Raw genomic sequence first — 112270 nt, forward strand, 5'->3', positions numbered from 1 at the left:
CGCGCGCACGGGCCTGGCGGCCGGGGCGAAGCCGAAGCGCCGCGCGGCGAAGAAGGCCGGCTCCGCGGCGTCCGGCGACACCCTCGCCTCCCCCATGCAGGGCACCATCGTCAAGGTGGCCGTGGAAGAGGGCCAGGAGGTCAAGGAGGGCGACCTCGTCGTCGTCCTGGAGGCCATGAAGATGGAGCAGCCGCTCAACGCGCACCGCTCCGGCACGATCACCGGCCTCAGCGCCGAGGTGGGCGGCTCGCTCTCCTCCGGCGCCGCGATCTGCGAGATCAAGGGCTGACGCGGGTCACCCTCACCCGGAACACTCCGGCCCCGCCCGGTCCGTACGCCCTCCGCGTACGGACCGGGCGGGGCCTTCGCGCGTACCGGTGCCGGGCACCGATCCCCGGAGCGGAAGGGGGTGCGGGGCGGTCCGCGGGCGGGTGGAGCGGGCACGGTGGCATCCTGGAGCCGTGGAGACCCGGCAGGACGACCCCACCATGGCCCGCGTGACGCCGCCGCGCACGGCACCGAGCACCGCCCCGGCTCCGGACGGCGCCGGGGCTGCTTCCGGGCTGCCCGCGCCCGTCCCGGCACCCGGGCGGCCGATGCGGGCCGACGCCCGCCGCAACCACGACCGGCTGGTCGGCGAGGCCCGCACCCTCTTCGCCGAACAGGGCACCGACGCCTCGCTGGAGGACCTCGCCCGGCGCGCGGGGGTCGGGATCGGCACGCTGTACCGGCACTTCCCCACCCGGCACGCGCTGATGAACGCCGTCTTCCAGGACGCCCTGGCGGACCTGCTCGACCGCTCGTACGCCCTGGCGAGGGCGGAGCATCCGTGCCGGGCCCTGGTGGAGTGGCTCGGCGCGATCGTCCGGCACGCGGGCGAGTACCGGGGGCTGGCCCAGGGACTGCTGACGGCCTCGACGGACGCGACCTCTGCCCTGGCGCCCTGTCACGTCCCCCTGCGCGAGGCGGGGGCCCGGCTGCTGGCACGGGCGCAGGAGAGCGGGGCCGTACGGGCCGACGTGTCGATCGGCGATCTCCTGCAGCTGACCAACGCCATCGCGCTCGCCGCGGAGAAGAACCCCGGGGACCCGGGGCTGGCCGACCGGCTGCTCCTGCTGACGCTGCGAGGGCTCGAGGGCCGGGAGGACACGGCGCCGGTGCGCTGAGGCGCTGGTGCGCTGAGGTCCTCCGCCTCCCCGGCCCCGGGGTGCGGCGCTCACGGCGCGAACCCTCCGCGGGACCGGTCGACGGGACCTTCAGCGGCGGCGCAGGTCCGCCACGCGGGCGCGCTCCGGGCCGGGGTCGGCCAGTACCGCCGCACCGCGCAACTGCTGTCCGAGGCCGCCGTTCTGGGTGCGGCGCTGGCCCGGCAGGGGCATCTCGCGCCGGGCTCTGCCGCTCGGCGGGGCGTGCTCCGGGCCCGGGGCGCCGGAGGAGGTGGTGTCGGTGTCGCCACCCGCGAGGGTGATCTCGACGCCCTGGTCGGCCAGGGCCTGGATCTCGGCGGCGGCCCGCTCGTCCTGGGGCGGGGGCTCGTCCGTGACCAGCCGGGTGACCAGCTCCGTCGGCACCGTCTGGAACATGGTGTCGGCGCCGAGTTTGGTGTGGTCGGCGAGCACGACCACCTCGGCGGCGGCCTGCACCAGGGCGCGGTCGACGCTGGCCGAGAGCATGTTGGAGGTGGAGAGGCCGCGCTCGGCCGTCAGCCCGCTCCCGGACAGGAAGGCCCGGGAGACCCGCAGCCCCTGGAGGGACTGCTCGGCGCCGCTCCCCACCAGGGCGTAGTTGCTCCCGCGCAGGGTGCCGCCGGTCATCACGACCTCCACGCGGTTGGCGTGGGCGAGGGCCTGCGCGACCAGCAGGGAGTTGGTCACCACGGTCAGACCGGGCACCCGGGCGAGCCGGCGGGCCAGCTCCTGCGTGGTCGTACCGGCGCCGACGACGATGGCCTCGCCCTCACCGACCAGGCCGGCCGCCGCGTCGGCGATGGCCGTCTTCTCCGCGGACGAGAGATGGGATTTCTGCGGAAAGCCGGACTCCCGCGTAAAACCGCCCGGCAAGACCGCACCGCCGTGCCGGCGGTCGAGGAGTCCTTCTGCCTCCAGCGCCCGCACGTCCCGCCGTACGGTCACTTCGGAGGTCTGGACGACGCGGGCGAGCTCACGGAGCGATACCGCCCCGTTCGCGCGCACCATTTCGAGGATCAGTTGACGACGTTCTGCAGCGAACACAGAACTGACAGTAACCTGACCCACGCGCGTTTTCAGCGCATTGGGCCGGATTGCAGAAGTTGGCCACGAAGTGGGTCGCCAAGTGATATACGCGAAACCGATGTTGTCAGAGCTGTCCGCGGAGTCGCCGTCAGTTGCCGCCGGATCGACCGCCAGATGCGCACACCTGGTCGAGGAGCGGTCAGATGCGATCCGTTCGCTCCCCAACAGGCCCCTGCGCAACGGCGGTTGCCGAGGCGCGGGGGACGGTCGCGCGGGGTGACTAGATCTCGCCGTCGAGCTTCCGGGTGTGCAACTGGCGGGCCACCTCGGCGATCGAACCCGACAGGGACGGGTAGACCGTGAACGCGTTCGCGATCTGTTCCACCGTCAAGTTGTTGTCGACCGCGACCGAAATCGGATGAATGAGTTCGCTGGCGCGCGGCGCGACGACACAGCCGCCGACCACGATGCCGGTGCCGGGGCGGCAGAAGATCTTGACGAAGCCGTCCCGGATGCCGAGCATCTTGGCGCGCGGGTTGCGCAGCAGGGGGAGCTTGACGACCCGCGCCTCGATCTTCCCGGCGTCCACGTCGGCCTGGGTGCAGCCGACGGTGGCGATCTCCGGGTCGGTGAAGACGTTGGAGGAGACGGACTTCAGGTTCAGCGGGGCCACCGCGTCGCCGAGGAAGTGGTACATCGCGATCCGGCCCTGCATCGCGGCGACCGAGGCCAGCGCGAAGACCCCCGTGACGTCACCGGCGGCGTAGACACCGGGGGCGCTCGTGCGGGAGACCTTGTCGGTCTTGATGTGGCCGGACTCCTTGAGGTGGACGCCGGCCTCCTCCAGGCCCATGCCCTCGGTGTTCGGGATCGCGCCGACCGCCATCAGGCAGTGCGAGCCGGAGATGGTCCGGCCGTCCGCGAGGGTGACCTCCACCCGGTCGCCGACGCGCTTGGCGGCCTGGGCGCGGGAGCGGGCCATGACGTTCATGCCCCGGCGGCGGAACACGTCCTCCAGCACGGCGGCGGCGTCGGGGTCCTCGCCCGGCAGAACCCGGTCGCGGGAGGAGACGAGGGTGACCCGGGAACCGAGCGCCTGGTAGGCGCCGGCGAACTCGGCGCCGGTGACGCCGGAACCGACCACGATGAGCTCCTCGGGGAGTTCGTCGAGGTCGTAGACCTGGGTCCAGTTGAGGATGCGCTCGCCGTCGGGCTGCGCGTCCGGGATCTCGCGGGGGTGGCCGCCGGTGGCGATCAGGACCGCGTCGGCGGTGAGCCGCTCCTCGGTGCCGTCCACCGCGGTCACCACGACCTGGCGGGAGCCGTCGGCGGCCTGGAGGCCCTCCAGCCGGCCGCGGCCGCGCACCACCCGGGCACCGGACCGGGTGACGGAGGCGGTGATGTCGTGGGACTGCGCGAGCGCGAGGCGCTTCACCCGCCGGTTGACCTTGCCGAGGTCGACACCGACCACCCGGGCGGCCTGCTCCAGGTGCGGGGTGTCGTCCGCGACGATGATGCCCAGTTCCTCGTAGGAGGAGTCGAAGGTCGTCATCACCTCGGCGGTGGCGATCAGGGTCTTCGAGGGGACGCAGTCGGTGAGGACGGACGCGCCGCCGAGGCCGTCGCAGTCGACGACGGTGACGTCCGCCCCGAGCTGGGTGCCCACCAGTGCCGCCTCGTAGCCGCCGGGGCCGCCGCCGATGATCACGATCCTGGTCACGAAAAGTCCGCCTCGGGTGGTGTCGTCCCGCGGCCGTCTGCCGTCCCGGCCGGGGTCCGGGGGATCGCCCCGGGGGCATGCAGTACGTACTCCATTGTCCCGCACCCGCCGAGCCGCTTCGCTCCGGGGCCCTCCATCCGGGCCCCGCGGCCTTCCCCGCAGCTCGGGCGGGGTGGCCGGGCCGCCGCGCCGACGACCTCCCGGCGGCCCCGGGGGGCCTTCTCTTCCGGGCTGTTCCTGGCGGGAGTCCGGCACGTCGCGGCGCATCTCCCGTACCCTCGGACTCATGTCGCTCTACGCCGCGTACGCCGGCAACCTCGACGCGCGGCTGATGACGCGCCGCGCACCGCATTCCCCGCTGCGCGGTACGGGCTGGCTCAACGGCTGGCGGCTGACGTTCGGCGGGGAGCAGATGGGGTGGGAAGGTGCGCTGGCGACGGTCGTCGAAGCGCCGCGCTCCCAGGTCTTCGTCGCCCTCTACGACGTGGCTCCGATGGACGAGGACTCCCTGGACCGCTGGGAGGGTGTCGGCCTCGACATCTACCGGCGGATGCGGGTGCGCGTGCACACCCTGGACGGCGAGGAGCCGGCCTGGATGTACGTGCTCAACGGGTACGAGGGCGGGTTGCCCTCCGCCCGCTACCTCGGCGAGGTGGCCGACGCGGCGGAGTCCGCCGGGGCCCCGCACGACTACGTGATGGAGTTGCGCAAGCGTCCCTGCTGACCCGGACGGGTCCGTGTTCCACGTACCCCGCGGGTCCGGTGCGCCGCTTCGGGAGTCCTGCTCCCGCCCTCCTCGGCGTACGGGGACACGGAGGGACCGGAGGAGGTCCGCGCCGGTCCATCTACGCGCGTAGGGATTCAGCGGTTACCCTCGTGCGGTGAACGCATCTGTTATTCCGGACAACATCCAGGACGACCCGCACGCGGTGGCCGCCGATGCCGCCGCCAGGCTGCGCGAGCTGACCGGCGCCGAGACCCACGACGTGGTCCTCGTGATGGGGTCCGGGTGGGGGCCCGCGGGCGATGCGCTCGGGGTCCCGGACGCCGAGTTCCCGGTCACGCACCTGCCCGGATTCCCGCCCCCCGCGGTCGAGGGCCACGGCGGCACGGTCCGCTCGTACCTCATCGGCGGCAAGCGCGTGCTGGTCTTCCTCGGCCGCACCCACTTCTACGAGGGCCGGGGCGTCGCCGCCGTCGCCCACGGCGTCCGTACGGCCGTCGCAGCGGGATGCCGGACCGTCGTGCTGACCAACGGCTGCGGCGGACTGCGCGAGGGCATGCGCCCGGGACAGCCGGTACTGATCTCCGACCACATCAACCTCACCGCCACCTCCCCGATCATCGGCGCCAACTTCGTCGACCTGACCGACCTCTACTCCCCCCGGCTGCGGACGCTCTGCCAGGAGATCGACCCCTCGCTGGAAGAGGGCGTGTACGTGCAGTTCCCCGGCCCGCACTACGAGACCCCGGCCGAGATCGGCATGGTCCGCGCGATGGGCGGCGACCTGGTGGGCATGTCCACCGTGCTGGAGGCCATCGCGGCGCGCGAGGCGGGCGCGGAGGTGCTCGGCATCTCGCTGGTGACCAACCTCGCCGCCGGTCTCTCCGGCGAACCGCTCAATCACGAAGAGGTCCTGCAGGCGGGCCGGGACTCGGCCGCGCGCATGGGCGACCTGCTGGCCCGGGTACTGAGACAGATCTGACCGGCCGGGCGCCGGCGCGCACCCCGCGTGGCCGGCGCCGGCCCCCGTACCGGACGCATCCCCGTCATCCCCGAAGGGTGGACCCCCGTGCAGCACGACGACCTCCTCGACCGGGCCAGGGCCTGGCAGGCCGAGGACCCGGACCCCGAGACGCGGGACGAACTGGGCCGGCTGATCGCCGCCGACGGCCCCGCAGCCCGCGCCGAGCTCGCCGCGCGCTTCGCGGGCACCCTCCAGTTCGGCACCGCCGGGCTGCGCGGGGAGCTGGGCGCCGGGCCGATGCGGATGAACCGGTCCGTCGTGATCCGGGCCGCCGCCGGACTCGCCGCGTACCTCAGGGCCCGGGCGGGCCGGGGAGACGCTCCCGGCCTCGTCGTCATCGGCTACGACGCCCGCTACCGCTCGGCCGACTTCGCCCGGGACACCGCCGCGGTGATGACCGGGGCCGGGCTGCGCGCCGCCGTGCTGCCGCGCCCGCTGCCGACCCCCGTCCTCGCGTACGCCGTACGGCACCTGGGGGCCGTCGCCGGCGTGGAGGTCACCGCGAGCCACAACCCGCCGCGCGACAACGGCTACAAGGTCTACCTGGGCGACGGCTCGCAGATCGTGCCCCCGGCGGACGCGGAGATCGCCGCGGCCATCGCGGCGGTCGGCCCGCTCGCCGGGGTGGACCGCCCCGAGGGCGGCTGGCAGGTCCTCGGCGACGAGGTCCTCGACGCCTACCTGGCCCGGACCGACGCCGTCCTCTCCGCCGGCTCCCCGCGCACCGCCCGGACCGTCTACACGGCGATGCACGGTGTCGGCACCTCCGTGCTGACCGCCGCCTTCGAGCGGGCCGGGTTCCCGGCGCCGGTGCTCGTCGCCGAACAGGCCGAGCCCGACCCGGCCTTCCCCACCGTCGCGTTCCCCAACCCGGAGGAACCGGGCGCGATGGACCTCTCCTTCGCGACCGCGCGACGGGTGGAGCCCGACCTGGTCATCGCCAACGACCCGGACGCGGACCGCTGCGCCGTCGCCGTCCCGGACCCGGCGGCCGACGGCGGCTGGCGGATGCTGCGCGGCGACGAGGTCGGCGCCCTGCTCGCGGCGCACCTGGTGGACCGCGGCGCCGAGGGCGTCCTCGCCGCCTCGATCGTCTCCTCCTCGCTGCTCGGCCGGATCGCCGAACGGGCCGGTCTCGGGTACGAGGAGACGCTGACCGGCTTCAAGTGGATCGCCCGCGTGGACGGCCTGCGCTACGGCTACGAGGAGGCGCTCGGCTACTGCGTCGACCCCGACGGCGTACGGGACAAGGACGGCATCACCGCCGCGCTGGTCGTCGCCGAGCTCGCCTCGGTGCTCAAGGAGCGCGGCCGCACCCTGCTCGACCTGCTGGACGATCTGGCGCTCGCGCACGGCCTGCACGCGACCGACCAGCTCTCGGTCCGGGTGGAGGACCTCTCGGTCATCGCCGACGCCATGGAGCGGCTGCGGGAGCGGCCGCCCGTCGCGCTGGCCGGACTGGCGGTGACCTCGGCGGAGGACCTCTCGAAGGGTTCCGCGCCGCTGCCGCCCACGGACGGGCTGCGCTACCGGCTGGACGGGGCCCGGGTGATCGTCCGCCCGAGCGGGACCGAGCCGAAGCTGAAGTGCTACCTGGAGGTCGTCGTGCCGGTCGCCTCGGCGGACGGGCTGCCCGCCGCGCGGGCCCGGGCGGCGGAGCTGCTGGCCGGGATCAGGCGGGACCTCTCCGCCGCGGCCGGCATCTGACCCCCGGGCGTCCGGCCGGCGGCAGCAGACGCACCGCACACGGCAGCCGGCGCACGGCACACGGAAGCGGGCCGGTCCTCCCGAGGGAGGGCCGGCCCGCCCGTTCGTGCGGGACGCCCGTGCCGGGGGCCGTCGTCAGCCGGTGGCGAAGAGGACCGCCAGCGCGATCGCGCCCGCGACCGCGGGCGCGATGATCTCCCAGGCCCAGCGGACCGAGGCGGACACCTCGGGCCCCCCGGGCGCGGCGATGCCCTGCGAGGCGGCGGCGGCCCGCAGCTCGGCGTCGTCGTGGGCGAGCTGGCGAAGTTCCGACACCGCCTGGTCGGCCGCGGCGGGACGCACCTGGCCCTCGGCGAGCCCTCCCCCGCGCTGGGCGGCCGTCGACTGGCGCAGCGCCCGCTTCCGGTCGCGCAGCGAGACGGGCAGCGCCCACACCTGGTACTTCGTGCCACCGGTGGTGTACAGCTCGGTCGAGTACGCGGCGCGGATGCCCTCCACCGCCGACCACGGCAGCGTGATCGTGCGGAACGGGTTGCGGACCAGGATGCGCCGGGTTCCGGCCAGCACGGCGGGCCGCAGCGTGAGGGCGATCACCAGGGGCGCCACCAGCGCCGTCGCCGACAGCGCCTGCCACGGCGCACGGCCCTCCCCGGTGAAGAGCGCGTCGCCGAGCAGCCAGGCGATCAGCAGGAGCAGCAGTACGCCGGCCACCATCGCGGCACCCGACCGGTAGGTGCGGTCGGCGTAGGTGGGCTCGTCGGGGGGCGTGGAGCTCGTCATGGCCCGATTGTGCCTGACGCCGGGCCGGGCACGGGGCGGCCGGGTCCCGCCCGGGGGTCCGGCGCGCGCGGGGGCCCGCGCGGAGCACTTCGCGGGCCGCACCCCCCTGTACAGGTCGCTACGCGCGTAGATATGCTCCCCTGGTGACCATGCCCACCTCTGCACCCGCATTCTCCGGCGCGACCGCGTCCGACGGTGCGTTGCGCCGCTTCCTGCACGGGCTGCCCGGCGTCGACGCCGTCGGCCTCGAAGCGCGCGCCGCCTCGCTCGGCACCCGGTCGATCAAGACGACGGCCAAGGCGTACGCGATCGATCTCGCCATCTCGATGATCGACCTGACGACGCTGGAAGGCGCGGACACCCCGGGCAAGGTCCGGGCGCTCTGCGCGAAGGCCCTGCACCCCGATCCGACCGACCGGACCACCCCGCGCACCGCCGCGGTCTGCGTCTACCCCGACATGGCGGCGACCGCGGTCGCCGCGCTGGCCGGCTCGGAGGTGAAGGTGGCGTCCGTGGCGACGGCCTTCCCGGCCGGCCGCGCGGCGCTCCCCGTCAAGCTCGCGGACGTCCGCGACGCGGTGGCGGCCGGGGCCGACGAGATCGACATGGTGATCGACCGGGGCGCGTTCCTGGCCGGCCACTACCTCAAGGTGTACGAGGAGATCACGGCTGTGAAGGCCGAGTGCGGCAGCGCCCGCCTCAAGGTCATCTTCGAGACCGGCGAGCTCTCCACGTACGACAACATCCGCCGCGCCTCCTGGCTCGGGATGCTGGCCGGCGCCGACTTCATCAAGACGTCGACGGGCAAGGTCGCGACCAGCGCCACGCCCGCCAACACCCTGCTGATGCTGGAGGCCGTCCGCGACTTCCGCCGTGAGACCGGCGTCCAGATCGGCGTGAAGCCCGCGGGCGGCATCCGCACGACCAAGGACGCGGTCAAGTTCCTGGTCCTGGTCAACGAGACCGCGGGCGAGGACTGGCTGGACAACCACTGGTTCCGGTTCGGCGCCTCCGGCCTGCTGAACGATCTGCTGATGCAGCGCCAGAAGCTCAGCACCGGCCGTTACTCCGGCCCCGATTACGTGACGGTGGACTGATCCCCATGGCATCTGCATTCGAGTACGCCCCCGCCCCCGAGTCGCGGTCGGTCGTCGACATCGCGCCCTCGTACGGCCTGTTCATCGACGGTGAGTTCACCGAGGCCGCCGACGGCAAGGTTTTCAAGACCGTCTCGCCGAGCAGCGAGGAGGTCCTCTCCGAGGTCGCCCGCGCGGGCGAGGCGGACGTGGACCGCGCGGTCCGTGCGGCCCGCAAGGCGTTCGAGAAGTGGTCGGCGCTGCCCGGCTCCGAACGCGCCAAGTACCTCTTCCGGATCGCCCGGATCGTCCAGGAGCGCAGCCGTGAGCTGGCCGTGCTGGAGACCCTGGACAACGGCAAGCCGATCCGGGAGACCCGCGACACCGACCTCCCGCTGGTCGCGGCGCACTTCTTCTACTACGCGGGCTGGGCGGACAAGCTCGGCCACGCCGGTTTCGGCGCGGACCCGCGCCCGCTGGGCGTGGCCGGCCAGGTCATCCCGTGGAACTTCCCGCTGCTGATGCTGGCGTGGAAGATCGCCCCGGCGCTCGCCGCCGGTAACACGGTGGTCCTCAAGCCGGCCGAGACGACCCCTCTCTCGGCCCTGTTCTTCGCGGACATCTGCCGCCAGGCGGGTCTGCCGAAGGGCGTCGTCAACATCCTCACCGGGTACGGCGACGCGGGCGCGGCCCTCGTGGTGCACCCGGACGTGAACAAGGTCGCCTTCACCGGCTCCACCGCCGTGGGCAAGGCCATCGCCCGGCAGGTCGCGGGGACCGACAAGAAGGTCACCCTGGAGCTGGGCGGCAAGGGCGCCAACATCGTCTTCGACGACGCCCCCGTCGACCAGGCGGTGGAGGGGATCGTCACCGGCATCTTCTTCAACCAGGGCCAGGTCTGCTGCGCGGGCTCCCGCCTCCTGGTGCAGGAGTCGGTCCACGACGAGGTGCTGGACGCGCTGAAGCGGCGGCTGACCACGCTGCGCCTCGGCGACCCGCTGGACAAGAACACCGACATCGGCGCGATCAACTCCGCGGAGCAGCTCTCCCGGATCACCGCGCTGGTGGAGACGGGCGAGGCGGAGGGCGCGGAGCGCTGGAGCGCGCCGTGCGCACTGCCGTCCTCGGGTTACTGGTTCGCGCCGACGCTCTTCACCGGCGTCACCCAGGCCCACACGGTCGCCCGGGACGAGATCTTCGGCCCGGTGCTCTCGGTGCTGACCTTCCGCACCCCCGACGAGGCCGTCGCCAAGGCCAACAACACGCAGTACGGCCTGTCGGCGGGCATCTGGACGGAGAAGGGCTCCCGCATCCTCGCGGTGGCGAACAGGCTCCGGGCGGGCGTCGTCTGGGCCAACACGTTCAACAAGTTCGACCCCACCTCGCCGTTCGGCGGGTACAAGGAGTCGGGCTACGGCCGCGAGGGCGGCCGTCACGGCCTGGAGGCGTACCTCGATGTCTGAGCAGGAATCGACCAACGGCTCGGCCGTGCGGCGCCTCGGCGTCTTCAAGACCTACAAGCTGTACGTCGGGGGCAAGTTCCCCCGCTCCGAGAGCGGCCGGGTGTACGAGGTGACCGACTCCAAGGGCAAGTGGCTCGCGAACGCCCCCCAGTCGTCCCGCAAGGACGCGCGGGACGCGGTCGTCGCGGCCCGCAAGGCTTTCGGCGGCTGGTCCGGCGCGACCGCCTACAACCGCGGCCAGATCCTCTACCGCGTCGCCGAGATGCTGGAGGGGCGCCGGGACCAGTTCGTCCGCGAAGTGGCCGAGGCCGAAGGGCTGTCGAAGTCCAGGGCGGCGGCCGTGGTGGACGCGGCGGTGGACCGCTGGGTCTGGTACGCGGGGTGGACCGACAAGATCGGCCAGGTCGTGGGCGGGGCCAACCCGGTCGCGGGGCCGTACTTCAACCTGTCGACGCCCGAGCCGACCGGTGTGGTCGCCGTCCTGGCGCCGCAGCGCTCGTCGTTCCTCGGGCTGGTCTCGGTGATCGCCCCGGTGATCGCGACCGGGAACACGGCCGTGGTGGTCGCCTCCGCCGGAGCCCCGCTGCCGGCGCTCTCGCTGGGCGAGGTACTGGCCACCTCCGACCTGCCCGGCGGGGTGGTGAACCTGCTCTCCGGTGCCACCGCCGAGCTGGCGGCCCCGCTCGCGGCCCACCAGGACGTCAACGCCGTTGACCTCACCGGCGCGGACACGGCGCTGGCGAAGGAGCTGGAGATCGCGGCGGCCGACAACCTGAAGCGCGTACTCCGTCCACAGGCTGTGGACGGGGCGGCGGACCCGGCGGCCGAACCGGACTGGACCGCCGACCCGGGTACGCACCGGCTGACCGCGTTCCTGGAGACGAAGACGGTCTGGCACCCCACGGGGGCGCTGGGCGTCTCCGGCTCGTCGTACTGACGCGGCGGCGGGTCCGTCCGGGACGGGGTGACGGGGGCCGGCCCCACGAGGAGGCAGGCCCCCGTCCGCGTGTCCCGGGCGACTCCGCGGTCAGCGCGCCCCGGTGATCAGGCCGGTGGCCGGCCCCACCAGGGGCAGGTCGCGGAGCGCGCCGCCGTCGGTCAGGTGATCGGTGACCAGGGCGGTGGAGACCGGCTTGAAGTCCGCGACCTGCGTGCCCACCGCGTTGTCCAGCGGGTCCGATCCGGTCTTCGCCAGCGGGTCCAGCTGGAGGGCGGTGATCGGGGCGATGCTGTTCGACAACGCGCCGGTCAGCGCGGGAGCCGCCGCGTCGGTCACCGCCGACAGGGCCGCCTCCGCGCTGTCGCCCGCCTCGGTCAGGGCCGGGGGCGTGGCAGCCTGCGCGGACGCGGCGCCCGCGCCGAGCGCGGCGCCCATCGCGGTGACGGTCAGCCCGGCGCGCAGCAGGACGCGCCGCGAGGGCCTGGTTCGTGCGTGACGTGCCATTTTTCCCACCTGATCGACTTCGTTTCGGTAGCCGTACGTGCGCGCAGAGTAGTGGAGATGTGATGCTCGATACCAACAGGACTCCCGAGGGGTCGCCTGCTCGGGTCATGCCTCACACTTTTGTTCTGTGAGTTCCCAACCGATCCCGACGCGCGTGGTCCTCCTCGCAGGACCCTCCGGCTCCGGGAAGTCCTTCCTCGCCGCCCGTACCGGTCTTCCGGTGCTGCGGCTGGACGACTTCTACAAGGAGGCCAACGATCCGACCCTGCCCCAGGTCACCGGCAGCACGGACATCGACTGGGACTCCGCGGAGTCCTGGGACATGGAGTCGGCCGTCGCCGCCGTCGCGGAACTCTGCCGGACCGGCAGCACCCGGGTGCCGGTCTACGACATCTCCCTGAGCGCGCGCACGGGCACCGAAGTGCTGCACATCGACCGTTCACCGCTCTTCGTGGCCGAAGGCATCTTCGCGGCGGACATCGTCGGGCGCTGTCAGGAGTTGGGCCTGCTCGCCGACGCGATCTGCCTGCGCGGGCGCCCTTCGACCACGTTCCGCCGGAGACTGGTGCGGGACCTGCGCGAGGGCCGCAAGTCGGTGGCGTTCCTGCTGCGGCGCGGCTGGCGGCTGATGCGCGCCGAGCGCCGGATCGTGGCCCGCCAGGCGGCGTTGGGCGCCCACCCGTGCGGCAAGGAAGAGGCGCTCGGCCGGCTGGCCGCGGCCGCGGCGGGCCGCTGCCGCCGCACCCCGGCGGGGAGCGGTACGGCGTAACGGGCGGCCCGCCGGCCGGGCGGGACGTGACCGGCGGGAACGGCGGACGGGGCCGTACGGGCCCCCCAGCCCGTACGGCCCCGCCGCTTTTCCGTGCCCCCGTGTCCCCCGAGGTCCCCCCGTCGCCCGCCGTTTCCCCCCGGAGCGGCGGGCTCCGTCGTTCCCCCGTCGCCCTTCAGGCCACCAGCTCGCCGAAGGACTCCTTCTCGTCACGTCCGAAGCTGAGGACCTCGTCCTCGCGCAGCCGGCGGAGCGACCGCCAGATGCTGGACTTCACCGTGCCGACACTGATGTCGAGGATGGCCGCGATCTCCGGGTCGGTGCGCCCCTCGTAGTAGCGCAGGACCAGCATGGTGCGCTGGAGTTCGGGCAGCCGGGCGAGTGCCTGCCAGAGCACCGCGCGCAGTTCCGTGCCGCGCATCGCGTCCGTGTCGCCGACCGTCTCCGGCAGCTCCTCGGTCGGGTACTCGTTGAGCTTGCGGCGGCGCCAGGCACTGATGTGCAGGTTGGTCATCGTGCGGCGCAGGTAGCCGCCGACGGCCGCCTTGTCACTGATCCTGTCCCACGCCCGGTAGGTCGAGAAGAGGGCGCTCTGCAGCAGGTCCTCGGCCTCGAACCGGTCGCCGGTCAGGTGGTAGGCGGTCGCGTACAGGGAGGCGCGGCGCTCCTGGACGTAGGCCGTGAACGCCGCTTCGGCGTCCTCGGCCCCCGCCAGGGGCGTCCGCTCCCCCGTGGTGCCCTCCCCGTACGCGCTTCCCCCGTGTCCCCGGTACGTTCCCCCGTACGTGCTGCCGCCGACGTCCCCCGCGTCGGCGACCGGTGTCAGCGAAGGGTGCTGACGCCCGGTGCCGCGAACGCACCCCCGCCCGTTCACCGCACCCGACTTCTCCGGGATCCTGCCGACATCGTGGAGACGCGTGACCACTGCGCTGGAGCCGGTGCGCTGCAGCTGCCGTGCGTTCATCGTGCGCCCCCTGTCGGTGGAGTCCGTTCGAACCGTGTGCCAACGAGTCTGACCGGGCAGTTTCATGGCACTGTCCGCCGACTGTCACAGAGCTGTCACAGGCCCCGTGAGGTCGTAACCGCCCCAACCGGGTTCGCGCGGCGGGGCCGTGCCGCGACCCCGGCCACGCTCCGCGGGGCGGCGCGTGAGGGCGCGGGCGGACAGGAAGTGGTGCCCCACGGTCGAACTGCGGCGCCACCATGGGCCAGAATGGCGTCCGTGCCTTTCCTGTTGCTGATCGAGGACGACGACGCCATCCGCACGGCCCTCGAACTCTCGCTGTCACGCCAGGGCCACCGAGTGGTCACCGCGGCGACGGGAGAGGACGGCCTCAACCTCCTCCGGGAGCAGCGACCCGACCTGGTGGTGCTGGACGTGATGCTGCCCGGCATCGACGGTTTCGAGGTCTGCCGGCGCATCCGCCGCACCGACCAGCTGCCCATCATCCTGCTGACGGCGCGCAGCGACGACATCGACGTGGTGGTGGGCCTGGAGTCGGGCGCCGACGACTACGTGGTGAAGCCGGTGCAGGGCCGGGTGCTGGACGCGCGCATCCGGGCCGTACTGCGGCGCGGGGAGCGGGAGTCGACGGACTCGGCGACCTTCGGGAGCGTGGTCATCGACCGCTCCGCGATGACGGTGACCAAGGACGGGGCGGATCTCCAGCTGACCCCGACGGAGCTGCGGCTCCTGCTGGAGCTGAGCCGCCGGCCCGGACAGGCCCTGTCCCGGCAGCAGTTGCTGCGGCTGGTGTGGGAACACGACTACCTCGGCGATTCGCGGCTCGTGGACGCCTGCGTGCAGCGGCTGCGGGCGAAGGTGGAGGACGTGCCGTCCTCGCCGACGCTGATCCGTACGGTGCGGGGCGTGGGGTACCGGCTGGACTCGCCTCAGTGAGTGGACGTGCCGGGCGCACGGTCCGTGCGGGCCTGCGCTGGAGCAGTCTGCGGCTGCGGCTGGTGGTGGTGTTCGGGCTGGTGGCCCTGACGGCGGCGGTGTCGGCGTCGGCGATCGCGTACTGGCTCAACCGCGAGGCGGTGCTGACCCGTACGCAGGACGCGGCGCTCGGGGACTTCCGGCGGCAGATGCAGAACCGGGCGGCGTCGCTGCCGTTGCGGCCCACCAAGGACGATCTCCAGTCCGCAGCCGCGCAGATGGCGGACAGCGGACCGGGGTACGCGGTGCTGCTGGAGGACGAGCGGGACGGCGGGAAGCCGATCGTCGGCTACTCCGACCTGGACACCTTCACCAAGGTGGACGTGCCCGGCTCGCTGGAGCGGCAGGTCGCCGCGAAGCAGAAGCGGACCTCGGGCAACGCGGACGAGTACCACCTCTTCTGGCAGCGCACGAGCATCGGCGGCACTCCGTACCTGGTGGCGGGGACCCGGATCATCGGCGGCGGGCCGACCGGCTACATGCTGAAGTCGCTCGACCAGGAGCGCGAGGACCTCAACTCCCTGGCCTGGTCGCTGGGGATCGCGACCACACTGGCGCTGGTCGGCTCGGCGCTGCTCGCGCAGGCCGCGGCGACGACCGTGCTCCGGCCGGTGCAGCGACTCGGTGACGCGGCGCGCAAGCTGGGCGAGGGGAAGCTGGACACCCGGCTGGTGGTCTCCGGAACGGACGAACTCGCCGAACTCTCCCGTACGTTCAACCGGGCCGCCGGTTCGCTGGAGAAGAAGGTCGCGGACATGAGTGCGCGGGAGGAGTCCAGCCGCCGGTTCGTCGCGGACATGTCCCACGAACTGCGTACGCCGCTCACCGCGATCACCGCGGTGGCGGAGGTGCTGGAGGACGAGGCGGACAGTCTCGACCCGATGATCGCGCCCGCCGTGCACCTGGTGGTGAGCGAGACCCGGCGGCTCAACGACCTGGTGGAGAACCTCATGGAGGTCACCCGCTTCGACGCGGGGACGGCCCGGCTGGTCCTGGACACGGTGGACGTCGCCGACCAGGTCACCGCCTGCATCGACGCCCGGGCCTGGCTGGACGCGGTCGAACTGGACGCGGAGCGCGGCATGATGGTGCGGCTCGACCCGCGCCGGCTCGACGTGATCCTGGCGAATCTGATCGGCAACGCGCTCAAGCACGGCGGTTCACCCGTGCGGGTGCGCGTACGCACCGAGGGTGAGGAACTGGTCATCGAGGTACGCGACCACGGGCCGGGGATCCCCGGGGACGTGCTGCCGCACGTCTTCGACCGGTTCTACAAGGCGAGCGCGTCCCGTCCGCGCTCCGAGGGCAGCGGCCTCGGGCTGTCGATCGCCATGGAGAACGCGCTCATCCACGGCGGCACCATCTCCGCCGCCAACTCCCCGGACGGCGACGGCGCGGTGTTCGTCCTGCGGCTGCCGCGCGACGCCGAGGACGGCGGCGCCGCGGACACCGACGCCGGCGACGCCGGCGCGGACGGCGGGGCGTCGTGAGACCGGCGGGAGTGCGCCGTCCGCTCACCGGGCTGGCCCTGGCCGCGGCCGCCGCCGCCCTGGTGACGGGGTGCGGCATCCGGTCCACCACGGTGCCGGTCGACGCGGGGGCGGCGCCCTCCCGGGTGCCCTGCCGCACGGCGGGTCAGGGTTCCGGCTCGCAGTCGGCCGAGGAGCTGGTGCGGGTCTATCTGGTCTGCGCGTCGGAGCTGGTGGCGGTCGACCGTACGCTCCCGGACGCCGAGCGGAACCTCGGGCGGCTGGGGCTGGCGCGGGCGCTGCTGGCGCAGATCCGGCAGTCGCCGCTCGCCGTCGAGCGGCGCGCCGGCTTCACCACGGGCGTTCCCTCGGACCTGACCGTCGGGGAGGCGGCCTCGGACGATCCGGCGGGCGTCCTGCGGCTGAGCGCCCAGCCGGAGGACCTGTCCGCCGAGGCTCTGGCCCAGGTGGTGTGCACCTTCGCCGAGGAGAGCGCCCTCGTCACCGACGGCTCGGTCTGGCTCGGCGGTCCGAGCGACTACGCCCCGCGCGGGTACCTCTGCACGACGGAGACGAAGGCGCGGCCGCAGAACGTCCCGACGCGGAGCACGCCGCCGGCCGGCTGAGCAGGCGGTGGGCGGCTGAGCAGGCGGTGGACGGCGGCGCCCGGTGCGGTGGGGGCGCCGGTGCGGTGGGGGCCGGTCTGCGGTGCGTGTCGCTGCGGCTCCCGGCACGATCGCTCCGACGGGGCGGACGAGAGTGCAGGGGGCGGCGTGGCGGGTGGGGCGCCGCGGGGGCGCGCGTGCCGTGCTCTGCGCCACTTCGCGCCGTCCGCCCGGAACCGTTCGCTCGGGGACCGGCGTCTAGGGGGGCGTGCGACAAGGTCCCGGCGGTCAGGCCGTCACCCGGTTCCGCGTGGTGGGGTTCACTCTTCTCCTCGCGCATCTCGTGGTCGTCGGGTGGCTGACCCTGCGCCCCCTGGACGTCCCCTGGATGACCGCCGCGAATTTCACGCCCCTCGACGGCATCCGGGCGGACCTCGCGCTCGGCCCCGGGGCGGCGGTGCGCCGGATAGGCGCGGGGCTGCTGCTGCTGGCGCCGCTCGGGTTCCTGCTGCCGATGGCGGACGCCCGGCTCACCGTCTCCCCCTGGGCGTCCCTGGTCCGTACGACCGCCGCCGGGGCGCTGATCTCCCTCGCCATCGAGCTGGGGCAGACCGGGGTGCCCGGGCAGGTGGTGGACATCGACTCGCTGCTGCTGAACACGGTGGGGGTACTCCTGGCCCATCTGCTGGTGGTGCCGTGCGTACGGGCCCGGCTGCGGCGCCGGCGCCGGCTCACCGCCCCCGCGCCGTCGGGCGCGGAGCCGGACGGCACCCCTCAGGGCTCCACCCCGACGATTACCAGGGTTGGGGTCGCACCGTAGAGGGAGGCACCGGCCACCCCGGCGGAGCGACCATGGATACATCGGGAGCGCCGCAGCGGCTGCTCCCCCGGTCCCCTCAAGGAGCCCACCATGGCCGCACCGGTTCGCCCTCGTGACGGACGCATGATCGCCGGAGTGTGCGCGGCGCTGGCACAGCGCTTCGGTACCTCCGCGACGACCATGCGCGTCATCTTCCTGGTCTCGTGCTTGCTTCCCGGTCCGCAGTTCCTCGTCTACCTGGCGCTGTGGGTCCTGCTGCCCGGGGAGAAGTCCTCGTCGGGCACCACCTCCGCGACGGCCTGGTGATCCGGGCACGACGGGGGCACGGCAGCAGCGCGGAGACGTACGTCAGTGGGGCACCCGGCCGGTCAGGCCGGGTGCCCCACTGACGTACGGGACCGGGTGGAGGTTTCCGGGTCAGCCGCCGAGCGGGATGCCGTTCAGGTCGAGGCCCTTGGTCGGCAGTCCGCCGAGGAGCTGGGTGACGGGCGCGGCGGCGTCGGTGGCCTTGCCGCCGAGGAGGCTGCCGGTGGTCTCCTTGACCGGGAGGGTCTGGGCGGCGTGGCCCAGGTTCGACAGACCGTCGGTGGAGACGGGCAGGGCGCTGCCCGCGTCGAGCGGGAGCGCGGAGGCGGCCGAGGCGCTGCCGGCGGCGGCAGCGGCGAAGGCGGCACCGAGAGCGGCGACACCGAGGATGCGGGCGGAGGAGAGCTTCATGGCTTTTTCCTTGGAGAAAGGGAATGCGGGCGGCTCTGCAAAGTAGCCACCGGGTTCCCCGCTCCGCAAATGGCACGACACGCGGAAAAGGGCCGGGGAATGTGTTCCCCGGCCCTCGCCGATCCTTCCCGTTCAGTCCTGTTCGAGCGCGGAGACGCTGGTCGCGGCGGTCTGACTGAACAGCCACGCGGACTTCAGTTCGGCGTATCCCGGCTTCACCACGTCGTTGATCATCGCGAGACGTTCATCGAAAGGAATGAATGCTGATTTCATCGCATTGACGGTGAACCACTGCATGTCGTCGAGCGTGTATCCGAAAGTCTCGGTCAGCCGCTCGAATTCCTGGCTCATGCTCGTCCCGCTCATCAGGCGGTTGTCGGTGTTGACCGTGGCGCGGAAGTGCAAGGTGCGCAGCAGCCCGATCGGGTGCTGCGCGTAGGAGGCGGCAGCGCCGGTCTGGAGGTTCGAGGTGGGGCAGAGCTCCAGCGGGATGCGCTTGTCGCGCACGTAGGAGGCGAGGCGGCCGAGCTTGACCGTGCCGTCCTCGGCGATCTCGATGTCGTCGATGATCCGGACCCCGTGGCCGAGCCGGTCGGCGCCGCACCACTGGAGGGCCTGCCAGATCGAGGGCAGCCCGAACGCCTCGCCGGCGTGGATGGTGAAGTGGTTGTTCTCCCGCTTGAGGTACTCGAAGGCGTCCAGGTGGCGGGTGGGGGGGAATCCGGCCTCGGCGCCCGCGATGTCGAAGCCCACGACCCCGGTGTCCCGGTAGCGGTTGGCGAGTTCGGCGATCTCCAGCGAGCGTGCGGCGTGCCGCATGGCGGTGAGCAGCGCGCCGACCCGGATGCGACGCCCGGCCTCGCGGGCCAGCCGCTCCCCCGCGCGAAAGCCCTCGTTGACCGCCTCCACGACCTCTTCGAGGGTGAGCCCGCCGGTCAGGTGCTGCTCGGGGGCGTACCGCACCTCGGCGTAGACGACGCCGTCCTCGGCGAGGTCCTGGGCGCACTCGGAGGCGACGCGGACGAGCGCCTCGCGGGTCTGCATGACGGCGCAGGTGTGGGCGAACGTCTCCAGGTAGCGCTCGAGCGAACCGGAGTCGGCCGCCTCGCGGAACCAGGTCCCCAGCTTGTCGGGGTCGCTCTCCGGCAGGTCCTCGTACCCCTGGTCACGGGCGAGTTCGACGATGGTGCCCGGGCGCAGCCCGCCGTCGAGGTGGTCGTGGAGGAGCACCTTCGGGGCGCGGCGGATCTGGTCGGCGTCGGGGGCGTGGCGCAACTGGCTCGTCATCCGGGCACTCTAACGCCTACGCGCGTAGATCGCCGAGGGACGATACGTAACAGTGACAGTGCGGACAGGTGGAGTACACCCGTGCTTCTGACACTGTTCTGTTGTGACCACGCGCGCGCTTCCCCTGCCCACTGCCCGGCTCGGGCGGCCCGTACGGGCCGCAGGACCGTCCCCGGAGGTCGGTGGCGTCGTCCTGCTGCTCCCGGACGGAGCCGTCGAATCCCGCCGCCGGCCCTCCGCCTTCTCGTACGCCGGCCAGCTGCCGTTCGCCCGCGCGCTGGCGCGGGCCGGGCGGGACGACGGGCTGACCGTGCACGTCCTGCACTACCGCCACCGGGGCTGGAACGCCGGGGACGCCGACCCGGCGGCGGACGCCGGGTGGGCGGCGGACGAGGTGGTGCGCCGCTACGGCGACGTGCCGGTCTGTCTCGTCGGCCACGGCATGGGCGGCCGGGCGGCGCTGCGCGCCGGGGGGCATCCGGCGGTCGCCGCCGTACTGGCGATGGCGCCCTGGCTCCCGGGGCAGGCCGGACCTCCCGCCCGGACCGGCCCGGAGGCGTCGGCCGAGCCGGTGAAGCAGCTGGCCGGGCGCCGGGTGCTCATCGTGCACGGCACCAACGACTCCCACACCGACCCCGAGCTCTCCTTCCGGCTGGCCGCCCGGGCCAAGAAGGCCAACCGGGACACCTGCCGCTTCGAGGTCCACTCGGACGGTCACGCCCTGCGCGAGCACCGGGCCGAGGTGGTGGCGCTCGCCGCCGACTTCGTCCGGGGCTCGCTCTTCGGCCGCTCCTACGCCCGGCCGGTCGCCGACGCCCTCGCCGCGCCGCCGCCGCTGGGTCTGCGGATGCCGCTGGCCGCCGGGTTCGGCCGGACGCTGCGGCGCTGAAGCGCGTCGCGGAAGACGGCGGCGCCCGCGGCTGCCGCCGGCGCCGCAACGGGCCGGCCGGCCCCTTGCGGAATGCCGGCGCTCAGAGCTTCCCGTGCGCCGCGAGGCGGGTGAGGCTGCGGTCGTGCGCGCGGCTGAGGAGCAGCAGGGAGAAGACGGCGCCGATCAGCGCGCAGAACATGTCCCACTGGGTGTCCCACACGTCGCCCTGGGTGGCGAGGAACGAGTCGGCGGCCTGTCCGCCGGTGACGGCCGCCAGCCACTCGAGCATCTCGAAGACGGCGCTGAAGGCGAGGCAGGCGCACACGACCAGCGGGGGGAGCCAGCGGCTGCCGCGCAGGGGCGAGGTGCGGACGAGGAGTTCCCGGACCAGGATCGCGGGCACGAATCCCTGCATGAGGTGGCCGAGGCGGTCGTACGGGTTGCGTTCCAGGCCGAGCCGGTCGCGCACCCAGTCACCGGCCGGGACCTCGGCGTACGTGTAGTGCCCGCCCACCATGAGGACGAGGGCGTGGACGGCCAGCAGTCCGCAGAGCATCCCGCTCAGCGGGAACCGCCGGCGCAGCAGGAACAGGACCGGCAGCCCCAGCATGACCCACACCGTCTCCAGTACCCAGGTGCCGGGCTCCTTGGCGCCCAGGGCGGACAGCACGAGCGCCGCGGCGACGGCGGGCGCGAGAACGGCGGGCAGCAGGCGGCCGGTGCGGCCGGTGGCCGACGGGACACCCGGCGAGAGGCCGTCGGACGGGTGGGTGGCGGACATCAGGAGCTCCTCGTGTCGGGGGTGTACCGCCATCCTCCGGCGCGCCGCGGGGCCCCGCCTGAGTGCGGCTACTCAACGCCCCCGGGTTTCCTACCTGGTGGCGGATGCGTGGAGCAGCGCCGTGCGACGGTCGGGCAACACCGCGGCCGTGGAGCCCGGTTCGGCTCAGTCCGGCAGCAGGTGCCCGCGCCGGGAGATCAGGAACTCCTTGAAAGCGGCCACCGGCGGGGTGTCCGGGTGGCCGTCCAGCCAGGCCACACCGATCTCGCGGGCCGCGCGCGGTGCGGTGACCGTCAGCTCGACGACCCCGGGGCGGGCGACGGCGGGGGGCGGCAGCAGGGCGACGCCGAGTCCGGCGGCGACCAGACCGCGCAGGGTCTCCGCCTCCTCGCCCTCGAACGCGACCCTGGGCACGAACCCGGCCTCCGCGCAGAGGTCGTCGGTGATCCGCCGCAGTCCGTACCCCGGCTCCAGGGTCACGAAGGTCTCCTCGGCGGCCTCCGCGAGACGGACCCGGCGGCGGACGGCCAGCCGGTGGTCCTCGGGGACGACCAGCCGCAGCCGCTGCTCGTCCAGCCGGCGGGCCACCAGATCGGGCGCGTCCGGGACCGGCGAGGTGAGGCAGAGGTCCAGTTTCCCCGCACGCAGCCGCTCGAGCATCGCCTCGCCGTAGTTCTGCACCAGCTGGAAGCGGACGCCCGGGTGGTCGGCCCGGAAGGCCCGGATGAGGGCGGGTACGGTCTCCGAGCCCATGGTGTGCAGGAAGCCGAAGGCGACCCTGCCCGAGGCCGGGTCGGCGTCGGCCCGGACGGAGTCGGCGGCCTTCTCCACCTCGGCGAGGGCGCGTTCGGCGGAGCCGAGGAAGGTGCGTCCGGCGGGGGTGAGCGCCACCGTCCGGCCCCGGCGCGCGAACAGCGCGACGCCCAGGTCCTGTTCGAGGCGGACCATGGCCCGCGACAGGGTGGACTGGGGCACCCCGAGCTCCTGCGCGGCGCGGGTGACGTGTTCGTGACGGGCCACCGCCTCGAAGTACGCGAGCCTCGGCGCGAGGACCGCGCGAATGTCTTCTTCGTAACTGCTCGGTGACAGTCGGGGCTGTGAACTGCGGTCATGCGCCATGGGAACGATTATCACCGTTTCATGCATTGGACGCATCAGACCCGTCGGCCTACCGTCGCGGTATGCCTCCTGCCAGTACCGGGGCATCCACCGTCGCGGTGGATGCCTTCGCACAGCCCCTCCCGCACACCCTCGCCACCCCGGCCGCCGTCCCGGCCGACGCACGCCTCGAACCCGGCCGGCCCGGCTACCGCCGCATGAGCTTCGGGCTCTTCGCCGCCGGGGTCGCGACGTTCGCCCTCCTCTACTCCACCCAGGCCCTGCTGCCCTCGGTCTCCGCGTCCTTCGGCGCCACGGCCGGGCAGGCGAGCTGGACGGTCTCCGCCGCGACGGGAGCGCTGGCCCTCGCCGTGCTGCCGCTGAGCGCGCTCTCCGAACGCTTCGGCCGACGGCAGATGATGACCGCCTCGCTGGCCCTCGCCGTGACCCTCGGCATGCTGGTGCCGTTCGCCCCCTCGCTCGGCACGCTGATCGCCCTGCGTGCCCTGCAGGGCGCGGCCCTGGCCGGGCTGCCGGCCTCCGCGATGGCCTTCCTGGCCGAGGAGGTCCGGCCCAGGGCGCTGGTCGCGGCGATCGGCCTCTTCGTGGCGGGCAACAGCATCGGCGGCATGAGCGGCCGCATCCTGACCGGCTGGATCGCCCAGCTCTGGGGCTGGCGGGTCGCGCTCGGCGCGGTCGGCCTCCTCGCGGTGGGATGCGCGGTCGCCTTCCAGTTGCTGATGCCCAGGGCCCGGCACTTCGTCCCGGGGTCGCTCAACCCGAAGGCACTGGCGCGGGCCGTCGGCGGGCACCTGGCCGATCCGCTGCTGCGCCGGCTCTTCCTCGTCGGCGGCCTCTTCATGACGGTGTTCGGCGCCGTCTACACCGCCATCGGCTACCGGCTGGTGCAGGCCCCGTTCAGCCTCCCGCAGGGCGTGGTCGGCTCGATCTTCCTCGTCTACCTCGTGGGCACGGTCTCCTCCGCCGCCGCGGGCCGCCTGGTCGGCCGACTGGGGCGCCGGGGCGCGCTCTACCTCGCCGTCGCCACCACCGCCGCCGGACTGCTGCTCTCGCTCGCCGACCACCTGGCCGCGGTGCTGCCGGGCCTGGTCCTGATCACCGCCGGCTTCTTCGCCGGCCACGCCGTCGCCTCCTCCTCGGTGAGCCGTACGGCGACCACCGGCCGCGCCCAGGCGTCGGCGCTCTACCAGTCGGCGTACTACCTCGGCTCCAGCGCGGGCGGCACGCTCGGCGCGGTCGCCTTCCACGCGGGCGGCTGGACCTGCACGGCCGGGCTCGGACTGCTCGCGGTGGCCGGCGTCGCCATGGTGACGCTGTACGGTTCGCGGTGCGCACGGGCCGAGCGGGACTCCCGTACGGTACGCGCCTCCGTCGTCGTCGCGCGCTGAACCGGGCGCCCGGAGAACGCCGTTGCCACGAAGAACGGTCCGCGCGGGCAACCCCGGGTCCCCTTCGCTCGTCTTGCAGGTGACCAACCCGCAGCAGACGAAGGGGAGTCGGCGTACATGGACAGCACAGACGCGTCAGGAACCACAGCGACCAGGAGTACCCCGGGCAGCACGGCCGCACCGGCCGCCCGGCGACGGAGCCGGCTGCGGCGGGCGGGGGTGCTGACGGCCGCGGGGCTGGTGGCCGCCCCCGCGCTGGTGCTCGCGACGGGAACGGCCGCCGAGGCCGCCTCGTGCACCACGTCCCGGGGGCCGTACCAGAAGCAGGTCGAGAAGTTCCTCGGGCGGCCGATCGACGGCAAGCAGTCCACCGCCGACTGCGCGGCGACCCAGAAGTTCCAGCGGACGCACGGGATCACGCCCACCATCGGTTACGCCGGGCCGCTCACCTGGCGCACGATGAACACCATGCTGGCGCAGAAGGCGGCCGGGAAGAACCCGAACAAGGCGAAGAAGTGCCCCACGAACAAGGGGCGCATCGCCTGCGTCGACCTCACCCGGCAGCTGAGCTGGATCCAGGACGGGGCGAAGCTGGTGTACGGGCCGGTACCGGTGCGCACCGGCCGCGACGGCGCGGAGACGCGCACCGGCGCGAAGAAGATCTACTGGCGCCACCTGGAGCACTGGTCGACGCTCTACCACGTCTCGATGCCGTACTCGCAGTTCTTCGACGGTGGCCAGGCCTTCCACTCGGTCACCAAGTCCATGTGGAACCCGCCGGGATCGGCCGGCTGCGTCAACATGCGCCCCACGGACGCGAAGGCGTACTGGAAGCTGCTGAGGAACGGCGACGACGTGCACGTGTACGGGCGCAAGCCCGGCACCTGAGCGGTTGCGCGCTTCCCGCCCGCTTGTCGGTGCGCTGCGGTAGCTTCCTGACGGCGGACACGGTGCCACGGCGCGACAGGGGTGGAACGATGAGTGATCTCACGACGGCGAAGGACGCGCCCGGGGCGGCGGAGGCCGGGAGCGTCGAGAGCCGGCTGGAGGGACACCGGGTCGAGCTCACCGGGTACTGCTACCGGATGCTCGGCTCGGCCTTCGAGGCCGAGGACGCGGTCCAGGACACCATGGTCCGCGCCTGGCGCAACTTCGAGAAGTTCGAGGGGCGTTCGTCGCTGCGCTCGTGGCTGTACCGGATCGCGACCAACGTCTGTCTGGACATGCTGACGGCGGGCAACAAGCGCGCCCGGCCGGTCGACCTGTCCGGGCCGACCCCGCTCGCGCGGGCGGCGCTCAACCCGCTGCCGGAGAACACCTGGCTGGAACCGATGCCGGACGGGCGCATCCTCCCGTCACCCACCGACCCGGCCGAGGCGGCCGTGGCGCGCGAGTCGGTGCGCCTCGCCTTCGTGGCGGCTCTCCAGCACCTGCCGCCCAAGCAGCGGGTGGTGCTGATCCTGCGCGAGGTCCTCGCGTGGAAGGCCGCCGAGGTCGCCGAACTGCTCGACACCTCCGTCGCCTCGGTCAACAGCGCGCTGCAACGGGCCCGCGCCACCCTGACCGAGGCCGGGGAGCGCGGCCCCGGCCCCGACACCACCGACCCGCTCGACGAGGAACAGCGCAAGCTCCTGGAGCGGTACGTCGCCGCCTTCGAGGGGTACGACATGAAGGCGCTCACCGCGCTCCTCCACGAGGACGCCGTGATGACCATGCCGCCGTTCGACCTCTGGCTCCGGGGACACGACGACATCACCGGCTTCATGCTCTCCGTCGGCGCCGCGTGCGCCGGCTCCCGGCTGGTGGCCACCGCCGCCAACGGCACCCCGGCCTTCGCCCACTACAAGCCGGACCCGGACGGCCCGGGGTTCGTGCCGTGGGCGGTGCAGGTCATCGACATCGAGGACGGCGCCATCAGCGGGATGCACTGCTTCCTGGACACCCCGCGCTGGTTCCCGCTCTTCGGGCTGCCGGACCGCCTGGACGCCGACGGGAAGTGACCGGTCGCCGGAGGGCTCTCAGGGCCCGTCGGCGAACCCCGGCAGATCCATCACGTCCGCCAGCCCCACCAGCTCCAGCAGGGTGCGCAGTTCGGGCGGTACGGCGCACAGCCGCAGGGGCCCGCCGCCCGCCCGGCGGGCGGTGAGGGAGAGCCGGGCGACCGCCTCCACGGCGGAGAGGTCGGGGCGGACCACTCCGGCCAGGTCGCACGCGGCCGGGGCGGCGGACCGGCCGGACAGGGCGAGCAGCCGCTCCAGCTCGGCGCAGAGCTCCGGCACCCGGGCGCGGGTGATCCGGCCGGTGACGACGAGGGTCACCGGCGGACCGGTGGCCGGCGGTGCGCTGCCCGGCGGCTCGGGCGGCGGGCCGCCCGGCGACCGGGGGCTGGGCGGCTGGGTGCTCGGGGGCGTGGCTTCCACACCGGATGAGACCGTGCCCCGTCCCGTAACTCATCGGTGGCGGCGCTTCCCGTACGCGCCCGGCACGGGCCGGCCGGCCCGGATCGCTCCGTGCCGCCCGGCCCGTGCCGTACGGCGTTACGCGATGCGTCCGCGCACCACCGGGGGCGCGGTGAAGCCGGTGCCGGCCGGGGCGATGTCCCAGGCGGCGGGCAGGGCGTCGAGGGCGTAGGAGAACTTCTCCGAGGTGTCCGTGTGGAGGGTGAGCAGCGGCTGGCCCTCGGTGACGGTGTCGCCGGGCTTGGCGTGCAGTTCGACGCCGGCCCCCGCCTGCACCGCGTCCTCCTTGCGGGCCCGGCCCGCGCCGAGGCGCCAGGCGGCGACGCCGATGTCGTAGGCGTCCAGCCGGGTCAGCACGCCGGAGGAGGGTGCGGTGAGGACGTGCCGCTCGCGGGCGACCGGGAGTTCCGCGTCCGGGTCGCCGCCCTGGGCGGAGATCATGCGGCGCCAGACGTCCATCGCGGAGCCGTCGGCGAGCGCCTTGCGGGGATCGGCGTCCTTGAGGCCCGCCGCGTCCAGCATCTCGCGGGCGAGCGCCAGGGTGAGGTCGACGACGTCCTTCGGGCCGCCGCCGGCGAGCACCTCGACGGACTCCCGCACCTCCAGGGCGTTGCCCGCGGTGAGGCCGAGCGGGGTGGACATGTCGGTGAGCAGGGCGACCGTGCGCACTCCGCTGTCGGTGCCGAGGGCGACCATGGTGGAGGCGAGTTCGCGGGCGTCCTCGATCGTCTTCATGAACGCGCCGCTGCCGACCTTGACGTCGAGGACGAGCGCGCCGGTGCCCTCGGCGATCTTCTTGGACATGATCGAGCTGGCGATCAGCGGGATCGCCTCGACGGTGCCGGTGACGTCGCGGAGCGCGTAGAGCTTCTTGTCGGCGGGGGCGAGACCGTCCCCGGCGGCGCAGATGACGGCGCCGGTGGTGTCGAGGACGCTCAGCATCTCCTCGGTGGAGAGGTGGGCCCGCCAGCCGGGGATGGACTCCAGCTTGTCGAGGGTGCCGCCGGTGTGGCCGAGGCCCCGGCCGCTGAGCTGCGGGACGGCCGCGCCGCAGGCGGCGACGAGCGGGGCGAGCGGCAGGGTGATCTTGTCGCCGACCCCGCCGGTGGAGTGCTTGTCGGTGGTGGGGCGGGAGAGCGCGGCGAAGTCCATCCGCTCACCGGAGGCGATCATCGCGGCGGTCCAGCGGGCGATCTCCGCGCGGTTCATGCCGTTCAGCAGGATCGCCATGGCCAGGGCGGACATCTGCTCGTCCGCGACCTCGCCGCGGGTGTACGCGTCGATGACCCAGTCGATCTGTGCGGGGGTCAGTTCGCCGCGGTCCCGCTTGGTGCGGATGACGGAGATGACGTCCATGGGATTCCTTCCGGCAGGTGAGCTCGGTCGTGAGGTTCGGGTCGCGCCGGCCGTGGGGCGGACGCGCCCGACTCTACGCGCATAGAGGTGGCATGAGGAGATGGCCCTCCCGACGTGCGGGAGGGCCATCTCGGAGGCGGTCAGGCCAGGTGCTGCGGCCCGAAGGCCTGCGGCAGCATCTCGGCGAGGGTGCGCAGCCCGTCCGGGGTCTCCAGGACGAGGTCCGGGCCCCCGAACTCGTACAGCAGCTGGCGGCAGCGGCCGCACGGCACCAGGATCTCGCCGGCCCCGTCCACGCAGGTGAAGTGGGTGAGCCGGCCGCCGCCGGTGGCCGCGAGTGCGGAGACCAGCCCGCACTCGGCGCAGAGGCCGATGCCGTACGAGGCGTTCTCGACGTTGCAGCCGGCGACGGTGCGGCCGTCGTCGACCAGGGCGGCGGCGCCGACCGGGTAGGCGGAGTACGGGGCGTACGCCCGGGACATCGCCTCCCGGGCCGCCTTCCGCAGCCCTTCCCAGTCGGGCACCACCGGGGTAGTCACGACCCCTGGCCCTTGAAGTACGGCACGCCGTCGGCCTTCGGCATCCGCAGCCGCTGCGCGGAGAGCGCGAGGACCAGCAGGGTCGCCACGTACGGGGCGGCGTCCACGAACTGGCTGGGCACCTCGTCGGTCAGCGCGTACCAGACGAAGAGCGCGGCGGAGAAGACGGCGGAGACGGCCGCGCCGACCCAACGGCGCCGGACGAGCTGCCAGACCACCGCGGCGACCAGCAGGATCGCCAGGAAGAGCAGCACCGCGTGGACGTTCTCGGCGCCACCGCGCAGCTTCAGGCTGTCGGTGAAGCCGAAGAGGCCGGCGCCGAGCGCCATGCCGCCGGGCATCCAGTTGCCGAAGATCATCGCGGCGAGACCGATGTAACCGCGGCCGCCGGTCTGGCCCTCCTGGTAGATGCCGGTGGAGACGATCGCGAGGAAGGCGCCCGCGAGGCCGGCGAGAGCGCCCGAGACGGCGACGGCGATGTACTTGTACGTGTAGACGTTGACGCCGAGCGACTCGGCGGCCACCGGGTTCTCACCGCAGGAGCGGAGCCGCAGCCCGAAGGCGGTGCGCCAGAGCACCCACCAGGTGGCGGGGATCAGCGCGATCGCCACCACGGTCAGCAGCGAGAGGTGGGTGACCACACCGCCGATGATGCCCGCGAGGTCGGAGACGAAGAACCAGTGGTGGGCCTGGAGGTCGGCCATCCAGTCCGAGAGCCCGGGGACCGTGATGTCGGTGATCTCGCCGATGCGGGGGGACTGCTTGGAGGAGCCGCCCTCCGCCTCGGCGAAGGTGTAGTTCGACAGGTAGCGGGTGACGCCCACGGCGAGGATGTTGATCGCCACACCGGAGACGATGTGGTTGACCTTGAACGTCACGGTCATCACGGCGTGCAGCAGGCCCCCGAGGGCGCCGCCCACGATGCCCATCAGGACGCCGGTCCACGGGCCCCACTGGTAGCCGGCCCAGGCGCCGAACCAGGTGCCGAGGATCATCATGCCTTCGAGGCCGATGTTGACGACACCGGCGCGTTCGGCCCACAGGCCGCCGAGTCCGGCGAGGCCGATCGGGACGGCGAGCTGGAGCGCGCCGGACACCTGGCCGATGGAGGTCAGGTCGTTCGCCCCGCTGATCACGCGGGTCAGCGAGAACAGCGCCAGACCGGCCGCGGCGATCAAGAGGACGACCGGCAGGCTCAGCCTGCGCCGGCCGCCGCCCTTCCCGGGCGCGGTGGTGGCGGTGGACGTCGTCGGGACGGTGCTCATGCCGCTGCTCCCTCACGGTTCTCGCGGGCCTGGGCGGCGAGTTCCTCGCCGACCTTCTGCTGCTGTCGGCGGAGCCCGTACTGGCGGACAAGTTCGTAGGAGACGACGACGGAGATCACGATCAGTCCCTGCATGATCATGGCGATTTCCTGCGGGTACCCGTACTGGTCCAGGGAGGCCGAGGTCTTCTCCAGGAACGACATCAGCAGGGCCGCGAAGAACATGCCGACCGGGTTGTTGCGGCCCAGCAGGGCGACGGTGATGCCCATGAAGCCGACCCCGGCGGGGAAGCTGAGGTTGTAGGTGTGGCTCTGGCCGAGCAGGATCGGCATGCCGACCAGACCGGCGACCGCGCCGGAGATCAGCATGGCCGTCAGCACCATCTTCTTGGCGTCCACACCGCTGGCCCGGGCGGCGCTCTCGCTGGCACCGGTGGCGCGCAGGTCGAAGCCGAAGCGGGTGCGGCCCAGCGTGAACCAGTAGACGACGCCGAGGGCGAAGGCGACGAAGGTGAAGCCGTAGATCGTGCCGCCGTCACCGGCGTCCAGGCCGGGGAACCAGCCGGAGGAGGCGATCTCGCCGGTGTTGAGGTCGTTGGAGCCGGTCGGCTGGACGCCGAAGTTGTCCGTCAGGATCAGCCAGGCGATCAGGCTGGTCGCGATGGCGTTCAGCATGATCGTGGAGACGACCTCGCTGACGCCCCGCATCATCTTGAGCACACCGGCGATGCCGGACCAGAAGGCGCCGACCGCCATGGCGGTGATCAGGATCAGCAGGATGTGCAGCGGTCCGGGCAGGGTCACCGAGGCGCCGACGACGGCGGCCACCATCGCGGCGAGCCGGTACTGCCCGTCGACACCGATGTTGAACAGGTTCATCCGGAACCCGATCGCGACGGCGAGCGCGGCGAGGTAGTAGGTGCCGGTCTGGTTGACGATCAGCACCTGTACGTCGACGTACTCGGCGTTCTCGAACATCAGCCGGAACGGCTCGAAGGGGCTGTTGCCGGAGAGCAGCAGCACCACCGCGGTGAGCAGGAACGCCACCACCAGGGCGAGCGCCGGACCGGCGACGCCCAGGAGCAGCCGGTCCCTGTCGAACTTCTTCATCGGCTCTCACCGTTCTCGTCGTGCGCGATGGTGTCGTCGTGCGCGATGTGGCCGGAGGCCGCGCCGGTCATGGCGGTGCCCAGCTCCTCCGGCGTGATGCTCGCGGGGTCGGCGTCCGCGACCAGGCGGCCGCGGTACATGACGCGCAGCGTGTCGGACAGGCCGATCAGTTCGTCCAGGTCGGCCGAGATGAGGAGCACCGCGAGGCCCTCGCGGCGCGCCTCGCGGATCTGGTCCCAGATCTGCGCCTGCGCGCCCACGTCCACGCCCCGGGTGGGGTGCGCGGCGATGAGCAGCTTCGGCTTGTGGCTCATCTCGCGGCCGACGATCAGCTTCTGCTGGTTGCCGCCGGAGAGCGAGGCCGCGGTGACGTCGATACCGGGGGTACGGACGTCGTACTCGCGCACGATCCGCTCGGTGTCGGTGCGGGCCGCCTTCAGGTCGAGGAAGACGCCCCGGCTGTTGGGCTTCTCGGTGACGTGGCCGAGGATGCGGTTCTCCCAGAGCGGGGATTCCAGCAGCAGGCCGTGGCGGTGCCGGTCCTCGGGGATGACGCCGAGGCCGCCTTCGCGGCGCTTGCGGGTCGAGGCGTGCGAGATGTCCGCGCCGTCCAGGGTGATGGTGCCGCCGTCGGGGTCGCGCAGACCGGTGAGCGCCTCGATCAGTTCGCTCTGGCCGTTGCCCTCGACGCCGGCGATGCCGAGGACCTCACCCTTGTGGATGGTGAAGCCGATGTCGTCGAGGACCTCGCGGACCAGGCCGTCGGAGTCGGTCGCGGTGAGCCGCAGTGCGTCGACGGTGAGCATGGGCACGTCGGTGACGGTCGACTCGCGGGTCTCCGGCGAGGGCAGCTCGCTGCCGACCATCAGCTCGGCGAGCTGCTTGGTGGTGGCGGTGCGCGGGTCGGCGGTGCCGACGGTGGTGCCCCGGCGGATGACGGTGATCTCGTCGGCCACGGAGAGCACCTCGCCGAGCTTGTGCGAGATGAAGATGACGGTCAGGCCCTCGGCCTTGAGCTCCCGGAGGTTGTCGAAGAGCGCGTCGACCTCCTGGGGGACGAGGACCGCGGTGGGCTCGTCGAGGATGAGGGTGCGGGCGCCGCGGTAGAGGACCTTGAGGATCTCCACGCGCTGCCGGTCGGCGACGCCGAGCTCCTCGACGAGGACGTCGGGGCGGACGCCGAGCCCGTACGCGTCGGAGATCTCCAGGATCTTGCTCCGGGCCGCGCCGCCGATGCCGTGCAGCTTCTCCGCGCCGAGGACGACGTTCTCCAGTACGGAGAGGTTGTCGGCGAGCATGAAGTGCTGGTGGACCATGCCCACCCCGCGCGCGATGGCGTCGGCGGGGCCGGCGAAGGTGACGGTCTCCCCGTCCACCGCGATGGTGCCCTCGTCCGGCTTCTGCATGCCGTACAGGATCTTCATCAGGGTCGACTTGCCGGCGCCGTTCTCGCCGATGAGCGCGTGGACGGTGCCCTTGGCGACGGTGATGTCGATGTCGTGGTTGGCGACGACGCCGGGGAAGCGCTTGGTGATGCCGCGGATTTCTACGGCAGGAGGGCTGGACGCGGTGATGACGCACTCTCCTTGGCGGGAAAGGAGCGGAGCACGGCCGACCGGGTTGACGGGGCCGTACCAGCAGGGGCCGGGGCGAAGCTACCGCGCCCGAGGGTGCTCTACACGCGTAGCGTTGCCGAATAGAAAGATCCGGACGGCGGAACGCGATCCGGGCCGGGGAGGCGGCGGTGTGCCGTTCCCCCCGGTCCCGGAATCATAGGGTTCCGCGTCCGGGTACGTACGACCGCGTCCGCGGGGGCGGCGCCGGGCGCCGGCCCCCGGGGACGGGGTGGTTACGGGGCGGTCTTGACGGTGATCGTGCCGGCGATGATGTCGGCCTTCGCCTTCTCGATCGCGGCGGTGACGTCCTTCATGCCGGTGAAGGCGGGGTTGGAGGTCGCCAGGCCGACGCCGTCCGTGGCCAGGCCGGCGCGGATCTCGCCGGACTGGGGCTTGCCGTCCTTGACCGACTTGATCAGGTTGAAGACCGAGTCGGCGACGTCCTTGGTGACCGACGTCAGGATGTGGTCCTTGTAGTCGGCGAGGCCGGCCTGGTTGTACTGGTCGGAGTCGACGCCGATGGCCCACTTGTTCGCCTTGGCGGTGACCTCGATGGCACCGGAGCCCGCGAGACCGGCGGCCGAGTAGATCACGTCGGCGCCCGCGTCGAGCTGGCCCTGCGCGGCGGCCTTGCCGAGGTCGGGCTTGGAGAAGCCCGTGAAGTCCGGCGGCTGCGTCAGGTACTGGACCTTGACGTTGACGCCGGCCTTGGTGTCCTTGACGCCCTGGACGTAACCGGCCTCGAACTTCTTGATCAGCGGGGTCTCGACACCACCGATGAAGCCGACCGTGTTGGTCTTGGTGACCTTGGCGGCGGCGACGCCGGCCAGGTAGGAGCCCTGCTCCTCGTTGAACACCAGGTTGGCGGTGTTCTTCGTGGGCTTCGAGCTGTCGTCGATGATGCCGAACGTGGTGTCCGGGAACTTCGCGGCGACCTCGGCGATGGCGCTGGCGTAGACGAAGCCGACGCCGATGACCGGGTTGTTGCCGCCGCGCGCGAGCTCCGTCAGGCGCTGGATCTTGTCCGCGTCGCTCTCGCCCTCGGAGGGCTCCGCCTCGACCCCCTTGAAGCCGAGCTCCTTCGAGGCCTTCTCCAGGCCCGCGTAGGCGGCGTCGTTGAACGACTGGTCGCCGCGGCCACCGATGTCGTAGGCGAGGGCGGCCTTGCCGCTGGAGGACGAGCTGCTGCTGCTGCTGTCGCTGCTGCCCTCGGAGGAGGTCTTACCGCCACAAGCCGTGACGGAGAGCGCGAAAGCCGCGGACGCGATGCCCACGGTGGCGATCCTGGTGATCCGGCGCACTGGGAGGCTCCTTAAAAACCTGACCGAAAGCGCCACTCCGGCGCTGGGTTCGCGGCGATCGTAACGCGCGTAGATGTCAGTTAAAGACCTGTTCACCAGTCGTTATCGGATCGACGTGAAGTGGTTCCGTCACACCGCACCAGCTGACACTCCGCCATATTTCGGGCGCGGGTCCCCCTGACCGGCCCGGGGGCCCACCGGGGACTTCCGGAGGACATCAGGGGGTGACGAGCCGGAAATCCGGAAGGGGGACACGACGCGGACCGCGCGTCCCCCCGGCCGGCGCGGACGGCTACCGCGCGCCGTTGAGCAGCGCCGCGGCGGTGAACAGCTCCACCCCGACGGTGATGGCCTCCTCGTCGACGTCGAAATCGCCCCGGTGCAGGTCCAGGCCGCGGGTGTCCCCGGGCGCCCGCACGCCGAGCCGGGCCATGGCCCCCGGCACCTTCTCCAGGTACCAGGAGAAGTCCTCGCCGCCCAGGCTCTGCGTGGTGTCCTCGATGGAGTACGGTCCGCGCCGCTCGGTCATCGCGGCGTCGAGCAGCCCGACGGAGGCCGCCTCGTTGACGACGGGCGGCACGCCCCGGACGTAGGTGATGGCGGTCTTGGCCCCGTGCGTCCCGGCGACCTCGTCCACGGCCGCGTGCACCAGGTCGGGGGCGTCCCGCCAGGCGTCGAGGTCGAGGCAGCGGACCGTCCCGGACATTTCCGCGTGCTGCGGGATGACGTTGCAGGCGTGCCCGGTCTGCAGCCGGCCCCAGGTGACGGCGAGACCGGCGCGCGCGTCCACCCGGCGGGCGAGCAGCGCGGGCACGTCCACGGCCACCCGGGCGGCGGCGGTGACCAGGTCCGTGGTGAGGTGCGGGCGCGCGGTGTGGCCGCCGGGCCCGTCCAGCGTGATCTCCAGCCGGTCGCAGGCGGAGGTGATGGCCCCGACCCGCAGCCCGATCTTGCCGACGTCGACCTTGGGGTCGCAGTGCACGCCGATGATCCGGCCGACACCCTCCAGGACGCCGGACTCGATGGCGTCGGTGGCGCCGCCGGGCAGCACCTCCTCGGCGGGCTGGAAGATCAGACGGACCGCGTGCGGGAGTTCGCCCCGGCGGTCGAGTTCGGCGAGGACCAGTCCGGCGCCGAGGACCGTGGTGGTGTGTACGTCGTGGCCGCAGGCGTGCGCCCGGTCGGGGACGGTGGAGCGGTAGGGCACGCCCGTCTTCACGTCCGGGATGGGCAGCGCGTCGATGTCCGCGCGCAGGGCCAGCATCGGCGTCTCGCCGTCCCACTGCCCCACGTCGCACATCAGACCGGTGCCGACGGAGAGCACGCGGGGGGCGAGCCCGGCCCGTTCCAGCCGGGCCTTGAGGGCGGCGGTGGTGCGGAACTCCTGGTTGCCGAGTTCCGGGTGCATGTGGAGGTCGCGGCGGAAGGCGATCAGCTCGGCCCGGAGCTCTTCGGAGAGCCTGCCGGGCAGGGCGGCCGCACCGGCCGGTGCACCGTCGGCGTGGACGAGGGACGCGCGGGACTTCAACTGGTTCACCCCTCGAAGAGTATGCCTACACGCCCTCCCACCGGACATGGATCAACAAAATTTCAGCACCTCGGACGTAGAGGAAACAGGGCTGAAACGTGTGGGCCGCACGCACGGTGGGTAGACTCCGCCGCTTCGTCCGCTTGCGCCGTACGGGTGGTCTGCCTCCGCCCGCACGGCGTGTGCGCGGTCCGGATCCGGACCTACGGCATACGCCACGGCGTACCCGGCGTCGGCCGCGTAAGCCGCCGGGGTCGGTCGGTCGCCGGCTCCCGATCAGGGAGCCGCGGGCGGGGCCAGTGGGGCGAAGGCCAGCCGGTGTGCGTCCCGGGCGGTCTCCGTGACGCCCGAGAGGAACCCCTGGGCCCGCGGGGACGCCGTGTCCCGCAGCCACCGGGGGTCGATGTCGCAGACCGCGACCGTCACCCCGGTCCCCGCCAGCGCGAGGGGCAGCGTGTGCACCACGGTGGAGGGGAAGCTCAGCACGGTGCGGCCGATGGGGCCGCGCCGGGCGATGAGCTCCAGCGGCAGGTCGGGGCGGACGATCTCCAGACCGGTGGCGGCTTCCAGGGCGTGGAGCTTGGCGGTCGCCTCGCGGCGGTGGGCGAAGTAGCGGGTGGCGCCGTGGGTACGGGCGAGGGCCGCCACCGCCTCCTGGTACGGCTCCGCCTCCACCACGCCCGTCTCCACCAGCGAGGTGCCGACGATGTCGGCCCCCTTGGTGAGACGGGGCGGACCGAAGCGGGCGCGCGTCCAGGAGAAGGTGTTGGCGGTGATCTCGACCCCGTCCGGGGCCTGGACCGGCATCGCGGTGAAGACTTCGACGCGGTGCCCCGCCGACGGGGTGAACCGGCGCCGCGCGGAGGCGGTGACCGGCGCGAGCAGCAGCTCGCGCGGCCCCTTGCTCCCCTTGCGGTGCCAGCGCACCAGCCGCTCGCCGCGGGCGAGCTGGGCCACGAACTCCATCGTGGCGGTGCCGTCGTCGACCACGGTGAGGCGGGCGGCCCGCACGACGCTCAGCAGGAGCTGTACGTACCGCGAGAACGGGTCCCCGATCACGACGTGGTCGGCCTTGCGCACCAGGGCGACCAGGGCGCGCAGCGTCCGTAGCGGGGTGCCCTGCTCGCCGCGCGCCTCCTGCCAGCGCACGGTGATGCCCTCGTCGCGGGCCAGGTCCGCCATTCTGCGCAGCTGGCCGCGCGACATCGGGTCGACCGGAGGGAGGACGACGACCGTGGTGACGGCCGGCGCCTCCTCCCCCATGGCGTGGGTCCACTCCAGGACGTTCAGGAGCTGGACCGGGCTCTCGACGAAGGCGAGGTTCACCGGAGGTCGTCTCAGACCGCGGCCGGCTCGGCGGCCGTCGCGCTCTCGGTCTCGGCGACGACGCCCGCGACGCGGCGGAGCTTCTTCATCGGGCCCAGCTCCGAGGCGTAGACCTTCTTGACGCCGTCACCGAGGGAGGCCTCGATGGTGCGGATGTCGCGGACGAGGCGGGTCAGGCCCTGCGGCTCGACGGAGGCGGCCTGGTCGGAGCCCCACATGGCGCGGTCCAGGGTGATGTGGCGCTCGACGAACGTGGCGCCCAGCGCGACGGCGGCCAGCGTGGTCTGGAGACCGGTCTCGTGGCCGCTGTAGCCGATCGGGACGTTGGGGTACTCGGCCTGCAGGGTGTTGATGACGCGCAGGTTGAGCTCCTCGGCCTGCGCCGGGTAGGTCGACGTGGCGTGGCACATGAGGATGTTGTCGCTGCCGAGCACCTCGACCGCGTGGCGGATCTGCTTCGGGGTCGACATGCCGGTGGAGAGGATGACGGTGCGGCCGGTGGCGCGCAGGGCGCGGAGCAGCTCGTCGTCGGTGAGGGAGGCCGAGGCGACCTTGTGGGCGGGGACGTCGAACTTCTCCAGGAAGGCGACGGCCTCGGTGTCCCACGGGGAGGCGAACCAGTCGATGCCGCGCTTGGCGCAGTGCTCGGCGATGGTGCGGTACTCGTCCTCGCCGAACTCGACGCGGTGGCGGTAGTCGATGTACGTCATCCGGCCCCAGGGGGTGTCGCGCTCGATGTCCCACTGGTCGCGCGGGGTGCAGATCTCCGGGGTGCGCTTCTGGAACTTGACGGCGTCGCATCCGGCGTCGGCGGCCACGTCGATGAGGGCGAGGGCGTTGTCCAGCTCGCCGTTGTGGTTGATGCCGATCTCGCCGGTGATGTACACGGGCCGGCCGGGGCCGGCGGTGCGGGAACCGAAGCTGCGCAGACGGGAGTCGCTCATGATGAGGGTGTTCCTTACTTGGTGGTGATCGTGGGGGTATTGACAGTGGGGTCGGTACGCGTGGGGGTCTGGGCCGCAGGTGTGCCGGCCCGGGTGATGGTCAGTTCGGGGCCCAGCAGCCAGCCCGCGATCTCGCGGATCGCGCCCTGGCCGCCCGGGGTCGCGGTGACGGCGCGCGCCGCGCTCCGTACCGGGGGGTGGGCGCTCGCGACCGCGACGGGCCAGCCGGCCAGGGCGAAGCAGGCCAGGTCGTTGACGTCGTTGCCCGCGTAGAGGACCCGGTCGGGGCTGATGCCCTGCTCGTCACACCACTGCTTGAGCGCCAGGTCCTTGCGGTCGATGCCGTGCAGGACGGGGACCTGGAGCTTGCGGGCGCGCGCGGCGACGACCGGGTTCTGCTCGGTCGACAGGATGAGGACCGCCAGCCCGGCGCGGCGCAGCGCGGCGACGCCGAGGCCGTCGCCGCGGTGGACGGTGACCGTCTCGCGGCCGTCCGAGTCGATCATGACCCGGTCGTCGGTCTGGGTGCCGTCGAAATCGAGCACGACGGCGTCGACGTCGGCGAGGGTCGGCAGCGGCGACGGGTCCAGCAGCGGGGCGAGCGCGCGGGCGCGGGCCAGGTCGTGCGGGTCGTCGATCTCCAGCGTCCGCGCGGGGTCGGTGCGGACCAGGGCGGTGTGACCGAAGAAGCGGTGGCGGTGGGTGCGGAAGCCGGCCACGTCCATGGCGTACGCGGCGCCGGTCTCCAGCAGGTCCTGCGGTCGGTCCTGACGGCGCGGGCGGACGGCCTTGTCGTGGTTGACGCCGTAACTGCTCTCCTCGACCGCTTCCCCGTCGCGCCACACGAAGCCGTGGAACGGGGCGACGGTGACGGCCGTGTCGGCGCCTTCGCGGGCGACCGCGCGGGCCACCCCGTCGATGTCCTCGCGGGAGAGGAACGGGCTGGTGCACTGGACGAGCAGTACCACGTCGGCGGCGTGACCGCGCAGCGCCTCGTAGGCGTCGAGGGCGTGCAGGACGGCCGCCTCGCTGGTCGCGGTGTCCCCGGCGATCTCGGCGGGGCGCTGGACGACGTGCACCCGGCCGGTCGCCCCGGCGGTGTCGCTGGCGGTCCGGGCGGCCTCGGCGATGGCGGCGTCGTCGGTGGTGACGACGATGTCCGTGACCTCGGCCGAGCCGAGGCAGGCGCGGACCGCGCGGGACACCAGGGGGACGCCGCCGACCTGCGCGAGGTTCTTCGCGGGGACGCCCTTGGACCCGCCCCGGGCGGGGATCACCGCGAGGACGGTGGGTGTCGTCATTGCTGCTCCTGAGGTGGTGGTCACAGTTCGCCCATCCGCCGGATCACGGGGGCGACGCGCTGGACGCCCTGCCGGTAGGCGCCGCGCGCCGCGTTGCGGACGGTCTCGCGCACCACGCCCCGCAGACGGCCGGTGGCGACGGGTGCCGCGGCGCCGGGCAGCGGGCGGCCGTCGGGACCGAGGTGGTGGCGGGCGAGGATGCCGGGGAGGTATCCCGGCGCGGTGGCGGGGGTGTAGTAGGGGGCGAGCGGCGGCAGTCCGCCGGCCGCGAGCAGCTCTCCGACCCGGTCCCGGGCACCGTCGTAGGCGGTCGCGTACGTGCCGTCGGCGGCGACGCCCTGCCCTGCCAGCCACTCCGGGTCCGGGACGGGGTGCAGGCCGTCGTCGAGCCGGTCCCAGGAGGTGATGAGACCGGAGCCGACGAAGTGGTGGTTGCCGAGCGTCTCGCGGACACCGAGGTCGCTGAGGATCGCGGTCGGGATCGACCGGTGGAGCGACTCCAGGGCGGCGGTGGAGGAAACGGTGACGAGCAGGTCGGTGCGGTCGAGCACCTCGCCCATGTGCCCGTACACCAGCTGGAAGTTGGCGGGGAGTCCGCCGGGCAGCCGCTCCGCGAGCCGCTGGTAGGGAAGCTCCTCGATGTGCGTGGTGTGCTCGCCCGGCTTGGAGCGGAGTTTGAGCACCACCTCGCGGTCGGGGTGCTTGCGGGCGTGCTCGACGAGCCGGCGCAGCAGGTACGTACGGTCCGCGCGGGACGCCGGTACGGAGGGCTGCGCGGCGAACACGACGGTGTCGCGGCCCTCCCGCGCCCGGTGCGGCTCGCCGCCGAGGAACGGCAGCGCGGCCTCGGTGACGGCCGAGGCGTCGGCGCCGACCCCTTCGTACACGGCGCGGAAACGCTCCGCGTCGTGGCGGGAGTTGGCGAGGACGACGTCGGCGCCGTGGCGGAGGAGGAGGCCGTCGGCGAGCTTCTCGTAGACGACCCCGACGTAGCCGGTGACGACGACGGGCCTGCGGGGCAGGTCGAGGGCGGCGAGGCCGTGCAGCATCGCCTGGACGCCGCCGCCGACGAGGGCGAGGACGACGAGGTCGTACGTCTCCTCGCGCACGGTGCGCAGGAACTCGACGGCGGTGACCTCGCGGACCCGTCCCGCGTCCACACCGACGTCGCCGACCTCGGCGAGCTGGCGTGCGGTGGGGGTGGCCCGGCCGCGCAGCAGGAGCCCGCTGATCTCGACGGGGCGTCCGGCGGCGGACGCGCCGTCCGCGGCGGTCAGCCGGCGCGCGGTGAGCGCGCCCCATTTCCACCGGGTGTCGGAGTCTGCGAGGACGGCCACCCGGAGCGCCGCGGGGTTCGCGGTGGCTTCTGCGGATGTGGCCGGTTCATTGGTACGTGGGGGCACGTCCTAGAAGTTAGGAAGTCTTTTCGTGGAGCAGCCCAACACGGCGGCAACAAATGGTTAACAGCAGAACGCCGATTGGGGGCCGGGCCCCGGACCGGCCCGCTCCACGCGCCGGGAAGGCCCATTCATGGTCCCGCCACACGGAGTTCACCTGGAATACGCCCGACGGACGGGGAATGGGACGGGTCCACATCTAGCGTGACGTGCGTGGTCAAGCTCTCCGTCATCCTGCCCTTCTTCAATGTGCAGCGATATGCCCCCGAAGCCCTGAAGAGTCTGCGCGCCAACGCGCGCGACGACTTCGAATTCATTCTCGTCGACGATTGTTCGAGCGACGGAACGCGCGAAATCCTGGAGCGCGCCGCACAAGACCTGCCGGGTGCCGTCCTCATCCGCCGCGAGGAGAGCGGGGTGTCCGCCGCACGCAACACCGGGATCGACGCGGCCCGCGGTGAGTACCTCACCTTCCTCGACGGCGACGACTGGGTGGCACCCGGTTACTTCGCGCGGCTCCTGGCGTCGATCGAGGATCTGGGGTGCGACTTCGTGCGCACCGACCACGTCCGGTGCACCGGCACCGAGCGGGTCGTCCACCGGGTTCCGTACGGCCGGCGGGACACCGTCCTCTCGCCGCGCGACGTGATCCTGCCGGGCAACAGGTCGACGCCGGTGGACTATCCGTACTCGTGGGCGGGCATCTACCACCGCCGTCTCGTCGAGCGCGGCCTGCTGCACTTCCCGGAGCACCTGCACACCGCCGAGGACCGGCCGTGGATCTGGCGCCTGCACCGGGAGGCCGAGTCCTTCGCGGTGGCCGGGCGGCTGCTCGGCATCTTCTACCGGCGGGGAGTCACCTCCTCCCTCACCCAGATCGGTGACGTCCGCCAGCTCGACTTCATCCCCGCGTTCGACCAGGTCGTGGCGGAGACGCAGGCGGACCGGGACGCGGCCCTCTTCCTCCCCAAGGCGGTCCGCACCTACTGCGCGATCATCGCCCACCACCTGAACACCATCGACAAGTTCGAGCCGGCGGTGGCGCGCAAGCTGCGCTCCGCGAGCGCGGCGGCCCTGCGCCGCCTGCCCCAGGACGTCCTCGACGAGGCCCTCGCCTCGATGGACCTGGAGCGCTCGTCCCGGCTGCGCCGGCTGCGCCGCCGGCCCGCCCCCCTGACGGAGGCCGCACCCGCATGACCACCCAGATCTTCTGTGCCTCCACGCTGTACGGAGTCGCCACCCTCGCCGCCGCGCTCGACTCCGACCGGTTCACCCCGGTCGACCGGCGCATCCTGCTGGTGTCCAACAATGCCGCCAATCCCGAGGTCAGCACCCCTCTCGACGAGATGCCCGGCTTCGAGCGCCTGCGCGACCGCTTCGACGAGGTGCTCTCCTGGAACGAGGCGATCGCCCCGTTCCACCCCGGTGGCTGGGCGCCGCGCCCGAACGACATCCCCCTGTGGGAACGCCACTTCCGGCTGCTGTGGCAGCTCGGCGACGACGACGTCGAGCTCGCGGTCGAGTCCATCCAGGTCAACCCGGCCCTCGCCGTCTCGCAGATCTTCTCCCTCGCCCCCGTCGACGTGTACGCGGACGGGCTGATGAGTTACGGCCCCACCCGCTTCAAGATCGACCCGCTGGTCGGCACGCGGGTGCGCCGACTGCTCCACCTGGATCTGGTCCCCGGCCTGAAGCCGTTGCTGCTCACGGAGTTCGGCGTCGAGCCGGAGACCGTACCGGCGGAAGCCTTCCGCAAGGTGCTCGGCGCCGTCGGCGACACCGCACCCGGACTGCCCGACCTGCCGCCCGACTGCGCACTGCTGCTCGGTCAGTACCTGTCGGCGCTCTCGATCCTCACGCCCGAGGAGGAAGAGGAGCTGCACGTGCGGATGTTGCGGGGCGCCGTCGGCCGGGGTCACCGCTCCGTGGTCTTCAAGCCGCACCCGACCGCGCCGGCGCGCTACGGCCGGGCGCTGGAGGAGGAGGCCGAACGCCTCGGGGTGGATCTGACCGTCCTGGACGTCCCCGTCCTCGCCGAGGTGCTCTTCGAGCGGGCCCGCCCCGCCCTGGTGGTGGGCTGCTTCTCGACCGCGCTGTTCACCGCCGAGACCTTCTACGGCCTGACCACCGCCCGCACCGGCACCGAACTGCTGCTGGAGCGCCTCGCCCCGTACCAGAACAGCAACCGGATCCCGGTGACTTTGGCGGACGCCCTGCTGCCCGACGTCGAGGACACCGCGGGCCCGGGGGCCGGCCGGCCCTCCGAGGAGGCGGTCTTCGGGCTGACCCGGGCGGTGGGTTTCGCCATGCAGCCGGAGATCTACGCCGGACTGCGCCCCCAGGTCGAGACGTACCTGTCGTCCCCGCTCAACCGCGAGCCCTACCGGTACTTCAAGCGGCGGCGACTGACCGCCCTCGCGCTGCCGGGCGGTGTGCCCGCCCAACTCGCCTTCCTGCCGCGCAACACCACGGTCCGCAAGGTGGCGAAGCGGGCGCGCGCGCTGCGGCGGAGCGTCCGCCGCTGAACAGGCGCGCACCCCGCGCACTTCGAGGACGCCGTCGCGGTGACGCGGCGGCGTCCGGCGGGCGAACGGAAACACCCGAGCGGTGAACGTGCTCCGAAACGAAGATGAACACCCCACGCCCGAGCCCTGGTACGGGTTTTCCGCCCCTACGCTGACGCGGCGCACACGCTGAATTGGAGTGGCCTTGACCCTGACCCCCGCGGACGCGGAGCACGCTTCCCGCGCCCCTTCACCCGGCTTCCCGCCGCTCCCCGCGGAGGCCGGTCCGCACACGCCCGCGCCCGTCTCCGACGGCCCGGCGGACTCGCGGCCCGCGCCCAAGGTCCGGCTGCGCGCCCTGGACGGGCTCCGACTGGTCGCCGCGCTGATGGTCGCGGGCTACCACTACGGGGGCCGTGACGGAGACATCACCAAGGCGTGGGGCAACTCCCCGAGTCTGCAGTTCCCCACCGCGCATCACTGGTTCACCTACGGCTGCCTCGGCGTGCAGATCTTCTTCGTCATCAGCGGGTTCGTGATCTGCATGAGCGGCTGGGGCCGGCCCCTCACGGCGTTCTTCGCGTCCCGCGTCTCCCGCCTGATGCCCGCCTACTGGACGGCCGTGATCCTGGTGACGGCCGTCTTCGCGCTGCCGATGGTGGCGTACGAGGCCGTCTCCCCCAGCGACGGACTGCTCAACATGACGCTGATGCAGCTCCCGCTGGGCGCGGACCGGGTGCTCGGCGTGTGCTGGACCCTCTGGGCGGAGATCCGCTTCTACGCCCTCTTCGCGCTCTTCGTCGTCCTCCCCGGAGCCACCCGCCGCCGGGTGGTGCTCTTCTGCGCGGTGTGGACGATGGCCGCGGTGATGACGGACGCGGCCGACAGCCGGATCCTCGACGTGGTGCTGATGCCGCAGTACGCCCCGTTCTTCATCGGCGGTGTGGGCCTCTACCTCGTCCACCGCGACCGCCGGGACGCGCTGGGCTGGGGAATCGCGGGCGTGAGCCTGCTGCTCGGCCAGCACTACGCCGTGGTGGACCTCTGGCGTCCGCCCAGCACCGAGGCCTTCGCCAACCGGTCGGCGCCGGTCATCATCCTCATCGTCACGCTCGGCTTCGTCGCTGTGGCGGCGATCGGCGTGGGACTGCTGAACTGGATGAACTGGAAGTGGCTGACCGTGGCGGGCGCGTTGACGTACCCGTTCTACCTGGTGCACGAGCACCTGGGCTGGGTGGCGGTGACGGTCTTCCACCGCGAACTCGGCATCGCGTCCGGACTCACGATGGCACTCACGACGGTGTCGATGCTCGTCCTCGCGTGGCTGATCCACCGTCTGGTCGAACGGCCGTTCACCCCGAAGCTGCGCAAGGTGCTGCTCACGCAGGTGTAGGACGCTCCCGTACGGTACGCGCACGCGGCCCGTACGCGGCTCCCTTACGGCGGGCCGTCGCGCACCCCGGGACTCCGGCGGGTGGGCGGCGGCCCGCCGTTCTTGGTGCTCACGGCCCACACCCGCCGACGCGGGGCCACGGGCGGGCCGCCCTGCGGGAGCGGGTGAGGGGGTCGGGTCAGACGCCGCTGAGCGAGAGTTTCGCGGCGAAGCCGAGGAAGAGCAGGCCCGCCGCCGAGGTGGCCGTCGCCGACAGCCGCTTGCGGCGGCGGAAGGCGGCGGCGAGGCGGGTACCGCCGAAGATCAGCGCGGAGAGGTAGAGGAAGCTCGCGAGCTGGAGGAGGGTGCCGAGCACGAGGAACGACAGGGCCGGGTAGGCGTAGTCGGGGTCGACGAACTGAACGAAGAAGGAGATCAGGAAGAGGATCGCCTTCGGGTTGAAGATGCTGACCATCAGCGCCCGGCGGTAGGGCCGCTCCCCCGTCCCGTCCGCCCCGGCCGGCTCCGTCCCACCGGTCCGCGGAGCGTCCCCGGTCAGTTCGGCCACCCGCAGGGTCCGTTCCCGCCACAGCTCGCGGGCGGCGCGGAGCATGCCGACGGCGAGCCAGGTCAGGTACCCGGCGCCCGCGTACTTGACGACGGCGAAGAGCACCGGTGTGGTCTGCAGCAGCGAGGCGGCGCCGAGGGCGGACAGGGTCATCAGGACCGTGTCGCCGGTCCAGACGCCGGCCGCCGCCACGTAACCGGTACGTACGCCGCGCCGGGCGGCGACGGAGAGGACGTAGAGCGAGTTCGGCCCCGGCAGCAGCACGATGAGGACGAGGCCGACGAGGTAGGTCGGCAGATCAGTGACACCCAGCATGGACGGGAGTTTCGCACGCGTGCGCGCTCCCGGGGCCCGGGGGTCCGCCCGGTGCGGGACTGTCCGGTTCCGGCCTTCCGGACCCTCGGGGGGATTCGGCAACCGCGCACGGCGGGAATGCGTCTCCCGACACACCGGCACGCGGGGTGCGGCGGGGGCCATGGGGAGGCCGAAGTGGCACGTACACGAGCAACACGTTCACCCTCGACTCCGGCTGCGGCTCCGGCTCCGACAGCGACTCCGGCTCCGACACCGACAGCGGCGTGCGGGGCCGGGTCCGTGTCCACGCCCCCGCCCGCCCCTTCGGCATCGCTCCCTGCGGGGAGACGTGCCCGGCGCGTCCGGACGGCGGCCGTGACCGCCGCCCTCCTGCTCACCGGGGCGGCCCTGGCGACGGGGTGCAAGCCGGTGGAGGTGACGGGCGGGGCGAGCACGTCGCCCGTCCCCCGCGCGAGCGACCCCGCCGTTCCGCCGGCCGGCCCGCCCACCGGGACGACCCCCTCGGCTCCGGTGTCCCTGCCCGCCGACGACAAGCCGTCCGCACCCGCCGCGCCCGCCGCGACGACGGTGCGGCCTGCCCCGACCACACCGGCGCCCTCACCGTCCGCCGAGCCGCCGCTGATGACCGTCGGCTCGGAGGGGGCGCGGGTACGCGAACTCCAGGCCCGGCTGCGGCAGGCCGGGCTCTTCGCGCGCAACCCCACCGGCTACTACGGGAGCGTCACCGCCGAGGCGGTGGACTCCTTCCAGCGCAGGGGCGGCCTGCCGGCGACGGGGCACACGGACACCGTCACCTGGCAACGGCTGCTGGCCGCCACGCGCGCACCCACCGCCTCCGAACTCGATCCGCCGACCGCGCTTCCCGTGGCGGCCCCGGACCCGCGCTGCCTGACGGGACGGGTGCTCTGCATCAGCAAGGAGAGCCGGACCCTGGCGTGGATGATCGACGGCCGGGTGGTCTCGGTGATGGACGTGCGCTTCGGCTCGGAGTACACGCCGACGCGCGAGGGCGTCTTCTCCGTCTACTGGAAGTCCCGCCACCACGTCTCCACGCTGTACGGATCCCCGATGCCGTACGCGATGTTCTTCAGCGGCGGTCAGGCGGTGCACTACTCCGCCGACTTCGCCGCGCGTGGCTACGGCGGCGCGTCCCACGGCTGCGTCAACGTCCGCGACGAGAAGAAGGTCTCCGCGCTCTACGCGCAGGTGAAGGACGGCGACAAGGTCGTGATCTACCACTGAGACGGCTCGGGCCGCGGAGGGGGCGAGCATGCGGCGAGGAATGAGGGGCGCGGACGGGACCGGGGGAACGTGTCCCGCCCGCGCCATGCGCGGAGCCGAAGGTACGGGGGGAACCCCGGCTCGATGCGCCGCCGATGACCAGTCGGCTCACTCCCTACTGCGCCGCGGGTCCGGAAAACGTCACAGGTGACGGGCGGATGTGATCGGCCACACAGGGACAGGTCCGGCTAACGACCGACCAGATCCAGCCAACGGACCCCCGAACGGGGAGCCGGGGACCGGCTGCGGGGTATCCGGTCGAACCGCTGGGAGGACGGGTGTCACCCGGCACGCCGTGACCCGGGGAGCAGCCGGCCGGAGTCGGTGCCGGAGTCGGTGTCGGCCACCGGACGGACGACGGGAGCGGCCCTTGGCGGAGTCACGGCCACGATTGCGGACGGGGCGGCCTCCACCGGGCCGGCATCAGGGGCGGCGTCACGGCCGGCGTCACGGGTGGCGGACCGGACGGTGGACCGGCCGTCCCGCGGGGGAAACCGGCGGGAGAAGGCGGACGGTTCACCCCGCTCGTACGCGTCGGCGCCCTTCCCCCCTTTCCCGCCCTTGCCGTTCCCCGCGCCGGACACGCCGGCCCCGGACCCGCGGCGGTTCGCACCCCCGTCCGAGCCGCCCTCGGAACCCCCGTCGTAGCCGCCGCCCGCACCGGGGTTCGCGCCCTTGTCCTCCCGGCCCTCGTCATCCTCGTCGTCGGACCGTTCGGACCCGTCGGGGCCGGGGAAGCTGTTCGCCACGTGTGCGCAGAACTCCGCGACGCTCCGCTCGCCCCGGGCCAGTCGGTCCAGGCGCCGCCGCTCCCGGTCGTCCAGATCTCCGTCGCGGAAATCGCGGCAGTCCTCGACGACGACGGAGTACCAGTCGGTACCGGAGCCGTCGGGACCTTCGGGCGTGCCCCGGTCCGGCGAACCGTCGCCGTCGCCACCCGCACCCCCTTCCGTGGATCGCGGGATGCCGGTCGGGCCGCCGGTGCCCGGGCCCTCGGAGGCCCCGGAGCCGTGGCCGGTGGAGCCGCTGCCCCGGTCCCCGGACGTTTTGCCGGGGGTCGCCCCGGAGGTGTCGGGCGGGCCGTCGGTGGCAGTCGGCGCCTTCGGGGCGGAACCGTCCGGTGTGGCGGCCACGGAGACGGTGGTCGCCGGGCCGTGTTCCGTACCGCCGCCGAACGCACCGGTCAGCGCGCCGGTACCGGCCGCGACGGCGACCCCGCCGAGTGCGCAGCCCGCCAGCGACGCCGCCAGGCCGATGCGCACGGGGCGCCCGAACCGGGGCCGCCCCCGGCCGCGGTTCGGGGAGGGTGCCGCTCCGAGCCGTACCGGTTCGAGGATGCTCGTGTCCGGGGCCGTACCCGCGTCCGGGGACGTACCGGCGTCCGGGGCCGTACCGGCGTCCACCGTCGGGCCGAACGGCCTTCGGCCGGCCGGGCGGCGCCCCGCACCGGCGCCACCCCGTGTCGGCGCGGTCTGCCGGAACGCCGCCAACGCCGCTTCCTCCCCGGGCAGTTCCCTGCCGGGCGCGGTTCCCGGGCGGGCCGCGCCGAGCGTCTCGGCGAGGCTGCGGGCAGCGGAACGCGCCTGAGCGCCGGGGGGCACGACCGGTTCGCCGCGGAGCAACTTCTCCGCCGCGTCCCTGTCGAGCCACTCGTCCTGCTCGTCGGCCATCACATGTCCTTCTGCGTCCACGCCAGCGAATGCGTCACTCCTGGAGCCGCCACCGCGGGCGCCGCCGCACCACCCCGTCCGAGGCGCTGCGCGGGTACGGAGCCGAGTTCCGGCCCGGGTCCGCCCGGGCCCCGCACGTCCCGCCCTCCGGCGTCCGGCCCTCCCGCACCGCGCTCCGGCCCGTCGTTCCCCGGCCCTTCGGGGACCGTACCGGCCTGTTCCGCTTCCCGGTGCTCCCCGCCCAGCATCTCGGCGAGCCGCTTCAGCCCGCGGTGCGCGGCGGTACGTACGGCGCCGGGCCGCTTCCCCAGCGTCCGAGCGGCACTCTTCGCGTCGAGGCCGACGACCACCCGCAGCACGACCGCCTCGGCCTGGTCCTGCGGAAGCCGGGCGATCAGTGCCATGGCCCGGTCGGTGTCCATCGCCTCGATGGCCTCGCCGGCGGTGTCCGCGTGCGCCGGACGGCCCGTCAGTTCCGTCTCGTCACCACCGATCGCGGGCCGTCGGCTGCGCATGCGCAGGTGGTCCAGCGCACGGTTCCGAGCGATCGTCGCCGCCCATCCCCGGAACCGGTCGGCGTCACCACTGAACCGGCCCAGATCGCGGGCGATCTGGAACCACGCCTCGGACGCCACGTCCTCCCCGTCCGCATCCCCCACCATCGTGCGTATGTACCCCAACAGCCGTGGCTGCACGGCGCGGTACACAACGCGGAAGGCTTCCTCGCTCCCGCCCTGCGCCGCGAGCACCGCGGCGGTCAGCTCCGCGTCGTCCCCCAGCACCTTCAACCGCCCTGCTGTCCCGAATCGCGGCTGGTCACCGCCGCTGCGCCACCCTGCGCGGTCAGCACGCTACGTGCTCGGCGGGTGTCGCGTCCATGGCTTGTACAAGTCGCAACAAACCGTAGGTGTCGTGCCGGTGTGACAGAAAAGGCGGTCCCGGCGCTGTGTGGAGTACGGAGCCGCACCGCGACTCCGTGGAAGGCGACCGGGGCCTCTCCTGTGGGGGGTGGCGGCCCCGGTCGTCGTTCCATCCCCCCGCCCGCTCCGACCGGCGACGGGCCGGCCAGGTGCCGCCCGGCCGGCATTTCGCGTGACCAACGGGAAAACCATCACCCGCCCGGCCACGGTTCCGACCACGCCGCTGCGACCTCCGCGAAGCGCTCCAGTGCTGACTCCTCCGTTGCCGCGGTGCGGACGGGCTCGAAACGTCCGGCGATCGTGCGGCTCAGAGAGAACGCTGGATAGAGCGCCGGACGACAGCCTCGGACGCCCTGGACGTCCCTTCGACGGCCGACTCTCCGAGGCCCGCCGACGATCCCTGAGAATCCCCGTCGCACCGTTTGATGATTGGACCTTAAAAACGCTTCGGGCCCTGGGAGATCCCAGGGCCCGAAGCCACTATTGCATGGGCCGCCTACGAGCGGAGTTCTGTGAGGAGTCGCTCAGGACTGTCCCGAAATTACTGGCGGGTGCGCGACCAACTGCGGTACCGCCCTCAGGGGGAGGGAGAGACGCTTGCCGTGGCAGAAGCCCCCTTCTCCCCACAGAGCAGGGTGTAGGCCTCTCTCGCATATGCGCTCTTCGGATCCGTTCCGCATTCGAGGAGCCCGGCAATCGGCTCGTGCCACGTGGTGACGGTGCCATAGACGGGCTTCGGCGTCGAGCTGACGCATCCGTAAACGAAGCTTGCTTCCAAGACAGTGGCGCCGATCGCGGAGATGTAGTCCTTGTTACGGCCTTCGAGGTTGATGGACACGTCGCCTCCGGCGGCTTCGAGTGGCACGCTCTCACCTGGCCGGGCGAGCTCGCCCGCAGGCAGGCCAGATCTCTGCTCGAGCGACGCGAGAACAGTCTCCCCATCGACCTTCTCGGTGGACTGGACCCCCGCCTTGACAGACCTCACGGGGATGACGGAGAACTTGACGCGGGTGCCCTTCATGCTGCTTTTGGATCTCACCAGCTGAGAAGCCGCAACAAGAACTTGCTTCTGTTGGACTCTGCCCCAGTGGATGCTCTGCGTAGTGCACGACCAGGGGGAAGCTGAAGGGGCCGCTGTCGAGGCAGGCTTGGGTTGTGCCCCACGGCTTCCTTCCGCCTGGCAGGCCGCCAGACATATCAGAAGCGCGCAAGCCAGCCCAACCGTGACCGTGCGGGAAACTCTCTTCACAAGATTGCCCATCAGGTTGAATTTGTTTTCGATTCTCACTAGCATTCTCGCTTCGCGAGTATCGCCAGGCCGGACCCCGCCTTGCTTCCGCATTGATAGTTGCCGTCGTAGCGCGTTGTCCAGCTCTGCCCCTGCCTCTTTCCGACCACCGAGCACCTTGAGGAGCTGCATCCCCAGCGCTCTTGACGGCCGCTGGCTTTCCTGGTTCCGGAGTAGAAAACGTACCTCTTGTATTTAGGCACGGTATAGGAGGTGGTGATTGTTGTTGACTTTGTATGCTCACCGGAAGCCATGAGAGAAAGTCCGACTTCCGCTCCGAGCTTCGTCATGAAGTTGCCCATGCCGCCTGTCGCGTTGACGCTCAGAGTGACCTCGGCCTTTACCACGGTCTGCTTGGTCTTGGTGATCGTGATCGAAACATTTGTGGATCCATTGTTTTCGTACACAGACCTGTGGGTGATGACCCAGTTCACCTTTTTCCAGGCCCACTTGTTGTAATAGCTGGTCGCGTGCGCCGAAGGGGGGGAGATGAGAAGCATCGCCGCCATGATGGGCAGGACGACGGTGAGCCGCTGTCTCAGTCGTCTGAGCCGGGTCATCAGTACTCCGTTCCGAAGGGAAGGTTGATGGAATCGCGTGAGCTGTCCGCGAACGGGGAATCTTGTGAGCTGTCCGCCGACGGCGATTCGGTCACGCTGGTGGACCGTCGGCTGAGGTACCGCCCCAGTGAAGGCGCGTAGTTGCGCCCGTCCATGAGTGCCAGCCCGGCAAGCCGCCGATCGGCGGCTTGCGTGACACCCTGCCAGCCGTAGCGGCCCGTGCTGGCGGTCACACCGAACTCGTCGTAGGTGTGGGTGGTGACCTCGCCGGTGTCGGTGGTGAGCTCGACGGCGATGTTGCCCTGGATGTCGCTGAGCTGGAGACGGGTCGTGCTGGTGCTGCCGGTGCGGGCTAGCAGGTTTCCGTCCGGATCCGTGACGTAGCGGTTGGAGGTGGTCCCGTCGGTGTCCCAACTTGGGCCGTCGAGCAGACCGTTGTAATGACTGGTGCGGCTGGAGGTGGTGGTCCAGGTTCCGCTTGTGTTCGTGGCGAGCACGGCTGTGCCGGGACGCTGCTCCGCATCCAGGACCCAGGTTTCACGGTCTGTTCCGTGGGTGACCTGTAGCGGTGTGCCGTCGCTGTAGTAGTCGTGCTGCGTCCCGTCCGCTGTGGCGGTGGTGTTGCCGAAGGCGTCGGAGGAGTAGCCGCTGCTGCTGATCTGGTTCTGCGCGTTGATGGTGTACGCGACGGATGTGGTCGCGCTGCAGTCCGTGCTGGTGGCCAGAGCGGTGCGGTTGCCCGCGTTGTCCAGGGTGTATGCGCGGGTCTGGCACAGGGTGTCGCCGTCGGTGCTCTTCACCTTGATCAGGCGGTCGGCAGCGTCGTAGGTATAGGTGCTGCTTGTCGAGGTGCCTGCTGTCCGGCTATCGGTCGCGTAGGCGCCCGTGATGGTGCGGGCGACGATGTCCGCCATTTCGACGGTGCCGTTCGCGGCGCTGTAGAGGCGCTCGACCGCAGCGCCGGTCTGGTCGTACTCGATGGACAGAGTGCTGCCGTCGGGGAGCGTTTCGGCTTCCAGACGGTCTTCGGCCCCATGACTGAGTAGGAACTTCCCGGCGATGGAGTCGGTGACGGTGACGACGCGGTCACCGTCGCTCGTGGTGCCGTAGGCGTACGAGGTCGTCGCTCCGGTCGAGTCCGCGGTCCGAGTGACGCGGTCCAGGCCGTCGTAGGAGATGGCCGTGGTGTTGCCGCTGCCGTCCGTGTAGTTCGTGACGCGTCCTCGTACGTCGTAGCCGTACGAGGCGGTCTTGCCGTCCGAGGCCACGGTCCGCTTCAAGCCGGTGACCGTGTCGTAGGTGACGGTTCGTGAGGGAAGGGCCGTGCCGGTGTCCGCGGTGACCGTCGTCTGAAGGAGACGTCCGGCGCCGTCGTAGGCGTAGGTCGTGGCGCGGTTCTTGCCGCCCGAGGTGACGGTGACCGTGGCGCGGTTGCCCCAGCGGTCGTACGTGTAGGAGGTGACGGTCGTCGCAGTGCTGTCGCTGCTGGGGGCCGTCGTTTTGGTGCAGGTGAGGCCTGCCCATTCCGGGTGTCCGGCGCAGGCTCCCGAACCGCTGCCCGTCCACCTTGCGGTGGTGGTCACGGTCTTGCCGGCCGCACCCGAGCCCGGCCTGGAGACCGAGTTGATCTGACCGTCGGAGGCGTAGGCGTAGCCGGTGGCCAGCGCGAGTCCGGAGGGATCGGCGGTTTCCTTGGTCAGGTTGCCGGTCGTCCAGTCGTATGCGGAGGCTACGACCTTGCTGTCGGCAAGGGTGCCGTAGCCGTCGATCAGAGCACCTTCCGTTTTGGTGGTCACGAGATTGCCGGCTTCGGCTCCGGGGGGTCGGCCCTCGTCATAGGTGTACGTGACGCGTTTGCGTGCGGCGCGTACGTCACCCGCGGCGATGGATGCCTCGCCGGTGCTGGCGGTGAGATCGGACTGGACGGTGACCAGGTGCAGCGGGCCTGTCTCGGTCAGCAGGAGACCGGAGTCGGCGGCGTAGGTACGGGCGGTGGAGAGCTGCTGGGCCCGCAGGGCCGTGTTGCTCTCGTTCTGCAGGCCCAGGCGGGCAAGGGCGTCGTCCGCACTGGGCGCGCTGCCCAGGGCTAGTTCGCGGTTGGCGGCGGTGACCTCGTAGGTGGTGTCGCCGTTTCCGTTGTACTCCTGGGTGGTGATGTGTCCGCCCGGGGTGGCCTCGTTCACGGCATGTCCGAAGGCGTCCGAGTAGGAGATCGAAGCCGTGACGTAGGCGTCCTTGGACAGGTCGGCGCCGGAGTTGCTGGACACAGAGCCGGATGTGAACACAGCCGTCGCGTCGGTGGGCGCGGTCTGCTGCCCCCACCTGGCCACGTCGGAAACTGCCATCTGGTAGGGCGCGCCGCTACCGCTGAGCGGGACACCGTAGACGACTGTGGTGACCGCGTCCGGCTCGCCGAGGGTGGTGCCGGCGCGCTTGGCGGTCAGCAACATGCCCGGCCCTGAGGCGGCGCTGTTTCCGATCGATCCGTACGTGAAGGACCAGGGCTGCCGACCGGGGGCGGTGTAGGTGGCGATGCGGTCCGCACTGTCGTAGGTGTAAGTGGTCTTCAGTGCCGGGCTGATCCGGGGGTCCCACACCTGGCGCAGATGCCCGGAGCTGTCGTAGGCGTACGAGACCGCGGCGTTCGACGTCGCCGCGCCAGCGCCCGGGTTGGCGGCCCAGAGCCTGACCTGGCTGACACGGCCCGTGTAGTCGCCGAACGTGCTGGCGGTCGCGGTGGTCGAGTCCGCGTAGACGAACTCCAGCGCCCGGCACCCGACCTTGGTCAGGTTCGTGATGCAGTCCGCCGGATTGACCCCGGAAGCAGCAGTGACGGAGTACTTGGGCCGGGCCAGGATCTCGGTGCCCGAGATCACCGCCTGGGAGACGGAGACAGCGTCAGAGGTGCTGGTGTCTGCGACCGTGTCCAGCTTCCATGTGCCGACCGTGCCCGAGAGCCGGAACGTCGAGACGATGCCGGAGTCGTCGGCGAGAGTGAAGGTGGTGGCGTCTGTCGTGCCGGTCAGTGTGAGGCTGTTCTCTCCGCCGGAACTCCACGTTCCGTTGGTGCGGGTGAAGGAGATGGTGGTCTCCTGATCGAACCCTGTCAGCGTCACGGCCGAGTCGGAGTTCTTCGTGACGGTGGAGAAGCCGGCTGCCTGCACGTTGGCTCCGCTGCCCGCCGCCCAGCCAGGGCCGAAGGCGTCCACCAGGCTCGCATCGTCCTCTCCATCGCGCTCCGAGGTGCGAGAAACCGCTCGACGCAGGAGCTTCATGTCAAACGAGTCCGTATCGGTCTCCACGACGCTGTAGTTGCCGGTCAGCAGGTTGACCGAGCCCGGACCGATGTTTCGGGCGGGCCCGTAGCCGCCGGCCCGGTCCAGGCCTATGCTGCGGCCCGCCGTGTAGGCGCTGGTACTGCTGTTGGACAGCCGGGCGCGGATCTCCAGATCGGTGTCGACGTCGAGCGTTGCCGCCACGTCCCACGTCAGCTTGGCCGCGGCACCGTCGCTCATGGGCGCGGGCCAGGTGACCGAAGCGCCGCTGGACGCCGTGGTCACGTCAGAGGCGGGGATGAGCGTCCACTCGTCACCGGCGTCGGAGCGGTAGTACCACTGGATGCCGGCGTAGGTCTTCAGCCCCCTGGCCTCGAGAGTGACTCGGCGGGCTGTAGTGATCCCCTCCTGAGGTCCGGTGATGGCCGCGCCGTCCTCACCGACGCCGAAGGAGTAAGAGGTGGCGGTGGCGGAGATGTTTCCACCGGAGTCGACGGTCTTGACGTACAGGGTGTGCCAGCCTTCGGCAGGGGCGATGGACACCGTGAGCGCGTCGCCGCCGTTGCCGTTGGTGGTGTCCAGGACCCGCTTGGGCACACTGGCGTCGTCCAGACCCCAGTAGTAGCCCGCACCGTCGGCGGAGGCGGTGTCCAGGGTGCAGGTCACAGCCTCATCGGCCTTCGCCGTCCAACCGCTCTCGGCGTAGGTGTCACAACCAATGGTGGGGGCCGCTGGTTTGGCGACGTTCGGAACGAAGGTGGTGTAGCCCGACCAGGACCCGTAGTCCGTGCCGTCATAGCCGCGCACCCGGAAGCGCAGGTGGGCTCCGGCAACCGGCGAGGCGGTGGGGACGGTCAGCTTCGCGGTGCCGCCCGAGGCGACCGAGGCGGAGACGGCGGTGTAGGAGTAGGTGGCCTCGCCGGTATAGGCGGGGTCGTTGCTGATCTCGAACTGCCCCTTCACCGCCGAGCCGTCCGGATCGGTGACCTTCGCGGAGAGGGTCGGGGTGTAGGAGGTGATGTAGCGCTTGCCGCTGTAGGCGTTCACCGCCGAGGGGGAGATCGCCGATTCACTCGTTGCGGCATAGGAGTTGTAGGTCACCGTCAGGTGCGGCTCGCCGGCCACATCTCCTGAAGCGTAGTTCGCCGAACGGTACCGCCGCCACGTCGAGGAATCGGTTTCACTGGCGCCCGCGACCCTCAGCCCGTAGTTGGCCGAGCCGTCCGCCCAGGCCTGCACGATCGCATCGATGTCGAAGTTCACGGTGCCCGGCGGGCAAGCGGTGCTGTACCCGAGTGCCGCGGTGCTGGTGACCGCACCGGTCGTGGTGGTGGCGGGCTGAGCACCCCAGGTGATGGCCGAGGAATCCCACGCCCCGGTGATCCGTCGCACCTGGGTGCCCGCCCCCGAGGTCGAACAGGTCGAGGAGTAGGACGAGTACAGGGCAAGGTTCGTGTCGGTGATGTGCTTGCCCTTGAAGGCCGCGACATCGAACTTCAGATACGCGCGCGCGATGTCCGCCCCCGCGTCGTACGTCCCCGACTTGAGCTCCGTGGAGGAAACCTGGGAGTCCGTGTAGTCCGGGGTCTGGACCCAGGTGTCGGTGGTCACCGCCAGCGTCGACGTCGGGTCCACGGTCACCGGGTATGTCAGGTCCTGGTCGAAGTATTCAGCGTCCGGAGTCAGCACCAGGGACTGGGCGCCATCGGCGGCGGTCTCAACCTCGGTGGTGACCTTCGCCTGGTGATCAGACTCGCCCGAGGCGGCGTTCTTGCTGCTGTCCCACATCATCGGCGCCGGGGCCTCAGCCACCAGCTTGCCGTCACTGTCCTTCAGAAGCAGATGCCCCGAGTCCGCCTCCGAAAGCTTCAGGCCGTCCAGGTTCAGCGGAATGCGGTAAGAGAGGGCAGCGTTCGGCGCTTCGTCCAGAACGATGTTCTGCGAGAACCCCTGGGCCAGCGCAGTCACCGTCAGCGTCTGGTTTCCGCCCAGGTCGTACGAGGCGGTGTCGTCCTTCACCGTCGGGGTCGGCAACGTGGAGGACCAGCCAAGACCGAAACGGTCGTCCCCCGAGGCCACCGACGCCAGCTTCGTGTCACCGCCGTCGGAGACGGTGACGTCCGCCGCTGCCGCGGCTGGGGTCAGATGCGCGCCGGTGTCCGACAGCGAGGTGTCGATGTCCTTCCACGCCCCGCCCTGCTTCACTCGGATCGGCCCGGCATACGCCGCCGTCTGCAACTCACCTGAAGGCAACGCCCAGGTCGTGGAGTCCGCCGAGCGCTCCGACAGCACCTCGATCTTTCGGTCCTGGAGGCGCGCCATCAACAAGGCCGCCGCCACCGAGTCCGCCGATGTGGCGGTCTCCGTGGTGTCGGAGACCGCTGCGGTTTGCGCGTCGGCTGCGAAGGGCGCACCTACGCTGAGCGACAGCAGCGCCGTCTCCGCCACCAGCACGGATGCGACTGCCAACGCTGTTCTTCGGGGCCCTGAGCGAGACAGTGCGTCCCGCCCCCCTGAAGCCGGGAAGAACCTTCTCCCCTTGAGTCTCATGACAACTCCTGCGATCACCTGTCGGAGCCCTGCGCTCCGAAGTTAGGTGATCTTATGGAGAAGTATGTGAAGGAGATTTCACGCCAAGTTCACTTTCTCCACAAGGAGACCTTGATCATTGTCGATCGTCTTGACATCTGCGCCCGAGAGCAACTCGAATCCGTTCTCGCGTAGGCAGGAAGGTATGACGACCGCCCGATGCGACCCCGTTCTGGGTGGATTGCGCGGCGAGTGGTCTACATCCGGGTTGCGCCGGGGCCCGCCCCGGAGATGTGAGGAATGTGATCATGCTGTGACCGGCGGGTTCATCCCACTTCACGCCCGGGACAACCGGGTTGGACGCTTCGGCCACGATGGATTTCGCAATGCGGACCTCGCTGCTGCTCTTCAAGTGAGCGTTTCGTTCTCCGATGTCCGTTTCGTTTGCTCGATCTGTCGTGCCAGTTGGGAGCGGTCTCGTGGGTGAGGCGGCGGGTCGTGGGTTTGACGGCGACCAGTTGGAACAATGGCGGCTGATTGGGGGGGTGCATTCCGTAATCGCGGGCCAGGCGGCGGTGTTGCATGAGCCGACCGAGGGCGCGTTCGAAGACCCGTCGGCGTGGTTGGACGTTCAAGCGCCTCTGGTAGCGGGGTCGCACAGGACGCTCCCGAGGCCGATGCGAAGTCGGGTTACGTGTCCACGGCTTTGTTCTCGCAACCCCTGTCGGTCCAGGCTTTGCTGATCGTCGGATCGAGTGCGGCGACTTTGGTCACGGACCGTGGGGCGGCCGCGGAATCGTGGACGCTCGTGGCGGTGACGGCGAGGAGGAGCCCGGGGTGTCGATCAGGAGCACGGTTACGGAGGCTTTGATGCTCTGGCTGTCGATCAGGCAGGCACTGGGTCGGCTCGCGGCCTTCGACTTTGCGGACCTTGCGGCAGAGAAGGTTGGCGAGCTGGTGAAAGACCCGACAGCTTCCCAGCGGGCCGAAGTAGGCCTCACCCGCGCGGCTTCGCCGCTCGACTGTGGCGCGCTCTGCCGGGGAAAGCGGATGGACGAGATGCCGAGGACGAGCAGTTCCAGGCCCTGGCTGTCAGGCATGTCGGCACCGGCGACCCCCGATGACAGTCGCAGTCCGTCCTGGTCGGTGACCGGATGAACCTATGATCCCAACATGCCGCGGTAAGTCGGATTCGGTCCGGTCAGAAGCTCTCCTTCCCGGCCCGGACACTGACGGATTCGATCGCGCACCGCGACCGGTCCAGCTCGCCTTGGGCGCCGGGTTCGTCCATGACCGCACGGTGGTGCCGTGCCCAGACCCGATCCGCGCTCCATCGGGCGAACCGCAAGTAGACCGGTTGCCAGGCCGGGTCGAACACCGGCGGGAGCCGCCCTCGCCTCCGGTCCCTAGCCCGCCGGTCCCTACGCCTCCGGGGCGTGCCCGGTCCGGGACGTCGCCGCGATGGCGTCTTCGAGATCGGGGTGCAGGTGGAGCACCGTGTCGGTCCCCGTGATGGCGAAGAGCCGGCGCAGGGGCACGGAGAGCGCGGCGATGCGCAGGTGGGCGCGCTGGTGCGTGGCGAGCATCAGCTGGAGGAACGTCGAGTCACCGAAGGTGATGTCGCCGGCGTCCAGGATGAGGCCGCCGTGGGAGGCGATGGCTTCTTCGATCTGCCTCTCCAGGGGCTCAAGCGTGTCCTCGTCGATCTCACCGTGCGGCGCGAGCACCGGCAGGGGAGCTCCACCAGCGGAAGCGCCAAGTGTTGTCATAGGGCAAATATTACCCGGGCCCGTGCCGTGGCGATCGGCGGCCCAGGGAGCCTGTCGGCCGGACTTCGCACGGGCCCGGTCGGCCGTGCGCGCGCACGGAGGGTGCGAGCGCGATCACGGAAAGCCCCGGCGCGAGAGCTTCCCGTGACCCCGTGTGGTGCGCCGCTCACGGACGCGACGCCACGTCATCCCCCCGCCCGGTCACCGACTCTGACGGGTGCACAGAATCGCGGGGACCGCGGGCTGCGGGGCTCGTAGGAACCGGACGGGCCCGACCGGCCCGCCACCCACCGTCACCGTGTCCCGCCGTTCGCCGCAGATCCTCCCTTTCCGTTCAACTTCCGTTCCTCGCAACGTTGTTCGGGGTACACCGCTGTCACCGACAATCCTGGCCCGGGCTCACGGGGGAGACCGGCGTCATGAAGGGAAACGCAGGTGCCTGCGAACAGACCCGTCACCGAAGAGCCGACGCTGGAGGTCACCAGACCCTCGCGCCGGGGCCTGCGCAGGACGCTGGCCGCGGCGCTGCCCGTTCCGGTCGTGGGGCTGGCCCTGCTCGTGGCCTCCGGGAACCTGCTGCTGCCGATGCGGCACGTGGTCACCATAGAGGCGAAAATGGCCTCGAAGAGGGACTTCTTCCAGGACCCGGTGGTCGAGCGGTTGCTGATGAAGCACGGCTTCCGCGTGCACATCACCAACATGGGTTCGCGCGAGATCGCCCAGCAGGACTACGGGGGGTACGACGTCGTCTTCCCCTCCGGTCAGCCGGCCGCCGACCTGATCAGCCGGGAGCGCGCCCGGGCGAACCACCCGGCGCTGCTGTACCGCCCGTTCGTCAGCCCCATCGTGCTGGCGACCTACCGCCAGTACGCCGAGGTGCTCACCGCGGAAGGCGTGGCGCAGAGCCTGCCAGGCTCGAGCGGCCGGCCGATGTACTACACCCTCGACATGCGACGGTTCCTGGATCTCGCCCACGGCAGGCGGAACGGTGTCCGGCGCGAGCGCGCCGACGGCTACCGCTGGGACGAGATCGACCGCGGCGACCGTGTCCACAACGGCAACAAGATCCTCGCTCAGACCTCGGACATCTGCGAGTCCAACTCCGCCGGCACCTACCTCGGCCTGGTGGCCTTCGTCGAGCACGGGAACGACGCACCGGACAGCGGGGCCGAGGCCGAACAACTCGCCCGGAAGATCAAGCCGCTCCTCGTCGAACAGGGCCTGCCGTCCTCCGAACGGGCCGAAACGTATCTCTCCCCCGACGGGCAGAGCATCGCCCCCGTCACGGTGATCTACGAGCACCAGTTCCTCGCCCACCAGATCGGTTACGCGGCCGAGAAGGGCGCGACCGACGACAGTCGGGTCCTGCTCTACCCGTCCACCCGCTTCGTCACCGAACCGCAGCTCGTCGCGCTGACCGACGACGGCGCCCGGCTCGGCGAACTGGTCAGCGAGGACGGTGAACTCCAGCGCCGCGCCGTGGAACTGGGCTTCCGGCCGCGCAACTCCGCGCCGGGCGCGACCAGCGACGCGCTCACCCGGTTTCTCACCGGGCACGGGATCCCGGTGCCCACCACCTCCTCCGACGACACCCGGGCGATCCTGCCCACGCTGCCCCTGCTGGAGAAGATGATCGAGATCGTCGGGGACTGCCCCGCCCGGACGGAGACGCCGTGAGGCGCGGCGCGGGACTCCTGGCACTCTGCCTGACCCTCGTCGCCACCCTGCTGACCGCCTGCTCCGACGGCGAGGGCGAGGAGACGGTGCGGCTGCGCGTGCTCGCCAGTCCCGATCTCGCCGTACTGACTCCCCTGCTGGGTGATCTGCTGGAGGAGACCGGTGTCGACCTGCGCCTGGACACCCGGGCCGACGCCGAGACACGCACCCCGGACCCCGACAGGCATGACCTCGCGTGGCTCTCCTCCGACCGCTATCTGCGGCTCACCGACACGACCGCGATCCGGGGGGTGCAGCGCACTTCCACGATGCTCTCCCCCGTCGTCGTCGGGCTGCGGCCGGACGTGGCGCGAAAGCTCCGCGCCCGGGTACCCGGTGGCCGCCTCACCTGGGCGGACATCGCGGACGCCGCCGCCACCGGCACCGTCCGGTTCGGCATGGCCGACCCGCACCACGCCGGCAGCGGGCTCGCCGCCCTGGTCGGGGTCGCCACCGCGGCGGCCGGTACGGGAGCCGCGCTGCGCCCCGAGGACGTCTCCTGCGACCGGCTGCGCGGCTTCCGCTCGGGCCAGACCCTCACCGCCGACACCGGACCCGCCCTCGTCGAGTCCTACGCCGGTCACCAGGACGGGGCCGACGCCCTCATCACGTACGAGTCCGATCTGCTCGCCCTCAACGCCACCGGCCGCCTCGACGACCCTCTGGAGGTGGTCCGCCCCGAGGACGGCATGGTGCTGGCGGACTTCCCGCTGCTCCTGCTCAACCCGGCCCGCCGCGCCGCGTACGACAAGGTCGTGCGGTGGCTGCGGCGCGACTCGGTGCAGCGGCGGATCATGCGGCAGACGCTGCGCCGCCCCGTGAACACGACCGTCACCCGGGACGCGCCGCTGCGCGAACCGCTCGGCAACGCGCTCTTCTACCCCGACCGGCCCGCCGTGGTGGAGGCCCTGTTGGCGGATTACGGCGACCCCGACCGGCGCACCGCGAGCCAGGTGGTCTTCCTGCTCGACTTCTCCGGTTCGATGCGCGGCGCCCGGATGGCCGCACTGCGGGAGGCCTTCGCCGGGCTCAGCGGCGCCGACTCGTCCGCCTCCGGCAAGTTCACCCGCTTCTACCGGGGCGAGCGGCTGACCGTCGTCCGGTTCGGTGGCCGGGTGCTGGAGGAGAGGACCGTCACCGTCACCGGGCCGCAGGACCTGACGTCCCTCGCCGGCACGGTCGCCCGGGGCGGATACGGCGACGCCACCGCCGTCTGGTCCGCCCTCGACCGCGGCTACCGCACCGCCGCCCGTGAACTGGCCGCCGATCCCGACCGCTCCGTCTCGATCGTCCTGATGACGGACGGCGAGAACAACGCGGGCCTGTCCTATGCGGAGTTCGTACGCCGCCACCAGGCGTTGCCCGCCTCCGTGCGCGCCGCCGTCCCCACCTACCCCGTCCACTTCGGCGAGGCCGACGCGGGAGAACTGCGACGCGCGGCGCAGCGGACGGGCGGGCGGATGGTGGAGGCGGCCGGCTCGTCCCTTTCCGAGTCCTTCAAGGAGATCCGTGGTTGTCACTGACGCCCTGTGGTGGAGCCTGTGGTGGCCGTGGATGACGGTCTGGCTGGCGACCGCCGCCGGCACGCTGGTGCTCGCGGTGGTCCTGGTGCGCCATGCCCGGGAGCGGCGCCGGCACATGCGGCGCTGGCAGTCGACGTACAGCATCTGCCTCTACCTCGACGAGTCGGCGGTGATGGACCTGTACGAGCTCGGCAACTACCGGTCCGCGCTGGAGGAGGCTGTCGAGCTGCGGACGAAGGTCGACACCAGCATCGGCTTCTGGAGCCGGGTGCTGACGCGGTTCCGGCTGAAGCGGGACGTCAGCCAGGAGACGTTCCGCAAGTTCGTGCGCAAGGACAAGCCGATCAACGTGGTCGGCGTGGTCATGGACGCCTTCGACCGGGCCGACGTCATCGTCCACGCCGATCTGACCGATCTGACGGTCGTCCCGAACCGGAACCTCGCGGAGAACCTGGCCGACGGCGGTGTGGTGACCCTGAGCCGCATCGGTGAGTTCGTCTCGGTCAAGGGCGAGTTCACCGCCGTACCGGGCGTCGCGGAGGGGTTCGTCCTGCGGGCCGGGTACGGCACCCGGCGACCCCCGGTCCACATGCGCGTCGTGGCGCCCGGCAACGCCCGCCGGTCGATCCCGGCCGGCACGTTCACCGCCCGCTGCCTTGGCAAGATGACCGGCTGGCGCGAGGACACCGGCGAGGTGACGCTGGAGGCGATCGCGATCTTCTGGTGAGCGGGGGGAGGCCGCCCTCCGGCGGGGCCGCCGGCCACCGGGCGGGACGGGTGCGCGAGGACGGCCGGGCCGGGGGCGCAGAATCTCACGACCACCGCCGGCCGGTCCCGCGGGCGCTCACCGGACACCGCTCACGCCTGGTGGCGCGCCCGCCGCGACATCACCGCGCGCAGCACCCGGCGTCCCTCCGTCGAGTGGTCGAGCGCCCGGCGCAGTCCCGCGCCGCTGCCGGGTGAGCCGGCGCTCTCGGCGAGGATCTCCAGCAGCTCGCTCTGGCGGCGCAGTTCGCCCGCGACGAGCGGGCCCGCGTCGGCCTCGGCCCCGGCGGAGCCGATCCGCAGCAGCTCCAGCGCCTCCAGGGAGGCGGGCGGTGAGGCGTCGCCCTCCGCCGCCCCACTCGCGTCCGGAAGGTCCGCCGCGTCCACTCCGGCGGGCCGGTCGGCGTCGCGGTGGATCTCCAGGGAGAGCAGCGAGCAGGCATCGGCCCAGACGCGCAGGGGCCCGGCCTCGAAGGTCTCCGGGGCAGCGTCCAGCACCGCGCGGATGCGTGCGAGCGGTTCGGCGGCCTCCCGCGCACCGGGTTCACCGGCCGGGGCGGCCGGGGTGTCCAGGGCCGCGACGGTCTCGCGCGCGGCGGCGAGGCGGGCGGCCCAGGCGGTGCCGTCCTCGCAGCTCGCCCAGAGCGGGCGCAGGGGTTCCGGCCCCTCGCCCTCCGGGGCCGGGGGGAGACAGCGGTCGAGGCAGGCGAGGCCGCTCGCGGCCAGTGCGCGCGCGTCGGCGCGAGCGATGAGGTCCCACAGGTTCATGACGTACCCCCCAGGTCTTCTTTGTCGCGTACAGCGCCGCGTGGCGCGAATACGTCACCGCACGCAGGCAGGGAACGCGTGCCGGGGCGCCGCCGGAGCGCCCCACCGGCCACAACAATCCCAGAAATCACGAAAAATGACTCCGGCCCGGCGTAATTTTTGCCGACGGAACCCGACCCCACCCGTGACCTCCGCAGCCGCAGTTCTGTTCCGGGCCGTCCGGGCCGCGCGGGGATGGCTTGATTCCGCCCGTGTCCCTCACCCATGTCCCCGCCCTCCGGTCGCCGCACCGCCTCCGGTCGTCGCACCGCCTCCGGTCACCGCTCCCGGCCCGCCGGAGCCGGGAGCGTCCTCGTCCCACAGCCCTTCACTTCCGCCCGTCGATCTCCGATGCCAGGGTCCGGAACTCCGCCCAGCTCAGCCCCGGGGTGCCCGGCACCCAGAGCTTCTGCGCGGTGGCCCGCAGCGGCATCCGGATGCCCTCGGCCACCTGCGCCTGTGTCTGGGCGTTCGGGAAGTCGCCCCAGACCGCGAACCGGCCGCCCAGGATCTGGCCGGAGTACCGCGCCGGTACGGGCCGGGTGCCGCGCAGCACCAGCGGGGTCCACTGCTCGTAGATCCGTTCCCCGGTCGGGTAGACGAAGGTGTTCGGCTGGCCGAGCACGTAGTAGAGGAACTCGTCGTTGAGGTTCACCACCGGCCGGCCTTCGCTCAGGTACGCCTCCGGTTCGCGGGCGCCGATCTCCTTGCCCGTCCAGTACTCGATCTCGATCCGCTTGTCCGCCTGTACGGTGCCGCCGCTGAAGAGGCCGTCGTTCCACGCCTTCGCGGTCTTCCCCTTCGGGCGGACCACGGCGGCGCGGTCGTTGAGCCAGCCGGTGGCGAGGTCCTCGATGGTGGCGCCGTCGCCGTACTTCTGCCGGGCGGCGGTGAGCAGGTGCGGGTACGAGGCGTCGGGGTCCGGGACCGTGAGGGCCTGGTACTCGTCGGCGCCCAGGTGCCAGAACGATCCGGGGAAGAGGCCGGTGAACTCGTCGAGCAGCTCGTCGATCAGCTTCGCCGCACCCGGTTTCGAGAGGTCGAGGGACCCCTTCGACGCCGTCCCCGCGACGCTGCGGAGCTGGAGGTCGGGGTGGGCGGCGAGCACCGCGCCGAGGTGTCCGGGCGAGTCGATCTCGGGGACGACTTCGATGTGCAGACTCTTCGCCAGGGCGAGGATCCGCTTCACCTCGGCCTGGCTGAGGTGGTCCGGAGCGACGATCTCGGGGTGCGAGCGGGACTCGATGCGGAACGCCTGGTCGTCGGAGAAGTGCAGCCCGAACTGGTTCATCTTGAGGTCGGCCATATCGCGGAGCCGGTTCTCCATCCACTCCACGCTGTACGGCTTGCGCGCGATGTCCAGGTTGAGCCCGCGCTGCGGCCGGTCCGGGCGGTCGTTGACGACGCCCTCCGGGAAGGAGCCGTCGGCGGCGACCGACTGTTTGAGGGTGCGGGTGCCCCAGAAGACGCCGGCCTCGTCGGGTCCGCTGATGGTGACCCGGCCGTCCCGGGCGGTGAGGGTGTACGACTCGGCGCCGCTCTTCGCCCCCTTGTCCAGGGAGAGTTCCACGTCACCCGTACGGGGGGCCGTCTCGCCCCGGTAGCGCAGCTTCAGCTCCCGGGCGAGCAGCCGGGCCTCGTCGGCGAGGGCCCCGCTGCCGTCCGCGACGACCACCCCGCCCGAGGAGGCGGGCTTCCAGCCCGGGCCACGGGCGGCGGTGTGCTCGCGGACGGCCGGGATGGTGCGGGGCGCCCGGGAGAGGGGGTAGTCGCGGGTGGGCGACGGGGAGGGGGAGTCGGCCTCCGTCGACGTCCCCGCGGGCGACGGGGATATGGACGGTGACGGCGAGGCGGTGTCACCGCCCGACTCGGAGCCGCCGTTTCCCGAGCCGCAGGAGACGAGGGTGAGCGCGGCGGCGGTGAGCGCCGCTCCGGCGGCGAGGGCACCGCGTGAGGGGAACATGGGGTGGGAACCTCCGGGGCGTGGGGGCGGGGAGGAGGGGTCGATGAGCGAAGGCGCACCCCGCAGGGTGACGCGGGAAGGGCGGCGAAGACGGGAAGCCGACCCTGTCTTCCCCCGAACGAGCGATCCGGTGACCGGACACGCCGTCAGTCAAACGTGGGGAAACTCTTTCGTTCGAGTGGTTTGCTGGGTTCCGCCGGACGGGTGTCGTCTGCTCTCGCTACCGTTGCGGCACATACACCTCTCCCTTCACTTTCGTCCTCCGTGCAACCTCGCTGCCTTCCGAACCCCTCTCCAGGGTCACCGATGTCATTCGTCCGAGGAGTCCACGCTGTCCAGGTCCAGCGAGCCCACCGCCGGCCTGCCGGAGCAGACGCGGCCGACCGGCCGGGCGGCCGCGCCCGTCCACGACCGCGCCCCCGTCCCGGCGCCGCCGCACCCGGCCCCGGCCGACGCCCCGGTCCGGGACCACGGCTCCGGCCCCGTCGACGGTGACGCGGTGGGGCGCGGCGCCGACGGGCTCGCCCGGTTCAACGCGGCTCCGTTCGCCGTGGCGGAGGCCGCCCTGCTGGAGTGCTGCGGCAGCGTCCGCTGGGCGCACCGCATGGCCTCCCACCGCCCGTATCCCGATCTCGACTCCCTGCTCGCCGCCTCCGACGAGGCGGGTTACGACCTGTCTCCCACGGATGTCGCGGAGGCGCTCGCCGGCGAGGCGGCCCCCGCGCTCCACGAGGACGCGCCCCGCGCGGCGCATCTGGCGCTGCGCGCGGCGCACGCGGCGTACGTCAGCCGCTTCGGCCACGCCTTCGTGATCTGCCTCGACGGCCACCGGCCCTCCCGGCAGGTGGACCAGGTGCTTGCCGGCATCAGGGCCCGGCTCTCCCACGACCCGGACGAGGAGCGCTCGCTCACGGCGGAGGAGATGCGGCGCCTCGCCCGGGGACGCATCGTCGAGCTGGTGACCGCGCCTGCCCCCGACGCCCGGCCGCACCCGCACCCCGGCGCCCCGGCGCCCCTCTCCCCCGGCACTCCACGTGCCCCGCACCCGCGTCCGGGCACCGCGCCGGGGTCCGGCGCCCCTAGTCCGTCCGTGGCTGATCGATTGCCTCTTTGATCACAGCGAGGGCCCCGGCGCCAACGAACCGACAAAGCGTCGCTACCATGGCCGGGGCCGGTGGACCGTACCCGGCCGGGTCAGACCGACAGTCAAGCCGGCCGACCCCGATCCCCGCTCCCGGAGGGTTTTCCGTGCCGGCTGGAACGCTGTACCGCGGCCGGGAAGGCATGTGGTCCTGGGTGGCTCATCGAGTCACCGGTGTCCTCATTTTCTTCTTCCTGTTCGTACACGTCCTGGACACCGCTCTCGTCCGTGTCTCCCCCGAGGCGTACGACGATGTCGTGGCCACCTACAAGACCCCGATCGTGGCTCTCCTCGAGTACGGCCTGGTCGCCGCCATCCTCTTCCACGCGCTGAACGGTCTGCGGATCGTGGCCGTGGACTTCTGGTCCAAGGGCCCGCGCTTCCAGAAGCAGATGCTCTGGACCGTGCTGGGCATCTGGATCGTGCTGATGGTGGGGGCCCTGTACCCCGTCCTCGGTCACGCCGTACGTGAACTCTTCGGGAGCTGAGGCCCATGTCGACCGAGACCTCTTCCGCGATCGGTGACGTCGAAGGCGTGAGCCTGTACGACGTCGACCACCCGGCCCCGGTGATCGAGCCCCCGCGCAAGCGGACGGGCAAGTCGCCGAAGTCGACGCGCGGCAACTTCGAGATGTACGCCTGGCTCTTCATGCGCCTGTCGGGCATCGTGCTGGTCGTCCTGGTCATCGGCCACCTGCTGATCCAGCTGGTGCTCGACGGCGGTGTCTCCAAGATCGGCTTCGCCTTCGTGGCGGGCCGCTGGGCCTCGCCGTTCTGGCAGATGTGGGACCTGGCGATGCTCTGGCTCGCCATGCTCCACGGCGCCAACGGCCTCCGTACGGTCATCAACGACTACGCCGAGCGGGCGAACGCCCGCTTCTGGCTCAAGATGCTCCTGTACACCGCCACGGTCTTCACCGTCCTGCTGGGCACGCTGGTGATCTTCACCTTCGACCCGAACATCCGCTAGGCACCGGGCCAGAGGGACCAGAGGAAATCATGCAGATCCACAAGTACGACACCGTCATCGTCGGTGCGGGCGGCGCCGGTATGCGCGCGGCCATCGAGTCGACGAAGCGCAGCCGCACCGCGGTGCTGACGAAGCTCTACCCCACCCGCTCCCACACGGGCGCGGCGCAGGGCGGCATGGCCGCCGCGCTGGCGAACGTGGAGGAGGACAACTGGGAGTGGCACACCTTCGACACGATCAAGGGCGGCGACTACCTGGTCGACCAGGACGCCGCCGAGATCCTGGCGAAGGAGGCCATCGACGCCGTCCTCGACCTGGAGAAGATGGGCCTGCCGTTCAACCGCACGCCCGAGGGCCGTATCGACCAGCGCCGCTTCGGCGGGCACACCCGCAGCCACGGTGAGGCCCCCGTCCGCCGGTCCTGCTACGCCTCGGACCGTACGGGCCACATGATCCTCCAGACGCTGTACCAGAACTGCGTCAAGGAGGGTGTGGAGTTCTTCAACGAGTTCTACGTCCTGGACCTCCTGCTCCAGGAGGACCCCGAGACCGGTGTGAAGAAGTCCGCCGGTGTCGTCGCGTACGAGCTGGCCACCGGCGAGATCCACGTCTTCCAGGCGAAGGCGATCATCTTCGCCTCCGGTGGTACGGGCAAGTTCTTCAAGGTGACGTCGAACGCGCACACCCTGACCGGTGACGGCCAGGCCGCCGCGTGGCGCCGCGGGCTGCCGCTGGAGGACATGGAGTTCTTCCAGTTCCACCCGACGGGCATCTGGCGCATGGGCATCCTGCTGACGGAGGGCGCCCGCGGTGAGGGCGGCATCCTCCGCAACAAGGACGGCGAGCGCTTCATGGAGAAGTACGCGCCGGTCATGAAGGACCTGGCCTCCCGCGACGTCGTGTCCCGCTCCATCTACACGGAGATCCGTGAGGGCCGCGGCTGCGGTCCCGAGGGCGACCACGTCTACCTCGACCTCACGCACCTCCCGCCGGAGCAGCTGGACGCGAAGCTCCCGGACATCACGGAGTTCGCGCGCACCTACCTCGGCATCGAGCCCTACACGGACCCGATCCCGATCCAGCCGACCGCGCACTACGCCATGGGCGGCATCCCGACCAACGTCATGGGCGAGGTGCTCGCGGACAACACCACCGTCGTCCCGGGCCTCTACGCCGCCGGCGAGGTCGCCTGCGTGTCCGTGCACGGTGCCAACCGCCTCGGCACCAACTCGCTGCTCGACATCAACGTCTTCGGACGCCGGTCGGGCATCGCCGCCGCCGAGTACTCCGCGGAGAACGACTTCGTCGAGCTCCCCGAGAACCCGGCGCAGATGGTCGTCGACCAGGTCGAGCGCCTGCGCAACTCCACGGGCACCGAGCGGGTCCACGCGATCCGCCTGGAGCTCCAGGAGTGCATGGACGCCAACGTGATGGTGTTCCGCACCGAGCAGACGATCAAGACGGCGGTCGACAAGATCGCCGAGCTGCGCAAGCGGTACCGAGACGTGTCCATCCAGGACAAGGGCAAGCGGTTCAACACGGACCTGCTGGAGGCCGTCGAGCTGGGCAACCTGCTCGAACTGGCCGAGGTCATGGCGACGTCCGCGCTGGCCCGCAAGGAGTCCCGCGGCGGTCACTACCGCGAGGACTTCCCGAACCGCGACGACGTCAACTTCATGCGCCACACCATGGCGTACCGCGAGGTCGCGGCCGACGGCACCGAGTCGATCCGGCTCGACTACAAGCCGGTCGTCCAGACCCGCTACCAGCCGATGGAGCGTAAGTACTGATGGCTACCCCGACCCTGGAGAAGACGAGCGCCCCCGAGCCGGGCTTCGCCGACTCCCCGTACATCACGGCCACGATCCGGATCCGCCGCTTCAACCCGGAGGTCTCCGACGCCGCGGTCTGGCAGGACTTCCAGATCGAGATCGACCCGAAGGAGCGTGTGCTCGACGCCCTCCACAAGATCAAGTGGGAGCTGGACGGCACCCTGACGTTCCGCCGTTCCTGCGCGCACGGCATCTGCGGTTCCGACGCGATGCGGATCAACGGCAAGAACAGGCTCGCCTGCAAGACGCTGATCAAGGACATCAACCCGGAGAAGCCGATCACGGTCGAGGCCATAAAGGGCCTCACGGTCCTCAAGGACCTCGTGGTCGACATGGACCCGTTCTTCCAGGCGTACCGCGACGTCATGCCCTTCCTCGTCACCAAGGGGAACGAGCCGACCCGCGAGCGCCTGCAGTCCGCCGAGGACCGCGAGCGCTTCGACGACACCACCAAGTGCATCCTCTGCGCCGCGTGCACGTCCTCGTGCCCGGTGTTCTGGAACGACGGCCAGTACTTCGGCCCGGCGGCGATCGTCAACGCGCACCGCTTCATCTTCGACTCGCGCGACGAGGCCGGTGAGCAGCGGCTGGAGATCCTCAACGACCGTGACGGCGTGTGGCGTTGCCGTACGACGTTCAACTGCACGGACGCCTGCCCGCGTGGCATCGAGGTCACCAAGGCCATCCAGGAAGTGAAGCGCGCGCTGATCACGCGTCGCTTCTGATCCCGGCCGGCTCCGACGGGAGGCCCCGTCCACCGCACGCGAACGCGGCGGTGGACGGGGCCTCCTGCTGCGTCCTGGGGGCCGGAACGGTACGGTCGTGTGCGCAGTACCGGACGAGTGGAAACGGGGAACGTGGTGAGCGAGCCGAATCCGTACGCGGATGATGCGTACAAGTGGGGTCCGCCCCAGCAGCCGGGCAACCCGCCCACGGTGGCGGACGGTCAGGGGTACGGCTACCCGGCGGGCGGTACGCCGGCGTACGGCTATCCGCAGCCGCTGCCCGACTCGGCGACCCAGCCGGGTCCGGGGTACGGCTACCCGGGGCCAGGGCAGCAGCCGGCGCAGGGCGGCAACTTCCCTGTTCCGCAGCAGGGTCACGGCGGTGCGCCGATGCTGAGCATCGGCGACATCACCGTCATGAACGACTCGGTCGTCACACCGTCCGGGACGATGCCCCTCAAGGGCGCGGTGTGGACGGCGACGGACATGTCACGCACCGAGGAGAAGATCCCGACGGTGGCGATCGTGCTGGCGATCGTCTTCGCGCTGCTCTGCCTGGTCGGTCTGCTCTTCCTCCTGATGAAGGAGAAGAAGACGACGGGCTTCGTGCAGGTCACGGTGACGAGCGGCGGCCGTCACCACGCGACGATGATCCCGGCCCGGGACGCGAACACCTTCCCGATGGTCATGGCGCAGGTCAACTCCGCGCGGTCGATGAGCGTCTGAGCTCCCGTCGCGTCCGGGTCAGGCGCAGGGGGCGTCCGGTTCCGGGCCGCTCTCGGCGGCCAGCAGGACGCGTCGCAGCAGGGAGTTGAGGTGGACGCGCTCCTCGGCGTCCAGCACGCCGATGAGCCGGGTCTCCTCGTGGCCGAGGTGGTCCATGGTGCCCATCCAGGTGGCCCGGCCGGCCGGGGTGAGTTCGACGACGACCCGGCGCCGGTCGGTGGTGGAGGGGGTGCGGCGCACGTAACCGCGTCCTTCCAGCACGTCGAGGCGCCCGGTGACGGAGGCGGGCGCCAGGTCGAGCGCGGCTGCCAGTTCGGACGGGGCGGCGACGCCGCCGCGCCCGGCCAGCTCGTGGAGGGTCTCGAACTCCGGTCGGTCCAGGTCGGCGTGGGCGAGCGACTGCTGCCGCACCCGGCGCAGGTGGGCGGTGAGTTTCTGCATCCGGGTCACCGCGCCCTCGACGTCGGGGTCGAGTCCGGGAAGTACCGGCTTCCACCGCTCTATGTGACGGTCGACCCGGTCGTGTGGCTGCATGGCGGAATCGTACGCCCGCCGGGGCGCACGCCGGGCGCCTACCGTGCCCGCGAACTCTTCTATTTCGGTGGCGAATTATTCCTGGCCGAAATATGTTGCGTACATGCCCTCCCACCCCCTGCGCACGCGTGCGTTCGTGCTGCTCTTCGCCGGCCAGACCCTCTCACTGGCCGGAGACGCGGCGGTCCCGGTCGCGCTCACCCTCGCCGTCTACGGGGCGACCGGATCGAGCGCCGCCCTCGCCCTCGTCCTGACCTGCGCGCTCATCCCCCAAGTGCTGCTGCTGCCGCTCGGCGGGGTGGTGGGCGACCGGTTCGACCCGAGGACCGTGGCCGTCGCGACCAACGTCGCCAGGGCCGCGGGCCAGACCTTCGTGGGGCTGGAACTCCTCGGCGGGCAGCCCCATGTGTGGCAGATCGCGGCGGCGGAGGCGGTCGGGGGAATCGCCGGGGCCTTCTCGATGCCGACCACCTCTCCGCTGGTGCGGGCCGTCGTGGGCCCCTCCCATCTCATGCGCGCCAACGCGCTGATCGCCTCCGTGCGCGGCGCGGTACGGCTCGGCGGACCAGCGCTCGGTGGCACCCTGGTCCTCACCGTGGGGCCGGGCTGGGCGTTCCTGCTCGACGGCGCCGGCTTCACCGCGTGCGCCGCCCTGCTGGTCGCGGTCCGGGTTCCGCGGGTCCGCGTCCCGCACTCCTCCGTCCTCGGCGACCTCAAGGAGGGGTGGAGCGAGGTCCGCGCCCGTGACTGGTACTGGTCCACACTGATCGCGCACGGCGTCTGGAACGGGGCCGCGGCGGTCCTGGCCACGCTCGGCCCCTCGATGATCGTCGGTGAGCACGGCGGCCGGGGCGCGTGGGTCACGCTGGTGCAGACGGGCGCGGTGGGCATCCTGGTGGGCTCCCTGCTGGCCGGGCGGGCCCGGCCGCGCCGCCCGGTGCTGGCCTCCACCCTGGGCCTGGCCCTGTACGCCCTGCCCCTGGCGCTACTGGCCGCCTCCGCGCCCTTCTGGGCGACCGTCGCCTCCTACGGGGCCGCCCTCGTCGGCCTGGGGTACCTCGGGCCGGTCTGGGACACCTCCGTGATGTCGGCGGTCCCGGAGCAGGTGCTGGCCCGGGTCACCTCGTACGACTGGCTGATCTCGATCGCGGCGATGCCCCTGGGGTACGCGCTCGCACCGCTGGCGGCGTCCGCGGTGGGTCCGGAGATCCCGCTCGCGGTGGCCTCGGCGGCGGTCCTGACGGCCTGTCTGACCACGGCGGCACTGCCGGGCGTCCGGCGTTTCGAGGCAGCGCCGGCGCCCGTGCCCGGATCCACGCCGCCGACGGCACCCGCCTCTTCTTGAACATGTTCAAGAAGAGGGCTACAGTCCGTCCCACGAGGTTTTGAACACGTTCAAAGGGGCTGGGGCATGGACCTCACCGTGGTCGCGTACGTCATCTACCTGATCGTCAGCGTGGCGCTCACCGTCTGGGTGGCGCGCACACTGAGCCGTAACGGCCGCATCTTCATCGCGGACGTCCTGCGGGGGAACGAGAAGCTCGCCGACGCCGTGAACCACCTGCTGGTGGTCGGCTTCTACCTGGTGAACCTGGGCTTCGTGACGCTCTACCTGCGCAACTCCGACGACATCGCGAGCGCCCGCGAACTCTTCGACGCGCTCTCGCCGAAGCTCGGCGTCGTCCTGCTGGTGCTCGGCGCCATGCACCTCGGCAACGTCTACGTCCTCAACAAGATGCGCCGCCGGGGCCTGATGGAGCACGAGCAGACCCCGCCGGTTCCGCCGCAGGGCTGGACGGGTCCCCAGGGACCGTGGGCGGCCCCCGCCGGCGGGAGGTGAGCGGGGTGCCCGCCACGGGGGCAGGCACCCCGCACACCGGGATCGCGGTCCACCGGCTCACGGTGCTGTACGACGCGCAGTGCCCGCTCTGCGTCCACGTCCGCCACTGGCTGCGGGGGCAGCGGCAGATCGTGCCGCTGGACCTGGTGCCCGCCGGGTCAAAGGAGGCCCGCAGGCGCTTCCCGGACCTGGACCACGCGGGGACGCTGGAGGAGATCACGGCCGTCGGCGACCGGGGTCAGGTGTACCGGGGGACGGCTGCCTGGATCGTCTGCCTCTGGGCGCTCGCCGAGCACCGTCCCAAGGCGCACTGGCTGACCACCCCGGCGGGCCGGCCGCTCGCCCGGGCTACGGTGCTGGCCGCCGCGAAGTACCGGTCGGTGACGGCCGCGCCCTGCGGTCCGGACCGGGCGTGCGCGGTCCCGGCGCCCGAACCGGCCGGTTAGCCTTGAGCCCGTGGCTAGGGACGAAGAAGACGCGGCGGACGGCCAGGAGCCGCGCGGCATGACGGGCGGACGAGCGGCCCGCGAGACGGCGGCGCCCCGGGAGACCGGGGCGTCCGCCGCGTCGGCGCCCGCGGCGACCGGCGACGAAGGTTCCGGCGAGAAGAGCGGCAAGCCGTCCCCGAAGAGCGAGCAGACCCGCACGGTCATCCTGGAGACGGCCCTGCGGCTCTTCCAGGAGCGCGGGTACGACAAGACCACCATGCGGGCCATCGCCCAGGAGGCGGGCGTCTCCGTCGGCAACGCGTACTACTACTTCGCGGGCAAGGAACACCTCGTCCAGGGTTTCTACGACCGCATCGGCGCGGAGCACCGGGCCGCCGCCCGGATCGTGCTGGACCGGGAGACCGACCTGGAGGCCCGCCTCGCCGGCGTGCTGACCGCGTGGCTCGACGTCGCGAAGCCGTACCACGAGTTCGCGGCGCAGTTCTTCAAGAACGCGGCCGACCCGGACAGTCCCCTCAGCCCTTTCTCGGCGGAGTCGGAACCGGCCCGCGAGGCGGCCATCGCCCTGCACCGGGAAGTGCTGGCGGGCTCGAAGGCGAAGGTCCCGGAGGAACTGGCGGACGCGCTGCCGGAGCTGATGTGGCTCTCCCAGATGGGCCTGGTCCTCTACTGGGTCTTCGACCGCACCCCGGACCGCGAGCGCACCCGCCGGCTCGCCCTCCGGGGCGCCCGCCTCACCACCCGCGGCGTGGCGCTCGCGCGTTTCCGGGTGCTGCGTCCGCTGGTGCGCGAGGTGCACGAGCTCTTCACGGACTTCCTGCCGGGGATGGCGTCGGCGGCGGTGGCGCACAAGAAGAGCTAAGGGCTGTCCTGCAATTCCTGGCGGGTGCGCGACGACAGCTACGGCACCTCGCCGCGTTGTCGGAACGTCCACATACATCCAGTATGCGGGCGCCCCTCCGCCTTGCGATGCACCGCATCTGACGCCGCGCACTGATCCACCACGAATTGCGGGACAGCCCTTAGGCCCCCGCTCCGGTCGGCGCACCTCCTGCCGGTGGGTTCCGGCGGAGCGCGGGCGCGCCCTCCACGTACGGCGGCGGCCCGCCCGCGGAATCCCTTCCGCGGGCGGGCCGTCGTCCTGTGCGCTGCTCCGTGCTTCCCGTGCGGTCCCCCTGCGGGACGTGCGCGGTGGGCGGACGGATCAGATCCGCTTCAGCTCCCAGAGGCGCCACAGGCCGGTGCCGTCGGAGAGGTACTGCGAACCGGAGATCCCGGTCTTCGCGATGACGTAGTCCTTCTTCTGCCACAACGGGAGCAGCGGCACGTCCTCGCCGACGATCTGCTGGATCTTCTTGAAGTCGTTCGAGGTGCGGCTGCGGTCCTCGAACTGCTGGGTGTCGGTGACGAGCGCGTCCAGCGTGGGGTTGCTGTAGCCGTTGTTGAGACTGTTGTCGGTGCCGACGAGCGGCTGGCCGAAGGTGTCGGGGTCCGGGAAGTCGGGGAGCCAGCCGACGGCGTACGCGTCGTACTCACCGGCCGCGTAGCCCTTCTGGAACGCCTGCCACTCCACCGACTTCACGGTGACCTTGAAGAGCCCGTCCTTCTCCAGCTGACGCTTGATCTCCGCGGCCTCGGTCGTGGTCGCGCCGTCGGGACGGAAGGCGAAGGTGAGGGGCAGCGGGGTCTCGACGCCGGCCTCGTCCAGCAGTTCCCTGGCCTTGTTCACGTCGGGCTGCGGGTAGGAGTCGAAGAACGGCGTGGAGTGGCCGATGAAGCCCTGCGGGATCAGCGAGTAGAGCGGCTCGACCGTCGAGTCGTAGACGTTGCTCACCAACGGGCCGCGGTCGATGGTCCAGGCGATCGCCTGCCGGACGCGCTTGTCCGAGAGCGTGGCGCCGGAACGGACGTTGAAGACCAGGTTGCGGATCTCGGCGCTGTCCGTCTCGGTGATCTGCACGTTCGGGTCGGCCGGGTCGATCTTGCTGATCTCCGCCGGGGGCAGCTGGCGGTGGGTCAGGTCGAGACCGCCCGACTTCCAGGCGGCGAGCAGCTTGTCGGAGGTCTCGTAGTACTGGATGTCGATCGCGGCGTTCACGTTCTTGATCGCACCGTGGTAGCCGGCATTGGGCAGCAGCGAGACCTTCTTGCCCGCGTCGTAGGACTTGAGCGTGTACGGCCCGGAGCCGTCGACCTCGTTCTCCTTGCGGAGCTTGTCCTTCGGGTACTCCGCCGAGTCGACGATCGCACCGGCGCCGGTGGCGAGCTTCGCGGGGAAGGTCGCGTCGCGGGCGGAGAGGTTGAAGGTGATCTCACGCCCGTCGGTTACGACGTTCTTCAGGCTCGGGAAGAGAACCGCCGGACCGAGGTCCGAGTTGATCTTCATCAGCCGGTCGAAGGAGAACTTGACGTCCTTCGCCGTGAGCTTGTGTCCGTTGGAGAAGGTCAGGTCGTCCCGCAGCCTGCAACGGTAGGTCGTGAGCTTCTGACCGATGAACTCGCAGCTCTCCGCGGCGTCCGGCTCGGGCAGGACGGCTCCCGACTTGAAGGTCATCAGCGTCTGGTAGACGTTGCTGAAGAGGGCCCAGGATCCCGCGTCGTACGCGCCCGCCGGGTCGAGCGAGGAGACCTCGTCGACCGTACCCACAGTAATCGGCTTGCCACCCGCCTCGTCGGAGGAGAGAAGCTGCCAGGCCCCGACTCCTGCGATGATCAGTACTACGCATATCGCAAGAATCCGTACCCGGATCGAACGCATTGCCGTGCTCTCCCTTACCAGCCCCGCCGCGGTCGATGTACCCATACGCGCACATCACCGCATGTTCGGCCTCACCTAATCACACGATTTTCGCATCTGGAAGACCAAATGGGTGATGGGAGGGGTTTTGGTTGACACTTGGGGCTCGACTCGTCAAGAGGGCCGGGAAACCTGTCCATTGAGTGGGACGGCGATCACGCGCGGTGACGGAAAGAGCGGAACGGAACCGATCCGTCCGGCAACTGACGGGCCGTCATAGCCGCGCCACCGACCCCTCCGTTCGGGGGCGAAAGCCCCTTCACCGTCACTACTGGAGAGATGCGCCGAAAAGGTGCGGATCAGGCCTGGCGGGAGGCCAGTTCCACGACGGTGATGTCGGAGGGCGCACCGACGCGGACCGGCGGGCCCCAGGCGCCCGCGCCCCGCGAGACGTAGAGCTGGGTGTCGCCGTACCGTTCGAGGCCCGCGACGGTCGGGTTCGCCAGTTCGGCGACGAGGTTGCCGGGCCAGAGCTGGCCGCCGTGGGTGTGGCCGGACAGCTGGAGGTCCACCCCGTGCGCGACGGCGTCGTCGATGACGACGGGCTGGTGGGCCATGAGGACGACGGCCCGCGCCGGGTCCCGGTCGCCGAGTGCGCGGTCGAAGTCGGGACCGTGCCCCTCGCTCTCCCCGGCGACGTCGTTGACGCCCGCCAGGTCGAAGCCGTCGATCTCCACCCGGGCGTTCTCCAGGGGGTGGAGCCCCAGCTCACGCACGTGGTCGACCCACTCGGCGGCGCCGGAGAAGTACTCGTGGTTGCCGGTGACGAAGAAGCTGCCGTGGCGGGCTTCCAGGTCCGCGAGCGGTTCGGCGGCGGGGCCGAGGTCGGCGACCGAGCCGTCCACCAGGTCGCCGACGACCGCGATCAGGTCGGGCCGGGTGGCGTTGATCGTGTCCACGATGCGCCGGGTGTGGGCGTGGCCGAGGATCGGGCCGAGGTGGATGTCGCTGACGACCGCGATCCGGAAGCCGTGCGCGGAGCGCGGCAGTCTGGCCAGCGGCACGGTGATCCGCTTGGTGCGGGGGCCGCGCAGCACGCCGTAGGTGCCGTACCCGACCGTGCCGAACCCGGCGACGGCCGCCGCACCGCCGACCGCGCGTGCCACGAACAGGCGCCGTGACGGGCCGGGTTCGGGGGCGAGGGGGGTTCGGGGGGCGTCTTCGGAGGCGCCGGGAGCCGTGGCGGGCCCCGCCTGCTCCGGCGTCCCGGCGGCCGCGGCGCCGGGACGCACCAGCACCTCGGCGCTCTCGTGGGCGGGTGCCGCCGCGCTCTCGGCGGGGCGCTCCGGGCCGCGGCGGGCGAGCACCCGGCGGAGCACCGGCCGGACGGCCTCGCCGACCAGCAGGGCGAGCGTCAGGTAGAGCAGGCAGGCGAGCCAGAGGTATCCGGGCCAGGCGAGCAGCCGTTGCAGCCAGAAGGGAGCGCCCGCCCGGCCGGCGACCAGCGCGCCGGCGCTGAGCAGCGGCAGCACGACGGCGGCCACCGTCCCCGTGCGCCGGAGCACGGAGCCCGGCGCGGTGGTGTCCCCGACGAAGCGGCGCCACAGATAGCGGTGCACGCCGGCCAGCAGCGCCACCACCACGATCAGGACCACCGCGAACACCACGGCCACCACAACCCCCACCCCACGTCGTCGGCCCCTCCCGCGTAGGTGAGGGAGAGTTTTTACGCGCGTTCGGCGCGGAGCGCCCTGATTCCCCGGAACCCGATGACGCCCACGGCCGTCCCCAGAAGGAACGAGGTGATGGTGAGGAGCAGATGGACCCAGAAATAGGCGGTCGGATCGCCCGCGTCGAACGCGAGGCCGCTGCTGTCCTGCCACAGGTTCTTGGCGAAAGTTACCCAGATCACCCAGGACCACGCGCCGAACGCGAGCAGGAACCAGGAGACGGGACGGCTGAGCTTCATGGACCCAGTATCGCCGCCCGGCTCACCGTTCCCCGCCGGGGGTACCCGGCTCCCGGCGGTGCCCCGGCGGGGCGGAGCGCGGCCTCGGGACCGGAGGGCGGCCCCCGGTGGTCCGTCCCGACGGGAGGCTGGGGGCGCGCCGGTGGCCGAGGTGGGCTGTCCTGGCGGTGCGCACGGCGGGTCAAGGTCTCCGGGTCCCCATTCGCAGGAGAGCCCTGTACGTTTCCGATCGTGCCTGCTCTGAAAAAGACCGTACTGACCGTCATCTGCGCCGCCTTGATGTCCAGTTTTGTCTTCGGTCCGGCCTCGGCCTCCGCTGCTGACAAGGACGACGACAAGCAGCCGAGGCCGACCCTTCCGATGTCGGGCATCGGCGGGCCGCTGCTCGCAGAGGAGGGGACCAAGGTGCTCCTGGGGGCGGGAGCCCCGGCGCTGCCGGCGGCGCTGACCGGACGCTCCTGGATCGTGGCGGACGCCGAGAGCGGGGACGTCCTGGCGGCGCACAACGCGCACTGGCGGCTGCCGCCCGCCTCCACGCTGAAGATGCTCTTCGCCGACACCGTACTGCCGGCGCTCCAGCCGAAGACGCTGACCCACAAGGTCACCGACGCCGAGCTGGCGGACCTCGGCGCCGGCAGCAGCCTCGTGGGCATCAAGGAGGACCAGACCTACACGGTCCACGACCTGTGGCTCGGCGTCTTCCTGCGGTCCGGCAACGACGCGGTGCACGTGCTCTCGTCGATGTACGGCGACGGGGAGAGCGTCGGCGAGGAGGCGGCCGTCGCGAAGACCGTGGCCGCGATGCAGGCGCACGCCGAAGAGCTCCAGGCCCTCGACACCCACGTGGTCACACCCGACGGCTACGACGCCTCGAACCAGGTCTCCAGCGCGTACGACCTCACCCTCTTCGCCCGCAGCGGTATGCAGAAGAAGGACTTCCGCGAGTACGCGGCGACCGCCACGGCCGACTTCCCCGGCGAGGCGAAGGACGGCAAGCGCGAGACCTTCGCGATCCAGAACACCAACCGGCTCCTCACCGGCGACCTCGGCATCGACCCGTACAAAGGCATCGCAGGGGTCAAGAACGGTTACACCAGCCACGCGGGCAACACCTTCACCGGCATCGCCGAGCGCGACGGCCGGGTGCTCCTGGTCACCGTCATGAACCCGTCGTCCGACGCGAGCCACGCCGTCTACAAGGAGGCGGCCTCGCTCCTCGACTGGGGGTTCGCGGCGAGCGGCAAGGTGACGCCGGTCGGTCAGCTGGTGCCGCCGAAGTCGGCGGAGCTCGGCAGCACCGGGGACGGTGAGGACGACATCACGGGGGCGGGGCCGCTGCCCGGCGCCCAGGTGATCCCCAACCACCGGGTGAAGACCACCTCGCAGGAGGCCACCGCTACCGAGGAGGCGCCGTCCGACGGTGTCGGCATCGCGCTCGCCGTGGTCGGCGGGGTACTGGTGGCGCTCGCAGCCGGGGTGTTCCTGGTCAACCGGCGCTGGCCGCTGCCCGACCTGGTCCGGCGTCGCCCCCGTCCGTGACCGGGCCGTCCTCGGCCGCCGCCGCGGCCTCCTCCTTGCTGCCGGTGGCCGTCCACGCGGCGCAGACCAGCAGCAGCTTCGCGGTGAAGTTGATCCACAGGAGCAGGGCGACGGGGACTCCGAAGGCGCCGTAGGTGCTCTTGGACGCGACGCCGCTCATGTAGCTGCCGAGCAGCAGCTTGAGGAGTTCGAAGCCGACCGCGCCGACCAGGCTCGCCACCACCAGTCGGCGGCGCGGCGGTTCGACCCCGGGGAGCAGGGTCAGCAGGTAGAGCAGGAGCAGGAAGTTGGCCACCACCGCGACGGCGATCGCGGCGGCCTGGAGGAGCAGTCCGCCCGCCCCGTGCTCGGGGATGCCGATCCGGTCGGCGGTCCATCCGACCGCGAGGGAGCCGAGGGTGGAGAGGACGAGGGTGAACAGCGCGGCACCGCCGAGGCCCACCAGCAGCCCGGTGTCCTTGAGCTTGCGGACGATCGGGTTGCCGTCGTCCTGGTCGTCGATGCCCCAGACCGCGCGCAGGCAGTCGCGGAGCGAGCCGATCCAGCCGATGCCGGTGAAGAGGAGGAGAGCGCCGGCGACGACCCCGACCGTCCCGGCGTGCGTGACGAGGTTGTCGATGCCGAGCTGGTCGGAGATGCCCGGCACCTGCTCGGCGGTCTTCTTCTCGATCGTGGCGAGCTGCTGGTCGGAGAGGAGGGCGGCGCCGACGGCGGCACCGACCGCGATCAGCGGGAAGAGCGCGAGGAAGCTGATGAAGGTGATGGCGGCGGCGAGCCTGGTCCAGTGGGCGCGCTCCAGCGTCTCGTAGGAGCGCCAGGCGTGGGTCAGCATCAGCCGGGTGAGGACTGGGCCCACCACGGGGAGTTTCTTCAGCCAGTCCATGACGTACGCGTACCCTCCGGAACCCGGAAAATCTGTGGTCGGGACGCACCTTTCCGTGCTCCGGGGAAAGGTGCCCGCCGCCAGGTGCCGACACTCGCTCCCTCACCCGTTCCGGTGAGCCCTGTAACAAATACCGCAAAGGGGTTTTCTCGGGCGATACGGTCATCGACATGTCCGTCGACACGGTGTCCCTGAGCGGCTCCGGCCGCACCGCCCCCACCACCGCCGTACGGTTCCGGCCGCGGACGTACGAGGAGGCGGCCGACGTCGTGCGCGGGCGCGGGCCCCGGGGTGCGATCGCCCGGGGGCTCGGGCGCGCGCCGGGGGACGCGGCGCAGAACGCCGGCGGCTCCGTCCTCGACATGGGCGCACTGGACCGGGTCCGTGCCTTCGACGAGGTCACCGGCACCGTCGTCTGCGACGCCGGGACGCGACTGGACCGGCTGGCACGGACGCTTTCGCCGTCCGGCTGGTACCTCCCGGTGGTGCCGGGAGACCGGCGGATCACCGTGGGCGGGGCGATCGGCTCGGACGTGCACGGCCACGACCACCGCACGGCCGGGTCGTTCACCCGGCACGTGACCGCGCTGGAGCTGCTGACGGCGGACGGATCCGTCACCACGGTGCTGCCGGGCACCCCGCTCTTCGACGCCACGGCGGGCGGCCTGGGACTCACCGGGGTCGTCCTCTCGGCCACGCTCCGCTGCCGCCGGATCGCCACCCCGCTGATGTGCGTGGACACCGAACGGGTGGCCGGCCTCGACGACCTGCTCGCCCGGATGGCGGGAAGCGTCACCCGCCTCCCGTACGAGAGCGCCCGGATCGACCTGACGGCACGCGGACGGGCCACCGGCCGCGCCGTGCTGGTGCGGGGCGGCCACGCGCCGCTCGACGCGCTGCCGGTCCGGGACCGGCGCGAGCCGCTCGCCGCGCGGCCGGGTCTCCGCTCCGGTCTCCCCTCGCCGTCGCTGCTGCCGGCGGTGCTGCCGCCGCTGCCCTCCGTGCCCGCCTTCGCCCCGGTGGGTCTGCTCGGGCGCACCGCGATGGGGCTGGTCAACGAGGTCCGCCACCGTGCGGCACCGCGGGGGCGAAGCGGTGCGCTGCGGAGCTTCGACGCCTTCTTCCGCTCACCGGAGGCGTTGCCCCGCACCCCGGCCCCGGCCGGGCGGGGCGGCTTCGTGCGCTACCAGTTCACGGTGGGCCCCGGCCGGGAGGAGACGCTGCGCCGGGTGGTGCGGCGGCTCTCCGGCCGGGCCTGCCCGTCCTCGGTCGCGGTGCTCGAACGGCTGGGCGCGGCCGGGCCCGGCTGGCTGTCGTTCCCGGCGCCCGGCTGGTCCCTCGCCGTGGACGTGCCGGCCGGGCTGCCGGGCGTCGGACGGTTCCTGGACGGGCTGGACGACGAGGTCGCCGCCGCCGGGGGCCGGGTCGCCCTGGCCCGGGACGCGCGGCTGCGGCCGGAGCTGCTGGCCGCGATGTACCCGCGGCTGGCGGAGTTCCGCGCGCTGCGGGCCGAGACGGACCCGACCGGCGCGTTCCGCTCCGACCTGGCGCGCCGGCTCGCGCTCTGACGCGTCCGGCACTCCCGTACGCCCGCCCGCGCCCTCAGCCAGTCAGGAGTGTTCCCGTGAAGGACGCCTTCGGTGCCCCGCAGTCCCTGCTCGTCCTCGGCGGCACCTCGGAGATCGGGCTGGCCACCGCACGCCGGCTGATCGCCCTGCGCACCCGTAGGGTCCGGCTCGCCGGGCGGCCGTCCGCCGCCCTGGAGTCGGCCGCCGACGAGCTGCGGGCCCTGGGGGCCGAGGTCTCCACGGTGGAGTTCGACGCGCTGGACCCGGAGGCGCACGCGTCGGTGCTCGGCAAGGTCTTCGCCGAGGGCGACGTCGACGCGGTGCTGCTGGCCTTCGGCATCGCGGGCGACCAGGCGCGCGACGAGGAGGACCCGGCCGCCGCCGCGCTGGTGGCCCGGACCAACTACGCGGGGGCGGTCTCCGCCGGTCTGGTCTGCGCGGGGGCACTCCAGGCGCAGGGCCACGGTGCGCTGGTGGTGCTCTCCTCGGTGGCCGCCGGACGCGCCCGGCGCGCGGACTTCATCTACGGCTCCAGCAAGGCGGGGCTCGACGTCTTCGCGCAGGGGCTCGGTGACGCGCTGTACGGCACCGGGGTGCAGGTGATGGTGGTGCGCCCCGGGTTCGTACGGACCGCGCGGACGGCCGGACAGCAGGAGCCGCCGCTCGCCTCCACCCCCGAGGAGGTCGCCGAGGCGATCGTCACGGGGCTGCGCCGGGGAACGGAGACGGTGTGGGTGCCGGGCACGCTGCGGGTGGTGATGGCCGTCCTGCGCCACGTGCCGCGCCCGCTCTTCCGCCGGCTCCCCGCCGGAGGATGGACCCGCTGAGCGGACGGGCTGCCCCGGGCGGAGGGCTCAGTACCCCTGTTTACGGGACCAGGAGAGCAGCCGTGCCGCGCCGGTGAGGAAGGCCGCGGACCAGGTCGCCACGAAGGCGACCACCACCCAGAGGTTCCCCGTGACCATGCCGGCGCCCAGCAGCACGAAGGAGACGACCGCCAGGAGAGCGAAGGTCCGGCGGGACCGCAGCAGCCGGCCGAGGCGGCCCGGCGTGGGCGGCGCTCCCCCGGGGGCGGCGCCGGCCCCGGAGCCGGCCGGGTGCGCGGGGGAACGGCTGTCCGGATGCGCGGGCGGCGGGCGGGACCCCGGGCGCTCCACGGCCCGCTTCTCGGCACGCGTGCCCTCCCGCCCGTCGCCGGCCCGCTCGCCGGTGGGCCGGTGGGCCTGGACATCGCGTTCGCCCTGCACGTCGCGCCCGAACAGGACCGCTGGATCATCGGGGAAGTCGCGTGCGAGCGAGGCTTCCAGTTCCGCCAGGATCTGGCGTTCACGGCTGGAGAGCGGGACCACGGCGGACCACCTCCGCGACAGTGACGAGAAATGCCGTCGGTGTACCTGTGGAAATTTTCCCACTCGAACGGCCCACTGTCCTGCGGCACCCGGGGAGGCCGGGCCGCGGCGGCTCCGGGCGGCCCGGAGCCGGGGTCTCAGGTCCGGCCGTGCAACGAGGGCTCGTCGGCGCAGAGGCCGCCCTGGGCGGGCAGGGCCGGTGCGCCGCCGCCCGCGCCGAACGGGAATTCGTTGATCTTGCGCCAGACGCGGTCGCCGCCCTGCTCGTACAGCGCGAACGAGGAGCAGGTCCAGGCCGCCTCGTACTCCGCGAGCTCCTCGTACGCCCGGTCCATCGCCGCCTCGTCGATGGCGTGCGCGACGGTGACGTGCGGGTGGTAGGGGAACTGGAGCTCGCGCGTCAGCGGTCCCGAGGCGTCCCGGACCCGCTTCTGCAGCCAGGCGCAGGAGGAGGCGCCCTCGACGACCCGGACGTAGACGACGGGCGAGAGCGGGCGGAAGGTACCGGTCCCGCAGAGCCGCATCGGGAACGGCCGGCAGTCCGCCGCGATCCGGGCGAGGTACGCCTCGGCGGCGGGCACGTCGACCGCCTTCGCCTCGGTCGGCGGCAAGAGGGTCACGTGCGTGGGGATGCCGTGCGCGGCCGGGTCCCCGAAGCCGGCACGTCGCTGCTGCAGCAGCGTGCCGAAGGGCTCCGGGACCGCGATCGAAACGCCGAGCGTTACGGTCCCCACGTCGTTCTCCTCTGTCGTCGATCGATGGTGCTCGATGACCGCGCGCGCCGGGCGCCGCGGCACCGGCGGTCCCACGGGCCACCGTCGCAAGTGTGCCGCGCGGTGCCGTGCTCCCGCCAGGGTCCTTCGACTCAGTGCTTGGCGGGCAGCAGACCCATCCGGTCGTACGCCTGCGCCAGCGTCTCGGCGGCGACCGTCCGGGCCTTCTCCGCGCCCTTGGCCAGCAGCGAGTCCAGCGTCTCCGGGTCGTCCAGGTACTCCTGGGTGCGGGTGCGGAACGGCGTGACGAACTCCACCATGACTTCGGCGAGATCCGTCTTCAGCGCGCCGTACATCTGGCCCTCGTACTTCTGCTCCAGCGCCTCGACCGTGGTGCCGGTGAGGGTGGAGTAGATGGTCAGCAGGTTGCTGACTCCCGGCTTCTCCGCGACGTCGTACCGGATCACCGTGTCGGTGTCGGTGACGGCGCTCTTCACCTTCTTAGCCGTGGTCTTCGGGTCGTCCAGGAGGTTGATGAGCCCCTTCGGCGTCGACGCCGACTTGCTCATCTTGATCGACGGGTCCTGGAGGTCGTAGATCTTCGCCGTCTCCTTGAGGATGTACGGCGCCGGGACGGTGAAGGTGTCGCCGAAGCGGCCGTTGAAGCGCTCGGCGAGGTCGCGGGTGAGTTCGATGTGCTGGCGCTGGTCCTCGCCGACCGGGACCTGGTTGGCCTGGTAGAGCAGGATGTCCGCGACCTGGAGGACCGGGTAGGTGAAGAGGCCGACGGTCGCCCGGTCGGCGCCCTGCTTGGCCGCCTTGTCCTTGAACTGGGTCATCCGGGAGGCCTCGCCGAACCCGGTCAGGCAGTTCATCAGCCAGCCGAGCTGCGCGTGCTCGGGGACGTGGCTCTGCACGAACAGCGTGCACCGCTCGGGGTCGAGGCCGGCCGCGAGCAGCTGGGCCGCGGCGAGACGGGTGTTGGCCCGCAGCTCCTTCGGGTCCTGCGGCACGGTGATCGCGTGCAGGTCCACCACCATGTAGAAGGCGTCGTGGGACTCCTGCAGAGCCACCCACTGGCGCACCGCGCCCAGGTAGTTGCCGAGGTGGAACGAGCCCGCGGTGGGCTGGATTCCGGAGAGCACGCGAGGTCGGTCAGAAGCCATGCGCCCATTGTCTCAGGTACGCGGGCGATCTCCGGCAGCCGGTACGCCCCGTTCTCCGGCGGGCCCGGCGTGCGGGCGGGCGGGCACGCCGGTGCGGCGGGGGTTTCCCGGCCCGCACGACGACGGAACGATACAAAGTGGGCACGGCGCCCGCCCGGCCGGCCCGTACGCCTTCCTTCCGACCCGTACCTCCGCTGTTCCGCCCGCCCGCGCCGCACGACGAACGGAGACCCCGTGTCGACCACGGAGAACGCCCTCGCCTCCACCGAGGCCCACAGCGCGCACAACTACCACCCGCTTCCCGTCGTCGTCGCGACGGCGGACGGGGCGTGGATGACCGACGTGGAGGGACGCCGCTACCTCGACCTGCTGGCCGGGTACTCGGCGCTCAACTTCGGTCACCGCAACCGCCGGCTGATCGACGTCGCGAAGGCCCAGCTGGACCGGGTGACGCTCACCTCGCGGGCGTTCCACCACGACCGGTTCGCCGCGTTCTGCGCGGAACTCGCGGAGCTGTGCGGCATGGAGATGGTGCTGCCGATGAACACCGGTGCGGAGGCGGTGGAGACCGCCGTGAAGACCGCGCGGAAGTGGGGGTACACCGTGAAGGGCGTCCCGGACGGGATGGCCAAGATCATCGTCGCGGCGGACAACTTCCACGGCCGCACCACCACGATCGTCAGCTTCTCCACGGACCCCGAGGCGCGCGCGGACTACGGGCCGTACACCCCGGGTTTCGAGATCGTGCCGTACGGCGACCTCACCGCGATGCGCGAGGCGATGACGGAGAACACCGTGGCGGTGCTGCTGGAGCCGATCCAGGGCGAGGCCGGGGTGCTGGTGCCGCCGGAGGGCTACCTCGCCGGGGTCCGTGAGCTGACCCGGGAGCGGAACGTGCTCTTCGTCGCGGACGAGATCCAGTCGGGTCTCGGCCGCACCGGGCGGACCTTCGCGTGCGAGCACGAGGGCGTGGTGCCGGACATGTACGTGCTGGGCAAGGCGCTGGGCGGCGGGGTGGTGCCGGTGTCGGCGGTGGTCTCCTCGGCGGCGGTGCTGGGGGTGTTCCGGCCGGGGGAGCACGGCTCGACGTTCGGCGGCAACCCGCTGGCGTGCGCGGTGGCCCTGGAGGTGATCGCGATGCTGCGGACCGGCGAGTACCAGGCCCGGGCGGCCGAGCTGGGCGCCCACCTCCACCGCGAGCTGGGCCGGTTGGTGGGCGGCGGGGCGGTGGACGCGGTGCGCGGGCGAGGGCTGTGGGCCGGAGTGGACGTCGCCCCCGCGCTGGGCGGCGGCCGGGAGATCTCGGAGCGGCTGATGGAGCGGGGTGTCCTGGTGAAGGACACCCACGGCTCCACGATCCGGATCGCGCCCCCGCTGGTGATCGGCCGGGAGGACCTGGACTGGGGGCTCGACCAGCTCCGGGCGGTGCTCGGCGAGGAGTAGGGGCGGGGCGCCGGACCGGTCGACGGACCGGCCCGGCGCCCCCGCCCCTGGGGGCCTACGCGGTGGTGCAGGCGTGTCCGGCGAGCTTGAAGACGGCCGGGTCGGCTCCCGCCGGTCCGGTGGTGTTGAAGCCGAAGTCGGCGACCGCCCCGGGGGCGAGCGTCCGGTTCCACTCCAGCGGCGTCGCCGTGACCGTACGGCCGTTCTGGACGAGCGTCGCGCTCCAGGTCTGGCCGACCCGCTGCCCGCCCGGGAAGAGCCAGCTCAGCTGCCAGGCGGGGAGGGCGGTGCGGCCGGTGTTGCGGACCCGCACGGTGACGGTCGAGCCGCCGGTCCAGGCGTGCGCGGCGTAGGAGACCCGGCAGACCCGGTCGGCGCGCTCGGCCGCCGTACGTCCGTCGCCCGCGTCGTCCAGGTAGGAGGCGATGTAGGCGAGCGGCGCGTTCCAGTTGATGGTGACCTCGTTGGTGGCCCAGGAGCCGTTGTCGTCGAGGTAGCAGAGGGCCGGGGCGCAGCCGCCGAGCTTCTCGGCGGCCACCGGGTCACCGGCGGCGACGGCCGTCGCATTGGGTCCGCCGGCCACCGTGCCGGGGGGCGGGTGCGGCAGGTCGGGGTTGCTCTGGTGGGCCCAGAAGCGGTGGTGCTGGTTCTTCGAGTCGCGCTCGCCGTAGCCGGTGACGTACGACTGGTTGAGCGGGTTGCGGCCGAAGAGGTAGTCCGCGCCGCGCAGGATCGCCTGCTGGTAGGCGGGTTCGCCGGTGAGGTCGTGGGCGACGGCGAGCACCACCATGTTGTTGAGCACCTGGCTGTTGGAGCCCCAGGCGTAGTCCTCTCCGGGCGGGGAGTAGGGCAGCCCGTAGAGCTCGGCGCGCGACTGGGCGGCGTACCGGTCGGCTCCGGCGGTCACGACCGCGCGGACGCCGGCGAGCTGGGCGGTGGTCAGGTCGTTGGGGACGCTGGCGAGGGTGAGCGCGCCGAGTCCGGCGGTGGAGCCCCAGGAGATCCCTCCGCCGGCGGAGAAGATCTTGTCGGCGTCGCCGTGGAGGGGGGAGGCGAGCAGCGCGGAGCGGTAGGCCGCGTCGCCGGTGCTGGTGAAGAGTTCGGCGGCGGCCCAGTAGAACTCGTCGGTCACGTCGTTGTCGCTGTACGTCCCGCCGCCGGTGCCGTCCGCCGGGTCGGCGTAGACGGCCGGGTGCGCGGTGGCGGCTTTCCAGGCGGTGGTCGCGGCGCGCAGGCAGCGGTCCGCGAACTCCCGGTCGTACGGGGCGAAGAGGCGGGCGCACTGGGCGCCGGTCGCGGCGAGGTTGAGCGTCGCGGCGGTCGACGGGGCGTGCAGTTGGCGAGGTTGCGGGTCGAGGTCGGGGCGGGTCGGGATGCCGGTCCAGGCGGCGTCGTGCACCTTGTGGTGGACCATGCCCGCGAGCGGTTTCCCGGCCGGGACCTGCATGCGGATGAGGAAGTCCAGCTCCCAGCGCGCCTCGTCGAGGATGTCCGGGACGTCGTTGCCGCGCTCGGGGACGCGCTGCGTGCCGTCACCCAGCTCGGCGCCCTCGGCGTCGGCCGCGGTCAGGGTCCGCTCGTACGTGGACATCAGCTGGGCCACCGAAATGCCGCCATTGACCACGTACTTGCCGTGGTCGCCCGCGTCGTACCAGCCGCCCGAGACGTCGAGGCGGTAGTCGCAGACGCCGGGGACACAGGGCACGTCGGTGTCGCCCTGGTTGGGAGCGGTGCCGGCGTGTCCGGCCGGGCGGGCGTACTCCTCGCCGACGAGGTCCGCCTCGATCGGGGTGCCGCTGCGGTTGTGGTAGAAGTACGCGAGCGCGTCGGAGCGCAGCCCGTCGTAGAGGTCGGCGCGCACCGAGAACGCCTCGCTGACCTGCCCGTCGACATCCACCGTGTAGCCGTCCCCGACGGTGGTGAGGGCGCTGAAGTCGAAGGTGTGGACGCGCTGCCGGGAGGTCGGGTCCTCGCCGCCCGGGACGGTCGTTCCGGTGGCGGCGGTGGATCCGTCGGCGGCCTTCACCGTCCAGGTCAGCGGCGCGTCGGCGTCCGTCACCACCGTGCCGCCCTTGGTGCCGTACGGGAGGTAGCCGACCTGGTTGACGCGGACCGGGGAGCCGGTGTCCGGGACGTAGACGGGCGGTTCGGCGCCGCCGCGCAGCGACACGTCGTCGAGGCAGAAGGTGGTGGCCCGCTCACCGCCGCCGATCTGGAGGGCGACCTGCGCGGCCGGCCGGTCGGCGGAGGCGGTGAAGGCGTGGGTGACCGTCACCGGGTCCGCCCCGACCGGGTCGGCGGTGGCGAGTTCGGTGGTCCAGGGCTCGACGGCCTCCTGGACGCGGGTCTGCACGGTGAGCGGCGCGGTGGAGGTCGCGGTGTAGCTGAGGAGGTACGTCTCCCCCGCCACGAGCGGGACGTCGTTCTGCCCCACGATCACGTCCCAGGCGTTGGCGGTGCCGGCCGGGACGTCGGCGCAGAGGCGACCGTCGGTGACCGTCCCCGTGGTGTTCGCCGTCCACCACCAGGGCGCGGTGCCGGCGGAGAAGTCGCCGTTGGTGATCTGCTCGGCGCCGGGGGCGGGCTCGGCCCCCTCACCGGGCGCGTCGGCGGCCGCGGCGCCGGGCGCCGCGAGCATCGCGGCGAGCAGGGCGACGGCGGCCGTCACGCCGAACGTCCTTGCCGCGGTGCGGGCTTGGCGGCGTGAGGAGTGCACGGGCAGGGGGTGCGAAGGGCGGGGGCGCGGAGGTGGGGCGTTCACCGGGACACCTTTCGTCTTGCGTTCGTCGTTGCGTCGGCAGGCTGCGGGCGCCAGATGGGAGCGCTCCCATAAGGCGGGCCCATTGTGCGGTCCGGGCCGACGATTCCGCCAGGGTCATGACAGAACTAAGGCGCGGGAGGGTTCACCGGTGTGCCCCGGACGCCTTCACCGGAGACGGACGATGCAGCGCCGGTGGCCTCGCGGCGGGCCACCGGTTCGCCGGGCGCGGGGACCGCGGGGGGGGGACGCGAGCGCGGGGACGGGCAGGGGGGACGCGAGCGCGGGGACGGGCAGGGGGGACGCGAGCGCGGGGACGGGCAGGGTGGTCGGGCGTCAGGCGAGCCGGGGGCCCAGGGCGCATCGGGGGCGCGGGCGACCCGGGCGGCGCCCCGTTCGCCGGGCGGTGACCGTCAGCCGAGGGCGGCGGCTCGGCGCCCGGGGTGAGGAGGCCGGCCATCGCCCCGTAAGGGCGTGCCGCGCCGAGCAGGAGGTGGCGGATCGTGGCGCTCGCCCGAGCTCCGCGGTCGAGCGCCCCGCTCCCGCGCGCGAAGCATCTCCCCGAGCCGTGGAAGAGGCGCCGATCGCCCCTTCGTCAACCGGCCGCCCGACTTTCATCCTTCCGCTCCGGACCCCTGCTCCCACCGTCCGGACCGGGCACCGCGACGACGCCGACGGGGTCCGGGCCCGCACATCCGCGTACATCCGGACCACATAGCTATGAGGCGGACTCGATTTCCATACCAACTGGCCCGTTTCTGCCACACTCTGGGGCTGTCCCGTAATCCGAGGTGAATCGGTGCGCGGCGCCGGACGAAGCGCATCGCACGGTCGACGGGCGTCCGCATACTGCATGTATGCGGACGTTCCGGCAGTGCGGCGAGGTGCCGTCACCGTCGTCGCGCACCCGCCAGGGAGTACGGGACAGCCCTCGGGCATCCCGTAGAGCACCCCCGGGTGCGGAGAGGACGAGAAGAGTGAGCGGCAAGAGCGGCGAACCCGCCGTCGGAGCACTGGTGGTGGACGCGTCACGCCCGAGCGTGATCGGCGAGTTCCGGGGCGCCTCGGGCCCCTACTGGCAACTGCGCCCGGTGACCGGCGGGGCCGAGTGGCAGGCCGATCCGGAGCATGTCCGGTTCGCGAATCCGGCCGAACGGCTGCGCGCCGAGAACGCGCGGTGCAACGCGCGGAGCCGGGGCGAGCGACTGTGACTCGAGGGCGCGGGCCCTCTGGGGACGGCCCGCGCCCCACGCCCGGCACCTCCCGCGCCCCGGCCCGGCCGACGGGCCCCGACCCCCTCTCTCACGGGTGCAACATGGCCGTTCCGGTGAGGAGTCCACGTTCCCCGCGTTAGATTTCTGCCGATCCGGGTCCGGGAGCCGGCCCGGATGCCGGAGCCGGTCCGGATGCCGGAGCCGGCCCGGATGCCGGCGCCGGTCCGGGTGCCGGAGCCGGTCCGGGTGCCGGATCGGGATGAACGGGCGGGGAGACATGGCGCGTACGGAATCACTGCCGTCCACGGACGTCTGGTTACTGGTCCGGGCGCTCCCGGTGCCGTTGCAGGGCGCGACCCATCGGCTGGCGAACGCCCTCGCGGAGCTCCACGGGCCGCGGTTCGCCGTCTGGCACACCAACGAGTTCGTCTTCGGCGTCCGCGACGGGCTGCTGTTCCTGCGGACCCTGGGCGGCGCGGACGTGCCCGCCCCGAAGGTCGTGTGCATACGCCAGACTCCCGGCTCCATGCACCACGACCGTGAGGTGACCCTGCTGCGGCACCTGGAACGCATGGGATCCACCCTCCTCAACCCGCTGGAGGCGCACCTCGTCTGCCGCAACAAGATGTGGCAGATGCAGGAACTCGCCCTGGCGGGGCTCCCGGTGCCCGACACCCTCTCGTACGGGACGGCTCCGCTCGAAGGGGTGGTCCGCGTCCCCGGCCTCGGCACCCCCTGCGTGGTCAAGTCGGTCACCGGCCACCAGGGCAGACAGGTCTTCCTCGCCCCCGACACCTCTCTGCTGCGCGGTGTGGCGGGTGCCCTGGCGCAGGAGACTCCGCACCTCTTCCAGGAGTACGTGTCCCACTCGCACGGCCGGGACCTGCGCCTGATCGTGGTCGACGGCGAGCCCGTGGGCGCCGCCGTACGCACCTCCCGCAGCGGCGGCCTGGTCTCGAACATCGGCCAGGGCGGCTCCGCCACCGTCTGCCCGGGCGAGTACCCGGAGGCGGAAGCCCTGGCGGTACGGGCCGCCGGGGCGATGGGCCTCGCCATCGCCGGGGTGGACCTCCTCTTCACATCCGAGGACACCTTCACCGTCTGCGAGGTCAACGCGGTCCCCGGCTGGCGCCCGCAGATGACGGCGGTGATCCCCGCGATCACGGCGAGCATCGGCCGCCGCGTCGAGGCGTGGGGTCGCTGAGGCGGGCCGCCCGGCCGACGGCTTCCTCACCGCCGCCGATCGCCCTGACCGCGCCGACCCGCCGGGTGCGCGAGCGGGCGCCGACCTGCCGGGTGCGCGAGCGGGCGCCGGGGCCGGAGGACGACCGGGGGCGACGGGCCCGCCTACCGCCGCTCCTTCTCGCCTCCCCCGTACGTCAGCACGTCACCCGGCTGGCAGTCGAGGACCTCGCAGATGCGGGTGAGCGTGGTGAAGCGGATCGCGCGGGCCCGGCCGTTCTTGAGGATGGACAGGTTCACGTTGGTGACGCCGACGCGGGAGGCGAGCTCCGCGAGGGTCATGCCGCGGTCGGTGAGCAGCTGGTCGAGATGGACCTCGATGCCGTGGCTCTCGCTGTCGTCTCCCACCGTCATACCGTCCCGTCCAGGTCCTCCCGCATGGCAACCCCGGCGCGCATGACGCGGGCGAACGTGAGGATACCCAGGGCGGTGAGGATGAGCGCGTAGGGCGGCTGCCAGCTGTCGAGCCAGTTCTCGGCGGTGAAGGGATGGTCCTGGGCGAGGGTCGCCAGCAGCGCGGCGTGCGCGCCGGCCTCCACCGTCTCCCCGACCAGGCAGCCGAGCAGCAGCCACCAGCCCGCGAGGCGTGCGCGGTCCGCGGCCTGCGGGGTGAAGACGCCTTCGCGTGAGACCCCCTGCACCAAGCGGTTGAGCAGGAACAGCATGCCCAGGAGCAGCAACCAGGACGGGAAGCCGCCGAGGAAGTCGTACAACCGCTGAGCACCGTCGGCGTGGTCGGCGCAGTACGTCGGCCGCACCATGACCTCGGCCCCCGGCTGAGGGGTGAAGAGGGTCGCGAAAGAGTCCGTGCTGAAGTCCGATCGGGCCTCGGCGCACACGTACGGGCCACCCAGCATCAGGTGCGGCTCGGAGCCGAGCAGGGTTCCCACGCCGCCCACGACGAGGCCCCCGAGGAACAGCCGGTAGACGAACCGGATCACGGTGGAGAGCGGCTCCAGCAGTCTCTTCTCCGCATGGTCGCCGTGCACCACCGGCTCGTCCCCCGGCTCGGCTCTCCGCTTCCCCCGCAGCTCAGCGAACATGAACGCCCCCCGTATCGATTATCGATGTTATCGAGAAACGATAAGAACGAACGCGGTCGTGGTCAACCCCCCTTTGGCGGAGGGTGCTGTGAGCGGTGACGGCGTACGCGACCGCAGGGCGCACGAAGGCCCTGGCAGCTGAGCTGCCAGGGCCTTGGTGGCACGGCGCGGCGAGCACGCGCTCGACAGGCCACGCCGTGCGCGGTCGAGCGCGAGTAGTTCTACGGACGGTTGCGGCAGAGGCAGAACGGGTGCCCGGCCGGGTCGGTGTAGACCTGCCAGCCGTAGCCGGATTCATCGACGAAGCTCTTCAGGAAGGTGGCGCCCAGCCCGGTCACCCGGCGCTGCTCGGACTCGAACTCGTCCACTTCGAAGTCGAGGTGGAACTGCTGCGGATGGTCCTGGCCCGGCCAGCTCGGCGGCTGGTAGTCCGTCACCCGCTGGAACGACAGCTCGATGCCGTCGTTGCGCAGGTTGACCCAGTCCTCCTGGCTGATGTCGGTGTTGATCTCCCACCCCAGTACGCCGGCGTAGAACTCGGCGAGCTTCCACGGGTCGGGACAGTCGAGGATGACGTCGGTGAACTTCAGCATCGGCGCATCATAGGCACTTTGCCGGGTGCTGGCGAGGGACTGAACGGGCCCACGACAGGGGCGGTCCGGTGAAGCTCCGTACCACCGGGCGAGGCGCCCACCGGTCTCCCGCCCCCGGCGTTTCCCGGGTGGTCGCGCGGACCAGCCACCCCCGGGTGGACGGCTCCCCGCTCCACGGCGGGGTGGTGTCGCCGTGTTCTCGGGGCAGACGGTCTCTCTCCGGGAACACCGGGACAGCGCCTGGTGAAAGGTGCTGGTCATGCCGGGAAGAGGAGGCCGACGATGGAATGGGAACTGGGCGAGGAGTTCGAGACGCCCGGCGGCACGATGCGGTGGAGGCGCTTCGGCGACGGCGACCGCGCCGGCGACGACCCCGTCGTGCTGGTGCACGGCACTCCGTACTCCTCCTTCCTCTGGCGGGACATCGCACCGGCGCTCGCCCGCACCCGTACGGTCTTCGTCTTCGACCACCTCGGCTTCGGCCGGTCGGAGCAGCGCGAGGGCCAGGACCTCGGCCTCGCGGCCCATGCGAGGAACTTCGCCGCGCTCCTCGACCACTGGGGGCTGTCCTCCCCCAGCGTCGTCGCGCACGACATCGGTGGCGCCGTGGCCCTGCGGACACTGCTGCTGGAGCGGCGGGAGTACCGGGACCTGACCCTCTTCGACGCGGTGAGCGGCGGCGACTGGGAGCGAGGGCTCTTCCGCCTGATCCTGGAGCACGCGGAGGTGTTCGGACAGCTCCCGGAGTACGCGCACGAAGCGCTGGTCGCCGCCCACCTTCGGCACGCCACGCACGCCGGCTTCCGGCCGGGTGTTCTCGACGCGTACCTGGCACCGTGGCGGGGAGCGGCGGGGCAGGCCGCTTTCTACCGCCAGTACAGCCAGATCAGGCAGGCGGACACCGCCCCGTACGAGGATCTGCTCGGCGGCATCTCCTGCCCGGTCCGCCTCATCTGGGGGCGCGAGGACCGCATCCTTCCGCCGGAGTACGCCCACTGGCTGCACCAGCGCGTCCCGCACGCCGAACTGCACTGGATCGAGGGCGCGGGCCACCTCCTCCAGGAGGACGCGGCGGGGCAGCTCACGGCCCATCTCACTGCCGGGTTTCCGTCGGAGGCGTGAGACCGGCGGCGACGTCGTGACACCGCGGGACGGGCGGGCACCGCGGCCTACCGGTCCGGGACCGCTGCCCTACGAGCCGTGCCGGGACGGAGCAGGTCGAGCACCTGGGTCCAGTCGTACGCGTCGCGCCCGCCGTCCGCCTTGGGCTGGTGCGGCACGTGGTCGCCGACCAGGACGCCCATGGCCCGGAGCCGGTGCAGGCTCTCCCCGTACGCGGGGTGGGCGGCCTGCGCCGCGTTGACGTACGGCTGGACGGCCACGGGAATACCGAGCCCGTACGCCTCGCAGAGGATGCCGAGCGCGAGGGTGTCCGAGATGCCGGCGGCCCACTTGTTGATCGTGTTGAAGGTCGCGGGTGCGACGGCGATGGCGTCGGCCGGGGGGAGCGGCTGCGTACTGCCGGGGCGGCGCCAGGCGGAGCGGATCGGGTAGCCGGTCTGGGCCTCGACCGCTGCCTGGTCGATGAACCCCAGTCCGTTCGGGGTCGCGATCACGCCGACCTTCCACCCCTCGGCCTGCGCGGCGGAGATCAGTGAGCCCACCCCGTCGGCGATGCCGGAGGCGCAGACGACGACGTAGAGGAACGGTTCGTGGTGCTCGGTCACGCCTGGGCTCCCCGGATCCGGCAACGCGGGTGATGTTCGGCCGACACGGCTTCCGTGTCGGCTGCGGGCGACCAGTCTTCCCTGCCCGCCGGAAAGCCGCACGGCGTTCGCCCGGAGTCGCCGACCGGCTCTCAGCACGCGCAGCGTGGACCGGCCCCCAGGGCGGGCGCTGCCTCCACGGCCATGGCGGTGCAGGTCCCGGTCTCCCTCCCCCGGCGGCCCGGGTCGGAGGTGTACGAGGACCACCACGCCATCGGACCGACAACTACGCGGGCCGGTCCGCGTGTTCAGAATCCGCCGAGCCCGCCGGCCTTGACTCCCGCCACGAACGAGGCGAAGGAGGCAGCGGAGAAGCCCAGCACTGGGCCGCTCGTGTCCTTGGAGTCCCGGACGGGAACCGTGTGACGCAGGGCGAGGAGATTGGTAGCCACTTCCACGCACTGGCCACCGTTGTTGCTGTAGGAGGACGCGAACCAACGCGGGGTTTCGGTCTTCACGAGAGGCCCTTTCGAAGCTTATTGATCATGGCGGCTGACGCCGTCTGCGAGATGGCTTCGGCCTGGAGAAAATGATAGGCCGTCAGCATGGGCAGCACGTCGCCGATTTCCCGTTCCAGATGGCCTCGTTGGGCGGACTCGGCATACGAGATGAGAGATCTGTCCTGCAGAGTCAGCACGGTCACCGGCAAGTCGAACGGGCGGGTGGCGCCCATGTCGAACGGGGCCACCTGGAGCACGGTGTTCGGACGGTCCGCGAACTCCATCAGTCGCAGTAGTTGCGCATTCATCACGCTCGGGGGGCCGACCGGTCGTCGGATGCAGCTTTCGTCCAGCACGGCGAGCACCATCGGCGGATGCATGCGGGCGAAAACGGCCTGCCGCTCAGCCACGAGGGAGACGCGCTCCCTCGCCTGCTGGGCGGTGATCATTCCCCGCTTGACCGCACCGTCCGCCAAGACCGTTGCATACTCCGGCGTCTGAAGCAGACCGGGCACAACACCCACCTCGTACAGCCGGATCTCCGCAGCCTGGCTCTCATAACGGACGAACTCGGGGAACCCCTCCAGGAGCGCTGTCTGCCGCACAGCCCGACACATCCGCTGGAACAGGTCTCCCGTACCGAAGGACTTGTCGATTCGGTGCGCGAAGGGAAGAGTCGGCGATTTGCGATCAGTTTCGACGGCCGAGATGTGCGCCCCGGAGTAGCCCGCTCGCTGAGCCAACTCGTCCTGCGTCCAGCCCCGCTCGTCCCGGAGCCTGCGTAAGCGCTCCCCGAAGGCAGCCGATGCCGATGCCTCCGGGTTCAGTTCTTTTCGGTTCATCGACGGACTCCGAACTCTTCCTTCGTCTGGTCTTAGTTGAAGACCACCGAACTCTAAGACACGCTGGGCCGCCTCAGTAGTCGAAGCACTACGGAGAGGAGTGGCGATGTCTGAGAAGAACGTCCTTCCGAACGGATCGGGACACGCGATTCCAGCCCCCGGCACGCTCATGGTGGATGTCAGCCGTGGCGATCGGGTCGGGGAGTTCCGAGGGGTGTCCGGCCCCTACTGGGCCATACGCCCCGTCCGGGGAGGGCTGGAGTGGGAAGTAGCGCCGGGGAACACGCGCCCGGCGACCCCGACAGAGCGGCTGCGGGCCGAGACCGCGCGGTGCAACGCGCGGAGCCGGGGTGAGTTCCTGTGAAGGGCGCTCCCGGCCGGCCGGCCGGCCGGTTCGCCCTGACAGTCGGTGCGTGGGAGATGCACGCGCGGATGCGCATTCCCCGCCTCATGGAGGCACCGACCCCGCACCGCCCCCATGCCCCGCACACGGCCGCGGACGGTCGGCCGGACCCGATCGCGGCCGAACTGGCTCTCGTACAGGCGGATCCGAGCTACCGGGCCAGGTTCCGGGCAGCCCTGGATGCCGAGATCGACCGGCGCACCGAACTCCGCACGGCGGAACGGGAAGCGTTCGTCGACGCGGTGGAAGCCGCGGCCGGCGTCCTCTCCACCGCCATCGCCCCGCTCTCCGGCAGAAGCACCGCGTAGTCGGAGCGCTCCGCCCGACGGCTTGCGCGGCGTACGCGCCGCGCTCCCCCGCGAACCTCCCCCGGGGCAACCCCGCCCCCACCCGACCGACATCGAGGAAGAATCATGACCTCATCCGTCTTCACCGGCGAGACCGGCAAGCACACCCCTCGGCAGACCCCCGATCCCGAGCCGGGCCACCATCCGCCCGCCGCTTCCTGCGCGCGCTGCGAGGCGTTCGACCTGGCCGAGGAGGCCGCGGAGCGTGCCGACGACCTGAGTGCGGCGACCGATTGCCGGGTGCTGCGCGTCCGTCACCTGGCCGCAGACCCCGCACACCGGGGGTCTACGACGTGACGGACCGGGCCCGCCCGGCGAGCAGCGCGGTCAGGGCGCACGGTACGAGCAGCAGACCGAAGGCGGCACCGTAGGCGGCCTCCTCGGTCGCACCCGCGCCGAGGAAGCCGTTCAGTACGGCGGCGGAGAGTCCCAGCACGGTGATCTGTCCGAGGTTCTGCGTGGTCTGTATCGCGCTGCCGGCGTAGCCTTCCCGGCCGGCCGGGGCGTGGCCCAGCGACAGTTCGGTGAGCGAGGGGGCCGACATGCCCATGCCGAGGGCCGCGACGACCATCGCGGATGCGGCGATGCACACGGGCGTCCCGGGGATCGTGCCGACGATCGCGAGCACCACCGCCCCTGCCTGCAGAACGGTCCCGGCCACCACCAGGCGGTGGCGCGGGACGCGCTCCAGCAGGCGTGCCTGCATCCAGGAGGATCCGGACCACGCGAGCGCGGCACCGGTGAAGGCGAGGCCGGTGACCACCGGGGGCGTGTCCCGTGTGGTGATCAGCAGCAGGGGTACGTACGCCTCCAGGGTGAAGAAGACGCCCGAGCCGAGACCGCGCAGCAGCACCGAGGCCGGCAGACCGTGCGCGGCACGCCAGGTGCCCGACGGCAGGAGCCGGGAGGCGAACACCGCGAGCAGGGCGCCCCCGCCTGCCGCGAAGAGCAGATGGCGCGGGTCCCAGCCCGATACTCCGTACTGCCCGAACGCCGCGCCCAGGCTCACCGCCGTCGCGGCCAGGAGAGCGGGACGGGCAGCCGGGCCTTCTGCGGGGACGGGCGCCGCCGCTCCCGGGGGCCGGCGCAGCGCGGCCATCACCGCGAGCGCGGGCAGCGCGGTGACGGCCGCCAGTCCGAGGAACACCACGCGCCAGGACCACCACGCCGCCACGAGTCCCGCGAGCGGGGGGCCGACCAGGGACGGGACGACCCAGCAGGCACTCATCAGGGCCAGCATGCGCGCACGCAGATGCCCCGGGTACGCCTGCCCGATGGCGGCGTTGACCGCCACCGCGACCATCCCGCCCGCCAGTCCGTCGAGAAAGCGGCCCACCGCGAGCTGCCAGATCGATGTACTGGCCCCGGAGACCAGCAAGGTGAGCACCGCGAGGAGCATCCCCGCCACCAGCGGCCGTCGCGCTCCGGCCCGGTCGGCCCAGTTCCCTCCCAGCACCCCGCCGAGCAGACTCGCGGCCACGAAGCACCCCGCCACGAGCGGGAAGAGCGACACCCCGTCCAGGTCACGCACTGCCGTGGGCAAGGTGGGAACGACGGCCAGGGCCGCGAGCCCGGTCAGGAACATCACCGCGGCGAAGCAGAGCGAAGTGGCCCGGTAGGCCGAGGAGAACAGGCCGCCGACCGCCTGCTCCGTCCGGGGCGGGGTGATGACTGCCGATGCGCACAGGGGAGTTGGCGCTGACGGGCCAGCGGGCGACATGCCGCGCGGCGCATGGTTCGGATCATCGGTCACGGGCGCACAAGGTACGGGTGGCCGGAGCGCGCATGCCAGTCGTTTTCCCGGGCCGGGCCATGCCCGTCCGGTCACGTGAGCGGGGCCGGCCCCGCATCGCCGGCCGCGGGCCGACCGGTCTCGGGAGCGCCCCTGGTGGGGTGGGTCGGTGGCGGGCTCCCGACGGCGGTCTTGTTCGACATCGATTACCTCTCCGTCGAACACCTAAAAATCTGTGCTGGCGGTAGTAGACATTCCCCAGGGAGGTGGCTAGTGTTTCTCTCGTAGCCAGAGAGACCGCAAGGCCCGGAAGAGATGAACTGCCGGGAAGCAGTGAGTGAAGTACCCGTAGTACGCAGGACGGTTCGGTGGTGGAGTTCCGAAGCCAGAGCGGTTGCATGATGGCGACGGGGCTGACGACCGGACCGGGTGGCCCGCAGTGATCAGGGGTCGCCGCGAGCAGTTCCCAGCAGCGCAGGACAGGGCAGCACCTCGGTGAAGGCGTCGGCTGCGGACGCGCGCACCGGGAGGTCCGGCAGTGGGGTTCCAAGCCAGAGCGGATGCAGGACGGGCGACGGGGCTGGCTGCCGGAGCGTGGCGCTGACACAGGCCACGGAGCAGTACGCAACACCCGCTGTTCGCATGACCAGCAGGAGAGCAGTACCAGCAGTACGCACCACCCGCAGTAGAGCAGTACCAGCAGGAGCAAGCGATCGATCCCAGAGGGAAGAACGGAGGGGCCGAGCGCCATCAGGATCGCCCGGGCGGAAGTTCGAGTCCGGGTACCGCAGGACATCGATAGTGAGGTGGTCTCCGGTCAAGCAACCGCGATCCCCGCGTCTTCGACAGTGTTCCGGTCGGAGCAGCGGATACAGAAGTCCGGCGCATCACCAGGGCCGGACGATGGTGTAGCAACGTTCCTTCGGGGCCCTGGTGCCATATGGCACCAGGGCCCCTCCACGCGTTCCACAGAGAGGTGAGATGACAGCGGACGACTCGTTCGGCCGTCTCGACGACGACGACTACCCCGCCTACACGATGGGCCGGGCCGCCGAGATACTCGGCACCACCCAGAGCTTCCTCCGCGCCATCGGCGAAGCACGCCTCATCACGCCGTTGCGCTCGGAAGGCGGCCACCGCCGCTACTCCCGTTACCAGTTGCGCATCGCGGCCCGCGCCCGCGAGCTCGTCGACCAGGGGACCGCCATCGAGGCCGCCTGTCGCATCGTGATCCTCGAAGACCAGCTCGAAGAGGCCCGGCGCATCAACGCCGAGCAGCGGCGCTCCGTCGGATCGGCGGAGACGGCGGGCGCGACCTGAGCCCCGGCCCCGACGATGTCGGGCGGCCGCATCCCGGCCGGCCGGATGTCGGACGGGCTCTGTGCCGGACGGATCCGGTGTCGGGTGGGTCCGGCGGCACGTGATCGTGGCGGTGGCGGCGCACAGCGGGTACGCCGCCTCCGGACGACATCGCAGGACGCCCCGCCTCCCTCACGGCAGCACCCGGCACAGCGCGTCCAGGGTTCCCTTCCAGGCGCTGTCCGACGGGGATCCGTAACTGATGACCAGCGCGTCCCGCTCCCGGTCTGCGTCCGGGTGGCGGAAGAAGGAGAGGCCTTCCAGCGCCAGCCCCTGGAAGGCGGCGGCCGAGATCACCGAGCGTTCGGTGCCCTCGGGGAGTTCGAGGACGGCGTGCAGTCCGGCCGCGATGCCGCTGATCCTGATGTCCGGGGCCCGTTCGGCGAGGGCGGCGACGAGCTGGTCCCGCCGGCGCCGGTAGCGCAGCCGCATCGCCCGCACATGGCGGTCGTACGCGCCCGAGGCGATGAACTCGGCGAGGGTGAGCTGCTCCAGGGAACCCGTCGTCCAGTCGGAGTGGCCCTTGGCGTCGGCCAGCTCCCGCACCAGGGCGGCGGGCGCCACCATCCAGCCCAACCGGACACCCGGGGCGAGGGACTTGCTCACCGTGCCGATGTGGACGACCCGGTCGGGGTCGAGTCCCTGGAGACTGCCGACCGGCTGACGGTCGTACCGGAACTCACCGTCGTAGTCGTCCTCGATGATCAGCCCGCCCGTGGCGCGCGCCCAGTCGACGACCGCCGCCCGGCGGTCCGGGTGGAGCGGGACTCCGGTCGGGAACTGGTGCGCGGGCGTCATGAGCACGGCCCCCGCCTCGCTCCACCGTCCCAGCGCGGCCACCACCGCGCCGCACTCGTCGATCGGTACGCAGGGGGTGCGCAGTCCGGCCTGGTCCAGCGCCTTGCGGTGGAAGTCGAGTCCGTACGAGTCGACGGCGACCTCACGCACCCCTCGTTGCCCCAACACCGTACCCACCAGGCGCAGTCCGTGGATGAAGCCCGAGCAGATCACCACCCGTCCGGGGTCGGCGCGGACCCCGCGCGCCCGGCCGAGGTACTCCGCGACGGCGGTGCGCAGCTCGGGGCGCCCGCGCGGGTCTCCGTAGCCGAACGCCTCGTCGGGGGCGGCGGTGAGGGCGCGGCGCGAGGCGCGGAGCCATGCGGCGCGCGGAAAGGAGGCCAGGTCGGGCTGGCCGGGGACGAGGCTGTACGTGGGCGGGCGGCGGGCCGGCGGCGACCTGCGGACGACCGGGGTGCCGCCACCCGGCTCGGTGCGCTGCGCCACCCGGGTGCCCGATCCCTGGCGGGCCGTGAGCCACCCCTCGGCGACCAGCTCCGCGTACGCGTCGGCCACCGTGTTCCGCGCGACCCCGAGGTCCGAGGCGAGTGCCCGGGAGGAGGGGAGCCGGACGCCGGGCTTCAGCCTTCCCGTGCGCACGGCGTCCCGCAACGCCTCCATCAGCCCGTGACGAAGACCGCCGACGTGCGGTGCGAGGTGCAGGTCGGCTCCGAAAGTGGCCCAGGAATCCGTCATGGAAGTGGACCATAGCCGGGGTCCACCCGCGCCGTAGCGTGGTGGTCATGACGACACGGAACCACACCCACGCCCCGTCCGAGTACGCCCCCGAGCACACCCCCCGCATCAACTGGGCGGAGCTCGCCCCCGACGTCTACAAGGCCATGGTCCGGCTGGACGCGGCTGCCCGTAAGGGGCTCGACCCGGTCATCGGCGAGCTGGTGAAGATCCGCTCCTCGCAGCTCAACCACTGCGCCTTCTGCCTCGACATGCACACCAAGGACGCCCTCGCCCAGGGTGAGACCGTCCAGCGGATCGTGCAGCTCAGCGCGTGGGAGGAGTCACGGCACTTCTACACGGAGAGGGAGATCGCGGCGATCGAGCTGACCGAGGCCATCACCGTCCTCACCGACGGGTTCGTGCCCAACGAGGTGTGGGAGAAGGCCGCCGAGCACTTCGACGGGACGGAGCTCGCCCACCTGGTCGCCGCGATCAACGTGATCAACGGCTGGAACCGCTTCGCCGTGAGCACCCGCATGGTCCCGGGCCACTACACCCCGGGCGCGCACTGACCCCTCCCGCCCGGGTCGGGCGACCGGCCCGATCACGCGCCCACCCTGTGGGCGTCCTGCCTCATCGGCCCCAGGACGTCATCCGGCCCTGTCGTCGACCGCCAGCGGATCTCATGGGATCCGAGTCGTCGCCAGGCTCTGGAGGCCATGGGTTCCATGGACACCCATCTAACCTGTCGTCATCCGCACGTTTGACGACAGGGCGTGTGGTCGGCGTAGCCGCGGTCCGCAGAGCGCGTGCAGCCTGGGATCGGGACGCATCGACGGGAGATGATGAGCACGAGCAGTTACAGGGCGAGGCGTGGTCTTCGCACGGGAGCGATGTTGTGGCGGGTCGAGGCCGCTCCCGGTGACATGCGTATCCTGCCCGACGGAGTCATGGACCTGATGTGGTCCGAAGACCGGTTCCTGTTCGCCGGTGCCGACACCACCGCGATGATCTCCTCATCGAAGAACGGTGGGGTGACCTGGGGCCTGAAGCTGGCGCCGGGCATGGCCTACGCGTTGCTGGGTGTACCCGCGCGCGAGCTGGCCGACCAGCGCTTCGATCTGAGCGATCTGGTCGCGGTGCCGGCACCGGTCATCGATACCGCCCTCGCCGATCCGGCCGCCGCGCTGGAGCACCTGTTCGTCACGCTCCGGGAGCGGGCCGCACCCGAACGTTCTGCCCTGCGTCGTGCGGCGTCGTTGGATCGCGCCGCGAGAGCCGGCCTGAGCGTGTCCGACATCGCGGACCTGCACGGTCTCCCGGAACGAACTCTGCGTCGCGTCTGCGACAAGGTGTTCGGGTACGGCCCGAAGACGCTCGCGTCGATCCACCGTCTCCAGTACGTACTTCGTCTCGCCCGGTCCGGTACACCGCTCGGCGAGGCATCCGCGATGGCCGGTTACGTCGATCAGTCCCATCTGAACCGCCACGCTCGGCGTCTAGCCGGAGTGACGCCTGGTGAACTCGTGGCCTGACAGCGGCCGACCGTGCGGCCGGGTTGCCGCGAGCCGCCGCCCGGCCGGCCGATTCGTCCAAGACCATCACGCCGTGCGCGTGACAGCGTGGGACACATGAGTATCGATACTGGTCGGGCGGCCGCATTCCTGGCGGCGCACGGACGTGTTCTGGACCGACGCCGCTTCGCACTGCTCACCGGAGAGGCGAATCCCGCGAACCGGGAGGCAGTGCTCGCCGCGGTGGAGGGCTACCGCAATGGCGACGGCGGGTACGGGTGGGGCATCGAACCCGACCTGCGCGCCCCCGAGAGCCAGCCGGCCGGGGCCCTGCATGCGCTGGAAGCAATCGGTGACGCCGGCCCGGGGGCGGCCCCCGCGACGGTCAGGCTCTTCGACTGGCTCGACTCGGTGACCCTGCCTGACGGGGGCCTGCCCTTCGCGCTGCCGGTCGCCAACCCGGTGGCCTGTGCGCCTTTCTGGGTCGAGACCGATCCTGGAGCGTCGTCGTTGCAGATCACCGCCGGAGTCGCCGCCCAGGCTCATCGCGTCGCCCGGTCCGATGACCGGGCAAGGGAGCATCCCTGGCTGGCACGGGTGACCCGCTACTGCTTCGACGAGATCGACCGGTTGGACGAGGCTCCGTTCGCCTACGTCCTGTCGTTCGCCCTCAAGTTTCTCGACGCGACCGCTGACACCCATCCCGAGGCCTCCGAACTCCTGCAGTGCCTCCACCGGTACGTGCCCGCCGACGGCGCCGTTCCCGTCGCGGGAGGCTCCGAAGGCGAAACCCTGCACCTCCTCGACTTCGCGCCGGAGCCCGGCCGCCCAGTCCGTGCCCTGGTGGACGACGACGCTGTCGCCCACGACCTGGACCGTCTGGAGGCCGGACAGCAAGCCGACGGTGGGTGGGCCGTGGACTTCACCAGCCACTCCGAAGCCGCAACGCTCGAATGGCGCGGCTACGTCACCGTCTCCGCCGTGGCGACCCTCCGGGCCAACGGCCGGTGAGCGGCAGGCAGCGCCCTGAGGAGTACTGCGCTCGCCGACCCGCTCGTCACTCGTCGTCGTCCACGTCCAGCTCGACCTGGGAGTCGCGACGGCACCGTCGGGAGTCCTCGTACGGGGGGCGTCGTGGAGCGCCTATCGGCGGGCCGGGCAACCCTCGCTCGACTGATCAAATCCTGCGCGCCAGGCGATGACACACAGATAGCATGCGCTTGCCGCTCGCACATCTGTGCCCATCGGGCACCCTGCGTGCGATCAACGGGAGGAATCACGTGACCATGTCCTTCAGTGCGATACCGCGTGCGGTGCTCGCCTCTCTGGGAGCTGTAGCCGTGGTACTGGCCGGCGCCGCAACCCCGGCGAACGCGGTCGATGCGACGCTCACCCCGCCGACTCATCTGTTCAACGGGTACAGGCACTGCGCGACGGACGCGGAGCAGCCTTCGTACCAGGGAGCTCGCGAAGGCCTGCTGGTGGAAGGCATCCCCGGAGTCACAGAAACCACGGGAGGCGCTCGCGTCAGCGTGCGGTACCAGGTCTGGCCGGTAGCCGATCCCTCGGAGATCACCACGGTCACCCGCGACTACGCCACCCCCGGATTCGAGGCTCCCGCCACACTTCCGGCAAGCGCGCTCGCCGACGGGCAGAGCTACGCGTGGCAGGCGCAGACGGCGGCAGGGGCCGCCGTCTCGGACTGGTCAACCCCCTGCTACGTCACCGTCGACAACAGCAAGCCGGCGAATGTTCCCTCCATCACCTCGTCGAACTACGCATCCGAGGCATGGAACGAAGGCGGCGAGCCGGTCGAGTTCACCCTCGGTGCGAACGGCGCCGACGATGTCGAGGGCTTCGAGTTCTCCTGGCAGCAGAGCCTGCCGGTCATCGGTACGAGTATCGGTGACCACGGCATTCCGCAGCCCGTCGACCCGTACGCCGATACGAAGTACTTCAAGCGCGCCAACACGCTCGGTGGCTCGACCACGCTCAGTCTGGTGCCGCCGACCGGCTCCGGTCCGATGACGCTGTGGGTGCGCAGTCTGGACCGCGCCTACAACGGGTCGGGAATCGCGAGGTACGACTTCCGAGTCACGTCCACGGCGCCCACCATCTCACCGGCGGTCCCGGAACCCGAGTTCGGTCAGCCGGCCGAGTTCACGTTCCGCCCCGACCCCGGGCTGCAGGCGAAGAGCCCTGTCGTGAGCTACTCCGTCAAGACCCTCGGAGGTCAGGCCGACAGGACTTTCGACGTCACGGCACGACCGGACGGCACCGCGACGGTGGAGCTCGCGCTGGATGGCCTCTACAGCGAGAACCTCCAGGTGAGCAGCAGGAGTGCCAACGGATGGGTGAGCGACACAGCGTGGTGGGGTATCAGTTTCGACACCACCCCCGGTGTCTCCTCGGTCACCTACCCGGAGAACGGTTCGGGCGGTGGCATCGACGTCCCGGGCACCTTCACGTTCACGCCCCGGGTGAAGGATGTCGTGAGCTACACATACACCTTCAACAACGGTGACCCGGAGGTGACGGTCCCCGCGGGCGCCGACCACACCGCGAGCATCGACTGGAGCCCGGCCACGGACGGCTGGCATGACCTCACGGTCTACGCGACGACCCGCTCGGGCCTTCAGCTGGCGCCCTACGACTACTTCTTCACCGTGAACTGAATCCAACCCACCAGAAGGTCCTGGGCCCGGCTCCCCCGAGGAGGCCGGGCCCACGTCTGTGCGGGCCGGTCATCGTCGGGCGTCGCTCCTGCGGCGCCCGAGGGCTGCTGCTCGGAGGACCCCTCTGCGCACACTGCACCTTCGCCGACACGCTCGCCCGCCTCCTCGACGACGGCACCGGCCGCGTCGCACCCGTGTTCCTGCCGCTGGTCAGGAACCTGCTGGAGATGGACCGGCCCAAGAGCCGACTCAACGGTCTGCGCGATCCCAACGTCGTCCGGCTCCTCCAGGGCCCGGCCACGGGCAGTGTCCCGCTCCCCCATGACGGGCGGCGTCAGGAAACCCCTGGCGGGCCGTCACTCACCTGCGTGACCTGCTGATGGACAGCGCTGTCCTCCCGCGAGTCGACCGGCAGCTCCTCCTCCGAGCCCCGGCCCCCGTCATCGCGAGAGCACGCGGCTGCCACGACAGGACGGGCAGGACCTCGCGCCGTTCCGGCCCCGGGTCGCAGACGACGACCTCAACGGAATGCCCCTGCGGGCCTACCGGTCCCGAGGCCGTCAGAGGCCCGCTCCGTACGGGTCGAAACCGGCCACCGCCTCGTCGAGGATCTCCTCGTGGAGCGGCCACTGCGTGTCGGGGGCGGCGACCAGGAGGGCGTAGAGCCCGCCGTCCGACGCGGTGAAGACCCGGTCGACCACCTTGCGGCGGGTGCCGGTCGCCTCGTGGTCGTAGGCGTAGACCAGTTCGGCGGCGTCGCTGCCGTCCGGGGTGTCCACCGACTCGACGCTGATCTCCTGGAAACCCGGGCTGGCGCTGCGGCTGTCGGAGGCGGCGTGGACCGCGTCCAGGGCGGTGGTGACCCCGGTGACCCGCCAGATCTGGAGCAGTGCGGTGCCGTCCGCCGACGTGTAGTAGACGCCGTGGTCGTCGTCGGTGCGGTCCTGCCACTCCTCGGGCACGACGACGGTGAAACCGCTCGGGTCGTCCACGGCCGTGTACCCGGGGGCGGCCGACGCCGGGGTCTCCTCGTCGGTGGGGGCCGGGCCCTCACCGGTCGGTTCGGCGGGGGACTCCCCGCCGGTGCCCTCCCCTCCGGACGTCTCCACCGTGAGGGCGGAGCCGGAGGCCGACGTTCCCCGCGCCGCGGGGTTCGGGGCGGGGTCCTGGGCGAGCGTGAACCAGAGGGCGGCCGTGCAGGCGGCGAGCACGCCGACCGCGAGCCCGGCGGTCAGCGGGGTGAACCGCTGCCACCGGGTGCCGACGCCCTCCTCGGTGGCCCCGCCGCCGTCCCCGGATTCGACCTCGCCCACGAACCCGCCGACGAACCCGCCGGGGAGGCCGTCGGTGAAGCCGCCCCGCCCGTCCGGCCCGTAGACGTACCCGGAATGCGGCGGGCCGTCCTCCGCCCGCGGGGGTCCGGGCGGCTGCGGCGGGCCCGGCGGTGGGGACGGGTACCGCATCCGTACCGCCGGACTCGGTGCCACCGGTGGGGAGTCCGGCAGGGGTGGCGGGGCGGCCCGGGGGGTGTGGTCCCCGGTCTCCCACCTCTGTGCCTCGTCGTTCCAGCGCGGTGCGCCGCCCCCGGTCATCGGTCAGCCTCCCAGCAGTGCCGTGAGTTCATGGCCGACCGCGACACCCGACGCCAGCGTGGCGACGAAGACGCCGGCCGCCTCCATGGCGTCCCGGAGCCGGACGAGCCGCCCGGGTTCGGCGGCGCCGCCGGCCTCGATCTCCTCGGCCACCACGGCGAGTTCGGTGTCCAGGCGCCCGGTGGCGTCCGTCGCGACGAAGCGGGCGAGGTCCGCGCGCAACTCCTTGACCGTACGCAGCAACTCCGCCTGGTCCTCGGCGACCGGCGCGCCATTCCGGTTCTGCGTCACGGTGTTGTGGTCGCCGATGGCGAACGCACTGCCCGTCACGGAACCGATGCGGACACCGGCCGGCGGCCTCTGCTGCCCGTCCGTGCTTCCCATGGTCATCTCCCTCCGGTGGAGCGGGTCACTTCTTCAGGCCCTCGGCGGCGTGCGGCTCGGGCGCCGGTCCGCCGGCGTCGCGGTCCGGTCCCGACCGGAGCGCGCCGCCCGGCCCGAGGTCCGGCGGGGTGTCCGGGGCGTCGCGTCGCTCCGCGCGCGTCCGGTCGCTGGTGACGGTGTTGTGGTCGCCGATGCCGATCGCGCTGTCGACCGCGGACTCGATGAAGACTCCACCCGCCCCCACCTGGATGATCTTCTGCTCGAACTCGTCGGTCTGCCAGCCGGCTTCGCGCAACGCCAGCCGTACCCCGCTGGTCACCCGGTCCTCGATGCTCTTGAGGTAGCGGTCGACGTCCATCTCCTGGAAGAGCGCGGACCCGGCGTCCGAGGCGAGCTCCCGGACCGAGAGGCCGGGCCCCTCCGGAAGAGCTCCGCCGAAGCCCTCGGTGAGCTGACGCCGGACGCCGGCGGCTGTCTTGAAGAGCGTCGTCAGGGACCCCACCAGGGAGTCGGGGACGCGGCCGGCCGCCCAGTACGCCTTGCCGAACCAGTTGTTGTTGCGGTGCTGGTGCGCGATCAGGTCCGCGTCCCGGAAGTACGGCAGCAGCGGCTTCAACAGGTGCGGGGCGACCTCCAGCATCAGCATCCCGCCCTGGGTGTGGACCCGGACGTAGACGGTGACGACGACCTCCTCGCCCCAGCCCCCGACCCTGATCCGCAGGAAGTGGCGACGGCCTTCGCCGCCCTCCTCCAGGGCGGCCCGCCGGTGCGTCTCGAACCCCTCGGGCCCGTACGGGGCGTCCTGGCGCCTCGGCAGCCCCCGCACCGGGAGGAAGACGCACTCGTCGACCTGGAGTTCGCGCAGCCGGTCCCGCACCGCCTCCGCGGCCTGCGGCGAGCCGTGCGGGGAAGGCACCCGCAGTCCTTCGAGCAGCGGCACGATGCGGCGGAGGATGGTCGCGTTGTCGAGGGGTTCGGCCTCGGTGTCCGTACGCGAGCGGAGCTCGACGGAGAGGTTCCACGCCCGGCGGGTGTCGCCGCTCCCGCAGAACGGATCGGCCTCGTTGTACATGATCAGCGGGGAGTGCTGCTCGACGCGGATGCGGTCGCGGAGCCGGCGGAACCGGCCACTCACGGACCGCTCGGCCGGGTCGGCGGAGGGGTCGGCGAAGTGCTGCGGGGAGAGAGACGTACCCATCAGCCGGGCCCACTGGTCACGCTGGAGACCGAGGAGGGCGGCGATGCCGGCGAAGGCCAGCAGGCAGAGCCACGGCAGTGAGGCGGGCATTCCCTCCAGGAGCCCGGAGAGGAGGCTGGGCCCGAGGACGAACACACCGAGGAGGCTGCCGGAGAAGCCGTCGTCCGACTCGTACGAACCGTACGAACCACTGGAGTCGTAGGAGTAGGAGGAGTCGTAGGAGGAGGAGTCGCCGTCGTCGAACCAGTCGACGGTGCCGCCGAAGAGGGCGCCGCCGACGACCACCAGGAACGCGACGAGGAAGAAGCGTCCGTACCAGCGCATCAACAGGGCCGGGAAGACCCGGTAGAAGGGCGGCTCGGCGGAGGTTCCCCGTACGGCCCGGGCGAGACCGATGTAGACGGCCGCCATGGCCGGCAGGAGGAAGACGCCACGGGTGACGTAGACCGCCAGCACCCAGCAGGCCAGCACGCCCGCCGCCCACTGGAGCCGGGTCTTCCGCGCCCACAGGGCGTGGGCCAGGACGCGCGTCGCGTCGAAGCCCGCGGACGGGGCGACGATGCGGTTCTCCCGGACGTAGAGGTGGTCGATCACCGCGTCGCGGAAGGCCTCGTCGTGGTGGACCCCGGCGCAGAGCAGCCGGCAGGCTTCGCTGCCCGAGGGATGGACCGGCGGCCTCGCGCGCGGTTCGTCCCCGCCGCGGGGCTCCTGCGACGGCACGGAGGTCACGGACACCGGCACCCTTTCGATGGGCGGCCCCGGCTCGATGCCGCAGGGGTCGCGTGGGAAGGGACGCCAATGTAGCGGCAGTTGGTCGGTGACGCGAGGTGATGATGCGTCAGGTTCCGCCGCCCGCAGGCGGTTCCGTACGCCGCCTCGCAGGGCGAGCGTGCCCGCGCACGCGCCGGGGGCGCTCCCGCACACGCCGGAGCGCCCGCACGGCTGATGCCGTACGGGCGCTCGGGACGTGCGGGGGGCCGGGGCCCTCCGGCTCAGATCAGGCCGAGACCGCGGACCGCGTCGCGCTCCTCGACGAGCTCCTTGACCGACGCGTCGATGCGCGCGCGGGAGAACTCGTTGATGTCCAGGCCCTGGACGATCTCGTACGCGCCGTCCTTCGTGGTGACCGGGAAGGACGAGATGATGCCCTCGGGGACGCCGTAGGAGCCGTCCGAGGGGATGCCCATCGAGGTCCAGTTGCCCTCGGCAGTGCCGTTGACCCAGGTGTACACGTGGTCGATGGCGGCGTTGGCGGCCGAGGCCGCGGAGGACGCGCCACGGGCCTCGATGATCGCGGCGCCGCGCTTGGCGACGGTCGGGATGAAGGTGTCGGCCAGCCACGCCTCGTCGTTGACGACCTCGGCGGCGTTCTTGCCGGCGATCTCCGCGTGGAAGATGTCCGGGTACTGGGTGGCCGAGTGGTTGCCCCAGATCGTCAGCTTCTTGATGTCGGAGACGGCGGCACCGGTCTTGGCGGCCAGCTGCGAGATCGCGCGGTTGTGGTCGAGGCGGGTCATCGCGGTGAAGCGCTCGGCCGGTACGTCAGGGGCGGCGGCCTGCGCGATGAGCGCGTTGGTGTTGGCCGGGTTGCCGACGACGAGGACCTTGATGTCGTCCGCGGCGTTGTCGTTGATGGCCTTGCCCTGGGGCTTGAAGATGCCACCGTTGGCGGAGAGCAGGTCGCCGCGCTCCATGCCGGCGGTGCGCGGGCGGGCGCCGACGAGCAGCGCGACGTTGGCGCCGTTGAACGCGGCGTTGGCGTCGTCGGTGATCTCGATGCCGCGCAGCAGCGGGAAGGCGCAGTCGTCGAGCTCCATCGCGGTGCCCTCGGCGGCCTTGAGGCCCTGCGGGATCTCCAGGAGACGCAGGTTGACCGGCACGTCCGGGCCGAGCAGGTGGCCGGAGGCGATGCGGAAGAGCAGCGCGTAGCCGATCTGGCCGGCCGCGCCGGTCACGGTGACATTCACGGGAGTGCGGGTCATGGCGATCTCCGTTAGACAGCTGGCGGTGGGGGTTCCTGGCCCCTGGAGCTGGACATCCCTGAATCTTGATGTGAAGAGATATCCGTCGGTCAGGCTATCCGACCCCCGCCCCGCCGACCGCCCGCCCCCCTGTGTCCCGGCCCACAGACTCTCCGTGCCCGAGGGGGCCGTCCGGCCCCGTCCGGTACGGCGTCGGGCGGACCTGCCACCGGGACCGGCCCGTCGCGGACTGTCGCACGGCGGTCACACAGTGCCGGAATGGTCACTTCCGTGCCACAGGGGGAGGCCGTTCCTTGCTCCACCTGGTCGTGTCCATGACTCTGGGAGCGGGCCGCGGACGGCGTCGCTTCGCCGCCCGCCGGGGCCGCACCGCCCCGTAGGCCCCCGGGTGTCCGTCCCTGTCGGGGGAAGGGACGGACACCCCCCGACCGCCCGGCGCGGCTCAGCGGATCGTGAAGTGGACCGCGTCCTCCAGGACGGGGATGTCCACCCACGGCCCCGGCTGGGCCATCAGCGCGAGCAGCACGATCAGCCCGCCCATCACCCCGTACGTCACCAGGTCGGTGAAGCGGGACCGGACGGCCAGCATGCCGACCGAGGGGACCGCCCAGCGCAGCACGGCCCCGATCAGCAGGGCCGCACCGATCATCAGCGAACCGATCCGGAACGCCTCGGCGAACGGGTCGGTCGCCACCAGCAGCAGCCCCAGGGCCGCCGTCACGAGCACCGTGAGCAGCGGCCACTGCCGGGCCGGCGCGGGGGCGTCGCTCGACGCCGCACGGCCGCCACCCTCGGGGCGGGCGGTGTCCCGGGTCAGCGAGAAGCGCCGGGACTTCCGGGGCGGTGCCCCGTCCTGCGGCGCCGGTTCCGGCCCGCTCTCCGAGGGGCCGCCGGCGTGGTCGGCGGCCTCCGCGTCCCCCCGGTCCCGCGCGTCACGGCGGGCGGGGCCGGCCGGACTCGTAGCAGCAGCCATCGGCGGGTCAGCCCGCGGCCGGGGCGTCGGCCTCGGCGGCGGCGCGCTCGGCGGCCTCGACGACGTTCACCAGCAGCTGGGCGCGGGTCATCGGGCCGACGCCGCCCGGGTTCGGCGAGATCCAGGCGGCGACCTCGGCCACGCCCGGGTGGACGTCTCCGACGATCTTGCCGTTCTCGTCGCGGCTCACACCGACGTCGAGCACGGCGGCGCCCGGCTTCACGTCCTCGGG

The 112270-nt window shown here is 71.9% G+C and carries 105 protein-coding genes (2 of these 105 cut by a window edge); 52 read left to right on the top strand and 53 right to left on the bottom strand.

Annotation, left to right across the window (positions count from 1 at the left end; all coding sequences use genetic code 11):
• On the top strand, window positions 1-289 hold the 3' portion of the coding sequence (locus PZB77_RS10900) for a biotin carboxylase N-terminal domain-containing protein (RefSeq protein ID WP_275492378.1). 1463 nt of this gene lie to the left of the window's left edge; 289 of the gene's 1752 nt are visible here — the last part of the coding sequence; its start codon lies beyond the left edge, outside the window; the stop codon is at window positions 287-289.
• Window positions 290-596: 307 nt separating this feature from the next.
• Window positions 597-1166, top strand: a complete 570-nt coding sequence (locus PZB77_RS10905; RefSeq protein ID WP_275496007.1) for a TetR/AcrR family transcriptional regulator — start codon at window positions 597-599, stop codon at window positions 1164-1166.
• Between the two features lie 90 nt (window positions 1167-1256).
• Here PZB77_RS10905 and PZB77_RS10910 read toward each other — a convergent pair whose 3' ends face one another.
• Together PZB77_RS10910 and PZB77_RS10915 are read right to left on the bottom strand one after the other, a co-directional pair.
• Entirely contained in the window at window positions 1257-2231 is a 975-nt protein-coding gene (locus PZB77_RS10910) for a DeoR/GlpR family DNA-binding transcription regulator (protein ID WP_275492379.1), read from the bottom strand.
• Between the two features lie 262 nt (window positions 2232-2493).
• Complete coding sequence (locus PZB77_RS10915; RefSeq protein ID WP_275492380.1) at window positions 2494-3933, bottom strand: NAD(P)H-quinone dehydrogenase; 1440 nt, start codon at window positions 3931-3933, stop codon at window positions 2494-2496.
• A gap of 286 nt (window positions 3934-4219) precedes the next feature.
• Here PZB77_RS10915 and PZB77_RS10920 point away from each other — a divergent pair, with 286 nt between their 5' ends.
• The 3 genes from PZB77_RS10920 to PZB77_RS10930 all read left to right on the top strand — a co-directional run bounded on the left by PZB77_RS10920 (window position 4220) and on the right by PZB77_RS10930 (window position 7388).
• The gene (locus PZB77_RS10920; RefSeq protein WP_275492381.1) at window positions 4220-4657 is read left to right on the top strand and encodes a gamma-glutamylcyclotransferase; all 438 of its coding nucleotides are present in this window, start codon (window positions 4220-4222) and stop codon (window positions 4655-4657) included.
• Window positions 4658-4814: 157 nt separating this feature from the next.
• Window positions 4815-5639: a purine-nucleoside phosphorylase gene (locus PZB77_RS10925; protein WP_275492382.1), complete on the top strand. Its 825-nt coding sequence runs from the start codon at window positions 4815-4817 to the stop codon at window positions 5637-5639.
• Window positions 5640-5726: 87 nt separating this feature from the next.
• The gene (locus tag PZB77_RS10930) at window positions 5727-7388 is read left to right on the top strand and encodes a phospho-sugar mutase (RefSeq protein WP_275492383.1); all 1662 of its coding nucleotides are present in this window, start codon (window positions 5727-5729) and stop codon (window positions 7386-7388) included.
• A gap of 135 nt (window positions 7389-7523) precedes the next feature.
• On the opposite strand, the gene PZB77_RS10935 is transcribed toward PZB77_RS10930, so the two are convergent.
• A complete protein-coding gene (locus tag PZB77_RS10935; protein WP_275492384.1) occupies window positions 7524-8168 on the bottom strand; it encodes a PH domain-containing protein in 645 nt (214 codons plus the stop codon).
• Window positions 8169-8317: 149 nt separating this feature from the next.
• Here PZB77_RS10935 and deoC point away from each other — a divergent pair, with 149 nt between their 5' ends.
• From deoC to PZB77_RS10950, 3 genes are read left to right on the top strand one after another with little or no spacing between them, the layout of a single operon-like run.
• Complete coding sequence (deoC, locus tag PZB77_RS10940; protein ID WP_275492385.1) at window positions 8318-9265, top strand: deoxyribose-phosphate aldolase; 948 nt, start codon at window positions 8318-8320, stop codon at window positions 9263-9265.
• Window positions 9266-9270: 5 nt separating this feature from the next.
• The gene (locus tag PZB77_RS10945; protein ID WP_275492386.1) at window positions 9271-10707 is read left to right on the top strand and encodes an aldehyde dehydrogenase family protein; all 1437 of its coding nucleotides are present in this window, start codon (window positions 9271-9273) and stop codon (window positions 10705-10707) included.
• Window positions 10700-11644 (top strand): aldehyde dehydrogenase family protein, encoded by a 945-nt coding sequence (locus PZB77_RS10950; protein ID WP_275492387.1) that lies wholly within the window; start codon window positions 10700-10702, stop codon window positions 11642-11644. The genes PZB77_RS10945 and PZB77_RS10950 overlap by 8 nt, the downstream gene beginning before the upstream one ends.
• Before the next feature lie 90 nt (window positions 11645-11734).
• Here the strand turns inward: PZB77_RS10950 and PZB77_RS10955 are convergent, their stop codons facing one another.
• Window positions 11735-12151, bottom strand: coding sequence for a hypothetical protein (locus PZB77_RS10955; protein WP_275492388.1), 417 nt, complete (start codon window positions 12149-12151; stop codon window positions 11735-11737).
• A 127-nt stretch (window positions 12152-12278) separates the two neighbouring features.
• On the opposite strand from PZB77_RS10955, the gene PZB77_RS10960 reads away from it, so the two are divergent.
• Window positions 12279-12920, top strand: a complete 642-nt coding sequence (locus tag PZB77_RS10960; protein WP_275492389.1) for a uridine kinase — start codon at window positions 12279-12281, stop codon at window positions 12918-12920.
• A 175-nt stretch (window positions 12921-13095) separates the two neighbouring features.
• Here the strand turns inward: PZB77_RS10960 and PZB77_RS10965 are convergent, their stop codons facing one another.
• The gene (locus tag PZB77_RS10965; protein ID WP_275492390.1) at window positions 13096-13884 is read right to left on the bottom strand and encodes a SigE family RNA polymerase sigma factor; all 789 of its coding nucleotides are present in this window, start codon (window positions 13882-13884) and stop codon (window positions 13096-13098) included.
• 258 nt (window positions 13885-14142) lie between these two features.
• Here PZB77_RS10965 and afsQ1 point away from each other — a divergent pair, with 258 nt between their 5' ends.
• The 5 genes from afsQ1 (at window position 14143) to PZB77_RS10990 (ending at window position 18059) form a co-directional block, all read left to right on the top strand.
• Complete coding sequence (gene afsQ1, locus PZB77_RS10970) at window positions 14143-14820, top strand: two-component system response regulator AfsQ1 (RefSeq protein ID WP_275496008.1); 678 nt, start codon at window positions 14143-14145, stop codon at window positions 14818-14820.
• The gene (locus tag PZB77_RS10975; protein ID WP_275492391.1) at window positions 14817-16349 is read left to right on the top strand and encodes a HAMP domain-containing sensor histidine kinase; all 1533 of its coding nucleotides are present in this window, start codon (window positions 14817-14819) and stop codon (window positions 16347-16349) included. The genes afsQ1 and PZB77_RS10975 overlap by 4 nt, the downstream gene beginning before the upstream one ends.
• Window positions 16346-16954 (top strand): hypothetical protein, encoded by a 609-nt coding sequence (locus PZB77_RS10980; protein WP_275492392.1) that lies wholly within the window; start codon window positions 16346-16348, stop codon window positions 16952-16954. The genes PZB77_RS10975 and PZB77_RS10980 overlap by 4 nt, the downstream gene beginning before the upstream one ends.
• 247 nt (window positions 16955-17201) lie before the next feature.
• Complete coding sequence (locus PZB77_RS10985) at window positions 17202-17753, top strand: VanZ family protein (RefSeq protein WP_275492393.1); 552 nt, start codon at window positions 17202-17204, stop codon at window positions 17751-17753.
• A 90-nt stretch (window positions 17754-17843) separates the two neighbouring features.
• Complete coding sequence (locus tag PZB77_RS10990) at window positions 17844-18059, top strand: PspC domain-containing protein (RefSeq protein ID WP_275492394.1); 216 nt, start codon at window positions 17844-17846, stop codon at window positions 18057-18059.
• A 111-nt stretch (window positions 18060-18170) separates the two neighbouring features.
• Here PZB77_RS10990 and PZB77_RS10995 read toward each other — a convergent pair whose 3' ends face one another.
• Complete coding sequence (locus PZB77_RS10995) at window positions 18171-18470, bottom strand: hypothetical protein (RefSeq protein WP_275492395.1); 300 nt, start codon at window positions 18468-18470, stop codon at window positions 18171-18173.
• Between the two features lie 132 nt (window positions 18471-18602).
• On the bottom strand, window positions 18603-19757 hold the full coding sequence (locus PZB77_RS11000; RefSeq protein ID WP_275492396.1) for an adenosine deaminase: 1155 nt from the start codon (window positions 19755-19757) through the stop codon (window positions 18603-18605).
• Window positions 19758-19860: 103 nt separating this feature from the next.
• On the opposite strand from PZB77_RS11000, the gene PZB77_RS11005 reads away from it, so the two are divergent.
• A complete protein-coding gene (locus tag PZB77_RS11005) occupies window positions 19861-20646 on the top strand; it encodes an alpha/beta hydrolase (protein WP_275492397.1) in 786 nt (261 codons plus the stop codon).
• Window positions 20647-20728: 82 nt separating this feature from the next.
• Here PZB77_RS11005 and PZB77_RS11010 read toward each other — a convergent pair whose 3' ends face one another.
• On the bottom strand, window positions 20729-21409 hold the full coding sequence (locus PZB77_RS11010) for a DUF2238 domain-containing protein (protein ID WP_275492398.1): 681 nt from the start codon (window positions 21407-21409) through the stop codon (window positions 20729-20731).
• A gap of 165 nt (window positions 21410-21574) precedes the next feature.
• A complete protein-coding gene (locus tag PZB77_RS11015) occupies window positions 21575-22528 on the bottom strand; it encodes a LysR family transcriptional regulator (protein WP_275492399.1) in 954 nt (317 codons plus the stop codon).
• Between the two features lie 62 nt (window positions 22529-22590).
• On the opposite strand from PZB77_RS11015, the gene PZB77_RS11020 reads away from it, so the two are divergent.
• The 3 genes from PZB77_RS11020 to PZB77_RS11030 all read left to right on the top strand — a co-directional run bounded on the left by PZB77_RS11020 (window position 22591) and on the right by PZB77_RS11030 (window position 25916).
• Window positions 22591-23916, top strand: a complete 1326-nt coding sequence (locus PZB77_RS11020; RefSeq protein WP_275492400.1) for an MFS transporter — start codon at window positions 22591-22593, stop codon at window positions 23914-23916.
• A gap of 204 nt (window positions 23917-24120) precedes the next feature.
• Window positions 24121-24804 carry a L,D-transpeptidase gene (locus PZB77_RS11025; RefSeq protein ID WP_275496009.1) on the top strand — a complete coding sequence of 228 codons (684 nt, stop codon included), beginning with the start codon at window positions 24121-24123 and terminating at the stop codon, window positions 24802-24804.
• 89 nt (window positions 24805-24893) lie between these two features.
• Window positions 24894-25916: a sigma-70 family RNA polymerase sigma factor gene (locus PZB77_RS11030; RefSeq protein ID WP_275492401.1), complete on the top strand. Its 1023-nt coding sequence runs from the start codon at window positions 24894-24896 to the stop codon at window positions 25914-25916.
• A gap of 18 nt (window positions 25917-25934) precedes the next feature.
• On the opposite strand, the gene PZB77_RS11035 is transcribed toward PZB77_RS11030, so the two are convergent.
• From PZB77_RS11035 to PZB77_RS11090, 12 genes are all read right to left on the bottom strand, one after another.
• The gene (locus PZB77_RS11035; protein WP_327268462.1) at window positions 25935-26336 is read right to left on the bottom strand and encodes an STAS domain-containing protein; all 402 of its coding nucleotides are present in this window, start codon (window positions 26334-26336) and stop codon (window positions 25935-25937) included.
• A 117-nt stretch (window positions 26337-26453) separates the two neighbouring features.
• Window positions 26454-27731 (bottom strand): thymidine phosphorylase, encoded by a 1278-nt coding sequence (locus PZB77_RS11040; RefSeq protein WP_275492402.1) that lies wholly within the window; start codon window positions 27729-27731, stop codon window positions 26454-26456.
• A gap of 140 nt (window positions 27732-27871) precedes the next feature.
• Window positions 27872-28270, bottom strand: a complete 399-nt coding sequence (locus PZB77_RS11045; RefSeq protein WP_275492403.1) for a cytidine deaminase — start codon at window positions 28268-28270, stop codon at window positions 27872-27874.
• Window positions 28267-29535, bottom strand: a complete 1269-nt coding sequence (locus PZB77_RS11050; RefSeq protein WP_275492404.1) for an ABC transporter permease — start codon at window positions 29533-29535, stop codon at window positions 28267-28269. The genes PZB77_RS11045 and PZB77_RS11050 overlap by 4 nt, the downstream gene beginning before the upstream one ends.
• Complete coding sequence (locus tag PZB77_RS11055) at window positions 29532-30644, bottom strand: ABC transporter permease (protein WP_275492405.1); 1113 nt, start codon at window positions 30642-30644, stop codon at window positions 29532-29534. The genes PZB77_RS11050 and PZB77_RS11055 overlap by 4 nt, the downstream gene beginning before the upstream one ends.
• On the bottom strand, window positions 30641-32218 hold the full coding sequence (locus PZB77_RS11060; RefSeq protein WP_275496011.1) for an ABC transporter ATP-binding protein: 1578 nt from the start codon (window positions 32216-32218) through the stop codon (window positions 30641-30643). Before PZB77_RS11060 ends, PZB77_RS11055 begins: the two co-directional genes overlap by 4 nt.
• Window positions 32219-32493: 275 nt before the next feature.
• Entirely contained in the window at window positions 32494-33561 is a 1068-nt protein-coding gene (locus PZB77_RS11065) for a BMP family ABC transporter substrate-binding protein (RefSeq protein WP_275492406.1), read from the bottom strand.
• Between the two features lie 292 nt (window positions 33562-33853).
• On the bottom strand, window positions 33854-35089 hold the full coding sequence (locus tag PZB77_RS11070; RefSeq protein WP_275496012.1) for an amidohydrolase: 1236 nt from the start codon (window positions 35087-35089) through the stop codon (window positions 33854-33856).
• Window positions 35090-35365: 276 nt separating this feature from the next.
• Window positions 35366-36415: a hypothetical protein gene (locus tag PZB77_RS11075; RefSeq protein WP_275492407.1), complete on the bottom strand. Its 1050-nt coding sequence runs from the start codon at window positions 36413-36415 to the stop codon at window positions 35366-35368.
• Between the two features lie 11 nt (window positions 36416-36426).
• Window positions 36427-37359: an N-acetylneuraminate synthase family protein gene (locus tag PZB77_RS11080; protein WP_275492408.1), complete on the bottom strand. Its 933-nt coding sequence runs from the start codon at window positions 37357-37359 to the stop codon at window positions 36427-36429.
• Between the two features lie 14 nt (window positions 37360-37373).
• Entirely contained in the window at window positions 37374-38660 is a 1287-nt protein-coding gene (locus PZB77_RS11085; RefSeq protein WP_275492409.1) for an acylneuraminate cytidylyltransferase, read from the bottom strand.
• A gap of 20 nt (window positions 38661-38680) precedes the next feature.
• The gene (locus tag PZB77_RS11090) at window positions 38681-40063 is read right to left on the bottom strand and encodes a DUF6716 putative glycosyltransferase (RefSeq protein WP_275492410.1); all 1383 of its coding nucleotides are present in this window, start codon (window positions 40061-40063) and stop codon (window positions 38681-38683) included.
• A 207-nt stretch (window positions 40064-40270) separates the two neighbouring features.
• On the opposite strand from PZB77_RS11090, the gene PZB77_RS11095 reads away from it, so the two are divergent.
• The 3 genes from PZB77_RS11095 (at window position 40271) to PZB77_RS11105 (ending at window position 43954) form a co-directional block, all read left to right on the top strand.
• Window positions 40271-41254 carry a glycosyltransferase family 2 protein gene (locus PZB77_RS11095; RefSeq protein WP_275492411.1) on the top strand — a complete coding sequence of 328 codons (984 nt, stop codon included), beginning with the start codon at window positions 40271-40273 and terminating at the stop codon, window positions 41252-41254.
• A complete protein-coding gene (locus PZB77_RS11100) occupies window positions 41251-42582 on the top strand; it encodes an alpha-2,8-polysialyltransferase family protein (RefSeq protein ID WP_275492412.1) in 1332 nt (443 codons plus the stop codon). The genes PZB77_RS11095 and PZB77_RS11100 overlap by 4 nt, the downstream gene beginning before the upstream one ends.
• Before the next feature lie 328 nt (window positions 42583-42910).
• Complete coding sequence (locus tag PZB77_RS11105; RefSeq protein WP_275496013.1) at window positions 42911-43954, top strand: acyltransferase; 1044 nt, start codon at window positions 42911-42913, stop codon at window positions 43952-43954.
• A gap of 178 nt (window positions 43955-44132) precedes the next feature.
• Here PZB77_RS11105 and leuE read toward each other — a convergent pair whose 3' ends face one another.
• On the bottom strand, window positions 44133-44816 hold the full coding sequence (gene leuE, locus PZB77_RS11110) for a leucine efflux protein LeuE (protein WP_275492413.1): 684 nt from the start codon (window positions 44814-44816) through the stop codon (window positions 44133-44135).
• 354 nt (window positions 44817-45170) lie between these two features.
• Here leuE and PZB77_RS11115 point away from each other — a divergent pair, with 354 nt between their 5' ends.
• On the top strand, window positions 45171-46058 hold the full coding sequence (locus tag PZB77_RS11115; RefSeq protein WP_275492414.1) for a L,D-transpeptidase family protein: 888 nt from the start codon (window positions 45171-45173) through the stop codon (window positions 46056-46058).
• A 320-nt stretch (window positions 46059-46378) separates the two neighbouring features.
• Here the strand turns inward: PZB77_RS11115 and PZB77_RS11120 are convergent, their stop codons facing one another.
• The 5 genes from PZB77_RS11120 to PZB77_RS11140 form a co-directional block, all read right to left on the bottom strand.
• On the bottom strand, window positions 46379-47767 hold the full coding sequence (locus tag PZB77_RS11120) for a hypothetical protein (RefSeq protein WP_275492415.1): 1389 nt from the start codon (window positions 47765-47767) through the stop codon (window positions 46379-46381).
• On the bottom strand, window positions 47767-48549 hold the full coding sequence (locus PZB77_RS11125; protein ID WP_275496014.1) for an RNA polymerase sigma factor: 783 nt from the start codon (window positions 48547-48549) through the stop codon (window positions 47767-47769). Before PZB77_RS11125 ends, PZB77_RS11120 begins: the two co-directional genes overlap by 1 nt.
• A gap of 715 nt (window positions 48550-49264) precedes the next feature.
• Window positions 49265-49708 (bottom strand): hypothetical protein, encoded by a 444-nt coding sequence (locus PZB77_RS11130; protein ID WP_275492416.1) that lies wholly within the window; start codon window positions 49706-49708, stop codon window positions 49265-49267.
• A 266-nt stretch (window positions 49709-49974) separates the two neighbouring features.
• A complete protein-coding gene (locus tag PZB77_RS11135) occupies window positions 49975-50535 on the bottom strand; it encodes a hypothetical protein (RefSeq protein ID WP_275492417.1) in 561 nt (186 codons plus the stop codon).
• Window positions 50535-56279, bottom strand: coding sequence for a DNRLRE domain-containing protein (locus tag PZB77_RS11140; RefSeq protein WP_275492418.1), 5745 nt, complete (start codon window positions 56277-56279; stop codon window positions 50535-50537). Before PZB77_RS11140 ends, PZB77_RS11135 begins: the two co-directional genes overlap by 1 nt.
• 897 nt (window positions 56280-57176) lie before the next feature.
• Between PZB77_RS11140 and PZB77_RS11145 the strand changes: the two genes are divergently transcribed.
• On the top strand, window positions 57177-57497 hold the full coding sequence (locus PZB77_RS11145) for a hypothetical protein (protein WP_275492419.1): 321 nt from the start codon (window positions 57177-57179) through the stop codon (window positions 57495-57497).
• Window positions 57498-57760: 263 nt separating this feature from the next.
• Here PZB77_RS11145 and PZB77_RS11150 read toward each other — a convergent pair whose 3' ends face one another.
• Window positions 57761-58108, bottom strand: a complete 348-nt coding sequence (locus PZB77_RS11150; RefSeq protein ID WP_275492420.1) for an STAS domain-containing protein — start codon at window positions 58106-58108, stop codon at window positions 57761-57763.
• Between the two features lie 435 nt (window positions 58109-58543).
• On the opposite strand from PZB77_RS11150, the gene PZB77_RS11155 reads away from it, so the two are divergent.
• From PZB77_RS11155 to PZB77_RS11165, 3 genes are read left to right on the top strand one after another with little or no spacing between them, the layout of a single operon-like run.
• Window positions 58544-59785, top strand: a complete 1242-nt coding sequence (locus tag PZB77_RS11155) for a hypothetical protein (RefSeq protein WP_275492421.1) — start codon at window positions 58544-58546, stop codon at window positions 59783-59785.
• Complete coding sequence (locus PZB77_RS11160; RefSeq protein WP_275492422.1) at window positions 59782-61347, top strand: substrate-binding domain-containing protein; 1566 nt, start codon at window positions 59782-59784, stop codon at window positions 61345-61347. Before PZB77_RS11155 ends, PZB77_RS11160 begins: the two co-directional genes overlap by 4 nt.
• Window positions 61334-62074 carry a hypothetical protein gene (locus tag PZB77_RS11165; RefSeq protein ID WP_275492423.1) on the top strand — a complete coding sequence of 247 codons (741 nt, stop codon included), beginning with the start codon at window positions 61334-61336 and terminating at the stop codon, window positions 62072-62074. Before PZB77_RS11160 ends, PZB77_RS11165 begins: the two co-directional genes overlap by 14 nt.
• A 131-nt stretch (window positions 62075-62205) precedes the next feature.
• On the opposite strand, the gene PZB77_RS11170 is transcribed toward PZB77_RS11165, so the two are convergent.
• Both PZB77_RS11170 and PZB77_RS11175 read right to left on the bottom strand, forming a co-directional pair.
• Window positions 62206-62880 carry a hypothetical protein gene (locus PZB77_RS11170; RefSeq protein WP_275492424.1) on the bottom strand — a complete coding sequence of 225 codons (675 nt, stop codon included), beginning with the start codon at window positions 62878-62880 and terminating at the stop codon, window positions 62206-62208.
• Between the two features lie 367 nt (window positions 62881-63247).
• Entirely contained in the window at window positions 63248-64882 is a 1635-nt protein-coding gene (locus PZB77_RS11175; RefSeq protein WP_275492425.1) for a glycoside hydrolase family 20 protein, read from the bottom strand.
• A gap of 499 nt (window positions 64883-65381) precedes the next feature.
• On the opposite strand from PZB77_RS11175, the gene PZB77_RS11180 reads away from it, so the two are divergent.
• From PZB77_RS11180 to PZB77_RS11205, 6 genes are all read left to right on the top strand, one after another.
• Entirely contained in the window at window positions 65382-65996 is a 615-nt protein-coding gene (locus PZB77_RS11180) for a 2-oxo-4-hydroxy-4-carboxy-5-ureidoimidazoline decarboxylase (RefSeq protein ID WP_275492426.1), read from the top strand.
• 134 nt (window positions 65997-66130) lie between these two features.
• A complete protein-coding gene (gene sdhC / locus PZB77_RS11185; RefSeq protein ID WP_275492427.1) occupies window positions 66131-66511 on the top strand; it encodes a succinate dehydrogenase, cytochrome b556 subunit in 381 nt (126 codons plus the stop codon).
• Window positions 66512-66516: 5 nt separating this feature from the next.
• Window positions 66517-66993 (top strand): succinate dehydrogenase hydrophobic membrane anchor subunit, encoded by a 477-nt coding sequence (locus PZB77_RS11190; RefSeq protein ID WP_275492428.1) that lies wholly within the window; start codon window positions 66517-66519, stop codon window positions 66991-66993.
• A gap of 29 nt (window positions 66994-67022) precedes the next feature.
• The gene (gene sdhA, locus PZB77_RS11195) at window positions 67023-68783 is read left to right on the top strand and encodes a succinate dehydrogenase flavoprotein subunit (protein WP_275492429.1); all 1761 of its coding nucleotides are present in this window, start codon (window positions 67023-67025) and stop codon (window positions 68781-68783) included.
• Window positions 68783-69550: a succinate dehydrogenase iron-sulfur subunit gene (locus PZB77_RS11200; protein ID WP_275492430.1), complete on the top strand. Its 768-nt coding sequence runs from the start codon at window positions 68783-68785 to the stop codon at window positions 69548-69550. Before sdhA ends, PZB77_RS11200 begins: the two co-directional genes overlap by 1 nt.
• Before the next feature lie 135 nt (window positions 69551-69685).
• Entirely contained in the window at window positions 69686-70276 is a 591-nt protein-coding gene (locus PZB77_RS11205; RefSeq protein ID WP_275492431.1) for a hypothetical protein, read from the top strand.
• An 18-nt stretch (window positions 70277-70294) separates the two neighbouring features.
• On the opposite strand, the gene PZB77_RS11210 is transcribed toward PZB77_RS11205, so the two are convergent.
• Window positions 70295-70810: a MarR family transcriptional regulator gene (locus tag PZB77_RS11210; protein ID WP_275492432.1), complete on the bottom strand. Its 516-nt coding sequence runs from the start codon at window positions 70808-70810 to the stop codon at window positions 70295-70297.
• A gap of 103 nt (window positions 70811-70913) precedes the next feature.
• Here PZB77_RS11210 and PZB77_RS11215 point away from each other — a divergent pair, with 103 nt between their 5' ends.
• From PZB77_RS11215 to PZB77_RS11230, 4 genes are all read left to right on the top strand, one after another.
• Window positions 70914-72155, top strand: coding sequence for an MFS transporter (locus PZB77_RS11215; RefSeq protein WP_275492433.1), 1242 nt, complete (start codon window positions 70914-70916; stop codon window positions 72153-72155).
• Window positions 72156-72221: 66 nt separating this feature from the next.
• Window positions 72222-72650, top strand: a complete 429-nt coding sequence (locus PZB77_RS11220; RefSeq protein WP_275492434.1) for a hypothetical protein — start codon at window positions 72222-72224, stop codon at window positions 72648-72650.
• Window positions 72651-72655: 5 nt separating this feature from the next.
• Complete coding sequence (locus PZB77_RS11225; protein ID WP_275492435.1) at window positions 72656-73096, top strand: DCC1-like thiol-disulfide oxidoreductase family protein; 441 nt, start codon at window positions 72656-72658, stop codon at window positions 73094-73096.
• A gap of 58 nt (window positions 73097-73154) precedes the next feature.
• Window positions 73155-73961, top strand: coding sequence for a TetR family transcriptional regulator (locus PZB77_RS11230; RefSeq protein WP_275496015.1), 807 nt, complete (start codon window positions 73155-73157; stop codon window positions 73959-73961).
• A 342-nt stretch (window positions 73962-74303) separates the two neighbouring features.
• Here PZB77_RS11230 and PZB77_RS11235 read toward each other — a convergent pair whose 3' ends face one another.
• The 3 genes from PZB77_RS11235 to PZB77_RS11245 form a co-directional block, all read right to left on the bottom strand.
• Entirely contained in the window at window positions 74304-75857 is a 1554-nt protein-coding gene (locus PZB77_RS11235) for an ABC transporter substrate-binding protein (protein ID WP_275492436.1), read from the bottom strand.
• Between the two features lie 338 nt (window positions 75858-76195).
• A complete protein-coding gene (locus PZB77_RS11240; RefSeq protein WP_275496016.1) occupies window positions 76196-77503 on the bottom strand; it encodes a metallophosphoesterase in 1308 nt (435 codons plus the stop codon).
• A gap of 59 nt (window positions 77504-77562) precedes the next feature.
• Window positions 77563-77805: a hypothetical protein gene (locus PZB77_RS11245; RefSeq protein ID WP_275492437.1), complete on the bottom strand. Its 243-nt coding sequence runs from the start codon at window positions 77803-77805 to the stop codon at window positions 77563-77565.
• Between the two features lie 231 nt (window positions 77806-78036).
• On the opposite strand from PZB77_RS11245, the gene PZB77_RS11250 reads away from it, so the two are divergent.
• Window positions 78037-79344 carry a D-alanyl-D-alanine carboxypeptidase gene (locus tag PZB77_RS11250; protein ID WP_275492438.1) on the top strand — a complete coding sequence of 436 codons (1308 nt, stop codon included), beginning with the start codon at window positions 78037-78039 and terminating at the stop codon, window positions 79342-79344.
• On the opposite strand, the gene PZB77_RS11255 is transcribed toward PZB77_RS11250, so the two are convergent.
• Complete coding sequence (locus tag PZB77_RS11255; RefSeq protein ID WP_275492439.1) at window positions 79292-80227, bottom strand: YihY/virulence factor BrkB family protein; 936 nt, start codon at window positions 80225-80227, stop codon at window positions 79292-79294. The two genes, PZB77_RS11250 and PZB77_RS11255, sit on opposite strands and share 53 nt — an antisense overlap.
• A gap of 170 nt (window positions 80228-80397) precedes the next feature.
• Between PZB77_RS11255 and PZB77_RS11260 the strand changes: the two genes are divergently transcribed.
• Both PZB77_RS11260 and PZB77_RS11265 read left to right on the top strand, forming a co-directional pair.
• Window positions 80398-81795 (top strand): FAD-binding oxidoreductase, encoded by a 1398-nt coding sequence (locus tag PZB77_RS11260; protein WP_275492440.1) that lies wholly within the window; start codon window positions 80398-80400, stop codon window positions 81793-81795.
• A 56-nt stretch (window positions 81796-81851) separates the two neighbouring features.
• Window positions 81852-82622: a decaprenylphospho-beta-D-erythro-pentofuranosid-2-ulose 2-reductase gene (locus PZB77_RS11265; RefSeq protein WP_275492441.1), complete on the top strand. Its 771-nt coding sequence runs from the start codon at window positions 81852-81854 to the stop codon at window positions 82620-82622.
• A 27-nt stretch (window positions 82623-82649) separates the two neighbouring features.
• On the opposite strand, the gene PZB77_RS11270 is transcribed toward PZB77_RS11265, so the two are convergent.
• The 3 genes from PZB77_RS11270 to trpS form a co-directional block, all read right to left on the bottom strand.
• Window positions 82650-83144 (bottom strand): hypothetical protein, encoded by a 495-nt coding sequence (locus PZB77_RS11270; protein ID WP_275492442.1) that lies wholly within the window; start codon window positions 83142-83144, stop codon window positions 82650-82652.
• A gap of 137 nt (window positions 83145-83281) precedes the next feature.
• Window positions 83282-83878 carry a 2'-5' RNA ligase family protein gene (locus tag PZB77_RS11275; protein ID WP_275492443.1) on the bottom strand — a complete coding sequence of 199 codons (597 nt, stop codon included), beginning with the start codon at window positions 83876-83878 and terminating at the stop codon, window positions 83282-83284.
• A gap of 131 nt (window positions 83879-84009) precedes the next feature.
• Window positions 84010-85023: a tryptophan--tRNA ligase gene (gene trpS / locus PZB77_RS11280; protein ID WP_275492444.1), complete on the bottom strand. Its 1014-nt coding sequence runs from the start codon at window positions 85021-85023 to the stop codon at window positions 84010-84012.
• 234 nt (window positions 85024-85257) lie between these two features.
• On the opposite strand from trpS, the gene rocD reads away from it, so the two are divergent.
• Window positions 85258-86466 (top strand): ornithine--oxo-acid transaminase, encoded by a 1209-nt coding sequence (gene rocD / locus PZB77_RS11285; protein ID WP_275492445.1) that lies wholly within the window; start codon window positions 85258-85260, stop codon window positions 86464-86466.
• Between the two features lie 55 nt (window positions 86467-86521).
• Here the strand turns inward: rocD and PZB77_RS11290 are convergent, their stop codons facing one another.
• Window positions 86522-89104, bottom strand: coding sequence for a glycoside hydrolase family 9 protein (locus PZB77_RS11290; RefSeq protein ID WP_275496017.1), 2583 nt, complete (start codon window positions 89102-89104; stop codon window positions 86522-86524).
• A gap of 1097 nt (window positions 89105-90201) precedes the next feature.
• Between PZB77_RS11290 and PZB77_RS11295 the strand changes: the two genes are divergently transcribed.
• Together PZB77_RS11295 and PZB77_RS11300 are read left to right on the top strand one after the other, a co-directional pair.
• Window positions 90202-90435, top strand: a complete 234-nt coding sequence (locus PZB77_RS11295; RefSeq protein WP_275492446.1) for a hypothetical protein — start codon at window positions 90202-90204, stop codon at window positions 90433-90435.
• Window positions 90436-90715: 280 nt separating this feature from the next.
• A complete protein-coding gene (locus PZB77_RS11300; RefSeq protein ID WP_275492447.1) occupies window positions 90716-91642 on the top strand; it encodes a RimK family alpha-L-glutamate ligase in 927 nt (308 codons plus the stop codon).
• Between the two features lie 143 nt (window positions 91643-91785).
• Here PZB77_RS11300 and PZB77_RS11305 read toward each other — a convergent pair whose 3' ends face one another.
• The 3 genes from PZB77_RS11305 to PZB77_RS11315 form a co-directional block, all read right to left on the bottom strand.
• Window positions 91786-92034 carry a helix-turn-helix transcriptional regulator gene (locus PZB77_RS11305; RefSeq protein ID WP_275492448.1) on the bottom strand — a complete coding sequence of 83 codons (249 nt, stop codon included), beginning with the start codon at window positions 92032-92034 and terminating at the stop codon, window positions 91786-91788.
• Complete coding sequence (locus tag PZB77_RS11310) at window positions 92031-92723, bottom strand: DUF2975 domain-containing protein (protein WP_275492449.1); 693 nt, start codon at window positions 92721-92723, stop codon at window positions 92031-92033. Before PZB77_RS11310 ends, PZB77_RS11305 begins: the two co-directional genes overlap by 4 nt.
• A 221-nt stretch (window positions 92724-92944) precedes the next feature.
• Complete coding sequence (locus tag PZB77_RS11315) at window positions 92945-93316, bottom strand: VOC family protein (RefSeq protein ID WP_275492450.1); 372 nt, start codon at window positions 93314-93316, stop codon at window positions 92945-92947.
• Between the two features lie 282 nt (window positions 93317-93598).
• On the opposite strand from PZB77_RS11315, the gene PZB77_RS11320 reads away from it, so the two are divergent.
• A complete protein-coding gene (locus tag PZB77_RS11320; RefSeq protein WP_275492451.1) occupies window positions 93599-94438 on the top strand; it encodes an alpha/beta hydrolase in 840 nt (279 codons plus the stop codon).
• 47 nt (window positions 94439-94485) lie between these two features.
• Here PZB77_RS11320 and PZB77_RS11325 read toward each other — a convergent pair whose 3' ends face one another.
• From PZB77_RS11325 to PZB77_RS11335, 3 genes are all read right to left on the bottom strand, one after another.
• On the bottom strand, window positions 94486-95043 hold the full coding sequence (locus PZB77_RS11325) for a flavoprotein (protein WP_275492452.1): 558 nt from the start codon (window positions 95041-95043) through the stop codon (window positions 94486-94488).
• 287 nt (window positions 95044-95330) lie between these two features.
• On the bottom strand, window positions 95331-95540 hold the full coding sequence (locus PZB77_RS11330) for a DUF397 domain-containing protein (RefSeq protein WP_275492453.1): 210 nt from the start codon (window positions 95538-95540) through the stop codon (window positions 95331-95333).
• Window positions 95537-96364, bottom strand: a complete 828-nt coding sequence (locus tag PZB77_RS11335; RefSeq protein WP_275492454.1) for a helix-turn-helix transcriptional regulator — start codon at window positions 96362-96364, stop codon at window positions 95537-95539. Before PZB77_RS11335 ends, PZB77_RS11330 begins: the two co-directional genes overlap by 4 nt.
• 106 nt (window positions 96365-96470) lie before the next feature.
• Here PZB77_RS11335 and PZB77_RS11340 point away from each other — a divergent pair, with 106 nt between their 5' ends.
• The 3 genes from PZB77_RS11340 to PZB77_RS11350 all read left to right on the top strand — a co-directional run bounded on the left by PZB77_RS11340 (window position 96471) and on the right by PZB77_RS11350 (window position 97411).
• Window positions 96471-96728 (top strand): hypothetical protein, encoded by a 258-nt coding sequence (locus PZB77_RS11340; RefSeq protein ID WP_275492455.1) that lies wholly within the window; start codon window positions 96471-96473, stop codon window positions 96726-96728.
• Between the two features lie 68 nt (window positions 96729-96796).
• Window positions 96797-97075, top strand: a complete 279-nt coding sequence (locus tag PZB77_RS11345) for a hypothetical protein (protein ID WP_275492456.1) — start codon at window positions 96797-96799, stop codon at window positions 97073-97075.
• A 105-nt stretch (window positions 97076-97180) separates the two neighbouring features.
• Window positions 97181-97411 (top strand): hypothetical protein, encoded by a 231-nt coding sequence (locus PZB77_RS11350; protein ID WP_275492457.1) that lies wholly within the window; start codon window positions 97181-97183, stop codon window positions 97409-97411.
• Here the strand turns inward: PZB77_RS11350 and PZB77_RS11355 are convergent.
• Window positions 97401-98699 carry an MFS transporter gene (locus PZB77_RS11355; protein WP_275496018.1) on the bottom strand — a complete coding sequence of 433 codons (1299 nt, stop codon included), beginning with the start codon at window positions 98697-98699 and terminating at the stop codon, window positions 97401-97403. The genes PZB77_RS11350 and PZB77_RS11355 overlap by 11 nt on opposite strands.
• 1128 nt (window positions 98700-99827) lie before the next feature.
• Here PZB77_RS11355 and PZB77_RS11360 point away from each other — a divergent pair.
• A complete protein-coding gene (locus tag PZB77_RS11360) occupies window positions 99828-100166 on the top strand; it encodes a MerR family transcriptional regulator (protein ID WP_275492458.1) in 339 nt (112 codons plus the stop codon).
• A gap of 171 nt (window positions 100167-100337) precedes the next feature.
• Here the strand turns inward: PZB77_RS11360 and PZB77_RS11365 are convergent, their stop codons facing one another.
• A complete protein-coding gene (locus PZB77_RS11365) occupies window positions 100338-101738 on the bottom strand; it encodes a PLP-dependent aminotransferase family protein (protein ID WP_275492459.1) in 1401 nt (466 codons plus the stop codon).
• 47 nt (window positions 101739-101785) lie between these two features.
• On the opposite strand from PZB77_RS11365, the gene PZB77_RS11370 reads away from it, so the two are divergent.
• The 5 genes from PZB77_RS11370 to PZB77_RS11390 all read left to right on the top strand — a co-directional run bounded on the left by PZB77_RS11370 (window position 101786) and on the right by PZB77_RS11390 (window position 106289).
• The gene (locus PZB77_RS11370) at window positions 101786-102292 is read left to right on the top strand and encodes a carboxymuconolactone decarboxylase family protein (protein WP_275492460.1); all 507 of its coding nucleotides are present in this window, start codon (window positions 101786-101788) and stop codon (window positions 102290-102292) included.
• A 321-nt stretch (window positions 102293-102613) separates the two neighbouring features.
• Window positions 102614-103255: a helix-turn-helix transcriptional regulator gene (locus PZB77_RS11375; protein ID WP_343299900.1), complete on the top strand. Its 642-nt coding sequence runs from the start codon at window positions 102614-102616 to the stop codon at window positions 103253-103255.
• A 96-nt stretch (window positions 103256-103351) separates the two neighbouring features.
• Window positions 103352-104245, top strand: coding sequence for a hypothetical protein (locus PZB77_RS11380; protein ID WP_275492462.1), 894 nt, complete (start codon window positions 103352-103354; stop codon window positions 104243-104245).
• Between the two features lie 275 nt (window positions 104246-104520).
• Entirely contained in the window at window positions 104521-105909 is a 1389-nt protein-coding gene (locus PZB77_RS11385) for a hypothetical protein (RefSeq protein WP_275492463.1), read from the top strand.
• 194 nt (window positions 105910-106103) lie between these two features.
• The gene (locus tag PZB77_RS11390; RefSeq protein ID WP_275492464.1) at window positions 106104-106289 is read left to right on the top strand and encodes a hypothetical protein; all 186 of its coding nucleotides are present in this window, start codon (window positions 106104-106106) and stop codon (window positions 106287-106289) included.
• Window positions 106290-106469: 180 nt separating this feature from the next.
• Here PZB77_RS11390 and PZB77_RS11395 read toward each other — a convergent pair whose 3' ends face one another.
• From PZB77_RS11395 to PZB77_RS11420, 6 genes are all read right to left on the bottom strand, one after another.
• On the bottom strand, window positions 106470-107501 hold the full coding sequence (locus PZB77_RS11395) for a serine/arginine repetitive matrix protein 2 (RefSeq protein WP_275492465.1): 1032 nt from the start codon (window positions 107499-107501) through the stop codon (window positions 106470-106472).
• A gap of 3 nt (window positions 107502-107504) precedes the next feature.
• Window positions 107505-107891 carry a hypothetical protein gene (locus tag PZB77_RS11400; RefSeq protein ID WP_275492466.1) on the bottom strand — a complete coding sequence of 129 codons (387 nt, stop codon included), beginning with the start codon at window positions 107889-107891 and terminating at the stop codon, window positions 107505-107507.
• A 19-nt stretch (window positions 107892-107910) separates the two neighbouring features.
• A complete protein-coding gene (locus tag PZB77_RS11405) occupies window positions 107911-109812 on the bottom strand; it encodes a hypothetical protein (RefSeq protein WP_275492467.1) in 1902 nt (633 codons plus the stop codon).
• A gap of 263 nt (window positions 109813-110075) precedes the next feature.
• Window positions 110076-111065, bottom strand: a complete 990-nt coding sequence (locus tag PZB77_RS11410; RefSeq protein WP_275492468.1) for a malate dehydrogenase — start codon at window positions 111063-111065, stop codon at window positions 110076-110078.
• Window positions 111066-111507: 442 nt separating this feature from the next.
• Window positions 111508-112038, bottom strand: a complete 531-nt coding sequence (locus tag PZB77_RS11415; protein WP_275492469.1) for a DUF3017 domain-containing protein — start codon at window positions 112036-112038, stop codon at window positions 111508-111510.
• A 7-nt stretch (window positions 112039-112045) separates the two neighbouring features.
• Window positions 112046-112270 carry the 3' end of a bifunctional methylenetetrahydrofolate dehydrogenase/methenyltetrahydrofolate cyclohydrolase gene (locus PZB77_RS11420; protein ID WP_275492470.1) on the bottom strand. The gene runs 654 nt beyond the window's last position, so only the last 225 of its 879 coding nucleotides appear in the window; the start codon falls outside the window, past its right edge; the stop codon is at window positions 112046-112048.

The sequence above is a fragment of the Streptomyces sp. AM 2-1-1 genome (assembly GCF_029167645.1).
In the GTDB taxonomy this organism is placed as follows: domain Bacteria; phylum Actinomycetota; class Actinomycetes; order Streptomycetales; family Streptomycetaceae; genus Streptomyces.

What these genes read in the sequence shown, in the direction of transcription:
- PZB77_RS10905 (WP_275496007.1), top strand. Translation starts at nt 597, where the DNA reads ATGCGGGCCGACGCCCGCCGCAACCACGACCGGCTGGTCGGCGAGGCC.
- PZB77_RS10920 (WP_275492381.1), top strand. Translation starts at nt 4,220, where the DNA reads ATGTCGCTCTACGCCGCGTACGCCGGCAACCTCGACGCGCGGCTGATG.
- PZB77_RS10935 (WP_275492384.1), bottom strand. Translation starts at nt 8,168, where the DNA reads ATGACGAGCTCCACGCCCCCCGACGAGCCCACCTACGCCGACCGCACC.
- deoC (WP_275492385.1), top strand. Translation starts at nt 8,318, where the DNA reads ATGCCCACCTCTGCACCCGCATTCTCCGGCGCGACCGCGTCCGACGGT.
- PZB77_RS10945 (WP_275492386.1), top strand. Translation starts at nt 9,271, where the DNA reads ATGGCATCTGCATTCGAGTACGCCCCCGCCCCCGAGTCGCGGTCGGTC.
- PZB77_RS10950 (WP_275492387.1), top strand. Translation starts at nt 10,700, where the DNA reads ATGTCTGAGCAGGAATCGACCAACGGCTCGGCCGTGCGGCGCCTCGGC.
- PZB77_RS10955 (WP_275492388.1), bottom strand. Translation starts at nt 12,151, where the DNA reads ATGGCACGTCACGCACGAACCAGGCCCTCGCGGCGCGTCCTGCTGCGC.
- PZB77_RS10965 (WP_275492390.1), bottom strand. Translation starts at nt 13,884, where the DNA reads ATGAACGCACGGCAGCTGCAGCGCACCGGCTCCAGCGCAGTGGTCACG.
- PZB77_RS10990 (WP_275492394.1), top strand. Translation starts at nt 17,844, where the DNA reads ATGGCCGCACCGGTTCGCCCTCGTGACGGACGCATGATCGCCGGAGTG.
- PZB77_RS10995 (WP_275492395.1), bottom strand. Translation starts at nt 18,470, where the DNA reads ATGAAGCTCTCCTCCGCCCGCATCCTCGGTGTCGCCGCTCTCGGTGCC.
- PZB77_RS11000 (WP_275492396.1), bottom strand. Translation starts at nt 19,757, where the DNA reads ATGACGAGCCAGTTGCGCCACGCCCCCGACGCCGACCAGATCCGCCGC.
- PZB77_RS11010 (WP_275492398.1), bottom strand. Translation starts at nt 21,409, where the DNA reads ATGTCCGCCACCCACCCGTCCGACGGCCTCTCGCCGGGTGTCCCGTCG.
- PZB77_RS11015 (WP_275492399.1), bottom strand. Translation starts at nt 22,528, where the DNA reads ATGGCGCATGACCGCAGTTCACAGCCCCGACTGTCACCGAGCAGTTAC.
- PZB77_RS11020 (WP_275492400.1), top strand. Translation starts at nt 22,591, where the DNA reads ATGCCTCCTGCCAGTACCGGGGCATCCACCGTCGCGGTGGATGCCTTC.
- PZB77_RS11030 (WP_275492401.1), top strand. Translation starts at nt 24,894, where the DNA reads ATGAGTGATCTCACGACGGCGAAGGACGCGCCCGGGGCGGCGGAGGCC.
- PZB77_RS11040 (WP_275492402.1), bottom strand. Translation starts at nt 27,731, where the DNA reads ATGGACGTCATCTCCGTCATCCGCACCAAGCGGGACCGCGGCGAACTG.
- PZB77_RS11050 (WP_275492404.1), bottom strand. Translation starts at nt 29,535, where the DNA reads ATGAGCACCGTCCCGACGACGTCCACCGCCACCACCGCGCCCGGGAAG.
- PZB77_RS11055 (WP_275492405.1), bottom strand. Translation starts at nt 30,644, where the DNA reads ATGAAGAAGTTCGACAGGGACCGGCTGCTCCTGGGCGTCGCCGGTCCG.
- PZB77_RS11080 (WP_275492408.1), bottom strand. Translation starts at nt 37,359, where the DNA reads ATGAGCGACTCCCGTCTGCGCAGCTTCGGTTCCCGCACCGCCGGCCCC.
- PZB77_RS11085 (WP_275492409.1), bottom strand. Translation starts at nt 38,660, where the DNA reads ATGACGACACCCACCGTCCTCGCGGTGATCCCCGCCCGGGGCGGGTCC.
- PZB77_RS11100 (WP_275492412.1), top strand. Translation starts at nt 41,251, where the DNA reads ATGACCACCCAGATCTTCTGTGCCTCCACGCTGTACGGAGTCGCCACC.
- leuE (WP_275492413.1), bottom strand. Translation starts at nt 44,816, where the DNA reads ATGCTGGGTGTCACTGATCTGCCGACCTACCTCGTCGGCCTCGTCCTC.
- PZB77_RS11120 (WP_275492415.1), bottom strand. Translation starts at nt 47,767, where the DNA reads ATGGCCGACGAGCAGGACGAGTGGCTCGACAGGGACGCGGCGGAGAAG.
- PZB77_RS11130 (WP_275492416.1), bottom strand. Translation starts at nt 49,708, where the DNA reads ATGAAGGGCACCCGCGTCAAGTTCTCCGTCATCCCCGTGAGGTCTGTC.
- PZB77_RS11135 (WP_275492417.1), bottom strand. Translation starts at nt 50,535, where the DNA reads ATGACCCGGCTCAGACGACTGAGACAGCGGCTCACCGTCGTCCTGCCC.
- PZB77_RS11150 (WP_275492420.1), bottom strand. Translation starts at nt 58,108, where the DNA reads ATGACAACACTTGGCGCTTCCGCTGGTGGAGCTCCCCTGCCGGTGCTC.
- PZB77_RS11170 (WP_275492424.1), bottom strand. Translation starts at nt 62,880, where the DNA reads ATGAACCTGTGGGACCTCATCGCTCGCGCCGACGCGCGCGCACTGGCC.
- PZB77_RS11175 (WP_275492425.1), bottom strand. Translation starts at nt 64,882, where the DNA reads ATGTTCCCCTCACGCGGTGCCCTCGCCGCCGGAGCGGCGCTCACCGCC.
- PZB77_RS11190 (WP_275492428.1), top strand. Translation starts at nt 66,517, where the DNA reads ATGTCGACCGAGACCTCTTCCGCGATCGGTGACGTCGAAGGCGTGAGC.
- sdhA (WP_275492429.1), top strand. Translation starts at nt 67,023, where the DNA reads ATGCAGATCCACAAGTACGACACCGTCATCGTCGGTGCGGGCGGCGCC.
- PZB77_RS11200 (WP_275492430.1), top strand. Translation starts at nt 68,783, where the DNA reads ATGGCTACCCCGACCCTGGAGAAGACGAGCGCCCCCGAGCCGGGCTTC.
- PZB77_RS11210 (WP_275492432.1), bottom strand. Translation starts at nt 70,810, where the DNA reads ATGCAGCCACACGACCGGGTCGACCGTCACATAGAGCGGTGGAAGCCG.
- PZB77_RS11215 (WP_275492433.1), top strand. Translation starts at nt 70,914, where the DNA reads ATGCCCTCCCACCCCCTGCGCACGCGTGCGTTCGTGCTGCTCTTCGCC.
- PZB77_RS11220 (WP_275492434.1), top strand. Translation starts at nt 72,222, where the DNA reads ATGGACCTCACCGTGGTCGCGTACGTCATCTACCTGATCGTCAGCGTG.
- PZB77_RS11230 (WP_275496015.1), top strand. Translation starts at nt 73,155, where the DNA reads ATGACGGGCGGACGAGCGGCCCGCGAGACGGCGGCGCCCCGGGAGACC.
- PZB77_RS11235 (WP_275492436.1), bottom strand. Translation starts at nt 75,857, where the DNA reads ATGCGTTCGATCCGGGTACGGATTCTTGCGATATGCGTAGTACTGATC.
- PZB77_RS11245 (WP_275492437.1), bottom strand. Translation starts at nt 77,805, where the DNA reads ATGAAGCTCAGCCGTCCCGTCTCCTGGTTCCTGCTCGCGTTCGGCGCG.
- PZB77_RS11255 (WP_275492439.1), bottom strand. Translation starts at nt 80,227, where the DNA reads ATGGACTGGCTGAAGAAACTCCCCGTGGTGGGCCCAGTCCTCACCCGG.
- PZB77_RS11260 (WP_275492440.1), top strand. Translation starts at nt 80,398, where the DNA reads ATGTCCGTCGACACGGTGTCCCTGAGCGGCTCCGGCCGCACCGCCCCC.
- trpS (WP_275492444.1), bottom strand. Translation starts at nt 85,023, where the DNA reads ATGGCTTCTGACCGACCTCGCGTGCTCTCCGGAATCCAGCCCACCGCG.
- PZB77_RS11290 (WP_275496017.1), bottom strand. Translation starts at nt 89,104, where the DNA reads ATGCTCGCGGCGCCCGGCGCCGCGGCCGCCGACGCGCCCGGTGAGGGG.
- PZB77_RS11300 (WP_275492447.1), top strand. Translation starts at nt 90,716, where the DNA reads ATGGCGCGTACGGAATCACTGCCGTCCACGGACGTCTGGTTACTGGTC.
- PZB77_RS11305 (WP_275492448.1), bottom strand. Translation starts at nt 92,034, where the DNA reads ATGACGGTGGGAGACGACAGCGAGAGCCACGGCATCGAGGTCCATCTC.
- PZB77_RS11310 (WP_275492449.1), bottom strand. Translation starts at nt 92,723, where the DNA reads ATGTTCGCTGAGCTGCGGGGGAAGCGGAGAGCCGAGCCGGGGGACGAG.
- PZB77_RS11315 (WP_275492450.1), bottom strand. Translation starts at nt 93,316, where the DNA reads ATGCTGAAGTTCACCGACGTCATCCTCGACTGTCCCGACCCGTGGAAG.
- PZB77_RS11320 (WP_275492451.1), top strand. Translation starts at nt 93,599, where the DNA reads ATGGAATGGGAACTGGGCGAGGAGTTCGAGACGCCCGGCGGCACGATG.
- PZB77_RS11335 (WP_275492454.1), bottom strand. Translation starts at nt 96,364, where the DNA reads ATGAACCGAAAAGAACTGAACCCGGAGGCATCGGCATCGGCTGCCTTC.
- PZB77_RS11340 (WP_275492455.1), top strand. Translation starts at nt 96,471, where the DNA reads ATGTCTGAGAAGAACGTCCTTCCGAACGGATCGGGACACGCGATTCCA.
- PZB77_RS11345 (WP_275492456.1), top strand. Translation starts at nt 96,797, where the DNA reads ATGCGCATTCCCCGCCTCATGGAGGCACCGACCCCGCACCGCCCCCAT.
- PZB77_RS11350 (WP_275492457.1), top strand. Translation starts at nt 97,181, where the DNA reads ATGACCTCATCCGTCTTCACCGGCGAGACCGGCAAGCACACCCCTCGG.
- PZB77_RS11355 (WP_275496018.1), bottom strand. Translation starts at nt 98,699, where the DNA reads ATGTTCCTGACCGGGCTCGCGGCCCTGGCCGTCGTTCCCACCTTGCCC.
- PZB77_RS11360 (WP_275492458.1), top strand. Translation starts at nt 99,828, where the DNA reads ATGACAGCGGACGACTCGTTCGGCCGTCTCGACGACGACGACTACCCC.
- PZB77_RS11365 (WP_275492459.1), bottom strand. Translation starts at nt 101,738, where the DNA reads ATGACGGATTCCTGGGCCACTTTCGGAGCCGACCTGCACCTCGCACCG.
- PZB77_RS11370 (WP_275492460.1), top strand. Translation starts at nt 101,786, where the DNA reads ATGACGACACGGAACCACACCCACGCCCCGTCCGAGTACGCCCCCGAG.
- PZB77_RS11375 (WP_343299900.1), top strand. Translation starts at nt 102,614, where the DNA reads ATGTTGTGGCGGGTCGAGGCCGCTCCCGGTGACATGCGTATCCTGCCC.
- PZB77_RS11380 (WP_275492462.1), top strand. Translation starts at nt 103,352, where the DNA reads ATGAGTATCGATACTGGTCGGGCGGCCGCATTCCTGGCGGCGCACGGA.
- PZB77_RS11385 (WP_275492463.1), top strand. Translation starts at nt 104,521, where the DNA reads ATGTCCTTCAGTGCGATACCGCGTGCGGTGCTCGCCTCTCTGGGAGCT.
- PZB77_RS11395 (WP_275492465.1), bottom strand. Translation starts at nt 107,501, where the DNA reads ATGACCGGGGGCGGCGCACCGCGCTGGAACGACGAGGCACAGAGGTGG.
- PZB77_RS11400 (WP_275492466.1), bottom strand. Translation starts at nt 107,891, where the DNA reads ATGACCATGGGAAGCACGGACGGGCAGCAGAGGCCGCCGGCCGGTGTC.
- PZB77_RS11410 (WP_275492468.1), bottom strand. Translation starts at nt 111,065, where the DNA reads ATGACCCGCACTCCCGTGAATGTCACCGTGACCGGCGCGGCCGGCCAG.
- PZB77_RS11415 (WP_275492469.1), bottom strand. Translation starts at nt 112,038, where the DNA reads ATGGCTGCTGCTACGAGTCCGGCCGGCCCCGCCCGCCGTGACGCGCGG.